This window comes from Celeribacter ethanolicus (genome assembly GCF_001550095.1).
Taxonomy (GTDB): domain Bacteria; phylum Pseudomonadota; class Alphaproteobacteria; order Rhodobacterales; family Rhodobacteraceae; genus Celeribacter; species Celeribacter ethanolicus.
In genome coordinates this window covers 1-113,608 of record NZ_LRUC01000018.1, presented here as the reverse complement: position 1 = coordinate 113,608, position 113,608 = coordinate 1, and the positions used below count along the sequence as shown (strand labels likewise).

The 113,608-nt window shown below is 61.7% G+C and carries 104 protein-coding genes and 2 tRNA genes (1 of these 106 cut by a window edge); 49 read left to right on the top strand and 57 right to left on the bottom strand.

Annotation, left to right across the window (positions count from 1 at the left end; translation table 11 throughout):
• The 13 genes from murC to recN all read left to right on the top strand — a co-directional run.
• Positions 1 to 564: the end of a UDP-N-acetylmuramate--L-alanine ligase gene (gene murC, locus NH195_RS08445; RefSeq protein ID WP_066705523.1), read on the top strand. The gene continues 840 nt to the left of window position 1, outside the view; 564 of the gene's 1,404 nt are visible here — the last part of the coding sequence; the start codon falls outside the window, past its left edge; the stop codon is at positions 562 to 564.
• An 86-nt stretch (positions 565 to 650) separates the two neighbouring features.
• Positions 651 to 974 carry a hypothetical protein gene (locus NH195_RS08440; protein ID WP_066705521.1) on the top strand — a complete coding sequence of 108 codons (324 nt, stop codon included), beginning with the start codon at positions 651 to 653 and terminating at the stop codon, positions 972 to 974.
• A gap of 43 nt (positions 975 to 1,017) precedes the next feature.
• Positions 1,018 to 2,220, top strand: a complete 1,203-nt coding sequence (locus NH195_RS08435; RefSeq protein ID WP_066705519.1) for an APC family permease — start codon at positions 1,018 to 1,020, stop codon at positions 2,218 to 2,220.
• Between the two features lie 20 nt (positions 2,221 to 2,240).
• A complete protein-coding gene (locus tag NH195_RS08430; RefSeq protein ID WP_157779714.1) occupies positions 2,241 to 2,471 on the top strand; it encodes a DUF2484 family protein in 231 nt (76 codons plus the stop codon).
• 5 nt (positions 2,472 to 2,476) lie between these two features.
• The gene (locus NH195_RS08425; protein WP_066705515.1) at positions 2,477 to 2,737 is read left to right on the top strand and encodes a DUF2484 family protein; all 261 of its coding nucleotides are present in this window, start codon (positions 2,477 to 2,479) and stop codon (positions 2,735 to 2,737) included.
• Positions 2,734 to 3,699 carry a UDP-N-acetylmuramate dehydrogenase gene (murB, locus tag NH195_RS08420; protein ID WP_066705513.1) on the top strand — a complete coding sequence of 322 codons (966 nt, stop codon included), beginning with the start codon at positions 2,734 to 2,736 and terminating at the stop codon, positions 3,697 to 3,699. The genes NH195_RS08425 and murB overlap by 4 nt, the downstream gene beginning before the upstream one ends.
• A gap of 129 nt (positions 3,700 to 3,828) precedes the next feature.
• Positions 3,829 to 4,740 carry a D-alanine--D-alanine ligase gene (locus tag NH195_RS08415; RefSeq protein ID WP_202906496.1) on the top strand — a complete coding sequence of 304 codons (912 nt, stop codon included), beginning with the start codon at positions 3,829 to 3,831 and terminating at the stop codon, positions 4,738 to 4,740.
• The gene (locus tag NH195_RS08410) at positions 4,728 to 5,711 is read left to right on the top strand and encodes a cell division protein FtsQ/DivIB (protein WP_081423844.1); all 984 of its coding nucleotides are present in this window, start codon (positions 4,728 to 4,730) and stop codon (positions 5,709 to 5,711) included. The genes NH195_RS08415 and NH195_RS08410 overlap by 13 nt, the downstream gene beginning before the upstream one ends.
• Positions 5,708 to 7,039 carry a cell division protein FtsA gene (gene ftsA / locus NH195_RS08405; protein WP_066705511.1) on the top strand — a complete coding sequence of 444 codons (1,332 nt, stop codon included), beginning with the start codon at positions 5,708 to 5,710 and terminating at the stop codon, positions 7,037 to 7,039. The genes NH195_RS08410 and ftsA overlap by 4 nt, the downstream gene beginning before the upstream one ends.
• A gap of 399 nt (positions 7,040 to 7,438) precedes the next feature.
• Positions 7,439 to 9,073: a cell division protein FtsZ gene (gene ftsZ / locus NH195_RS08400; RefSeq protein WP_066705510.1), complete on the top strand. Its 1,635-nt coding sequence runs from the start codon at positions 7,439 to 7,441 to the stop codon at positions 9,071 to 9,073.
• Positions 9,074 to 9,385: 312 nt separating this feature from the next.
• A complete protein-coding gene (gene lpxC, locus NH195_RS08395) occupies positions 9,386 to 10,321 on the top strand; it encodes a UDP-3-O-acyl-N-acetylglucosamine deacetylase (RefSeq protein WP_066705834.1) in 936 nt (311 codons plus the stop codon).
• 207 nt (positions 10,322 to 10,528) lie between these two features.
• A complete protein-coding gene (locus NH195_RS08390; protein ID WP_066705509.1) occupies positions 10,529 to 11,365 on the top strand; it encodes an outer membrane protein assembly factor BamD in 837 nt (278 codons plus the stop codon).
• Between the two features lie 13 nt (positions 11,366 to 11,378).
• The gene (recN, locus tag NH195_RS08385; RefSeq protein WP_066705506.1) at positions 11,379 to 13,031 is read left to right on the top strand and encodes a DNA repair protein RecN; all 1,653 of its coding nucleotides are present in this window, start codon (positions 11,379 to 11,381) and stop codon (positions 13,029 to 13,031) included.
• 166 nt (positions 13,032 to 13,197) lie between these two features.
• Here the strand turns inward: recN and NH195_RS08380 are convergent, their stop codons facing one another.
• Positions 13,198 to 14,565 (bottom strand): FAD-binding oxidoreductase, encoded by a 1,368-nt coding sequence (locus NH195_RS08380; protein ID WP_066705504.1) that lies wholly within the window; start codon positions 14,563 to 14,565, stop codon positions 13,198 to 13,200.
• A gap of 117 nt (positions 14,566 to 14,682) precedes the next feature.
• Here NH195_RS08380 and NH195_RS08375 point away from each other — a divergent pair, with 117 nt between their 5' ends.
• Entirely contained in the window at positions 14,683 to 16,368 is a 1,686-nt protein-coding gene (locus NH195_RS08375; RefSeq protein ID WP_066705832.1) for a chloride channel protein, read from the top strand.
• A 272-nt stretch (positions 16,369 to 16,640) separates the two neighbouring features.
• Here the strand turns inward: NH195_RS08375 and NH195_RS08370 are convergent, their stop codons facing one another.
• From NH195_RS08370 to cobT, 4 genes are all read right to left on the bottom strand, one after another.
• The gene (locus tag NH195_RS08370) at positions 16,641 to 17,192 is read right to left on the bottom strand and encodes a fasciclin domain-containing protein (protein WP_096804459.1); all 552 of its coding nucleotides are present in this window, start codon (positions 17,190 to 17,192) and stop codon (positions 16,641 to 16,643) included.
• 501 nt (positions 17,193 to 17,693) lie between these two features.
• Positions 17,694 to 18,035, bottom strand: a complete 342-nt coding sequence (locus tag NH195_RS08365; protein WP_066705502.1) for a DUF427 domain-containing protein — start codon at positions 18,033 to 18,035, stop codon at positions 17,694 to 17,696.
• Positions 18,036 to 18,108: 73 nt separating this feature from the next.
• A complete protein-coding gene (locus NH195_RS08360; RefSeq protein WP_066705500.1) occupies positions 18,109 to 19,893 on the bottom strand; it encodes an aminopeptidase P family protein in 1,785 nt (594 codons plus the stop codon).
• A gap of 44 nt (positions 19,894 to 19,937) precedes the next feature.
• Positions 19,938 to 21,812 carry a cobaltochelatase subunit CobT gene (gene cobT, locus NH195_RS08355; protein ID WP_066705498.1) on the bottom strand — a complete coding sequence of 625 codons (1,875 nt, stop codon included), beginning with the start codon at positions 21,810 to 21,812 and terminating at the stop codon, positions 19,938 to 19,940.
• Between the two features lie 202 nt (positions 21,813 to 22,014).
• On the opposite strand from cobT, the gene NH195_RS08350 reads away from it, so the two are divergent.
• Positions 22,015 to 22,602, top strand: a complete 588-nt coding sequence (locus NH195_RS08350; protein ID WP_066705496.1) for an NADPH-dependent FMN reductase — start codon at positions 22,015 to 22,017, stop codon at positions 22,600 to 22,602.
• Between the two features lie 78 nt (positions 22,603 to 22,680).
• Here the strand turns inward: NH195_RS08350 and NH195_RS08345 are convergent, their stop codons facing one another.
• The 3 genes from NH195_RS08345 to cobS form a co-directional block, all read right to left on the bottom strand.
• Positions 22,681 to 23,112: a hypothetical protein gene (locus tag NH195_RS08345; RefSeq protein WP_066705491.1), complete on the bottom strand. Its 432-nt coding sequence runs from the start codon at positions 23,110 to 23,112 to the stop codon at positions 22,681 to 22,683.
• A gap of 107 nt (positions 23,113 to 23,219) precedes the next feature.
• The gene (locus tag NH195_RS21140) at positions 23,220 to 23,363 is read right to left on the bottom strand and encodes a hypothetical protein (RefSeq protein ID WP_155846117.1); all 144 of its coding nucleotides are present in this window, start codon (positions 23,361 to 23,363) and stop codon (positions 23,220 to 23,222) included.
• Between the two features lie 377 nt (positions 23,364 to 23,740).
• A complete protein-coding gene (gene cobS / locus NH195_RS08340; RefSeq protein ID WP_066705490.1) occupies positions 23,741 to 24,709 on the bottom strand; it encodes a cobaltochelatase subunit CobS in 969 nt (322 codons plus the stop codon).
• A gap of 227 nt (positions 24,710 to 24,936) precedes the next feature.
• On the opposite strand from cobS, the gene NH195_RS08335 reads away from it, so the two are divergent.
• Entirely contained in the window at positions 24,937 to 25,914 is a 978-nt protein-coding gene (locus NH195_RS08335) for a DUF808 domain-containing protein (protein ID WP_066705489.1), read from the top strand.
• Here the strand turns inward: NH195_RS08335 and NH195_RS08330 are convergent.
• Both NH195_RS08330 and NH195_RS08325 read right to left on the bottom strand, forming a co-directional pair.
• Positions 25,859 to 26,407 (bottom strand): hypothetical protein, encoded by a 549-nt coding sequence (locus NH195_RS08330; RefSeq protein WP_066705488.1) that lies wholly within the window; start codon positions 26,405 to 26,407, stop codon positions 25,859 to 25,861. The genes NH195_RS08335 and NH195_RS08330 overlap by 56 nt on opposite strands.
• A gap of 128 nt (positions 26,408 to 26,535) precedes the next feature.
• Positions 26,536 to 27,171, bottom strand: coding sequence for a J domain-containing protein (locus tag NH195_RS08325; RefSeq protein ID WP_066705485.1), 636 nt, complete (start codon positions 27,169 to 27,171; stop codon positions 26,536 to 26,538).
• Positions 27,172 to 27,240: 69 nt separating this feature from the next.
• Between NH195_RS08325 and NH195_RS08320 the strand changes: the two genes are divergently transcribed.
• Entirely contained in the window at positions 27,241 to 27,498 is a 258-nt protein-coding gene (locus tag NH195_RS08320) for a BolA family protein (RefSeq protein ID WP_066705479.1), read from the top strand.
• Here the strand turns inward: NH195_RS08320 and NH195_RS08315 are convergent, their stop codons facing one another.
• From NH195_RS08315 to gatB, 4 genes are all read right to left on the bottom strand, one after another.
• Positions 27,499 to 27,954 (bottom strand): DUF4177 domain-containing protein, encoded by a 456-nt coding sequence (locus NH195_RS08315; RefSeq protein ID WP_066705477.1) that lies wholly within the window; start codon positions 27,952 to 27,954, stop codon positions 27,499 to 27,501.
• A gap of 233 nt (positions 27,955 to 28,187) precedes the next feature.
• Positions 28,188 to 28,454, bottom strand: coding sequence for a hypothetical protein (locus NH195_RS08310; protein WP_066705475.1), 267 nt, complete (start codon positions 28,452 to 28,454; stop codon positions 28,188 to 28,190).
• 69 nt (positions 28,455 to 28,523) lie between these two features.
• Complete coding sequence (locus NH195_RS08305; protein WP_066705471.1) at positions 28,524 to 29,009, bottom strand: thioesterase family protein; 486 nt, start codon at positions 29,007 to 29,009, stop codon at positions 28,524 to 28,526.
• 72 nt (positions 29,010 to 29,081) lie between these two features.
• Entirely contained in the window at positions 29,082 to 30,599 is a 1,518-nt protein-coding gene (gatB, locus tag NH195_RS08300; RefSeq protein WP_066705469.1) for an Asp-tRNA(Asn)/Glu-tRNA(Gln) amidotransferase subunit GatB, read from the bottom strand.
• Between the two features lie 132 nt (positions 30,600 to 30,731).
• Here gatB and NH195_RS08295 point away from each other — a divergent pair, with 132 nt between their 5' ends.
• Complete coding sequence (locus tag NH195_RS08295; RefSeq protein WP_238379729.1) at positions 30,732 to 31,472, top strand: transglycosylase SLT domain-containing protein; 741 nt, start codon at positions 30,732 to 30,734, stop codon at positions 31,470 to 31,472.
• On the opposite strand, the gene NH195_RS08290 is transcribed toward NH195_RS08295, so the two are convergent.
• Both NH195_RS08290 and NH195_RS08285 read right to left on the bottom strand, forming a co-directional pair.
• A complete protein-coding gene (locus NH195_RS08290; protein ID WP_066705467.1) occupies positions 31,456 to 32,559 on the bottom strand; it encodes a Hint domain-containing protein in 1,104 nt (367 codons plus the stop codon). The two genes, NH195_RS08295 and NH195_RS08290, sit on opposite strands and share 17 nt — an antisense overlap.
• A 21-nt stretch (positions 32,560 to 32,580) precedes the next feature.
• Positions 32,581 to 33,708: a Hint domain-containing protein gene (locus NH195_RS08285; protein WP_066705465.1), complete on the bottom strand. Its 1,128-nt coding sequence runs from the start codon at positions 33,706 to 33,708 to the stop codon at positions 32,581 to 32,583.
• A gap of 297 nt (positions 33,709 to 34,005) precedes the next feature.
• On the opposite strand from NH195_RS08285, the gene NH195_RS08280 reads away from it, so the two are divergent.
• Positions 34,006 to 35,136, top strand: coding sequence for an aminotransferase class V-fold PLP-dependent enzyme (locus tag NH195_RS08280; RefSeq protein WP_066705463.1), 1,131 nt, complete (start codon positions 34,006 to 34,008; stop codon positions 35,134 to 35,136).
• A gap of 100 nt (positions 35,137 to 35,236) precedes the next feature.
• On the opposite strand, the gene NH195_RS08275 is transcribed toward NH195_RS08280, so the two are convergent.
• From NH195_RS08275 to NH195_RS08265, 3 genes are all read right to left on the bottom strand, one after another.
• Entirely contained in the window at positions 35,237 to 36,451 is a 1,215-nt protein-coding gene (locus NH195_RS08275) for an FAD-dependent monooxygenase (protein WP_066705462.1), read from the bottom strand.
• A 119-nt stretch (positions 36,452 to 36,570) separates the two neighbouring features.
• The gene (locus NH195_RS08270; protein WP_066705460.1) at positions 36,571 to 36,801 is read right to left on the bottom strand and encodes a hypothetical protein; all 231 of its coding nucleotides are present in this window, start codon (positions 36,799 to 36,801) and stop codon (positions 36,571 to 36,573) included.
• Between the two features lie 176 nt (positions 36,802 to 36,977).
• A complete protein-coding gene (locus tag NH195_RS08265) occupies positions 36,978 to 37,631 on the bottom strand; it encodes a pyrimidine 5'-nucleotidase (RefSeq protein WP_066705459.1) in 654 nt (217 codons plus the stop codon).
• Positions 37,632 to 37,761: 130 nt separating this feature from the next.
• On the opposite strand from NH195_RS08265, the gene NH195_RS08260 reads away from it, so the two are divergent.
• Entirely contained in the window at positions 37,762 to 38,406 is a 645-nt protein-coding gene (locus NH195_RS08260) for a GntR family transcriptional regulator (protein WP_066705458.1), read from the top strand.
• Between the two features lie 124 nt (positions 38,407 to 38,530).
• On the opposite strand, the gene NH195_RS08255 is transcribed toward NH195_RS08260, so the two are convergent.
• Positions 38,531 to 40,906, bottom strand: coding sequence for a glycosyltransferase family 2 protein (locus tag NH195_RS08255; RefSeq protein ID WP_420795683.1), 2,376 nt, complete (start codon positions 40,904 to 40,906; stop codon positions 38,531 to 38,533).
• 380 nt (positions 40,907 to 41,286) lie between these two features.
• On the bottom strand, positions 41,287 to 42,456 hold the full coding sequence (gene carA, locus NH195_RS08250) for a glutamine-hydrolyzing carbamoyl-phosphate synthase small subunit (protein ID WP_066705456.1): 1,170 nt from the start codon (positions 42,454 to 42,456) through the stop codon (positions 41,287 to 41,289).
• Here carA and NH195_RS21455 point away from each other — a divergent pair.
• Positions 42,455 to 42,595, top strand: a complete 141-nt coding sequence (locus NH195_RS21455) for a hypothetical protein (RefSeq protein ID WP_162265858.1) — start codon at positions 42,455 to 42,457, stop codon at positions 42,593 to 42,595. The two genes, carA and NH195_RS21455, sit on opposite strands and share 2 nt — an antisense overlap.
• A 60-nt stretch (positions 42,596 to 42,655) precedes the next feature.
• A complete protein-coding gene (locus NH195_RS08245) occupies positions 42,656 to 43,114 on the top strand; it encodes a GatB/YqeY domain-containing protein (protein ID WP_066705454.1) in 459 nt (152 codons plus the stop codon).
• Between the two features lie 86 nt (positions 43,115 to 43,200).
• On the opposite strand, the gene NH195_RS08240 is transcribed toward NH195_RS08245, so the two are convergent.
• Entirely contained in the window at positions 43,201 to 43,725 is a 525-nt protein-coding gene (locus NH195_RS08240) for a DUF2244 domain-containing protein (RefSeq protein ID WP_066705452.1), read from the bottom strand.
• Between the two features lie 7 nt (positions 43,726 to 43,732).
• Here NH195_RS08240 and NH195_RS08235 point away from each other — a divergent pair, with 7 nt between their 5' ends.
• The 3 genes from NH195_RS08235 to NH195_RS08225 are packed head-to-tail and all read left to right on the top strand — an operon-like array spanning position 43,733 to position 44,521.
• Entirely contained in the window at positions 43,733 to 44,080 is a 348-nt protein-coding gene (locus NH195_RS08235; RefSeq protein WP_066705450.1) for a hypothetical protein, read from the top strand.
• Positions 44,061 to 44,306 (top strand): hypothetical protein, encoded by a 246-nt coding sequence (locus NH195_RS08230; RefSeq protein ID WP_155846116.1) that lies wholly within the window; start codon positions 44,061 to 44,063, stop codon positions 44,304 to 44,306. The genes NH195_RS08235 and NH195_RS08230 overlap by 20 nt, the downstream gene beginning before the upstream one ends.
• A 20-nt stretch (positions 44,307 to 44,326) precedes the next feature.
• Positions 44,327 to 44,521, top strand: a complete 195-nt coding sequence (locus NH195_RS08225) for a hypothetical protein (protein WP_066705443.1) — start codon at positions 44,327 to 44,329, stop codon at positions 44,519 to 44,521.
• Here NH195_RS08225 and NH195_RS08220 read toward each other — a convergent pair.
• The 6 genes from NH195_RS08220 to lipB all read right to left on the bottom strand — a co-directional run bounded on the left by NH195_RS08220 (position 44,518) and on the right by lipB (position 51,087).
• Complete coding sequence (locus NH195_RS08220) at positions 44,518 to 44,967, bottom strand: hypothetical protein (RefSeq protein WP_066705441.1); 450 nt, start codon at positions 44,965 to 44,967, stop codon at positions 44,518 to 44,520. The genes NH195_RS08225 and NH195_RS08220 overlap by 4 nt on opposite strands.
• A 164-nt stretch (positions 44,968 to 45,131) precedes the next feature.
• A complete protein-coding gene (gene ctaD / locus NH195_RS08215; protein WP_066705432.1) occupies positions 45,132 to 46,823 on the bottom strand; it encodes a cytochrome c oxidase subunit I in 1,692 nt (563 codons plus the stop codon).
• A 257-nt stretch (positions 46,824 to 47,080) separates the two neighbouring features.
• Entirely contained in the window at positions 47,081 to 47,569 is a 489-nt protein-coding gene (locus NH195_RS08210) for a hypothetical protein (protein WP_162265857.1), read from the bottom strand.
• Positions 47,570 to 47,956: 387 nt separating this feature from the next.
• Positions 47,957 to 48,466, bottom strand: coding sequence for a c-type cytochrome (locus NH195_RS08205; protein ID WP_066705426.1), 510 nt, complete (start codon positions 48,464 to 48,466; stop codon positions 47,957 to 47,959).
• 273 nt (positions 48,467 to 48,739) lie between these two features.
• Complete coding sequence (locus NH195_RS08200) at positions 48,740 to 50,260, bottom strand: hypothetical protein (RefSeq protein WP_066705423.1); 1,521 nt, start codon at positions 50,258 to 50,260, stop codon at positions 48,740 to 48,742.
• Between the two features lie 104 nt (positions 50,261 to 50,364).
• A complete protein-coding gene (lipB, locus tag NH195_RS08195; protein ID WP_274377274.1) occupies positions 50,365 to 51,087 on the bottom strand; it encodes a lipoyl(octanoyl) transferase LipB in 723 nt (240 codons plus the stop codon).
• 127 nt (positions 51,088 to 51,214) lie between these two features.
• Here lipB and NH195_RS08190 point away from each other — a divergent pair, with 127 nt between their 5' ends.
• Both NH195_RS08190 and NH195_RS08185 read left to right on the top strand, forming a co-directional pair.
• The gene (locus NH195_RS08190; protein WP_081423842.1) at positions 51,215 to 52,534 is read left to right on the top strand and encodes a peptidoglycan-binding domain-containing protein; all 1,320 of its coding nucleotides are present in this window, start codon (positions 51,215 to 51,217) and stop codon (positions 52,532 to 52,534) included.
• 146 nt (positions 52,535 to 52,680) lie between these two features.
• A tRNA-Leu gene (locus tag NH195_RS08185) sits at positions 52,681 to 52,767 on the top strand.
• Between the two features lie 485 nt (positions 52,768 to 53,252).
• Here NH195_RS08185 and NH195_RS08180 read toward each other — a convergent pair.
• The 6 genes from NH195_RS08180 to NH195_RS08155 form a co-directional block, all read right to left on the bottom strand.
• Positions 53,253 to 54,242, bottom strand: a complete 990-nt coding sequence (locus NH195_RS08180) for a formylglycine-generating enzyme family protein (RefSeq protein ID WP_066705418.1) — start codon at positions 54,240 to 54,242, stop codon at positions 53,253 to 53,255.
• Positions 54,239 to 56,056: a hypothetical protein gene (locus tag NH195_RS08175; protein WP_066705415.1), complete on the bottom strand. Its 1,818-nt coding sequence runs from the start codon at positions 56,054 to 56,056 to the stop codon at positions 54,239 to 54,241. The genes NH195_RS08180 and NH195_RS08175 overlap by 4 nt, the downstream gene beginning before the upstream one ends.
• The gene (locus NH195_RS08170) at positions 56,053 to 57,069 is read right to left on the bottom strand and encodes a DUF4123 domain-containing protein (protein WP_066705413.1); all 1,017 of its coding nucleotides are present in this window, start codon (positions 57,067 to 57,069) and stop codon (positions 56,053 to 56,055) included. Before NH195_RS08170 ends, NH195_RS08175 begins: the two co-directional genes overlap by 4 nt.
• Before the next feature lie 296 nt (positions 57,070 to 57,365).
• Entirely contained in the window at positions 57,366 to 58,397 is a 1,032-nt protein-coding gene (locus NH195_RS08165) for an Ldh family oxidoreductase (RefSeq protein WP_066705411.1), read from the bottom strand.
• A gap of 407 nt (positions 58,398 to 58,804) precedes the next feature.
• The gene (locus tag NH195_RS08160) at positions 58,805 to 59,734 is read right to left on the bottom strand and encodes a dihydrodipicolinate synthase family protein (RefSeq protein WP_066705408.1); all 930 of its coding nucleotides are present in this window, start codon (positions 59,732 to 59,734) and stop codon (positions 58,805 to 58,807) included.
• Positions 59,735 to 60,018: 284 nt separating this feature from the next.
• Positions 60,019 to 60,735: a GntR family transcriptional regulator gene (locus NH195_RS08155; protein WP_066705406.1), complete on the bottom strand. Its 717-nt coding sequence runs from the start codon at positions 60,733 to 60,735 to the stop codon at positions 60,019 to 60,021.
• 170 nt (positions 60,736 to 60,905) lie between these two features.
• On the opposite strand from NH195_RS08155, the gene NH195_RS08150 reads away from it, so the two are divergent.
• The 10 genes from NH195_RS08150 (at position 60,906) to NH195_RS08105 (ending at position 74,488) form a co-directional block, all read left to right on the top strand.
• Positions 60,906 to 62,153, top strand: a complete 1,248-nt coding sequence (locus NH195_RS08150) for an NAD(P)/FAD-dependent oxidoreductase (protein ID WP_066705404.1) — start codon at positions 60,906 to 60,908, stop codon at positions 62,151 to 62,153.
• On the top strand, positions 62,150 to 63,163 hold the full coding sequence (locus tag NH195_RS08145) for a 4-hydroxyproline epimerase (RefSeq protein WP_066705403.1): 1,014 nt from the start codon (positions 62,150 to 62,152) through the stop codon (positions 63,161 to 63,163). Before NH195_RS08150 ends, NH195_RS08145 begins: the two co-directional genes overlap by 4 nt.
• A 48-nt stretch (positions 63,164 to 63,211) precedes the next feature.
• The gene (locus NH195_RS08140) at positions 63,212 to 64,726 is read left to right on the top strand and encodes an aldehyde dehydrogenase (NADP(+)) (protein ID WP_066705402.1); all 1,515 of its coding nucleotides are present in this window, start codon (positions 63,212 to 63,214) and stop codon (positions 64,724 to 64,726) included.
• Positions 64,727 to 64,923: 197 nt separating this feature from the next.
• Positions 64,924 to 66,675 carry an ABC transporter substrate-binding protein gene (locus NH195_RS08135; RefSeq protein WP_066705401.1) on the top strand — a complete coding sequence of 584 codons (1,752 nt, stop codon included), beginning with the start codon at positions 64,924 to 64,926 and terminating at the stop codon, positions 66,673 to 66,675.
• A gap of 127 nt (positions 66,676 to 66,802) precedes the next feature.
• Positions 66,803 to 68,668: a dipeptide ABC transporter ATP-binding protein gene (locus NH195_RS08130; RefSeq protein ID WP_066705399.1), complete on the top strand. Its 1,866-nt coding sequence runs from the start codon at positions 66,803 to 66,805 to the stop codon at positions 68,666 to 68,668.
• Positions 68,665 to 69,651, top strand: a complete 987-nt coding sequence (locus tag NH195_RS08125; RefSeq protein WP_066705396.1) for an ABC transporter permease — start codon at positions 68,665 to 68,667, stop codon at positions 69,649 to 69,651. The genes NH195_RS08130 and NH195_RS08125 overlap by 4 nt, the downstream gene beginning before the upstream one ends.
• On the top strand, positions 69,648 to 70,601 hold the full coding sequence (locus tag NH195_RS08120) for an ABC transporter permease (protein WP_066705394.1): 954 nt from the start codon (positions 69,648 to 69,650) through the stop codon (positions 70,599 to 70,601). Before NH195_RS08125 ends, NH195_RS08120 begins: the two co-directional genes overlap by 4 nt.
• A 7-nt stretch (positions 70,602 to 70,608) precedes the next feature.
• The gene (locus tag NH195_RS08115) at positions 70,609 to 71,892 is read left to right on the top strand and encodes an alpha/beta fold hydrolase (protein ID WP_066705392.1); all 1,284 of its coding nucleotides are present in this window, start codon (positions 70,609 to 70,611) and stop codon (positions 71,890 to 71,892) included.
• Entirely contained in the window at positions 71,889 to 73,706 is a 1,818-nt protein-coding gene (locus NH195_RS08110) for an aminopeptidase P family protein (protein ID WP_066705390.1), read from the top strand. The genes NH195_RS08115 and NH195_RS08110 overlap by 4 nt, the downstream gene beginning before the upstream one ends.
• Positions 73,707 to 74,083: 377 nt before the next feature.
• Complete coding sequence (locus tag NH195_RS08105) at positions 74,084 to 74,488, top strand: acyl-CoA thioesterase (RefSeq protein ID WP_198403470.1); 405 nt, start codon at positions 74,084 to 74,086, stop codon at positions 74,486 to 74,488.
• Positions 74,489 to 74,498: 10 nt separating this feature from the next.
• Here NH195_RS08105 and NH195_RS08100 read toward each other — a convergent pair whose 3' ends face one another.
• The 10 genes from NH195_RS08100 to NH195_RS08055 all read right to left on the bottom strand — a co-directional run bounded on the left by NH195_RS08100 (position 74,499) and on the right by NH195_RS08055 (position 86,300).
• Positions 74,499 to 76,370 carry an FUSC family protein gene (locus NH195_RS08100; protein WP_066705387.1) on the bottom strand — a complete coding sequence of 624 codons (1,872 nt, stop codon included), beginning with the start codon at positions 76,368 to 76,370 and terminating at the stop codon, positions 74,499 to 74,501.
• Positions 76,367 to 76,828, bottom strand: coding sequence for a MarR family winged helix-turn-helix transcriptional regulator (locus tag NH195_RS08095; RefSeq protein WP_066705822.1), 462 nt, complete (start codon positions 76,826 to 76,828; stop codon positions 76,367 to 76,369). Before NH195_RS08095 ends, NH195_RS08100 begins: the two co-directional genes overlap by 4 nt.
• A gap of 100 nt (positions 76,829 to 76,928) precedes the next feature.
• Positions 76,929 to 79,562, bottom strand: a complete 2,634-nt coding sequence (locus NH195_RS08090) for a Hint domain-containing protein (protein ID WP_066705385.1) — start codon at positions 79,560 to 79,562, stop codon at positions 76,929 to 76,931.
• Positions 79,563 to 79,842: 280 nt separating this feature from the next.
• Positions 79,843 to 80,781 (bottom strand): AEC family transporter, encoded by a 939-nt coding sequence (locus tag NH195_RS08085; RefSeq protein ID WP_066705382.1) that lies wholly within the window; start codon positions 80,779 to 80,781, stop codon positions 79,843 to 79,845.
• Entirely contained in the window at positions 80,781 to 81,581 is an 801-nt protein-coding gene (locus NH195_RS08080) for an MBL fold metallo-hydrolase (RefSeq protein ID WP_066705380.1), read from the bottom strand. Before NH195_RS08080 ends, NH195_RS08085 begins: the two co-directional genes overlap by 1 nt.
• Positions 81,578 to 82,366, bottom strand: coding sequence for a TatD family hydrolase (locus tag NH195_RS08075; RefSeq protein WP_066705378.1), 789 nt, complete (start codon positions 82,364 to 82,366; stop codon positions 81,578 to 81,580). The genes NH195_RS08080 and NH195_RS08075 overlap by 4 nt, the downstream gene beginning before the upstream one ends.
• Positions 82,367 to 82,411: 45 nt before the next feature.
• Positions 82,412 to 83,572, bottom strand: a complete 1,161-nt coding sequence (locus NH195_RS08070) for a DNA polymerase III subunit delta' (protein WP_081423839.1) — start codon at positions 83,570 to 83,572, stop codon at positions 82,412 to 82,414.
• A complete protein-coding gene (tmk, locus tag NH195_RS08065) occupies positions 83,569 to 84,180 on the bottom strand; it encodes a dTMP kinase (protein ID WP_066705376.1) in 612 nt (203 codons plus the stop codon). Before tmk ends, NH195_RS08070 begins: the two co-directional genes overlap by 4 nt.
• A 30-nt stretch (positions 84,181 to 84,210) precedes the next feature.
• A complete protein-coding gene (locus NH195_RS08060; protein WP_066705374.1) occupies positions 84,211 to 85,380 on the bottom strand; it encodes a D-alanyl-D-alanine carboxypeptidase family protein in 1,170 nt (389 codons plus the stop codon).
• A 74-nt stretch (positions 85,381 to 85,454) separates the two neighbouring features.
• Positions 85,455 to 86,300, bottom strand: a complete 846-nt coding sequence (locus NH195_RS08055; RefSeq protein WP_066705372.1) for an SPOR domain-containing protein — start codon at positions 86,298 to 86,300, stop codon at positions 85,455 to 85,457.
• 285 nt (positions 86,301 to 86,585) lie between these two features.
• On the opposite strand from NH195_RS08055, the gene NH195_RS08050 reads away from it, so the two are divergent.
• Positions 86,586 to 86,673: transfer RNA gene (locus NH195_RS08050), tRNA-Ser, on the top strand.
• A 1,082-nt stretch (positions 86,674 to 87,755) separates the two neighbouring features.
• Here NH195_RS08050 and NH195_RS08040 read toward each other — a convergent pair.
• From NH195_RS08040 to NH195_RS08020, 5 genes are read right to left on the bottom strand one after another with little or no spacing between them, the layout of a single operon-like run.
• Positions 87,756 to 88,070: a hypothetical protein gene (locus NH195_RS08040; RefSeq protein ID WP_066705370.1), complete on the bottom strand. Its 315-nt coding sequence runs from the start codon at positions 88,068 to 88,070 to the stop codon at positions 87,756 to 87,758.
• On the bottom strand, positions 88,067 to 89,560 hold the full coding sequence (locus NH195_RS08035; protein WP_066705369.1) for a DUF3987 domain-containing protein: 1,494 nt from the start codon (positions 89,558 to 89,560) through the stop codon (positions 88,067 to 88,069). The genes NH195_RS08040 and NH195_RS08035 overlap by 4 nt, the downstream gene beginning before the upstream one ends.
• A 2-nt stretch (positions 89,561 to 89,562) precedes the next feature.
• Positions 89,563 to 90,447: a DUF7146 domain-containing protein gene (locus NH195_RS08030; RefSeq protein WP_066705366.1), complete on the bottom strand. Its 885-nt coding sequence runs from the start codon at positions 90,445 to 90,447 to the stop codon at positions 89,563 to 89,565.
• Positions 90,444 to 90,749, bottom strand: coding sequence for a hypothetical protein (locus NH195_RS08025; protein WP_066705364.1), 306 nt, complete (start codon positions 90,747 to 90,749; stop codon positions 90,444 to 90,446). Before NH195_RS08025 ends, NH195_RS08030 begins: the two co-directional genes overlap by 4 nt.
• 3 nt (positions 90,750 to 90,752) lie before the next feature.
• Complete coding sequence (locus NH195_RS08020) at positions 90,753 to 90,929, bottom strand: helix-turn-helix transcriptional regulator (protein ID WP_081423838.1); 177 nt, start codon at positions 90,927 to 90,929, stop codon at positions 90,753 to 90,755.
• A gap of 757 nt (positions 90,930 to 91,686) precedes the next feature.
• Between NH195_RS08020 and NH195_RS08015 the strand changes: the two genes are divergently transcribed.
• On the top strand, positions 91,687 to 92,187 hold the full coding sequence (locus tag NH195_RS08015; RefSeq protein WP_066705359.1) for a hypothetical protein: 501 nt from the start codon (positions 91,687 to 91,689) through the stop codon (positions 92,185 to 92,187).
• Between the two features lie 146 nt (positions 92,188 to 92,333).
• Here the strand turns inward: NH195_RS08015 and NH195_RS08010 are convergent, their stop codons facing one another.
• The 4 genes from NH195_RS08010 to NH195_RS08000 all read right to left on the bottom strand — a co-directional run bounded on the left by NH195_RS08010 (position 92,334) and on the right by NH195_RS08000 (position 95,086).
• On the bottom strand, positions 92,334 to 92,825 hold the full coding sequence (locus NH195_RS08010; RefSeq protein ID WP_066705356.1) for a hypothetical protein: 492 nt from the start codon (positions 92,823 to 92,825) through the stop codon (positions 92,334 to 92,336).
• A complete protein-coding gene (locus NH195_RS08005) occupies positions 92,825 to 93,226 on the bottom strand; it encodes a helix-turn-helix domain-containing protein (protein ID WP_066705352.1) in 402 nt (133 codons plus the stop codon). Before NH195_RS08005 ends, NH195_RS08010 begins: the two co-directional genes overlap by 1 nt.
• Positions 93,227 to 93,228: 2 nt before the next feature.
• A complete protein-coding gene (locus NH195_RS21135; RefSeq protein WP_155846113.1) occupies positions 93,229 to 93,663 on the bottom strand; it encodes a hypothetical protein in 435 nt (144 codons plus the stop codon).
• A gap of 217 nt (positions 93,664 to 93,880) precedes the next feature.
• The gene (locus tag NH195_RS08000; RefSeq protein WP_066705349.1) at positions 93,881 to 95,086 is read right to left on the bottom strand and encodes a tyrosine-type recombinase/integrase; all 1,206 of its coding nucleotides are present in this window, start codon (positions 95,084 to 95,086) and stop codon (positions 93,881 to 93,883) included.
• A 633-nt stretch (positions 95,087 to 95,719) separates the two neighbouring features.
• Between NH195_RS08000 and NH195_RS21445 the strand changes: the two genes are divergently transcribed.
• On the top strand, positions 95,720 to 96,094 hold the full coding sequence (locus NH195_RS21445; protein WP_066705347.1) for a hypothetical protein: 375 nt from the start codon (positions 95,720 to 95,722) through the stop codon (positions 96,092 to 96,094).
• A gap of 241 nt (positions 96,095 to 96,335) precedes the next feature.
• On the opposite strand, the gene NH195_RS21130 is transcribed toward NH195_RS21445, so the two are convergent.
• Positions 96,336 to 96,500 (bottom strand): hypothetical protein, encoded by a 165-nt coding sequence (locus NH195_RS21130; protein ID WP_155846112.1) that lies wholly within the window; start codon positions 96,498 to 96,500, stop codon positions 96,336 to 96,338.
• Between NH195_RS21130 and NH195_RS07990 the strand changes: the two genes are divergently transcribed.
• From NH195_RS07990 to NH195_RS07965, 6 genes are all read left to right on the top strand, one after another.
• The gene (locus NH195_RS07990) at positions 96,499 to 98,244 is read left to right on the top strand and encodes a hypothetical protein (RefSeq protein ID WP_155846111.1); all 1,746 of its coding nucleotides are present in this window, start codon (positions 96,499 to 96,501) and stop codon (positions 98,242 to 98,244) included. The genes NH195_RS21130 and NH195_RS07990 overlap by 2 nt on opposite strands.
• A gap of 246 nt (positions 98,245 to 98,490) precedes the next feature.
• Complete coding sequence (locus NH195_RS07985) at positions 98,491 to 99,165, top strand: BapA/Bap/LapF family prefix-like domain-containing protein (protein ID WP_066705344.1); 675 nt, start codon at positions 98,491 to 98,493, stop codon at positions 99,163 to 99,165.
• A 20-nt stretch (positions 99,166 to 99,185) separates the two neighbouring features.
• Entirely contained in the window at positions 99,186 to 100,451 is a 1,266-nt protein-coding gene (locus NH195_RS07980; protein ID WP_066705343.1) for a TolC family protein, read from the top strand.
• 22 nt (positions 100,452 to 100,473) lie between these two features.
• Complete coding sequence (locus NH195_RS07975; protein WP_081423837.1) at positions 100,474 to 102,612, top strand: type I secretion system permease/ATPase; 2,139 nt, start codon at positions 100,474 to 100,476, stop codon at positions 102,610 to 102,612.
• Positions 102,609 to 103,787 carry an HlyD family type I secretion periplasmic adaptor subunit gene (locus tag NH195_RS07970; RefSeq protein ID WP_081423836.1) on the top strand — a complete coding sequence of 393 codons (1,179 nt, stop codon included), beginning with the start codon at positions 102,609 to 102,611 and terminating at the stop codon, positions 103,785 to 103,787. The genes NH195_RS07975 and NH195_RS07970 overlap by 4 nt, the downstream gene beginning before the upstream one ends.
• A gap of 37 nt (positions 103,788 to 103,824) precedes the next feature.
• A complete protein-coding gene (locus NH195_RS07965; RefSeq protein ID WP_066705340.1) occupies positions 103,825 to 105,144 on the top strand; it encodes a BamA/TamA family outer membrane protein in 1,320 nt (439 codons plus the stop codon).
• On the opposite strand, the gene NH195_RS07960 is transcribed toward NH195_RS07965, so the two are convergent.
• The gene (locus tag NH195_RS07960) at positions 105,141 to 106,376 is read right to left on the bottom strand and encodes a glycosyltransferase (protein WP_066705337.1); all 1,236 of its coding nucleotides are present in this window, start codon (positions 106,374 to 106,376) and stop codon (positions 105,141 to 105,143) included. The two genes, NH195_RS07965 and NH195_RS07960, sit on opposite strands and share 4 nt — an antisense overlap.
• Positions 106,377 to 106,541: 165 nt before the next feature.
• Here NH195_RS07960 and NH195_RS07955 point away from each other — a divergent pair, with 165 nt between their 5' ends.
• Positions 106,542 to 106,985: a hypothetical protein gene (locus NH195_RS07955; RefSeq protein ID WP_066705335.1), complete on the top strand. Its 444-nt coding sequence runs from the start codon at positions 106,542 to 106,544 to the stop codon at positions 106,983 to 106,985.
• A gap of 162 nt (positions 106,986 to 107,147) precedes the next feature.
• Here NH195_RS07955 and NH195_RS07950 read toward each other — a convergent pair whose 3' ends face one another.
• Both NH195_RS07950 and NH195_RS07945 read right to left on the bottom strand, forming a co-directional pair.
• Complete coding sequence (locus NH195_RS07950) at positions 107,148 to 107,786, bottom strand: response regulator transcription factor (protein WP_066705333.1); 639 nt, start codon at positions 107,784 to 107,786, stop codon at positions 107,148 to 107,150.
• Positions 107,787 to 107,905: 119 nt separating this feature from the next.
• Entirely contained in the window at positions 107,906 to 109,969 is a 2,064-nt protein-coding gene (locus NH195_RS07945; protein ID WP_066705331.1) for a hybrid sensor histidine kinase/response regulator, read from the bottom strand.
• A gap of 334 nt (positions 109,970 to 110,303) precedes the next feature.
• Here NH195_RS07945 and NH195_RS21125 point away from each other — a divergent pair, with 334 nt between their 5' ends.
• Together NH195_RS21125 and NH195_RS20805 are read left to right on the top strand one after the other, a co-directional pair.
• Complete coding sequence (locus NH195_RS21125; RefSeq protein WP_066705328.1) at positions 110,304 to 112,166, top strand: BapA prefix-like domain-containing protein; 1,863 nt, start codon at positions 110,304 to 110,306, stop codon at positions 112,164 to 112,166.
• A gap of 214 nt (positions 112,167 to 112,380) precedes the next feature.
• On the top strand, positions 112,381 to 113,608 hold a 1,228-nt coding region (locus NH195_RS20805), incomplete at its 3' end, for a BapA/Bap/LapF family prefix-like domain-containing protein (protein ID WP_081423835.1).

Genomic DNA, 113,608 nt, shown 5'->3' with positions numbered 1-113,608 from the left:
CTGCCCATGCCCGGAGATCACAACGTGTCCAATGCTTTGGCCGCCGTTGCTGTGGCGCGTCATCTCGGGATGAAAGCCGAAGAGATCAAAAAAGCGCTGGCCGCTTTCGGCGGCGTCAACCGGCGCTTCACCCGTGTGGGTGAGGTGAACGGCGTCACCATCATCGACGATTACGGCCACCACCCGGTCGAGATCGCGGCCGTTCTGAAAGCCGCGCGTCAGGCCTCCGAGGGGCGCGTCATCGCCGTGCATCAGCCGCACCGCTACTCGCGTCTGCATAGCCTGTTCGACGATTTCTGCACCTGTTTCAACGAAGCCGATGTCGTCGGCATCGCCGAGGTTTACGCCGCAGGCGAGGAGCCGATCCCCGGCGCGTCCCGCGACGATCTTGTGGCCGGTCTCATCCGTCACGGCCACCGCCACGCCCGTGCGGTGACCTGCGAAGACGATCTCGAACGGCTGGTGCGCGAACAGACCCGTCCCGGCGACATGGTTGTCTGCCTCGGGGCCGGGACCATCTCGGCTTGGGCGCATAACCTGCCCGAGCGCCTGTCGAAAGGCTGAGCATCGCAGGCCGTGTCATGTGAGGTCCGCGTCTGTGGGGGCACACATATTCCGACAGGTCGTGTGATGAGAAAGGTGAGCCTCACATGGAGCGGCTGATCATTGTTCTGATCTTTTGCGGACTGGGTGGTCTCACGGGGCTGTTCATGGCCTTTTCACAGGTGCGGACGAAACGCGGGCTCTTGGCGCTGCTTCTGCCTTGGGGGGTGCTCTTCTGTCTTGGGCTTCTTTGGGTCAGGTTCGGGGTGCTTTCGGTCGATGCGATCTTGGATATGCAGTATTATGCCGCTTACGCCTTGTTTATGTGGCCGCGCGTGCTGATCTATAATGCGGTTTCAGCACTGTTGTTTTTCGCTCTCGGACGCGGCGCTCGAAAGCTTTTGCGCCATCTCAGATACAAGGCCGGTTGAAGTTGATACTCTCGGCTTATGTCGTCCCTGTTGAGGCACTCTCATGTCCCCCAAACCCCAAGCTTCCCAACTCAAACGCCGCATTGGCCCCGGATTGCTCACGGCTTACGGCGTGGGCGTCATGGTCGGGGCGGGGATTTACGTGCTCGTCGGCACGGTCGCGGCCGAGGCCGGGCTTTACGCGCCCCTGGCCTTCCTTTTGGCCGGGCTGATCGCCGCGCCCTCCGCGCTCTCTTATGCCGAATTGTCCACCCGTATCCCCGAGGCGGCGGGCGAGGCGGCCTATGTCGAGGCGGGAACCGGATCGCGTTTTCTCGGCCTGCTCGTCGGGCTCGCCATCGTCGCGGGGGGCACCCTGTCGGCGGCGGCGGTGCTCAGGGGCGGGGCAGGCTATCTCATCGGGGTCGTCGATGTCCCATTCGCCGTTGCCGTGGTGGGGCTCGGCCTCGCGCTGATCGCGGTCGCCCTGGTGGGGGTGTTGGAGAGCCTCGCCGTTGCGGCGCTGTTTACCGTGGTCGAGGTCGGCGGGCTGGCACTGGTGATCTGGTCCGGTTGGCATGCTCCGGTCTCCCCGGATTTCCTCAGCCCCGCAGAGCCGTATTTCCCGGGCATCGGGGTGGCCGCGACGCTGGCCTTTTTTGCCTTCATCGGGTTCGAAGACATCGTCAATATGGCCGAGGAGGTCAAGCGCCCCGAACGCACTCTCCCCATTGCCATCATCGCTTCTCTGGTCATCACGACGCTGCTTTATGCCGGTGTCACCATCACCGCCGTGCGTGCCGTGCCGCTCGAAAATCTCGTCGGCTCCGAGCGCCCGCTCGCATTGGTTTTCGAAGCGGGCGGCGGGCCGGTGGCCGTGCTCTCCGCCATCGCCGTTGCCGCCGCGCTGAACGGTGTGCTGGCGCAGATCGTCATGGCGGCCCGTGTGCTCTTCGGTCTTGGCAAACGCGGCGGTTTTCTGGGCCTGTTCCATCACGCCCATCCGCGTTTTGGCACGCCGGTTCTGGCCACGCTGCTGATCGGGGGGGCGGTTCTGGGGGCGAGCCTCGCCTTGCCGGTCGCCGATCTCGCGGGGGTGACCTCGACGATCCTTCTGGTCGTCTTCGCTCTGGTGAACGGCGCGCTCATCCTGTTGAAGCGCCGCACCCCGCAGGCGCCCTTCCGTATTGCGGACTGGGTGCCCGTGGCGGGCCTGGTCTTCGCCGTTCTGGCGCTTCTGGCCTTCGCCCTCGGAGGCGTGTCGTGACCCTGTTGCAGGAACCATTGGTGGCGCTCGCAATTTGGGCGCTTGCCACCATGGCCCTCGCTCCGTTACCCTTGCGCTATCAGATTCTCCCCGGATTGGCGCTTTTGCTCGTGCTGCCCGTGGTGCTTCTCTGGACCGGTCGGGTGCATGGATACCTGCCGGTGTTGCTCGGTTTCGCTGCTGCCGTGTCTTTGTTTCGAAAGCCGCTCAAGGTGCTGTGGAGGCGACTTGTGCGGCGAACCAGGAAGTAGGCCGCATGACTCTGTCCCTCACCCTTGCCTGTCTCTGGGCGGTGCTCGCCAATGTGATCGCGATGTTTCCCTCGCGACGCAATCACTGGCCTGCGGCCTATGCGCTGATTGCGCTGGGGGTTCCTCTTCTAGGATTTGTCACCTATGAGAACGGTCCATGGATCGGGCTTTTTGTCTTCGCGGCGGGCGTCTCGATCCTGCGCTGGCCTGTGGTGTATCTGGGCCGGTGGATGCGGCGCACATTGGCAAAGGACCCTGCGGAATGATCTATCCCGAAACCCGTGGCAAGCTGACCGAGAACCGGACGCTTTCCGATCTCACGTGGCTGCGTGTGGGCGGGCCGGCGGATGCGTTGTTTCAGCCTGCCGATCTTGCGGATTTGCAGGGATTTCTTGCCGCGCTCGATCCCTCCGTTGCGGTTTTTCCGATGGGCGTGGGGTCGAACCTGATCGTGCGCGATGGCGGCATTCGGGCCGTGGTGATCCGCATGGGGCGGGGCTTTAACGGCATTGGGATCGAGGGCAATCGCGTGACCGCAGGTGTCGCGGCGCTCGACGCTCATGTGGCGCGCAAGGCCGCCGAGGCCGGGCTCGACCTGACTTTCCTGCGCACCATCCCAGGTGCCATCGGTGGCGCTGTGCGGATGAATGCTGGCTGCTACGGCTCCTATGTCGCCGATCATTTCGTCTCGGCCAGGGCCGTGACGCGGGCAGGGGAGTTGGTGACGCTCACCGCCGAAGACCTGAGCTTCCAATATCGCCAGACCGACCTGCCCGAAGGCTGGGTCATCGTCGAAGCCACGTTTGAGGCCGAGAGCGCCGATCCCGAGATGCTCAACTCCCGCATGGACGACCAGCTTGCCAAACGCGACGCCACGCAGCCCGTCAAGGAGCGCAGCGCGGGCTCGACCTTTCGCAACCCGGCGGGATTCAGTTCGACAGGGCGCGCCGATGACGTGCACGATCTCAAGGCCTGGAAGGTGATCGACGAGGCCGGGCTCAGGGGTTTTTCCATCGGCGGGGCACAAATGAGCGAAAAACATTCCAACTTCATGATCAACACCGGTGTGGCCACCGCGCACGATCTCGAGCTTTTGGGAGAAACGGTGCGAAAAAAGGTATTTCAAAACGCGGGTCTCACGTTACAATGGGAAATCAAACGCATCGGTGAATTTTCCGGCGATCCGATCCCGGACGGTCTTGCCGAAGCACAGCAGTCCGGCGCATAAGAGCTGGAACAGCGTCCTGAGCAGGGCGTGAAGACAGATCCCGAAACGGGGCGTTTTTCAAAGGGTCGCGCTAGACGACCCAAAATGGAGCGGGTCGCAAAAGACGATCCCATATTGAGGCGAGTGGACATGTCGAGCAGGCAGTCCCCGAAAGTGGCCGTGATCAAGGGCGGGCCTTCGTCAGAGCGCGAAGTGTCTTTGTCCTCCGGTCTGGAATGCGCCAAGGCGCTTCGGGGTGAAGGATTCGAAGTTGTTGAGATCGACGCGGGCGAGGATCTGTGCGCGCAATTGGCCGCGTGTCAGCCCGATGTCGTGTTCAACGCGCTGCATGGCCGGTTCGGCGAAGACGGTTGTGTGCAGGGGCTTCTGGAATGGCTGCGCCTCCCCTACACCCATTCCGGCGTGCTGGCCTCGGCCCTCGCCATGGACAAGGAAAAGACCAAAGAGGTCTACCGTGCCGCCGGTCTGCCGGTCGTGCCCTCCACGCTGGCCTCGCGTCTCGAGGTCGAAGCCGGTCATGTGATGGACCCGCCCTATGTGGTGAAACCCTATAACGAAGGCTCGTCTGTGGGGGTCTATATCGTGCGCGAAGGCTCCAACGCGCCGCGCCTGTCGGAAGACATGCCTGCCGTCGTGATGGTCGAAGCCTATGCGCCGGGCCGCGAGCTGACCTGCTCCGTGATGGGCGACAAGGCGCTTTCCGTCACCGATATCCTCACCGACGGCTGGTACGATTACGACGCCAAATACAAGGCGGGCGGTTCGCGCCATGTCTGCCCGGCCGAGATCCCCGCCGAGATCACCGCCGCCTGTCAGGACTATGCGCTGCGTGCCCACAAGGCGCTCGGTTGCCGCGGCCTGTCGCGTACCGATTTCCGCTGGGACGAAGCCCGCGGCATCGACGGTCTCGTGCTTTTGGAAACCAACACCCAGCCGGGGATGACGCCGACCTCTCTGTCGCCGGAACAGGCGCAAAAAAGCGGCATCAGCTTCGGTCAGTTCTGTGCCTGGATGGTGGAGGACGCCTCATGCGACCGGTAGATCCGATCGAGTTTGCCAAAGGCCCGACCGCAGGCGGCTCTGCCCGTGTCTCCGAGGCCGTGGCCCGTGCGATCCGGGCCCGCCGGGGGGACACGGAGGCCGCCCCTCAGCGCCCTCGTGACCCGGCGCCGTCGCGCGCCGCTTACCGGATGAACCGGCTCTGGCTCACGCCGTCCTTTCGTTTCTTCCTGCGCCGCATCGCGCCGATGGCGGCCGTGGCGGCCTGCGTCGGGCTGTGGTTCGCGTCCGAGGACAACCGTACCGCTTTCACCGATCAGATCGCGCTGTGGAAAAGCGAGATCCAGAACCGTCCCGAGTTCATGGTGAAACTCATGGCGATTGACGGTGCCTCCGCACCTCTGGCCGAGGACATTCGCGAGATTGCTGCGGTGGATTTCCCGATTTCCTCCTTCGATCTCGATCTGCCGGAAATGCTCGAGCAGATCGAGGATCTCGACGCCGTCGCGTCCGCCGGGCTGCATGTGCGTGCGGGCGGCATTCTTCAGATCGACATCACCGAACGCACCCCCGCCGTGATCTGGCGCTCTTCCGCCGGGCTCGAAATGCTCGATGCCGAAGGCCACCGGGTGGCGGAATTGCCGCATCGGGGCGACCGGCCCGACCTGCCGCTGATCGCGGGCGAGGGCGCGGAGCGCGCGGTGGTCGAGGCGCTGGCACTTCTCAAGTCCGCCGGTCCGCTTCTGCCGCGGATGCGCGGGCTGGTGCGCGTGGGCGAGCGGCGCTGGAACGTCGTTCTGGACCGCGATCAGGTGATCATGCTGCCGGAAGAGAACCCGCTCGGCGCGCTGGCGCAGGTGGTGGCGCTCGATCAGGCGAAAGACCTTTTGGGCCGCGATGTCGCAAGCGTCGACATGCGCCGCCCGACCCGACCGACAGTGCGGCTGACCGAGGCCGCTCAGGACGAACTCAAGCGCCTGCGCGGCGTCGAACTTGGAGTGTCTTACAGATGACCGATTTGTACGAGGCCCAGCGGGCCATGCGGAACATGCGCAAGGCCGCTCTGCAGCGTGGCGTGATCGCCATTCTCGATGTCGGCACCTCCAAGATTGCCTGTCTGGTGTTGCGCTTCGACGGCGAACGCTTCATGGGCGGCGATGGGGTCGGGGCGCTGGCCGGTCAGTCGTCCTTCCGCGTCATCGGGGCCGCCACCACGCGCTCGCGCGGGGTGCGTTTCGGCGAGATCGATTCCATGCCGGAGACCGAACGCGCGATCCGTACCGCGGTTCAGGCCGCCCAGAAAATGGCGCAGACCCGGGTCGACCACGTCATCGCCTGTTTCTCCGGCGGCAGCCCGCGCTCCTACGGCATCGCGGGGCAGGTGGATGTGGAATATGACACCGTGTCCGAACAGGACGTCGCCCGCGTGCTCGCCTCCTCCGACGTGCCGGAGTACGGCACCCATCGCGAAGTGTTGCACGCCCAGCCGGTGAACTTCCAGCTCGACCACCGCTCCGGCCTCAAGGACCCGCGCGGTCAGATCGGCCAGAGCCTTGCCGTCGACATGCATATGCTGACGGTGGACACGGCGACGATCCAGAACCTTCTGTACTGTATCAAGCGTTGCGATCTCGAAGTCGCGGGGCTGGCCTCGGGCGCTTATGTCTCCGGCATTTCCGCCCTCGTCGAGGATGAGCAGGAGCTGGGCGCGGCCTGTGTCGATCTCGGCGGTGGCGCGACCGATGTGTCGATCTTCATGAAGAAACACATGATCTATGCCGATAGCGTGCGCATGGGCGGCGAGCATGTGACCTCCGACATTGCCATGGGGCTGCAAATTCCCTTTGCCACCGCCGAGCGGATCAAGACCTTTTACGGCGGGCTTGTCGCCACCGGCATGGATGACCGCGAGATGATCGAAGTGGGCAGCGATTGCGGCGATTGGGAGAAAGACCGTCGCACCGTGTCGCGCGCCGAACTGATCGGCATCATCCGCCCGCGCGTCGAGGAAATCCTCGAAGGCGTGCGCGAATGTCTCGATGCGGCGGGGTTCGAGCACATGCCCAGCCAGCAGATCGTGCTGACCGGCGGCGGTTCGCAAATCCCCGGCCTGGACACGCTGGCGCCGAAGATCCTCGGTCAGAATGTGCGCATTGGCCGCCCCCTGCGGGTTCAGGGCCTGCCGCAGGCTGCGACCGGCGCGGCCTTTGCCTCTGCCGTCGGGTTGTGCCTCTTCGCGGCCAATCCGCAAGACGAATGGTGGGATTTCGAGATTCCCGCCGAACGCTACCCGGCGCGCTCGCTCAAACGCGCGATGCGCTGGTTCAAGGACAACTGGTAAGAGATTGCGGCCGGGCGGGGGGCTGTGTTAGGGTTTGCCATAACAAAGTCTCCGCCTCGCGACGCGCAGGAGAGTGGTCGAGCAGGGCCCCGGCATGATGGTTGAAAGGCGAAGCCCGTGAGGCTTCGGGCGCGCGTTCGTGATGCGTGCTCTTGGGTTCTGTCGGAATCTATCCCCTAAATCTGCCGTTTTGCGCAAAATCCCGCCTAAATAAGCGGGCCGTATCCCCATATTTTGTGGCAATCTCATGTTTTGGGGATGACGAGACGGGCGAAACCCCATAGGATTTATCGTGAATAGGTGAATTTTGCCCCGATTCAGGGGTGGGGACAGTCGGGGAAGCGTGCAGAAGGTGCGACGACCCTGAGCACAACAGCTAAAAGAACACAGGCGGTACTCATGGCTTTGAATCTGACGATGCCCGAGCGGGACGAGTTGAAACCGAAAATCACGGTGTTTGGTGTCGGTGGTGCTGGCGGCAACGCGGTCAACAACATGATCGAGAAGCAGCTTGAAGGCGTCGATTTCGTCGTGGCGAACACCGACGCGCAGGCGCTGCAACACGCCAAGGCGCAACACCGCATCCAGATGGGTGTGAAAGTGACCGAGGGTCTTGGCGCCGGTGCGCGCCCCTCCGTCGGCGCGGCGGCTGCCGAAGAGAGCATCGAACAGATCGTCGATCACCTGGCAGGGGCCCACATGTGCTTCATCACCGCCGGCATGGGCGGTGGCACTGGCACAGGCGCCGCTCCGATCATCGCGCAGGCTGCCCGTGAACTGGGCGTGCTGACCGTCGGCGTCGTGACCAAGCCGTTCCAGTTCGAAGGCGCGAAACGCATGCGTCAGGCCGACGAGGGCGTCGATCAGCTTCAGAAGATGGTCGACACGCTGATCGTGATTCCGAACCAGAACCTGTTCCGTCTCGCCAACGAGAAAACCACCTTCACCGAGGCCTTCTCCATGGCCGATGACGTGCTTTACCAAGGCGTCAAGGGCATCTCCGACCTGATGGTCCGTCCGGGCCTCATCAACCTCGACTTCGCCGATGTACGTTCCGTGATGGACGAAATGGGCAAGGCGATGATGGGCACGGGCGATGCGACCGGCGAAGATCGCGCCATTCAGGCCGCCGAAAAAGCCATCGCCAACCCGCTCCTCGACGAGATTTCGCTCAAAGGCGCGAAAGGCGTGCTGATCAACATCACCGGTGGCTACGACCTGACCCTGTTCGAACTGGACGAAGCCGCGAACCGCATCCGTGAAGAGGTCGATCCGGACGCCAACATCATCGTCGGCTCCACGCTGGACACCGATATGGACGGCGCGATGCGCGTCTCCGTGGTGGCCACGGGCATTGACGCCCGCACGACGCTCGAAGAAATGCCGGTGCCGCGTCGCCGTCTGGCCGAGCCGCTGCAAACCCCGGATGTGGTCGAAGAGAAGATGGAGCAGGCCGCGCCCGCCGCCGTCGCAGCCGCCGCTGCGGTGGAACATGCGGCCGAACCGGCTCAGCCGACCCTCGACGTGTTCGATCCGCAGGAAAGCCACCGTCGTGAAGAGCGCCGCGAAGAGTTCCGTGCGCTCGACGACGATCTGCCGCCGCCCGCCTATCAGCCGCGTCCGCAGCCGATGCCGCAACCGGCGATGCACGAGCCCGAAGCCGAAAGCTTCGTTGCTCCGCGCGCTCCCGCACCGGGCACGCCTTCGCCGGAGGCTCTGGCCCGTCTGCAGGCCGCCGTGTCGAAACAGCCCCGGGCCGACATGCGTCCGCAGCAGCACCAGCCCGCGCCGCAGCATCAGCAGCCCGCCGCGGAAGCCAAGGGTGGTCGCTTCGGGATCAACTCGCTGATCGGACGCATGACCGGGCACAATGAGCCGGAAGCCCGTTCCGCGGCACCGCAGCCGCAGGCCCGTTTCGGTGCCCAGCCGCAGGTCCGCCCGCAGGTGCATCAGGCCTATGACGAGGATCAGGATCCGAACCCGGAGCAGGAAAAGATCGAAATCCCGGCCTTCCTGCGTCGTCAGGCGAACTGACATAAATCCGTGAGTGGAGCGCTTTGAGGCCCCGGTCTCAAGATCACATTCACGAAGATTGCAGCATTTGAAAGGTCGCCAGAAGGCGGCCTTTTTCTTTTGTTTCAAGGGAGTTGCCGCGTTTCGGCAAAGATGTGCGCGGGTTTTTGCCTCTCTCCGCGTGACCATGTTTCAATCGGTTACAAAGATTGAGTTGAGCTTGGTGAACCGGATTGGTTAGGTGCGGGTTAACAAGACGCGTCGGCGCGGAGAAACCCAAATCTGTCCGCGAACTCCGATGCGCAACAAGATTGAAAGATTGTGAGGCCGGTGGTGCAGAGCACAGTTGCAAAACGAATTCGCTTCGACGGTGTGGGGCTCCACTCCGGCGCCCCCGTGCGCATGGATATCCTGCCAGCGCCCGCCAACAGCGGCATCACCTTCCTGCGGTCCGACATCGAAGCCGATGCGTCGGACACCCGCGATGCGCTGATCCCGGCGCGTTGGGACGCGGTCGTTCCCTCTCAGCTTTGCACGCTGATCCGCAACGACGAGGGGGTCGAGCTTTCGACCATCGAACACATCATGGCCGCGCTTGCGGGCTGTGGCATCGGCAATGCGGTGATCACCGTCGACGGGCCGGAAGTGCCGATTCTCGACGGTTCTGCCGCGCCCTTCGTCGACGCTATTCTCGCCGCCGGTCTGCGCCGTCAGGACGGCCCGACCCGCGCGCTGAAAATCCTCAAGCCCGTCGAGCTTGTCACCGACACGGCGCGCGCCCGTCTCGAGCCGTCCGAGACGATGGAGATCGACTTTCACATCGACTTCGCCGACCCGGCGATCGGCGTTCAGGACAAGCATCTGGTGATGGCCAATGGTGCGTTCGTCCGCGAACTGTCGAACTGTCGCACCTTCTGCCGCAAGGCGGACGTCGATTACATGCGCGAAAACGGTCTGGCCCTTGGTGGCACCTTCGAGAACGCCGTGGTGGTCGATGGCGATGCGGTGCTTTCTCCGGGCGGTCTGCGCCATGATGACGAGCCGGTGCGTCACAAGATGCTCGACGCTCTGGGCGATCTCTACCTTGCGGGCGCGCCGATCCTTGGCCGTTATGTCGGCGAAAAGGCGGGCCATGCGGTGACCAACAAGCTTCTGCGCAAGCTGTTCGACACGCCCGGTGCCTGGGCTTTCGTCACCGTCGATGCGGCCACCGCCGCGCGGCTTCCCGGCGCGGGCGTCAGCCCTGCCGATCTGGCGGTCTGCGCCTGATCTCCCTCCCCATGCCCGGTGCGTCCGGGCGGGGAAACCGGGGCGAGGCAGGGGGAAGGCCAGGGGGCAAACTGGCCGCACAAAGCACACTCTCCATGCCGTGATGACTTTTCCGCCGTTAAGGCGTTTTGCACCGGATTTTTCTGTGCTAGGAGTGTGGACACGACCCGGTCAAACGGGCGGTGAACGGTGAGGGTAGGGCCTTTCATGACGGCATGTAAAACAGGCAAACTGGCTTTAACGCTCGGTGTTTCCATGGCTTTTCTGACGGCCTGCGGGAATTATTCGCCGCGCGAGAACCTCGAGGGCTATCCGGCGGATGACATCTATGAGCGGGCCGAGTTCGAGATCACGCAAAAGGATTTCGGCGATGCGGCCTTCTATTTCGGCGAGGTGGAGCGGCTTTATCCCTATTCCGACTGGGCCAAGCGCGCGTTGATCATGCAGGCCTTCTCCTATCACCGCGACAAGGATTATGAGAACGCCCGTGTTGCGGCACAGCGTTTCCTCGACTTCTACCCGGCGGACGAAGATGCCGCCTATGCCCAGTATCTGCTGGCCCTGTCCTATTACGACCAGATCGACGACGTGGGGCGCGATCAGGGCCTCACCTTCCAGGCGCTGCAGGCGCTGCGTGTGGTCATTGAACGCTATCCCAACAGCGAATATGCCCGCTCCGCGATCCTGAAATTCGATCTCGCCTTCGACCACCTCGCGGCGAAGGAAATGGAGATCGGGCGCTATTATCTGAAAAAGAAACATTACACTGCCGCCGTGAATCGTTTCCGTGTGGTGGTGGAACAGTTCCAGACCACCCAGCATACGCCGGAGGCGTTGCATCGTCTGGTCGAAAGCTACCTGTCGCTGGGTCTCACCGAAGAGGCACAGACCGCAGGCGCGATTCTGGGTCACAACTACCAGTCCTCCGAATGGTATCAGCACAGCTACAAGCTGCTGACCGGGCAGGGGCTGGAACCGAAAGTCTTCGAGAACAACTGGCTTGGCGCGATCTATCGTCAGATGATCCGCGGCGAATGGCTCTGAGGCTCAGACCCCCATGCTGAGAAGTCTCGACATCCGGGACATGCTGATCATCGACCGGCTGGAATTGGAATTTCAGCCGGGTCTCAATGTCTTGACCGGCGAGACCGGCGCGGGCAAATCCATCCTCCTCGACAGTCTCGGCTTTGTCCTCGGCTGGCGCGGGCGCGCCGATCTAGTGCGCACGGGCGCGGCGCAGGGCGAGGTCACGGCGGTGTTCGATCTGCCGAGAGGCCACGATGCCGAAGAGGTTCTGGCCGAGCTGGGCATGGACACCGACGACGGTGAGCTGATCCTGCGCCGGGTCAATACGGCGGACGGGCGCAAGACTGCATGGGTCAATGATCGGCGGGTCTCGGGCGATGTGCTGCGGCGGCTGTCCGACGTTCTCGTGGAATTGCATGGTCAACATGACGACCGCGGGCTTCTGAACCCGCGCGGGCACCGGCTTTTGCTCGATGCCTTCGGCGGCATGGCGCCGCTTCTGGAAACATCGCGCGGCGCTTGGAAAGCCCTAAGTGCCGCACGCAAAGCGCTTGCCGAGGCTGAGACCCGGCAGGCCGCCTTGAAATCCGAGGAAGAGTTCCTTCGTCATGCGGTGGGCGAGCTTGACGGGCTGAACCCGGAGCCGGGCGAGGAGGCCAAACTCGACGCCGAACGCCGGCTGATGCAATCGGCGGAAAAGATCGCTGGCGATGTGGCGAAAGCCCATCAGGCCCTGTCCTACGATGGCGGCGAAGGGATGTTGACGGATGCGCTGAAATGGCTCGAAGGGGCGTCTGATCGCGCCGACGGGCGGCTGGACGCGGCGATCGACGCGCTGGGCCGGGCGCTCAACGAACTGGCGGAGGCGCAAGCGGGCGTCGAGGATTGTATCGAAGCATTGCAATTCAATCCGCATGAGTTGGAGCGGGTCGAAGAGCGGCTTTTCGCCATTCGCGGTCTCGCGCGCAAACACAATGTACTGCCCGACGAGCTTGGCTCCTTTGCCGACGGTCTGCGAGAGAAACTCGCCGCCCTCGATGGCGGGGAAGGCGATCTGGCGAAGCTTGGCAAAACCGTACGTGACGCCGAATCTGCCTATGACGCCGCCGCCATGGCGCTCACCGAGGCCCGCATGAAAGCGGCGCAGGAGCTCGACGCGATGATGGGCCGCGAACTGGCTCCGCTCAAGATGGAGCGGGCGGTGTTTGCGACCGAGATCACCCCCGGCGAACCGGGCCCCGAAGGTCGTGACGCCGTGGCCTTCACCGTGGCGACCAACCCCGGGGCGCCCGCGGGGCCTTTGAACAAGATCGCCTCGGGCGGTGAGCTGTCGCGCTTCCTGTTGGCGCTCAAGGTCTGTCTCACCCGCGATCAGACCGGTGTGACGATGATTTTCGACGAGATCGACCGCGGCGTCGGTGGCGCGACCGCCGATGCCGTAGGCCGCCGCCTCAAGGCGCTCTCGGACGAGGGGCAGGTGCTCGTCGTCACCCACAGCCCGCAGGTCGCGGCCCTTGGCGGTCATCACTGGCGCGTCGCGAAACGGGTCGAGGCGGGGATGACGTTGTCCGAGGTGACGCCGCTCGATGCGGACAACCGGATTGATGAGCTGGCGCGGATGCTCTCGGGCGACACGATCACGGAAGCGGCGCGTGAGGCGGCCCGTGCGCTTTTGGCACGCTGACTTAACCTGAGCGCTTTGGGCGTGTTGAACAGGTCGCCCGTCGCATTTTCACGGAAGTTTAATGATGTCTTGCTAAGCTGCCCGCATATTCCGAGTGGCTTTGTTTCACGAAAACGGCGCGAAAGGGGGGACCTTTTCGCGCCTGCTTTCTCTTGCGGAACGCGGCTCAGGGCACCATCTTGCCCGGATTTAGGATGTTCTTCGGGTCCATCGCCGCCTTGATCTGCCCCATGAGGCCCCAGGCCGCGCCATGTTCCTCTGCCATAAGGCTTTTCTTGCCCATGCCGATGCCATGTTCGCCGGTGATCGTGCCGCCGAGCGCCAGCGCGCGTTCGGCCATGCGATGCGCCAGATCTTTCGCCAGCTTGATCTCTTCGGCGTCGTTCGGGTCGACCAGCAGGATCGCATGGAAATTGCCGTCGCCGACATGGCCGAGAATCGGCCCGTCGATGGGCGAAGCCGCAATATCCGCCGCGGTTTCCTCCACCGCCTGCGCCAGTTTCGAGATCGGCACGGAAATATCCGTCACCACCGCCTTCGCGCCTTTCCGGAGCGCCAGACAGGCCCAATAGGCATGGTGACGCATGGTCCAGAGCGCGTTGCGATCCTCCGCTTTCGAGGCCCATTGGAAATCCGAACCACCGAATTCATGCACGATCTCGCCGAACATCTCGACCTGTTCGGCCACTCCGCTCTCCGAGCCGTGGAACTCGACGAAGAGATGCGGTTTGAGCGGGAAATCGGCACCGGAATATTTGTTCACCGCGTCGACGCTTTCCGCATCGAGAAATTCGATCCGCGCCATCGGCAGCCCGACCTGAATGGTGGCGATTACGGCCTGCACCGCGGGGCTGATTTCGTCAAACGAACAAACGGCGGCGGAGATCGCCTCCGGCTGACCATGAAGCCGCACGGTCATTTCCGTGATCAGGCCCAGCGTGCCTTCGGAGCCAACGAAAAGCGAGGTGAGATCATAACCCGAGGCCGATTTGCGCGCCCGCGAACCGGTGTGAATCACCGTCCCGTCGGCCAGCACCACCTCGAGCCCGATGACATTTTCCTTCATCGTGCCGTATTTCACCGCCGTCGTCCCCGAGGCCCGCGTCATCGCCATGCCGCCAAGGCTTGCATTGGCCCCCGGATCGACCGGAAACATCAGCCCCGTGGTCCGAAGCTCGACATTGAGCGCCTCGCGGGTGATGCCGGGCTGGACGACCGCGTCCATATCCGCGTCGTTGACCCGGATGACCCGGTTCATCCGCGAGAAGTCCACGACGAGACCGCCCTTCACCGCAAGCGTCTGGCCCTCCAGAGACGTGCCCGCGCCAAAGCCTGTCACCGGGACCTCATGGGCGTGACAAATCTTCATCAGTTCGGAGACCTCTTCGGTGGTCTCGGGATAGGCCACGGCCTCCGGTGGGGTCGGCGGAAACCACGTCTCCGACAGCCCGTGCTGGTCCAGTTCGGACTTGGATCGGCTGATCCGACCCTCTAGAACGGTGGAAAGCTCGGCATATACGGTTTCGGAAATCATGGTCGACTCGCTGTCTGTTGGGGTCCGGCGACCATAAAGGAAGCGAGCGGTCGGGAAAAGCGGACCGAAACGACAGGTCCGGGCGGTGGCGGTCGAATGCGTCTGGAAGGGGCGGGGATGTCAGAGGAAAAACCGGCCTATCCGGCCAAGGCGCTGAACGAGATCCGCGACGGGCTGCGCGACACCCTGATGTTGATCCGCCGTCGCGGTCCGAGCCAGATCCAGTTCTGGTTCATCGCGCTGGTCATCGGCATCGCCTCGGGCGGGGCCGCGCTGTTCTTCCGCCTCGGGATCGAGAAACTTCAGGCCTTTCTCTACGGCACGCACGATCTGCGCCATCTGCACACGGTCGCCCGCGACCTGCCGTGGTTCTGGGTGCTCGCCCTGCCGGTGATCGGCGGGCTGGTCGTCGGCATCATCCTCAACTGGTTCACCCCCGACGGCCGTGTGCGTTCCGTCGCCGATGTGATCGAAGGCGCGGCCCTCAACGACGGTCGGGTCGAAAAACGCGCGGGCCTCGCCTCCGCCGCGGCCTCTCTCATCACCCTCTCCACCGGCGGCTCCTCGGGCCGCGAAGGCCCCGTGGTCCACCTTGCAGGCGTCATCGCCACATGGGTCTCGAACCGCCTCCACGCCGACGGCATCACCGGGCGCGATCTCCTGGGCTGCGCCGTCGCCGCCGCCGTCTCCGCCTCCTTTAACGCACCGATTGCGGGCGCGCTTTTCGCCCTCGAAGTGGTGCTGCGCCATTTCGCCGTTCATGCCTTCGCCCCCATCGCCATCGCCTCCGTCGCAGGTACGGTGATCAATCGGATAGAATTCGGTGGCGTCACCGAGTTCACCCTCGCCGATGACGGGGCGCTGTCCTTCTATGTCGAACTGCCCGCCTTTCTCATGCTCGGGCTCCTGTCCGGCCTCGTCGCCGTGCTGCTGATGCGCACGATTTTCATGGCTGACGATTTCGGCTCCTGGGTGCAGGAAAAACTGCACCTGCCGCCCGTGCTGCGGCCTGCGGCAGCGGGGCTTTTGCTCGGCTGTATCGCGATCTTCTTTCCGCATATCATCGGCGTCGGCTATGAAACCACCTCCGCCGCCCTCACCGGGCAACTGATCCTCTGGCAGGCTGTGGTCTATGCCGTACTCAAGGTCATTGCCGTCGCGATCACCATGGCGGGGCGCATGGGCGGGGGCGTATTTTCCCCCGCGCTCATGGTCGGCGCGCTCACCGGCCTGTCCTTCGGGCTGATCGCCACCGGGATCTTCCCCGACGTTTCCGGCACGGTCACGCTCTATGCGCTGGCGGGGATGGGGGCGGTGGCGGCGGCCGTCCTCGGCGCGCCGATCTCAACAACTTTGATCGTCTTCGAACTCACCGGCGACTGGCAAACCGGGCTGGCCGTGATGGTCGCCGTGTCGCTCTCGACCGCGCTGGCCTCGCGCCTCGTCGACCGCTCTTTCTTCCTCACCCAGCTCGAACGTCGCGGCGTCCACCTCGCCGCCGGACCGCAGGCCTATTTGCTCGCCACCGTGCGCGTCCACCAATGCTACCGCAAACCCGACGCGCCGCGCGCCGCCACGGAAGAGGCTTGCAAGGAGCTGATCGGGCAGGGGATTTACATCTCTCCCAACGCCACGCTGGAACGTGCCATGCCCTTGTTCGAGAAGAACAACCTGATCTTCGTTCCCGTCGTGACGCTGCACGAGGACACCGGGCCGGAACTGCATGGTGCGCTGTTCCAGGTCGATGCGCTCCGGGTGTTCTCGCGCAAACTGGCCGAAACGGCGGCGGAAGAGCATTCGTGAGGGATCTGACGAAGCATGGGGGGTGTCTGGCGCACAATCGGACATGGGTCCGAAGCTCTGCGCTCGCCATCAGGTTGACGCTTCGGCCCAGAGCAACCTTCGAGCCCACGATATAGTCAGCTTACTCCAACGGCCATTCGGCAAAACAACGGCAGGTGCCAGCGCGATCAGGACGGCCCCCGTCGTCAAAAGAAATGTTCTGCGTTTCCATTAGAAAATGCCCGGATAGGCCTGCCAAATGTGCTTGGCCCATCCGAGCGGATCTGTCCGACTTACTTCGGAACGAGGACGGTGTCGACAACGTGGATCACGCCGTTCGACTGATCGACATCTGCAATGGTCACGCGAGCGGCGTTGCCGCTTTCGTCGTAGATATATACATTGTTGCCTTTGACCTGTGCCGACAGGGCGTCGCCCGAGACAGCATTGAAGTGATAAAAGCCATCGGCTGAGGCGCGCGCTTGACGTGCGATCTGTGCTGCGGACCAGTCACCGGCCACCACATGCGCCGTCAGCACTTTGACGAGCATGTCCTTGTTTTCCGGTTTCAGGAGCGTCTCCACCGTTCCCGCCGGAAGGGCAGAAAAGGCATCGTTCACGGGGGCAAAGACTGTGAACGGGCCGGGGCCTTGCAGCGTCTCGACCAGACCTGCGGCCTGAACAGCGGCGACCAGGGTGGTGTGATCTGCCGAGTTCACCGCGTTCTCAACGATGTTCTTGGTCTCGAACATGGGCGCGCCACCCACCATCGGGTTTTCAGCATAGGCCGCGGTTGCAATGGTCAAGGCTGCGGCGGCGGTTGCCAGTTTGGACATGGTTTTCATTTTAGTCTCCTCTCTGAATGAGCCGCTTTCTTTCGCAGCTACCGAGGAGACACGGCGTGTGGTGTGGAATAGTTTCAGCCGGACTGAAATAAATTTGCGTCGAAGAATTCGTCGCTCGCCCGGATGGCTCATGTGGGCACGCGAATGGGCGAACCGCCTTCAGGTTCATCGGAGACTTACGCTAAGTGGTCGTTCGTCCTGAGCGCAGAGAACGTCAGGAAGCCCCCTTTACACCTCAAACGCGCCTTGCGTGAGCGTCTGCGATGGTTTCAAATCCTGAAATTGGCGAGACATATCTGTCGATCATTTCGTCCCGCCGCATGTGGTTCATGTGATCTGAAAAGACATCATAGGGTTCAAACAAAGTCCATGTTCACGGAGTGCTCTGGTGTCTTCCCGTACTCGGAGCAGGGTCCGACAAAAGTCCGACAGAAGTCCGACACTTTGCCGACCGCTGGGAACGCCGTCCAAGAGAGAGCTCCCATGGACGGCGTTTGTCTGTCAAAGCTGTTCGACAGCCGCCTTTTGCGGGTAGAAAGCGACGTAGCCTTTGACCTCGGCGGCGCGAGGTTTTGGGTCTTCGTAGGACCATGCCGCATTGGCGATCACGACGGATTTCGTATGAATATCAAAGTGTTTCGCCTCGCCCTTGAACGGGCAGACGGAGACGATCTCGGTCGGTTCGAGAAAGGCCATGGCAAGGTCCTCGCGCGGGAAATAGATCACCGGCGGGAACTCTCCTTCGCTCAGCTCCAGCGCCCGGTCGGTCTCCCCCAACACGGCGCCGCCCGCCCGCACGACCCATTTGCCGCTCGCCGGGCGGATTGTGATGTGATCTCCCATGTTCTCGTCCTTTTGTTCGTCTTCTTATCTGTTTTCGCACAGACCTTATCAGGGTTATTGCATCAGGTATATGTCAGACTGGTGCAACCGCTTGCCGCAGCCAGGCGCGTGCCGGTTCCGACACCCGGTCCTTGAGCTTGTCCCAGACTTCATCGTGGTAATCGTTGAGCCAGTCCCGCTCCCAAGGCGCAAGCTCATCGGCGAGGATCAGGCGGCGGTCGATCGGCACCCATGTCAGCGTCTCGAAGCTCAGCATGTCGCGTTGCGGATCGGCGCTCTCGAGCGGCGGAGCAGGGGTCACCACGATCAGGTTCTCAATGCGGATGCCATAGGCACCCTCGCGATAATAGCCGGGCTCGTTCGACAGGATCATGCCTTCACGAAGCGACAGGGCCGAGAGGCGCGAAATCCGTTGCGGGCCTTCGTGGACCGACAGATAGGCGCCGACGCCGTGGCCCGTACCGTGGTCGTAATCCCGTCCCATGCGCCACAGGGGCGCACGGGCCAGCGCGTCGAGATGGCTGCCCGCCACGCCGCGCGGAAACCGCGCCGTGGAGATCGCGATCATGCCCTGCAACACGGCGGTGAAGGCCGCGCGTTCCTCCGCGCCCGGATCGCCCAGAGCGACGGTGCGGGTGATGTCGGTTGTGCCGTCCTGATATTGCGCGCCGCTGTCGATCAGCAGAAGCTCGCCCTCTTTCAGCGCGCGGTTGGTGTCCTCCGTCACCCGGTAATGCACGATGGCGCCATTTGGGCCGGAGCCGCAGATGGTGTCGAAGGAAATCTCCTTGAGCCGGTTCGTCGCCGCCCGGCAGGCTTCGAGGTGTTTCACAACCTCGATCTCGGTCAGGTCCTGTGGTGCCTGTTCCGACAACCATGCGAGGAATTCGACCATTGCCGCCCCGTCGCGCAAATGCGCCTCGCGCGTGCCCGCGATTTCTTCCGGCGTTTTACAGGCTTTTGGCAGGATGCAGGGGTCTTCGCCCGCGACGATCCGGGCCTGTTTCAGCAGCGTCTTGACCGCCTGCGGCGCCGATCCGGGATCGACCAGAACCTTGCCTGTCACCTCGCCCAGAGCCTCGGAAAACTCGGAGCGCGGGCGCAGGGAAATCCGTGGATCTGGCCCGAGATGAGCATATTTTGAGGCATCGTCAAAGAGTTGCAAGCGACCTGTGGTGGTCAGAATGGCAAAGGTCTGCACCACCGGGTTGTGCGCAATGTCCGATCCGCGAATGTTCAGCAGCCAGGAAATGCTGTCGGGTAGGGTGAGCACCACCGCCTCCGCGCCGGTTGCGGCGACCGCCGCGCCGATTTGAGCAAATTTTTCCTCTGAGGTTTTGCCCGAAAGCTCGAACGGCTGCACGCTGACCGGTTCGGCGGGGCGGTCGGGGCGGTCTTTCCAGATGCGATTGACCAGATTGGGGCTGGCGATCAACTCCTTGCCGGTGCCTTCGAGCGCGCATCGCAGCCCCTCGATTTCGCGTATGGTGTGCAGCCACGGGTCAAAGCCGATCTTCTGCACATCGCTCGCCAGAATCCAGTCCGCTAGTGTCGTCGCGGGCCAGTCGACATAGTCGAAAATCGCCGGATCGCATTGTGCACGGACCTGCACCGTGTAGCGCCCGTCGGTGAACACCGCCGCGCGGCCCGCAAGGATGACGGCGAAGCCCGCCGATCCGGTGAAACCCGTGAGCCAGGCCAGTCGGTCGTCGCAGGGGGCGACATATTCCCCCTGATGGGCATCTGCGCGGGGCACAATGAAGGCGTCGAGGCCGATTTCCTGCATTTCTGCGCGCAGGGCAGTCACGCGGGGAGCGGCCTGTTCCGGTCGCGCGGTCACGTCAAAGCTTTGGAACATTTTGCAATGGTCCTTTCGGTTGTTCACATTTCGGACGGCCCCGCTCAGGAGGCGCGGCGCATGCCCATGACACGGGCGCGGGCGCGCGGATCGCTGTCGAAGAGCGAGGCGAGCTGTTCGGTCATCGCGCCGGCCAGTTGTTCGGCGTCGGTGATGGTCACGGCGCGGTTGTAGTATCGCGTGACGTCATGGCCGATGCCGATGGCCAGAAGCTCGACCTGACGGCGTTTTTCGACCATGGCGATCACGTCGCGCAGGTGTTTTTCCAGATAATTCGCAGGGTTGACCGACAAGGTACTGTCATCGACCGGCGCGCCGTCGGAAATCACCATGAGGATCTTGCGCGCCTCAGGCCGTGCAGAAATCCGCCGGTGCGCCCATTCAAGCGCCTCACCGTCGATGTTTTCCTTGAGCAGTCCCTCTTTCATCATCAGGCCGAGATTGGCCCGCGTTCGACGCATCGGCGCGTCGGCGGATTTGTAGACGATGTGGCGCAGATCGTTCAACCGGCCCGGCTGTTGCGGGCGACCGGCGGCCAGCCATTCCTCGCGCGACAGCCCGCCTTTCCAAGCCCGTGTGGTAAAGCCCAACACCTCGACCTTGACGCTGCAGCGCTCCAGCGTGCGCGCCAAAACATCGGCACAGATTGCGGCGATGGAGATCGGGCGACCGCGCATCGAGCCGGAGTTGTCCAGAAGCAGCGTCACCACCGTGTCGCGGAATTCCGTGTCTTTTTCGACCTTGAAGGACAGGGGCGTCGTCGGGTTCGCCACCACACGCGCCAGACGCCCGGCGTCGAGAATGCCCTCTTCGAGGTCGAATTCCCACGACCGGTTCTGCTGTGCCTGAAGACGACGTTGCAGTTTGTTCGCGAGGCGCGACACGGCACCTTTGAGCGGTTCGAGCTGCTGGTCGAGATAGGCGCGCAGGCGTTCGAGCTCGGCGGGTTCCGCGAGCTCCTCGGCCATGATCTCTTCGTCATGGGCGGAGGTGAACACCTGATAATTCGGATCGGCATCGGAGACGGGGGCGGGTTGCGGCGGCTCGACATCGGCCTCGTCCTGCGGCAGCTCGACCTCTTCCGAGAACTCCTCGTCGGCCATGTCGTCGGAGGAGACGGAAGCCTCCTGCATGTCCTGCTGCTGTTCCTGGCTGTCCTCGGCGCTGGCCTCGTTCTCGTCGTCCTGGTCCTGCTCTTCGCCCTGGCTGTCGGGCTCTTCCTCCTGCTCGTCGGTCTCGGCGCTCTGGTCCTCTTCGGGATCGGTCTGATCCGGGTCGTCACCAAGCTGATCGCCATAGCCCAGTTCCTCGATCACGCGGCGGGCGAGGCGGGCAAAGCCCTGTTGATCTTCCAGAAGGCTGTCGAGGTCCTCGAACGTGTCCTGAGTCTGGCCGTCTATGAAGTCGCGCCAGAGATCGAGGATGTTTTCCGCCGCGTCCGGCATGGTGCGTCCGGTGGCCTTTTCCCGCAGGTAATAGCCCATGGCCTGAGCGAGCGGCGCATCTTCGCGCCGGGAAATGCCGTCATAACCGCGCCGCAGCGCCTCGTTTCCGATCTTGGCGTCGATATTGCCCGCGGTGCCGGGCATGTAACGCGCTCCCGCCGCTTCGCAGCGCGCGCTCTCCAGAGCGTTATAAATGTCAAAAGCCATCTGGCCTGGCGGGGCGTAGCGCTGGAAAGTGGCCTCGTTGTGGAACTTGTGGCGTAGCGCCAGCGCATCGGCCGTGCCGCGCGCGATCAGCACCTCTTCTTTCGACATCCGCCGCGACACTTGCGGCAGGCGCATCGTGTCGCCGGAGAGGCCCGAGGGGTCCATCGTGTAGGTGACCGTCAACTCGCTGTCGTCGGCCAGCACTTTGGTCGCTTCCGCGAGCGCTTTCTTGAAGGGATCTGCCGGGTTGTCGCTGGGCTTTTTCATGGCTTCGTTAAATCACGCGGCGCGGGGCCGGGCAAGCGAAAGAGATGCGCAACAGGGTCGGCGCGAGGTCGCACAGGTTTTGTGTGTTTGTGCGCAGAGATTGGCATTGATGCGCGGCCCTGTGCGGATTTACGACTGGCGCAAAGGTGCGCTCCTCCCTCGATTGTTTTTCCAACCGGCGTGCCGTGAAAAGGAATTCAACATGTCCAATCCCAAGATTGCCATCGTCATCGGCTCCACCCGCGATGCTCGTTTCGCGGACAAACCGGCCCAGTGGCTGTTCTCCAAGGCGCAAGAGCTGTCCTCTGAGCTTGATTTCGAGCTCGTCGATCTGAAAGATTTCGATCTGCCGATGTTCAACGAAATGGCTTCCAACCTCTGGATGCCGTCCTCGGATGAGAACGCGATCAAATGGCAGGAAAAAATGGCCGAATTCGACGGCTATATCTTCGTGACGCCGGAATACAACTCCTCGATCCCGGCCTCGCTGAAAAACGCGCTGGATCAGGCCGGTAAGGAATGGGTCCGCAAACCCGCCGCTGTCATGGGCTATGGTGCAGTCGGTGCGGCCCGTGCCGTCGAGCATCTGCGCGCCGTGGTGATCAACCTGCAAATGGTGCCGGTGCGCTCCGCCGTCTACATTTCCGGTTCCGATTTCTTCAAGGTTTCGCCGCTGGGTGCCAATGGCGAGATGAGCGAGATCGAAGCGGGCATTCTGCCCTCCGTCGAAGCCATGCTGGGCGATCTGGCCTGGTGGACCAAAGCCACCAAAGCTGCCCGCGACGCATAATTCTTATAAAATCACGCACATTTATCAGGCAGAAAGGCCCGCGAAAGCGGGCCTTTTTCTTTGCGCAACTCAGGAAGTTTAGCCGCCCAGCAACATGTTCCGACAGTGGCGGATGTTGCTTTCCGCCAGCGTCTCGGCCCGATGCGCTTCTTCCGTGTCGAAGGAAAACCGCGACAAGGCCAGAAGTTCGGTCTGAGAGACGTGGCCCGCGATGCGCAATTCCTCATAGGAGGGCGCGGTCTCCGGTGCAATGACGGCGGCAAGCAGGTCTTGCATCGCGCGTTTGAGCGCCATCAACTCCCGGTCTTCGCGATGCGCGGCCTCCGCCGAGAGCCGCCCGGCGCAATAGGCGAAATCGCGGGCCAAAGGATTGTCTGCCCGAGGATCGACCGGAGGATCGCTTTGAGGCGCGCCCTGCGCCGCAGGTATCCACACAGCATTCCACAGCGCGGGCAACACCAGCGCCCAAAGGGTCTTTCGCATCGAAAACCTGTGGAGAAATTCGGGCATGGTCTGTCTCTGTGTTTGTCCTTGTCATCGAAGTGTTACATTGAGGCTAGGCGCGTTTTGCGAGTCTGGCAAGGAATTTGTATATACGCGAGATATACGATTTGGCGCTAGGTCAGGATCAGAGAGAGACATCGTCCAAGCGCGTTTCCGGCGTACTTCTGTGTAGTTTCGGCGTGCGCCGGGTCCTGTTCGAACGCGACGCGGCGCAACAGATCGGCATGGGCGAATTTTGCCGAAAGTCGAAGGGTCATCAGCGCGCCCCCCCTGATCGGGCGGGCTGACCGTTTCCAACAGCGAAATCATCGCGCCGCGTTGGCGTTCGGTCAGATCGGAGGCGGGATCGGAGAGCAGCCATTGGTGCTCCATCGTGGCCGAAAGACGCCCTACGCAATAGGCGAACTCACGCGCGATAGGATCCATCTCCCGAGCCGGGATGGCCGGGGCGGGCAGGGCCGCAAGCAGGGTTGTGACTGTCGCGGCGAGTATGATCGCAAGTCCACGCATGGCAGAGAGCGTGGCACAAATTGGTTGCCAGCCGTTTAACCACGGCGTGCGTTGCGTTACGCCTTTGGTCACAAAGAAAAAGCGGACCCGAAGGCCCGCTTTGACGCATGGAATGGCGGAGAGATTACCCGGCCAGAGAGACCGCCGACTCGGGCAGTTCTTCATCGAAACAGCGTTGATAGAACTCGGCCACGGTCTGACGTTCCAACTCATCGCATTTGTTGAGGAAGGTCAGGCGGAAAGCATAGCCGATGTTGCGGAAGATCTCCGCGTTCTGCGCCCATGTGATCACCGTCCGCGGGCTCATCACGGTCGAAAGATCGCCGTTCATGAAGGCAGTACGAGTGAGATCGGCCACGGCAACCATCTGGTTGATCTGCTTGCGGCCTTTTTCATTGTTGTAATGCGGCGCTTTCGACAGGACGATGGCGGCTTCGGCGTCGTGGCTCAGGTAGTTGAGCGTGGCGACGAGCGACCAGCGGTCCATCTGCGCTTGGTTGATCTGTTGCGTGCCGTGATAAAGACCCGTCGTGTCGCCGAGGCCGACGGTGTTGGCCGTGGCGAAGAGGCGGAAATACGGGTTCGGCGTGATCACCTCGTTCTGGTCCAGAAGGGTGAGTTTGCCGTCGGTTTCCAGCACGCGCTGGATCACGAACATCACGTCGGCGCGGCCCGCATCGTATTCGTCGAACACGATGGCGCAGGGGTTGCGCAGGGCCCAGGGCAGGATGCCTTCCTGAAACACGGTGATCTGCTTGCCGTCCACGAGCTTGATCGCGTCTTTCCCGATCAGGTCGATCCGGGAAATGTGGCTGTCGAGGTTGACGCGCACGGAGGGCCAGTTCAGCCGGGAGGCGACCTGTTCGATATGGGTGGATTTGCCGGTGCCGTGATAGCCCTGGATCATCACGCGGCGGTTGTGGGAAAAGCCGGCAAGGATCGCCAGCGTGGTGTCCGGATCGAATTTGTAGGTCGGGTCAAGCGCGGGCACGCGGTCGGTCGGCTCGGCGAAGCCTTTCACGGTCATGTCGGTGTCGATGCCGAAAACATCGCGAACGGAAATGGTTTCGGTCGGTTTTGCGGTCGCGTCCATGATCTTGCCCGTTTTCTTGAAAATTTGGAACTCACCTGACTTCTTGCCCTGTCGGGGCGGCGGGTGCAAGGGGCGAGGCGTCGCAGAAATGCTCAAAGGGGGATGCCAGAAAACGGCGGCCTGTGACGAAGATGCATGCGGACGCGGCAAAATTCCCCGCTTCGGGGGCTTTGCCTCGTTGCCCGCGCCGCCTACATTGCGGCAAAGCTTTGACAAAGGGGATTGGCATGAGCGGCCTTCTGGCTCTTCTGGACGATGTCGCAGGGATTGCGAAAGTGGCGGCGGCGCAGGTCGATGACGTGGCCGGGCAGGCGGCCAAGGCCTCGGCCAAGGCAGCCGGCGCGGTGATCGACGACGCGGCGGTGACGCCGAAATACGTCCATGGCTTTGCTCCTGCGCGTGAATTGCCCATCGTGGGCAAGATCGCGCTCGGTTCGGTCCGCAACAAGCTGGTGATCCTGTTGCCGCTGGCGCTTCTGCTGTCGAGCTTTGCGCCCTGGCTGATCACGCCGCTCTTGATGCTTGGCGGCTCCTACCTGTGTTTCGAGGGCGCGGAAAAGGTCTATCACCTGTTCAAGCCGCACACGCCGCATGCCGACGGGCAGGTGATGAATGGCGATCCGAGCCATCTCGAGGAGCAAAAGGTGGCGGGTGCGGTGAAAACCGATTTCATCCTCTCCGCCGAAATCATGACCATCATCCTCGCCGCTCTCGAACCGGGCCAGTCGATCTGGGTCGAGGCAGGTGCGCTGGCGCTGGCCGGGCTCATCATCACGGCGGTGGTGTATGGCGGTGTGGCGCTGATCGTGAAGGCGGACGATTTCGGTCTCTGGCTCAGCCGGGTCGGACGGCTCTCCGTGACGCGTGCGCTGGGGCGCGGCATCGTCAAATTCATGCCGCTGTTCATGAAGCTCCTGATGATCGTCGGCACGGCGGCGATGATCTGGGTCGGAGGCTCCATCGTGATCCATGGGTTGCACGAGCTGGGGATGCATCAGCCCTATGAGGCGATCCATCATGTGTCCGTTCTTGCGGCGGAGGCGGCCGCTGCGGCGCAAGGTTTTGTCCAATGGGGCGTCACCGCGTTTTTCGATGGCATTTTCGGCCTCGTTTATGGCCTGATCCTCACTCCGGTCGTGGCGAAAGGGATCAACCCGCTGATCCGTGCCGTGCGCGGGCAAAAGGCAGGGGACGCCGGGCATTGAGGCGCGGGGGGCTTGGCGGCCCCCGATGTCCGGGGCGCAGGCTCAGCCGGGCGAGGGCCGCGGTGAGCACGCTGCCCATCCCCCAGGCGAGTGCGGCCATCGGGTGAGAGATCAGCTCGATTGGCACGAGAAAGGCCGCTGCGGCGAAGGTCACTGGCAGCGACAGGAAGCTGAGCAAGGGATCGCCGAAGACCAGAATCCTGACCGTCTGAGTAAAGGCCAGCGCCGTTCCCGAGGCCAGAAGCGAGGTGACGGAGGCCGCCCAGAACACATTGATCGGTCCCGAGGCCCAGAACGGGCGCAGGCGCGGGCCGATGAGTGTCGCGGCAACGATTGCGACAGTCATCAACAAAACCGTGGTGTCGCGCCCAAACTCCCGCATGAAATGGTCATAGGCCGAGAGGCGCAGGCTCACCACACTGGTCCAGACGAAGGACAGATGAAAGCCTGTGTCCCAGACGATATGTGATATGTGATGTGATGCGCGTTTCATCGGCCTCCGCCTCTCCCAAAAAGACTGATCTCCGGGATAGACGGTGAAAGTTACCGGGATGTTGAAAACTGCCAGACACATGAAAAACCGCCCCGGAGGGCGGCTTTCGGCGGCTGCCATGTCGGGTTTTACTTGAACCAGCGGCTGTCCTTGAGCTGATCCCAGGCCCAGACCACCTGTTGCAACTGCTCTTCCTGCGAGCGGTCGCCGCCGTTCACGTCCGGATGCAACACCTTGATGAGGGCGCGGTACTGTTTCTTGATCTCCGCCTTGGTCCAGTGGTCCTTGGCCTCGAGAATGTCGATGGCCTGACGCTCGACGGGCGGCAGCTTGCGGGTCGGCGCGCTCGGGTCGGATTTGCCCGGGTTGCGTGTCGCATTCTCTCCCAGGACCTCATGGGCATCGTCGATGCCGAGGCGCTCCCAGGCGCGTTGCTCCACCGATTTGCGCCCGAAGGGCTGGGTCGGGCGATCGCCCGTCTGCGACGACTTGTAGGCCGCATCCATCTCGGCCTCGGTCGCATTGGTGAAGAAATTCCACTGCAAATTATATTCGCGCACGTGTTCCTTGCAGAACCATTTGTACTCGTCCAGATGATCCGGAGAGCGCGGCGCGCGATACTGCCCCGGCTCGTTGCAGCCCTCCCACTCGCAGGTCCGCTTGGAGGTCTCGAACGCGCCAGACATGCCGCGTCGCCCTCCGCGCTTGTTCTTTTTCGCGGAAGATACCGACATATCAAAACCGAAAGGATCTTTTTTATCCATCTGCCTCAACCTTTTCGACTCGGACGCGAGACTTTAGATGAGAAAGGCCAAATGCGAAAGGGGCAGAGCATGAAGATTGCCGATCAAATGCGTGACCGACTTGAAAAGGCTTTTCAACCCAGTGTGTTGGAGGTCGTTGACGACAGCGCGCGCCATGCCGGACATGCCGGTGTCGAGGGCGCCTCGGGCGAGACGCATTTCAACGTGAAAATCCGCGCGGCGGGTTTTACCGGCCAGTCGCGGGTCATGCGGCACCGCATGGTGCACAAGGCGCTGGGCGATCTCGTGCCGCGCATTCATGCGCTGGCGCTCGATCTGGATGTGTGATCAGGATTCGCGATCTTCCGCGATTTCCTCTGCCACTTCGGGGGACAGTTTGCGCGCCTGGGCGCCCGCACCTTTCTCCACCTTGGCGGGGAAGGGGACGGCGGGGGGCGGGGCGTTGCGGTCCGCGACCGGGGAGCGGCGCGCGGGCCTGGTCTCGTCGGTCGTGTCGCTGGTCTCCTCCGTGTCGGGATAGGCGCTGAACACCCGGCTGACGTCTGTGGCGTCGCGTTCGCGGCGGAACACCAGAACCGTGTGGTAGCTCACGGTCTTCGAAGTGATCCCGGCGCGTTCCTCCATCGGCACCAGATCGGCGCGCAGATACTCCCAGCCCTCGGCGCCCTTTTCGTTGAGGAGGCTCTGCATGGCCTGCGCGATGCGTGCTTCCGGGGTTTTCACGCCTTTGGCTTTCTCGCCTTTGCGCGGCGCGGGTACGGTCAGGTATTCGAAACGGGGCATCGCGGGGGTCTCCTTGCCTTTGGCGCAAGGTTTAGCGGCCCCTGCGCCCGGGTCAAGCCGGGCCGGGCCACAGATGGATCACGCGCGCGTCAGATCGGCAGAGCCGTGCCGAAAGCCTGCCGCCCGATCGCTGAGACAGGAGATGTGGCGGGAGACCGTGTCACAGGTGCAACATATGAGCGCCGCACGCGCCGCGCCAAAATCCTCGTGGCTCAGTTTTGGGGTGCGCTGCCTTATTCTGCGACGAACGTGCCGTATTCTGGCTTGTCGGCGGCGAAGACACCGAAATCGCTTTCCCGGCGAAAGATCAGCACGGCCTGTTTGCCCTCCACGCCGTTGAGCGCGAATGCGTCGGAGCGCAGATAGATCCAGCCCTCGGCGGCCATGGCGTTGAGGCGCGTGGTCACCGCCTCCGCAAGCCGGGCCTCCGGCGTCTGCGCGGCGGAGGTGGCTTCGCCGTCATGCGGCGCGGGGATGGCTTTGTATTCGAAATGCGACATGGCGGTCTCCTTCCCCGGAGCACAATAAGCCCATGGGCTTAACAAGGGATTGACGCCTCAGGTTGTGTTCTAGGCGGCTGTGTTGGTCAGCGAAATCGACCGTCCTGCCTGCGCCGGTCGGGGAAGGGCAGAGTGGGCTTGTTTCAGCGCCGAGAGCTTTTGCACGATTCCCGGCGGGAAGGGCACGACACGCGGGCCGGACATGTCGATATGCAAGAGCAGCTCTTCGGCGGTGGCGGCGATCCAGCCGTCCTCGTGATGGATCTCGTGAAATAGCACCATGCGTTTCGCATCGAAATCCAACAACTGCGTCTGTACCCGCACCCGGTCACCCAGTTTCAGCTCGCGCTTGTAACAGATGTGCACCTCGGCGGTGTAGCTCGTGTGGTGTTGCGTCTTGGCGTAGGTCTCGCCCAGCCCGATCAGTGGGTACATCTGATCGCCGCCCAAATCCATGATCACGGCGTAATAGGCCATGTTGATGTGGCCGTTGTAATCCACCCACTCAGGGCGGACGTCGATCAGCGTGGAGATATGCGGGGCGGGGAGTGTCATGCTGTGCTCCTGATATGAAAAAGCCGCCCTACTCTCACACGTGAAGGACGGCTTTTGATGTTTGGCTTTGTTTCAAAGGCCGAGTTTGGATTTGACCAGCTCGTCCACCGCTTTCGGGTTGGCCTTGCCGCCAGTGGCTTTCATCACCTGACCGACGAACCAGCCCGCGAGTTTCGGGTTGGCTTGGGCCTTTTCGACCTGCGCCGGGTTGGCGGCGATGATTTCGTCTACGGCGACCTCAATGGCACCGGTGTCCGTCACCTGTTTCATGCCGCGCGCTTCGACGATCTCAGCGGGGTTGCCGCCCTCGGTGTAGACGATCTCAAACAGGTCTTTCGCGATCTTGCCGGAGATCGTGTCCGCCTTGATCAGCTTGACGATCTCGCCGAGTTGCTCCGGGCTGACCGGGCTTTCCGCAATATCCGTGTCGTCCTTTTTCAGACGACCGAACAGCTCGTTGATCACCCAGTTGGCGGAGAGCTTGCCATCCTCGCCGACCGCCACGACTTTCTCGAAGAAATCCGCGTTCACCGTGTCGGCGGTCAAGACGCCCGCGTCATATTCCGACAGGCCGAAGTCCTTGACGAAACGTGCTTTCTTCTCGTCCGGCAGCTCTGGCAGGGTTTTGGCGATGTCGTCCACCCACGCCTGTTCGATCTCCAGCGGGAGCAAGTCGGGGCAGGGGAAATAGCGGTAGTCATGCGCCTCTTCTTTCGAGCGCATCGAACGGGTTTCGTTCTTGGCCGCGTCATAGAGACGGGTTTCCTGATCGACCGTGCCGCCGTCTTCGAGAATGGCGATCTGGCGACGGGCCTCATAGTCGATGGCGGCCTGAATGAAGCGCGTGGAGTTCATGTTCTTGATCTCGCAACGGGTGCCGAGATGCGAGAAATCCTGCGTCTCCTGGTATTTCTCATACTGACCCGGACGACAGACCGACACGTTCACGTCGGCGCGCAGGTTGCCGTTCTGCATGTTGCCATCGCAGGTGCCCAAGTAGCGCAGGATCTGGCGCAGTTTCAGCACGTAAGCGGCGGCCTCTTCCGGCCCGCGAATATCGGGGCGCGAGACGATCTCCATCAGCGCCACACCGGTGCGGTTCAGGTCGACGAAAGACATCGTCGGGTCCATGTCGTGGATCGACTTGCCGGCGTCCTGTTCGAGGTGAATGCGCTCGATCCGCACCTTGCGGGCGACACCCGGCTCCATATCTACGATCACTTCACCTTCGCCCACGATCGGGTGGTAAAGCTGGGAAATCTGATAGCCCTGCGGCAGGTCGGGGTAGAAGTAGTTCTTGCGGTCAAAGGCGGAGAACAGGTTGATGTCGGCCTTGAGGCCCAGCCCGGTGCGCACCGCCTGTTCGACGCAATATTCGTTGATCACCGGCAACATGCCCGGCATCGCCGCATCCACGAAGGACACATGCGAGTTGGGTTCTGCGCCGAAACCGGTGGACGCGCCGGAAAACAGTTTCGCCTCGGAGGCGACCTGCGCATGGATTTCCATCCCGATCACGAGTTCCCAGTCTTCTTTCGCACCGGAGATGACCTTCGGTTTCGGTGCGGAATATTCGAGATGATCCAGCATGCGCATGTCCTTTAAAGCGAGGGCTTTCAGGCGTTCTAGGCGCTCTCTTGCCGGGGGGCAAGGGGGCGGGTTTGCAAACGGGGCGCTTTGGGGCATATTGCCCGGCAGAGTAAAGTGCGTTTGAGGTTCCGCATGCGGATGCGAAAATGGGCGGCGGCGATGGCGCTGTGTTTCATCGGAGTGGGGTCTCAGCTCTCGGCCGGAGAACTGAGAGAGAACCTGCCAGATCAAATTGCCTTTGCGCTCGCGCCGATGGAAGCAAGCCCCGTTCCCGCCCCGCGCCCCTATGTGGTGCGCATGCCGAAACTGCGCTGGAAGAACCAGAGCCAGGGTCCGGCCTGGACCCGGGCCGCGATGAAGGCGGTGCTGTCGCACGGGCAGGGGCTTGTAGATACGGTTCCGGCGGATATTGCGGCCTGGTGCCCGGGTTATGCCACGCAGGACGACAGCGGTCGGGCGGCGTTCTGGGCCGGACTTCTGTCGACGCTGTCCTATCACGAAAGCACCTGGCGCGAGACGGCGGTGGGCGGCGGCGGGCAGTGGTTCGGTCTGGTGCAGATCTCGCCTGCGACCGCACGACATTATAATTGCAACGCAGGCACTGGTGAGGCGCTCAAGGACGGGGCCAGCAACCTGTCCTGTGCGATCCGCATCATGAGCCGCACGGTGGCACGCGACGGCGTGGTGAGCCGGGGCATGCGCGGCGTGGCGGCCGACTGGGGGCCGTTCCATTCCGAGACCAAGCGCAGCGACATGCAGCGCTGGGTGCGTGCCCAGCCGTTCTGCCGCCCGGTGATGCAAAGCTCGCCCCTGCCATTGCCGCGCCCGTTGACCATCGCAGCCGAAGAGACCGCCGTCAGCCGGCCTTTCTGAGCGCTTCCGCCTCCCAAGCTTTCAGCTCGTAGCGCGACAGATGCGCGTCGTTCTGGCGGAGAGTGAGTTCCGGGAAGAGCGCCACGATTTCCGCTCTTGCCTCCGCTCCGACCGTGTTGAGCGCCTGTTCGCCGGGGTAGAGGCTTTCGGTCGGGCAGGCCTCGGCAAAGACGATCTGGTGGGTGTCGAACAGCATGTGGAAATACTCCACGGTACCGCCCTCGACGATGCGGATCGTGCCATCGTTCACCAGATGTTTCGCCGCCACCAACACGTCGCGCTCGCCGAACAGCACCTCGGCCTGCGGTCCCCGGATGAGCATGCGGTGGTTCTGGCTCACCTTCAGGTCGCGCAGGTTGCCGAGTGCGCCCATGCGGATCAGCACCGGGGCGAGATTGCCTGCCGCAGGCACGCGGCGCGCGCCGATCCAGCGGATGGGCTGGGCGCCGTGATCGAGCGTGTTCACCAGATCGCCCGCCCGCAGCGTCTCGATGAAGCGCGGTCCCTCGGGCGTCTCGATCAGGGTGCCACGGGTGAGGCAGACCGCACCGTTGATGATCTCTTCGGCGATGAGGTTGTTGTCGACGTTGAAATTGCCGTCGCCCTCGTTGTCGATCACCCCGTCGCTGTCGTAATCCATGTCGGTCTCATGGTCGATCTGGATGACGGGGCGCAGCTCGGTCAGGTCCTGCCCGGGCGCGACGAGCACATTGTTGAGGCCGGGTCCCCCGTCCGAGGACACCATCACATTGGCGTTGAAACGCAGATAGGTGTCGCCCAGCCCCGAAAGATCGCTCTGGATATTGGCGGTCTGGCCGGGGTTCATCGGATGATAGGTGTATTTCGCGACCCCGTTGACGTAATCGGCAGCGCTGTCATAGACCACGATCCCGGTGATCTGGCTCGCTCCGGTGACCTCGCCATTCTCGACATTCTGGACGGTGATCACGACCACATCGTCCCCCTCGAAGGGCGAGGTGCCGCCGTGGATCATGATATGCCCGCCATGGCCGCCACCGGAATTGGTGCCGACGGAGACATTGTCCAGAAGCGATGATCCCATCACGAGGATGTCTTCGGTGGCCATTCATTCACCTTCTCATGGCGTTCAGGACGCCTGTTGCAGGGCCTGGGCTTCCCAGGCCTTCAATTCGTACCGGGACAGGGCGCAGCGGCGGGTTTCCAGCTCGGGGAAGAGCGTCAGGATCTCGGCTCTGGCCGCCGCGTCCACCGCCTTGAGCGCCTCTTGGCCGGGGTGCAGGCTTTCGGTCGGGCAGGTCTCGGCAAAGATGATCTCGTGACGGTCGAGAAGCAGGTGAAAATACTCCACCTGGCCGCCCGGCACGGCGCGGATCGTGTCGTCATTCACCAGATGTTTCGCCGCCACCAACACGTCACGTTCGCCGAACAGCATCTCGGCCATCGGGCCACGGATCAGCATGCGGTGGTTCGGGCTCACGGTCAGATCGCGCAGGTTGCCAAGCGTGCCTGCCGTGATCCGGATCGGCGCAAGCGCGCCCTTGGCGGCCACCCGCCGCGATCCGGTCCAGCGGATTTCCTGCGGCCCGTGATCGAGCGTGTGCACCCGGTCGCCGACCTGTAGCGTCTCGATGAAACGCGGTCCCTCGGGCGTGTCGATCAATGTGCCCCGTGCAAGGCAGACAGCGGCGGCGATCGCGTCTTCCGCGAAAATGTTGTTGTCGGTGGTGAATACCCCGTCGCCGCTCTCGTTCCCGGCAATCGTGCCGTCGGCGTTATAATCGACATCCTGCTCATGCGAGAGCCAGATCGGGAATTCCTCCGACAGATCGACCCCGGGTGCGAGAAACAGCCCGTCGAGATCTGGTGCATTCGGATCGGTCGAGGTGAAGTTGTTGGCCTCAATATAGAGGTAGGTGTCGCCCATGTCATGCACGGCCGTGCTGATCTGGCCACTGGTGTTCTGGCCCCACCACCAACCGCCGTGCGTCAGCGTGTAATCGTATTTCGCCTCGCCGTTGAGATAATCCGCCGCACTGTCATAGACCGTGATGCCGGTGATCTGCGTTTGATTGTCGAACGTGCCGTCGGCATTGACGTTGGCCACGGTGAAGACCACCACATCGTCATCCTCGAACACGCTTTCGCCACCGGTCAGATAGGCGCCGTCATTCTCATCGCCGCGGGGGTCCTGAGAATAGCCGATCGGATTGTTCACGATGGAGGAGCCCATCACGATGAGTTCTTCTGTCGGCATTGCTGCTCTGCCCGTATGTTGCGGGGTGTGTGCCCCGGTCTGCCTCGATGCGCCTTGGCGATCTCCCGTCCTGTCGGATGTCCCGTCGAACTTCGGCCGCGTTTTCGGTCGCTTGCGTTTTGCCTCGCGCGGTGCTCTTGTTTGGCCCGATCCCTAGACATGACGCTTTGGTGTCATAATCCTGGCGCAGGGCGTTTCTGTCCAGTGTTTTCTGGGATTTAGGCCGCGGTGTTGCATCGGATGTGTCGTTACGGCACCGATTGGCCTGAAGAGGTTAGCTGAGAAGAGGAGGTTCTCATGCCCGCATTGCGCACCGACATCGACCCCGACGGGTTGCTCGAATTTTCCGTGGTCTTCACCGACCGCTCGCTCAATCACATGTCGAAAGCCTTTCAAAAGGTGATGACCGACATCCACGCCACGCTCTGCGAGGTTTATCATGCCGACACGGCTGTGGTCGTCCCCGGCGGCGGCACTTATGCGATGGAGGCGGTCGCCCGCCAGATTGCGGGCGGCGAGGACGTGATGGTGATCCGCAACGGTTTCTTTTCCTTCCGCTGGTCGCAAATCTTCGACGTGGGGCAAATCCCCGCCTCGCAGACCGTGCTGAAAGCGCGCCGGGTCGGCAATGAACCGACCTCCGGTTTCCTGCCCGCGCCTCTGGAGGAGGCCATTGCGAAAATCCGCGATTTGAAGCCCGCTGCCATCTTCGCGCCGCATGTCGAAACCGCCTCCGGCATGATCCTGCCGGACGCCTATATCCGCGCGCTTTCGGAGGCCGTCCATGACCACGGCGGGCTGATGGTGCTCGATTGTATCGCCTCCGGCTGTGCTTGGGTCGATATGAAGGAGACCGGTGTCGACGTGCTGATCTCCGCCCCGCAAAAGGGCTGGTCGGCGCAGCCGTCTGCGGGGCTCGTCATGCTGAACGACCGCGCCACCGAAGTGGTGAAATCCCGGCAAAGCTCGTCTTTTGCCATCGACCTTGGAAAATGGCTGACCATCATGGAGGCCTATACCGGCGGTGGTCATGCCTATCACGCCACCATGCCGACCGATGCGCTGCGGGCCTTCCGGGACGCGATGCTGGAGACCAAGGATTACGGCTTTGCCAAACTCTCCGAGGCACAATGGGAACTGGGACGCCGGGTGCGTCACCTGTTGGCCGGGCGTGGGTTCAAATCCGTCGCCGCCGAAGGCGTCGAGGCGCCCGGCGTGGTGGTCTGCTACACCGACGATCCCATGATCAGGACCGGCGCGGCCTTTGCTGCCCATGGGGTGCAAATCGCCGCCGGAGTGCCGCTGCAATGCGATGAGGGCGAGGGGTTCTCGACCTTCCGTCTCGGCCTGTTCGGTCTCGACAAGCTCTACGATGTGGACGCAACCGTCGCGCGCCTGGAGGCTGTTCTGGACGACGTTCTCGGCTGAGTTTCCTCCGATGTTTCCTTTGCTGCCCCAAATACTCAAAACGGCGCACGGATGATCGCCCGCGCGCCGTGAGTATTTAGAGGCACAAAGGAAACGGCGATCAGATCGGTCCCAGCCCGGCCTGCATGACCTTCATCCGCACGGGTTTGACGTCATGCACCGCTTTGAGACCCCAGAGTCGCACCATTTGCAGGATGTCGCTTTCGGAGCGGGTTACCCGGTTGAACAGATCGACGACACGGGCGCGTTTGGAGATGTCGTTCAAACGGTTGCGCGCGTAGGTGTCGAGCATGGCGTCTGTGCCGGGGTCTGAGCGATGCGCTTCGGCGAGGGCCAGCAGTTCGGCCAGATCGTTGAGCGAGGTATTCAGCCCCTGCGCGCCGATGGGGGGCAGGGCGTGGGCGGCTTCGGCGATGATCGCAACGCGCTCGGAGGCGAGGCGTTCGGCTACGCGGGTGATGATCGGGAAAATCGCCCGTCCGGACGCCAGTTTCATTTCGCCAAAGAGACCCGCAGAGCGTTCGGTCATCACCGCGTTGAACGCGTCGGGCGGCAGATTGAGAAGCTCGGTCGCATAGGCGCCCTTGTTCATCCAGACGATGGCGGAGGCCGGTTTGTCGTCGATGTCCGGCAGCGGCACCATCGTGAAGGGGCCGCCTTCGCGGTAGATCTCGGTGGAGACATTGTTGTGCGGCAGGTCGTGGGTGGCGGTGAAGGCCAGAGATTTTTGGCCGTAGCGCGTGGTTTTGACGCCGATTCCGGCGGCCTCGCGTACCGGGCTGTCGCGCCCGTCGGCAGCCACCACGAGTTTCGCGCGCACCATCGTGCCGTCGGTCAGGGTCACCATCGCCTCGGAAGAACGTGTCAGCAGGCTCTTGAAGCCGACGCCATAGCGCAGCTCGACATTGGGAATGTCCGGCACGGCACGGGCCAGTTCGCGACGGATCACCCAGTTGAGGAAGTTCCAGCCGAAGGGCTCGTCGCCCGTCTCCCGGCCTTCGAATTGCCGTTCGGTGCGGATTGTCGCGGGGCGACCCACGGTGTCGACGATGCGCAGGGCTTCGAGCGGGGTGGCATGTGGCGCGAGCGCCTCCCAAATGCCGATTTTCTCGAAGAGGTCGCGGGCCGGGCGTAAAAAGGCGGTGGAGCGCAGGTCCGAACTCGCTTCGTCGCCGGTGACAACCGGCGGGGTCGGATCGACCATCAGGGTGCGAAAGCCCGAGGCGCCAAAGGCCGCAGCCGCGATCAGACCGGCGATGCCGCCGCCTGAAACGAGGATGTCAACGGTCTGCGGGGATGTGCTTGGATCGGACATGAGACCTCCTTTGCGCTGCGGTCGCTTTTCAAGCGTATCCAAGAGATAGGCGCAAAGGAGGGGAATGTCCAAGGGGCAGGCTGTCTCAGGCGTTTTCCGGGCGCCGGGACAGCGCCGCTTTATTTTCCGACGGTGAGGACGAGCAGGACGATGTAGATCAGCGGCACGGTGGCCACGGCGGTGACGCCCAGCACCCAGGGGCCGATGGCGAACATGCCGTAGATCACGGCGGCGATCACGACGACGACGAACAGAAGGAAGAGGACGACGCCACGGGTGGTGGCAAGGCCTTCTTCGTGGTGGTCGTGAGTGTCGATAGCGTTGGTCGTGTCGAGGGCGGCGTCGGTCATGTGCGTGCTCCGGCTGTGAGGTCGTGTGTGATCTGTAGAAGTCAGTGCGAAAGGTTTGTGCGTGGGGCTGCGCGGGTTTGTGCGCATTTGTGTACCGGAGACAGATACAGGGCTGTGTGCGCTTCGGTCACGGCGGCGATTTGTCGCAGTTTGCGTTAACCGTCGCCCGCCGGGTTTCAGCCCGTCACGGCCCTCAGGAAGGCCGACAGATCGTCGGTGTGATGATGGATATGCGGGGCGGGCGGATCGAGCGGCAAGGGCGCGACATGCACGGTCTTCATCCCGAGCGCATGCGGCACTTCGAGATTGCGCGGATCGTCCTCGAACATGGCGGCGGCTTGCGGGTCGATCCCATCGCGACCGAGTACGGTATCGAAGGCGGCCGCCTGGGGCTTGGGGTGGAAATCCGCGTGTTCGATGCCGTAGACCGCGTTGAAAATCCCGGTCAGCCCGCGCGCCTCCAGCACGCGCTCCGCATAGGGCGCGGAACCGTTGGTGAAGACGATCTTGCGCCCGGGCAGGGCCGTGATCGCGGCTTTCAGCTCGGCATCGCGCGACAGCCCGGAGAAGTCGATGTCATGCACATAGCTGAGATAAGGCAGCGGGTCGGTGCCGTGTTTCGCCATCATGCCGGAGAGCGTCGTGCCGAATTCGCGCCAGTAGGTGTGCCGCAGCCGGTTCGCCTCCTCTGAAGTGACGTTCAGTTCGCGGGAGACCCAATCGGTCATCTTGACCTCGATCTGCGCGAAAAGTGCCGCCTCGGGCGGGTAAAGCGTGTTGTCGAGGTCGAAGACCCAGGTTCTGACATGGGAAAAATGATCGGCTACCATGCCTCCCTGTTAGGCGCAGCCTGCGGCACATGCAAGCAGATGGCTGGCGGAGGGGATGTTAGCGCTTGATCGCGGGGGGCGGGGCTGGCTATGGTCAGGTCCTGATCCCGATTGAGAAAAGTGACGTCCGATGAAAGACCAGCGTGCCAGCCAGAAAGACGCTTATGAGATGATCCTCGAGGCGATCGACACCGGGATTTACCGCCCGGGCGACCGGCTTGTGGAAAGCGAGCTGGCGGAGCGCTTCGGTGTGTCGCGCACCCCGGTGCGTGAGGCCTTGCAGCGGTTGGAGACCCAGTCGATGCTGAGCCGCGACGGGCGCTCACTCATTGTGGCCTCGCTCGATCACAATCAGATGGCCGATCTCTACGTCGTTCGTACCGAACTCGAAGGGCTGGCCGCGCGTCTCGCTGCCCGGCATGCGACCCCCGAGGAGGTCCGTGTGCTGCGCGATATGGTCGAGGACGACCGGGCCCTGATCGGTCACCCGGACGATATGTCCCGTGCCAACCGCCGCTTTCACAAACAGATCCATCTGGCCTCGCACAACAAGTATCTCGTGCAGCAGCTCGACTTGGTGCACCGCTCCATGGCGCTTCTGGCAAGCACGTCTCTGGCGGCCGAGGGTCGTGGCGAGGAAGCGATCAAGGAGCACGACCTGATCGTGTCCGCGATAGAGGCGGGCGACGGCGAGGCGGCGCACAAGGCATTGTCGGATCACATTTCCAAGGCCTTTATCACCCGTCTGAAAATCGACGCGGACAAGGAACGCTAAAGCGTCACGCCTTTAAGCTTTCGGCACCGGATGAAGGCACTGGATACAGGTAAGGCGCGTGCAGCGCCCGTATCTTGTCCTGAGGTCCTGCAAAAGCGGTGTCCCAATGGCTTGGCGAGCCACTTTAAACCGTCATCCCTCTTAACCGGGGCGCTGGCATCAGGCTCCCCTTTTCGGCGCGCGCAATGAAGATGGGCCTCTCGGCGAAGGCGGCGATATGGGCCCAGTCGGGCGCGCCGGGGGCGTTGACGGCGGCGGGATGTGTGACCTCGGTGCCGTGCGGGGCTGCGGCGGGTTTGGGTTTGGGTTTGGGAGTGGGACGCAGGCGCTCCGGCTCAAAGGCGATGACGGCCGCATTCAGGGCGCGTCTGAGCGCCGGGCTTTCCGGTTTGTGCGTCATGTCGAGCCCGAATGTGAGCCGTCGGCCAGGCACAGGCAGGGCTCCGAAGGCCTGTTGTTCGATCCGGGCGCTGTCCGCGAACCCGGCCCTGAAACCGGCACTGAATTCCGTACTGGGCTCGGCAAAGCCGCGCGGCGCCTCGGCGGCCTCGGCAAGGGCGACGGAGGCGGCCGTGGGATAGAGGATCAGGGGGCGGCTCATGGGAGGATGTGACGTCTTGGCGGCGGCACTGCTTGTGCCGGTCAGCAGCAACGGTGCGGGGCGATCCGGGCTGTGCGATGGCGGAGGATCGGGCATGAGTTCTTCCTCGGGCAGATCTTCATGAAAGCCGAGATCATGCACCCCGTGGGCGGTCTTGTCCCAGTAATAGGGTTTGGTGATCATCTCCCAGAGCCCTTTGAGCGCCGCAAGCGTGGCGAGCGGATAGTAGAGATGTAGAGTCGGCACCCAGGGCCAGAGCCATTTGTGCTTGGGTGTCGAGGTGGCGACCATACCGGTGGCGACGGTGATCGCCTCCGATAGGAGGAAAATCCCGCCCAACCCGACAAGAAGGTCGTGCGGCAGCACCGCACGCATCGGATGCGGCAGGCCCAGAGGGAACATCCAGAAGGACCACAGGAAGGGCGCGAGGACGAACTGGCTCAGCGTACCGAGAAACAGCGCCTGAACTCCGAAGAACCGCCACGGACCGAGATCGGACCAGAGGCGGCGCGGGCTGCGCATATGGACGGCGTAGGTCATGGCATAGCCTTTGAGCCAGCGCGAGCGCTGCTTGATCCAGGGCCAGAAACGGCAGTTCGCCTCCTCCTCGGTCACCGTGTGCAAGAGTTCCGTGCGGTAGCCGTGCCGGGCCAGACGAATGCCGAGATCGGCGTCTTCGGTGACGTTATGGGCGTCCCAACCGCCCAGTTCCTCAATCGCCTCGCGGCGGAAGAACAGCGTGGTGCCGCCCAGGGGGACGGTCAGGCCAAGTTTTTCGTAACCGGGCAGGATCACCCGGAACCAGCTTGCGTATTCCACGGTGAAACAGCGGGACAGCCAGTTGGTGCGGGCGTTGTAGAAATCGAGAATCCCTTGCAGACAGGCGACTTCCGGCCCGGTCTGGGCGAAATGAGCGACGATCTTGTGGATCTGGTCGGGTTCGGGGGCATCCTCGGCGTCATAGATGCCGATGATCGAGCCACGACAGAAGTCTAGGGCGAAATTCAGCGCCCGCGGCTTGGTCTTGACCCCGCCGCGCGGCACGATGATCTGCCGCATCCAGCGCGGCAGGTCGGTATGGGCGATGGCGTCTTGTGTGATCGTGTCATCCTCTTCGACCACCAGGCAGATGTCGAGCAATTCACGCGGATAATTCAGCCGGGATACACGTTTGATCAGTCGTGTGGCGATCTCGCGCTCCTTGAACAGCGGCACCATGATCGACACAATGGGCAGGGCGTTGCGGGCGCGGCGTGTGGCGAAGGTGGATTTGCGGGAGCGCGCGGTCCGGGCCTGTGCGAAAGCGGCGGCAAGGCGCAGGCCGGTGGCGACCAGCAGGGTCAGCACCGCCCAGCCGGTCAGCAGGATCGAGGCCATGAGCGGCGACAGCAGAAACAGCAGCAGGCCGAACATACCGAGCGAGGAGAGTACGCCGGTGAGCTTGCGCACATCCATTTCGCGGCAGCTCTCATGGGCGGCAACGCGGGTTTCCGCCGCGCTTGCCAGACGTCGCTGACGCGAGCGTAACAGTGCCTCGTGCAGCGAGGTTTCCGGGGTAACCGCCATGCGCACCGGTCCGAAGATTGCGGTGAGCCGGGGGCGCATTCCTTCGAATTCTTCCGGGCGGCAGGAGGCGATGATCACCGTTCCCCCGGCCTGGCGCCAGGGCAGGAGGCCCTTGCGCAGGCAGACATCGGCGCCCAGACGGTCGATCAGCCGCACATCGGGGGGGCTACGCATCAGATTGGCGACCTCGGCGTGATACTGATGTCCGAGCGCTTCATACAGCGTGGCTTCGTTCACCATGCCGTGGGCCAGAAGGATGTCGCCGATCCGCGCATCCTCGCGCTGGCGCAGCACGGTGGCGCGCAGCAGGTCCTCGGCGGCGAGTGCCCCCATGTCGACAAGAACCTGCCCGATCGGTTTTCGGTTCGGTCGGGGGGAGGTGGCGGCAGGGGCCGCATCGCAGCGCTGCGATGCGTGCAGGGTCAAGGTCGGAACGAGAGGATGCCTGTCGAAGGACATCGGATGCCGTACCCCGGTTACGACCGTCTGAAAACAGGGCTGTCTGAAATCAGGACCGTCCGAAATCGGGACTGTCCGGAATGCCCCCGATCAGGTTTATCCCCAGCCCCTTGTGGGCAACTTGCGTCACGGAGGGTTAACAAGGGGTTAACCACGTCTTTAAAACGGGTAAATCAACCGTTCGCGTCACAAAAAAGGCGGGGAGCTCCCCGCCTTTTGCATCCTCTTGTGCCCTGTTCTGCGCTCTGTCGCGCTCAGGCCGGAGCGCCTGCGCGCTCGGCCATGGCGGTAGCGAAGCGTTCGAACAGGTAGTAGCTGTCCATCGGGCCCGGGGAGGCCTCCGGGTGGTATTGCACGGAGAACACCGGTTTTCCCTCGACCGCAATGCCGCAGTTCGAGCCGTCGAACAGCGAGACATGGGTTTCCTTGACACCGGCGGGCAGGGTCTGGGTGTCGACGGTAAAGCCGTGGTTCATCGAGGTGATTTCCACCTTGCCGGTGTCGAGATCCTTCACCGGGTGGTTGGCGCCGTGGTGGCCGTGGTTCATCTTGATGGTCTTGGCGCCGAGAGCGAGCGCAAGCATCTGATGCCCAAGGCAAATCCCAAAAACTGGCAAGTCTTTCTCAAGCACGCCCTTGATCATCGGCACGGCATATGTGCCTGTCGCCGCCGGATCGCCCGGACCGTTCGACAGGAATACACCGTCCGGAGTATGCGCCAGAACCTCATCGGCAGTGGCGGTGGCGGGAAGCACGGTCACATCGCAGCCTGCGGAGGCAAGACAACGCAGGATGTTGCGTTTTGCGCCGAAATCGACGGCGACGACTTTGAAGCCTTTACCTTCGCGTTTCGGGAAACCATCCGGCCAGGACCAGCGCATCTCATCCCATTTATAGGACTGCGCACAGGTCACATCCTTGGCGAGGTCGAGGCCGACCAGACCGGAGAAGTCCCGCGCCTGTTTGACCAGCGCTTCGATGTCGAAATTGCCGTCCGGATCATGGGCGATGGCGACATGAGGCGCGCCTTGTTGGCGGATCGCGCGGGTCAGGCGACGAGTGTCGATGCCGCCCATGCCGATGCGACCGTGCCTGGCAAGCCAGGGGCCAAGCTCGTCCTGCGCACGCCAGTTAGAGGGCTCGGTCGGGTCCCATTTCACGATCATGCCGGCGGCCACCGGATCGGCGGTCTCCTCGTCTTCGCTGTTCACGCCGACGTTGCCGATGTGCGGGAAGGTGAAGGTCACGACCTGCCCGGCATAGGAAGGATCGGTCATGATTTCCTGATAACCGGTCATCGCGGTGTTGAAGCACAGTTCGGCGGTGGTGGTGCCCGTCGCGCCGAAACCCTTCCCATAGAAGATGGTTCCGTCGGCCAGGGCCAGACAAGCGGTTGGTTTTCCGGTGGTTTGACCAGATGCCATGACACGACTCTCCTATATGGGCAAAATTGGCCGGAACCTAAGGAAAGGCATCTCCGGCGTCAAGCGCAGCCGGACGGGTTTTTCCGGCATTTCTGCGACGCAGCGTTTTCAGGATGTTATCGCTCTCATCGGTGGTTGAGAATGTGTCGGGCTTTCGCTATGTTGACCACTTGCGATGTCATCAGGGGATGAGGCCCATATGGATATGCGAAGCCGGCTAAGCGCCGCACTGAAAACGGCGATGAAGGAAAAGGACAGCGAGCGCCTCGCGACGCTGCGCCTGATCAACGCCGCCATCAAGGACCGCGAGATCGCCAATCGCGGCGAGGGCGACGATGTGGCTGTCACCGACAGCGATATTCTCGCCATCCTCGGCAAAATGGTGAAACAGCGCCAGGAAAGCGCCAAGGCCTTTGAAGAGGGCGGGCGTCTTGAACTGGCCGAAAAGGAGCGCTCCGAGATCACCGTGATCGAGGAATTCCTGCCGCGTCAGCTCTCCGAGGTTGAGGTCAAGGCCGCAATCGAGGCGGTGATCAATGAGACCGGGGCCGAGAGCATCCGTGACATGGGCAAGGTCATGGGCGCGCTCAAGGCGAAATACACCGGTCAGATGGATTTCGGTGCCGTCGGTGCGCTGATCAAGGCGCAGCTGAGCTGAGCTGTCCTTTCGGATTGAATGAATTGAGAGCCGCCCGGTCGTTTTGATCCGGGTGGCTTTTGAGTATTTGGGCCATCAGAAAAGCCTCAGCGATTGAGCTGTGCCAGCACGCGCGTGAGGTTCCCATGCAGGACCTTGCGCTCTTCGGGGCTGAGAAAGGCGCCGAGTTCGACCTCGCGATGGTCCCCTGCGCCCTTGAGTGTAATGTAATTTTCGACCTTGCCGTCTTCGGTATTGAGCGAGAGGCGGACCCAATAGGGATTGGCCTCCCATGTGAGCGGCGCGCCCTTTTCCGGCCAGTGGGTGAGGGTGACGCGGTCGGGCCAGATCAGCATTTCCTCGTGTAGCCGGTCGCGGTCCGAGCGCCGAAGTGCTGTCCAGAGCGCGGTCAGGGCGATCAGCATGAAACCCAGCAGCACCCAGAAAGCCATGGTGCCGATGAATGGTACGATGGGAATGAGACCGCCGCCGAACATGATCCAGATCGCGGCGGAAAAGCCTTTGCCCTTCAGACTGCGATAGGGCCAGAGTTCGAGCCGCCAGAGCGGCGTGCCGGTCTCGGGGGAGCCGGTCGGAACGGTGTCATGGGGCGGGGTCCAGAGGTAGGGCATATGCGTGATGAGGGTGCGTTTTTATCAGTGTAAAACCTTTGTGCATGTCTTTGAAGCACGCGATGCGATAGCATGGCGCCATGCCGAACGATCTTTCCGACTGGCCTCCCTAAGCTCTGACCTTGATCTGGCCGAACGGCTTTATGGTGTCGAAGGCGAGGGGCGTGTGGCCGACTGGATTGCGGAGCAATGTGCGCGGATCGACGGTTTGGCCTTCGCACGGCTGTTTTCCGATCATATCACCCTGCCGGGGATCGCCCTTTCGACTATGCGCATCGCCTTGTCACGTCGGGCGGGGTCGGTTGATCGGCGGCATCCGGTTTTACGCACAGGATGTGACACGGCCTTTCGTTGAGGTGATTGCACATGATTTCTCGGATCTGAACGAGCTGGCGGAGGTGGTGGCAGGGGAATGGTGCGGCTTTCATCCGGGCGCGATGCGGCTGCGGCAAAGCACCGGCGCGCCTCTGGGGGCGAGGTGGATCGACACCAGCCTCTATGCCGGGCATATGAGCGAGATGGCGCGTGACCCGCAAGTCGATCTCTGCCTTTCGAACTCCCGGAAGACGCGCTTGCGCTGATCCGTGCCCGGTTCGCCCGCATGGCGCAGCATCAGCCCGGATTGTGCCGCAATGTCTCGCCGCGTGAGGAGGACGAACTGGCCCGGCGGCTCGGCACGGATTGCGATCGGCTGATGATCGGAACCATCGACGGGCAGAACATCGCTTCGCGCAAAACTGCCGTGCGGTCGGGGCGCAGGACGGTGCTGGATTACGTATTTCAGGGTTTGCCTTAAAGTGTGACGCATTGAGCGGCGGAGGTATCGTCGAACGCCCGTCCGCGCGGCACCAGATTGCCGATGCGGGTTCCGTCGAATTCGTAATAGGCCTTGACCCGTTGCTCGGGGGCTGCATAGGCGCCTATGGCGGTGTGTTCGAGTACCGCGACGAAGCTTGTGGTTTCGTCTGCGCCGAAGAATCGCGTTACCCGTTCGGCTTCCCGACTGGTCCATTTCGCGCGCACGATGCGCTCGATCTCTTCGGCCAGTGCGTCGATGCGGGCGGGGTCGGGGGGATGATTTTCGAACAGGGGCTCGGGGCAGGCGATCAGCATCGCCACCCGGGTCTCGCGCACCCGGGCGTCAAAGATCTTCGAGAATTGCGGTACGTGCCAGCGGTCGGAAATCTCCGTCGCGCGGGGCATCTCGCCGCTGTCTCTGGGTTTGAAGAAAAAGGTCAACATGGGTGCTCCTGCTCATCCCTGTTGTCAGGCTAACGCGGGATTGGGCACAAACCGTGGCTGTGACAGGGCGGAGCGTGTCTTATGTCTTAACTGGTTAACGTGGGCTTGAGGCCAACATGAAAAAGGCCCCCGGTCGGGGGGCCTTTCGAGTTGGTGTAGTCCGCTCAGTGCGAATGCTGGTGATCCCAGTCTTCGCGCTTGGGGAGCTGTTCGAACGTATGCTCCGGCGGTGGGCAGGGCAGGGTCCATTCCAGCGTATCGGCATATTCGTTCCAATAGTTGTTTTCGGTCACACGACGCCCGGCCAGAAGCGTGTAGGCGACGATGCCGATGAACAACAGGAAGGAGGCGAAGGACAAAAGCGCACCATAGGACGAGATCTTGTTCCAATAGGCAAAGGCCTCCGGATAGTCGATATAGCGGCGCGGCATGCCTTGGCGGCCGAGGAAATGCTGCGGGAAGAAGGTCAGGTTCACGCCGATGAAGAACAGCCAGAAGTGAATCTTGCCCGCAAGCTCCGGGTATTGACGACCGGACATCTTGCCGATGTAGAAATAGATCCCGGCAAAGATACAGAAGGCCGCGCCCATCGACATCGTGTAGTGGAAATGCGCCACCACGTAATAGGTGTCATGATAGGCCCGGTCGACCCCCGCCTGAGACAGCACGACGCCAGTCACGCCGCCGATGGTGAAGAGGATCAGGAAGCCGAAGGCAAATAGCATCGGCGTCTTGAACTCGATGGACCCGCCCCACATGGTCGCGATCCAGGAGAAGATTTTCACCCCCGTCGGCACCGCAATGACCATGGTGGCCATCATGAAATAGGTCTGCTGCGAGAGCGACAGCCCGACCGTATACATGTGGTGCGCCCAGACGACGAAGCCCAGAACCCCGATCGCGATCAGCGCCCAGACCATCGGCAGATAGCCGAAGACCGGTTTTTTCGAGAAGGTCGCGATGATGTGGGAGATCAGGCCGAAACCGGGCAGCACCACGATATAGACCTCCGGATGCCCGAAGAACCAGAGGATATGCTGGTAGAGGATCGGGTCACCGCCGCCTGCGGGCTGGAAGAAGGAGGTGCCGAAATTGCGGTCGGTCAAAAGCATGGTGATCGCGCCCGCCAGAACCGGCAGGCTTAGGAGGATCAGCCAGGAGGTGACGAAAATCGACCAGGCGAAGAGCGGGACCTTGAACATGGTCATCCCCGGGGCGCGCATGTTCAGCATGGTGGTGATCATGTTGATCGCACCGAGGATCGACGAAGCGCCGGAAACGTGTACCGCAAAGATCGCCAGATCGGTGGAATAGCCCGCTTCCGAGGTCGAAAGCGGCGGGTAGAGCACCCAGCCGATGCCGGAACCGGCCTGATTGTTGCCGCCGGGGGCAAACAGGGACGCGATGCCGAGCGCCACGCCGCAGACATAGAGCCAGTAGGACAGGTTGTTGAGGCGCGGGAAGGCCATGTCCGGCGCGCCGATCTGGAGCGGCATGAAGTAATTGCCGAAGCCTCCGAACAGGGCCGGAATGACCACGAAGAACATCATCAGCACACCGTGATAGGTGATCATCACGTTCCACAAATGACCATTCGGTGCGCAGTCTTCCGCCCCGAAACCGGACAATAGCCGTGCGGCGGCCTCACCGGATTCGTTGAGGCACATGAACTGTACCCCCGGCTCCATCAGCTCGAGCCGCATGTAAACGGTGAAACACACCGAAATGAACCCGACCACGGCCGCCGTGATCAGGTAGAGAATCCCGATATCCTTATGATTTGTCGACAAGAACCAGCGGGTGAAGAACCCGCGGCTGTCCTCATGGCCGTGGCCATGAATGGCGGCGTCTGCCATGCTTTCCTCCCTATTCCTCCTCGGGGTTGCCCCCTGGACGTGCGTCCGCGCCGTCCTGTCTGCCCCGTTTTCGGGGTCTGTGCGACAGATTGACACATACAGTCTTAGAGAGGAACAATCCCGAGAGCAAATTTTTTGCGCAATGTGACAGAGAAAATATCTGCTGAGACATATGCGGCTGTAAAATATGCGCATTTCTGGATGCGCGGGGGCGCCCACGTTTCTGTCGGGGGCGCCTGAGGCTTGATCGGGACGGTTCAGATCAGAATATCCGTGACGGTGTCGAGAACCCCGCCGACGACGCCTCCCAGAAGGCCGCCCAACAGATCGCCGCCGAGCAAATCGCTGACCAAGGGAATCTCGATACTCTCGAGCACATCGTTGCCATCTGGCCATTGGAAGCTGTCGTAATCCTGCTGAAGTCCTTCGGCGAATTCCTCGGCTTCCTGCGTGAATGCTTCAATATCCTCCTCGGTCAGGTCGTAGCCGACCAGATCCTTGAGGGTGAGATTGGTGATGTAATCCGCACCGGCGATCAACAGGGTGCTGTTGAGCAGGCTGCCCGCAGTGCCGGTCCCGACCAGCCACCCGTTCGCGCCGCCTGCGGGTGCGCTCACAGCCGGATCGTTCATAGCACTCAGTGTCACGGGCACCTCCTCCTCGTAGAGCAGTGCGAAGGGGTCTTCGAGCGGATTTTCCGTCAAAGGCTCTATCGCCGACTCTATACGTTCTTCGGCGAGGGGCATCGGTTCGTCAAGAGTGTCCGTCGCGGCGGTTTCTGTGGCGGGCGCAACCGGTTCCGTTGCGAGTGTGGCCTGTTGCAGGGCCGTTACGAGGCTTTCAGTCAGTGGGTCTGTCAGGCGGGGAAATGAGCTGGGGAGGCTGAAGAAGCTAAGCATGATGTCTCTTTTCTTGGGGAAGGTCTTGGGAGAAATAGTGGCAAACCTATACAAAAGGACAAGTCGAAAAGGTGTGTTTCGTGGCGGGCCACACAAAGATTTTCGGTCTGACTGTTTTGGGTGACTCTAGAAATCTGATCGTTTTTTTGAATGGTAATGGGTGGATAGGGACGTCGGTCATAAAAAAACGCCGCCCCAAAGGGGACGGCGCCTGATCTGACCTCGAAATGCGGCTTATTCGGAGGCCGGTGCCTCTTCGGCGGGCATTTCTTCCATGGCTTCGTCACTTTCCTCTTCCGTAGCTTCCATCGCTTCCGGAGCGTCGGAGAAGGTGGAGAGATAGGCCACGACGTCGGAGGCGTCTTTCAGCTTGAACGTCATCTTGGAGCGCCCGGAACCACCATGGGTGTCGATGAACTTGGTCGGGTCGACGGCATATTCGGTGATCAGTTCCGGGGTCCAGACCATGCCGGTCGCGCCCACGGCAAGAATGCCGTCGCCATATTTGAAGTCCGGGTAGGAGGCGACGGGGCGTCCGACGACGCCGAAGAGGTTCGGACCGGTCTTGCCGCCCTTGACGATGGTTTCACCCGAATCCGACACGATCGTGTGGCAGGCCTTGCATTTGTTGAAGTCCTTGGCGCCTTTGTCCGGGTCGCCATGGCCATGCCCGTGGCCATCGGCAAACGCGGCGGCGGAGGTTGCCAACAGGGCGGCGGCTGTGAAGGCAAAAAGCTTGGTCATTCGGTTCTCTCTCCCGTGTGATTCATGTGTCCCGGTCTCAGCATAGTGACTTCGGATCGTGATACCAGCCCGCGATGGTCGTACTTTGATCATGCTCAAATGCGGGGTGCGACCTGAAGTTGACCTGTGGTGTGTCCGGCTCTCGGCAGATTATGCGCGCATCCCTCCCGGATCAGTCCTGCGGCATCTTGCCTGTTGTCTGATGCCAGTAAAAGCCCGCCCTTATCAGATCGCCATGGTCCCGTGACGCGAGTGCGGCCTCTGCAAGACGGCTCAAGGCCTGCCGTTCGATGTCCTGATTGCCCAACTGGGCGCCGAGGCGCGCCAGCGTGGCGTAGATGACCCCCGCGCGCGCTCCGTCAAACCGCTTCGCCTCAAGCAGGTCGTGTGCGGTTGCGCACGCAGATAGGCCTGTCCGTCCTCGGGCAAGATATTCTCCGATGCGGCCAGAAGATCGTTCAGAGCGTCGAGAGGAATATCAGCGCTCAGCATGTCATTCCATGCGAATACAGGCTGGTCGATCCCTTCCATGATATGAACCGCTTCGGAAACATCGCCCAGCCGTGCTTGCATGGTGGCGATGTCGCGACGGGCCTCAGACGCGAGCCCCGATTTCCCCCAGCGATACGCGCCGCCGATGGCGCCGACCGCCACGACCTTGTTCGGGTTTCCGGGAATCGCCGCCTCAGCGCGTGCCAGACTGGCGCGGACCTCTGCCTCGGGGGCCTTTGCGCTCAGAAGGGCGCGGGCGGCAGTGAGGTGCGGAAAGACCGGCAGCGCGGAGGGCGCCGTTTGTGCCTGTTCCGCGAGAGCGCGCGCGAGCCGGAGCGACAACGCGTCCAGCCCGAGCGCCGCCGCGCGCTCCACAGTGTTTTCCATGCCTCGAAAATCGGGGAAAATCTTTTGGGCCTGAAACTCGGAAAATGCCTGTTCCAGAACCTTCGTGGCGCGGGTCCCGTCGGTTTCCGCCTCGGCAATGGCCAGCAGGAAGGACGTGCGTTGCCCTCCGGCATCGCGGTACATCCTCAGGGCCTCGGGGGCGCCGATGATCCGGATCAGATCTTCGCTCATGATCAGGAGAGGATTTTCCATGTTTTGGGGCAGGGCCGCGAGCACTGCCATGGCGCGGTCACGTTGGCCGAGTGCGGCGTGCAGTTCTGCGGCATGGATCAGCGCGTTCGCGCGGGGCTTTTCCGGTTGTTGTTGCGCCAGCGTCGCGATGGCGGCGGCGATCTCGAAAACGACAGTTCGCGTGCGGTCGGCGGGGCGCTCTTCGGGGGCCGTATTTGTGTCGTAGGGGTGACGACCGAGCAGATCGAGCGCGCCGATATACAAGACGCCGGTGTCGACGCCGGGCGTGTCCGCCATTGCTGCCTGCAGATTTCCGCCACCGCGCAGAGCGGCGGCCAAAAGATGCGGGGCGAGCCTGCGGTTGACCGAGGCCTCAATCGTCTCCGGCGGGATTTCCTGCGCGCGTTGCTTCCCGCTTTCCACGCGCATTGCCAAAGCGCGTGCCTCCTCGAACCGGCCCATCTGGGCCAGTATATCGACTTCGCGCAGATATCCTGGCAAAGATCGGCGGTGCATAGCCTGAGCGACGCCGAGATCGGTGAGGCACTGGGCGGAGGGCACGCGGCGACAGGCGGCGAATGCGGTTTTATCGGGCCGGGATGGTTCGGTTTGGGGCAGATGGGGCTGGGACAGATGACGGGGCGGGGCGGAGGTCAGCAGGAGCAGGGCGATGACACCCGCCAGAGCGCCTGCCGTCAGATATCTGAAAATCGCCCTGAACAAGGAAGGCCCGTCCTGAAATCTTCTGGAAATATGGACTTTCCTAACACGCCTTTGCGCAGTTCGGCAAACCTGTCGCGGGGCTTCTCACAGAGCGACCGTCGAGATCAGTCGCCGAACACCTCGTCAAAGGCACGCCTGAGTGCAATGTCAACGTCCTCCATCGTCACCGGCAGGCCGAGATCGACCAGCGACGTCACGCCATGGTCGCGGATGCCGCAGGGCACGATGCCGCCGAAATGGCTGAGATCCGGCTCGACATTGATCGACAGGCCATGGAACGACACCCATTTGCGCACCCGCAAACCGATGGCGGCGATCTTGTCTTCAGGTTTGGCGCCGGTGATGGTCAGCGGCTTGTCCTCGCGCACCACCCAGACGCCGACGCGGCCCTCGCGGATCTCGCCCGTCACGTTGAACTCGGCCAGCGCCGCGATCACCCAAGCTTCCATATCGGCGACGAATTTGCGGACATCCTTGCCACGCGTGTTCAGGTCGAGCATGGCATAGGCCACACGCTGCCCCGGCCCGTGATAGGTATACTGCCCGCCGCGTTTGCTCTCATAGACCGGGAAACGGTCGGGATCGACAAGGTCCTCGCGCTTGGCGGAGGTGCCCGCTGTATAAAGCGGGGGGTGCTCCACCAGCCAGATCAGCTCCTCGGCCTCTCCCCTGGCGATGGCCTCGGCGCGGGCCTCCATTTCGGCCACGGCAAAGTCGTAATCGGTCAGCCCCTCGGAAATCCGCCATTCCACCATATCATGCCTCCGCGCGTTCGATCTCTGGCGAGATGTAGCCCTTGCCGCGTGCGGGGGAAAGGGCGTTGGCACTGCGGCATGCGCCCAAAGAAGATGCAAAGCACCTGTCTTTTACCTTTGCAGGAAAAAAATCCTACGAATCTCACGATCGCGTGATAGGCTTTTCCCAGTTTTTTTATATGTAACGGGGGGGAATCCGATGCGATTCAAACATGTCATTTCCGCAGCTCTGGCCGCCGTCCTGGTGATGGGGACCACGTCACGAGTTCAGGCCGATGGCGGCGATTTTATCGCCGGGGCGGTGATCGGCGGGTTGCTTGGCGCTGCCAGCCAGCAACCGAAGCGCAAAACCACCACCACCTCGTCCTACCGGCCGCGCCTGCCCTCGACGCAGGAGGGCAAGGAAATCCAGGCCTCCCTCAATTATTTCGGCTTCAACGCCGGCACGGTGGACGGTCAGCTCGGGCAAAAGACCCGCAATGCCGTGTCGTCCTATCAGGCTTATCTCGGCTATCCGGTGACCGGCCAGCTCTCGCCCTACGAGCAGGAACTGCTGATTTCGTCCTATAACAGGGCGCAGGCCGGGGGGGCACAGACGGCCCAGCTCGTTGCCGCCAACCCGGATGGCACGCGTGGTCTTCTTAAGCAGTATCGCACCGAGATGGCCAGTGGCGGTGCGACCATGGCAGCCGCACCGACGACCACCGTCGTGGTCAACCCGGTGATGCCGCAGACCATGCCCGGCACGACGGCGCAGCAGGGCACGATGCCGAGCTTTGCCGCCGCCGCTCCGGCCGCTCCGGAAAGCGCGATGCCCAATTTTCTCGGCAATGGTGCGACCGTGTCGCTGGCATCGCATTGCAATAAGGTCTCTCTGCTGACCAACACCAACGGCGGGTTCGTGACCGAAGCGTCGATGTCCGATCCCAACCAGGCGCTCAACGAACAGTTCTGCCTTGCGCGCACCTATGCGATTTCGCAGGGCGAAGACATGATCTCGAAGGTTCAGGGCTTCACCCCGCAGCAGATCGCCGCCCAATGCGAGGGGCTGGTGCCCTCGATGACGACACAGATCGCGGCGCTGTCGCTCAAGCCGCGCGATCAGGTTCTGATGGACACGTCCTCCTTCGTGCTGGCGTCCGGCATGTCTCCGGCACAGCTGTCGGGCACGGCAAAAATCTGTCTCTCCGTTGGCTATCGCACCGACAAGATGGATGTGGCGCTGGCTTCCTCGCTGCTTCTGGTGGCGCTGGGCGAGCGTGCCTATGGCGAGCTTCTGGGCCATCACCTGAGCCAGGGCGTCGGTGTCAGCCTGCGTCCCGATCTGGCGAAGGCCTGGTATGAGGACAGCCTGACCGCCGTTGAAAGCGGTGTGCCTGCGGTGTTTGCTCCGGGGCAGCCGGAACGCACCGGGCTTTTGCGCAAGGCGGCCTTCGCGGTGTCTGGCGCTCCGGCTCCCGCCACGCTGACGCCGGTTCCGGCCAGCACCACGTTGCCGAGTTTTTCGGTCACGGAATGAGCCTTTGACGAGGCCGGGCAGGGGGGCAGACCTCCCTGTCACAACAGCTTTCGGGGGAGGCGGAAAAAAATTCGCCTCCCCCTTCATTTTCCTCTTCACTTCCCCGAACCGCTTCGCTACATAGCCCCTCACCAAGCCTAGACAGTGCGGTCGTGGCGGAATTGGTAGACGCGCAGCGTTGAGGTCGCTGTGGGGTAACTCCCGTGGAAGTTCGAGTCTTCTCGACCGCACCACTCTTCTTTTGAAGGGTATAAACACTCCCAAAAGCCTTGAATTGTAAGGCTATTTCCGGGGTTCTAGCACCCAGTTTTCGATCATAGACAACGCGCTCTGCGAACGCCAGTTTTGCGACCAGTCTGCGGGCGTGGATATGACCCGTTTCCCAGAGTTTCCAAGGGTTTGCGAGGAACGTCAGGACTGGTTCTGGCTTGTCTTCGAAGCTGTCTGGCTTCTGCGGCTGGTGATGCAGCGTTTCAGCCACCAAAGCCTTTTGCTGTTCCAGTTCTTCGATCTTGGTTTCATAGCTCTGAATCACGATGTGATTGCTCGCCACCATGATGCGGTCCAGCAGCGTGGCGATCTCTTTATCAATCGTCGCAATCCGCCGTTTGGCGGCATGGATGATATCCTGCGCCTGATCGCCGGTCTCTCGAAGTGCTCTTTCCCGCTCTCAAGGAAAAATCCTAGACTCACACTGAAGTCCCTCCAGAACAATCGCTTAGTCGGTGCCCCACCCCTCGGGGGACGTCGCGCGATAGGGCGGACTGAGCAGGATCGGCCCGGGCAAAGTTCCAAACCCGGTCTCGGAGGGCCTCTGATCCAGTTCGACAACACATCGCGCGCCGACATGAGTGGGAGGGAGCCCGTAAAGCTGTCCCATCTCCTCCATCTCTGCCGAGTCATACGCCCCCGTCAACATGGCCTTCAGCGCAGCGTCGTGCGCCCTGCCCGTCCGATCGGACATGCCGCGTGTTGGGACGGTTGCGTAAATGGCAGATGAGTCGTCGGTGCTGCCTTTGTAGATAAGTGCCTCTTCCGGGTCCGTAGCGGCGCGGTCGCTGACCCAGTCGGCCAATCCGCCAGACAAATCGTAAATCCCCAAGGGGTTGGGCGGGAAACTCGCCACATCGGGGCGGTCCTGACTCATCCGGGGCAGCGTGCTTAGATCGAACACGTTGCGCCCATATTCGAAACTGCCGTTGTCTGTGGGCCAGAAAGGCGTCTGCCCCCGGCTACGCGCCATATATTCCCATTCCGCCTCGGTCGGCAGACGCATTGGCAGGCCCGCCGCGTCTCCGAGCCAGGCACAATACGCCGTCGCCTCCTGATAGCTCAACGCGGCGGGCTTGTTTTCCATTCCTGCGGCGACATCACGCGCCCTGCCCTGCGCCCGGTCAAAAAGCGCAGCCTCCGCTTCCGTGACCTGACGCGGCGCGATGTAAAAGCTGTCGACGGTGACCTGACGCGTTTCCGATGTGCTGTGATCCGCCACATAGGTCTCGATCACAGTGCCATCTTGCCTCTGCAAAGGGGCGCGATAATTGCCCATGGTGAATGTGCCGCCTTCGACGAAAACCATCGTCGCGCGGGTGCTGTCGACCAAATTCGCACGGGCGCGTTTCTGGTCGATCATGTTGAACGTCAGGCCACCGGCGGCGAGCAGCACCGTGGCCCCGACAATGAGCAAAACGAGAGACTTGCGTGTCATGCGACATTCCTTACGTGGACAGGTTCACCGGCAATCAGTGTGTTGGTCGGCAAGGAGTTGATCGCCTGCACCAGCGTTTCGAATTTGCGGGCGGAGCCCCCATCGAGCACGGCACGCAGACGGGCATAGCCCGCGGCAGCCGAGGATTTCTTGCCTATCACGGTGATCCGCTCGACGACCTGCGCCCATTCGCGTTGGCTTTGCATCGTGCCGACAACTGTGAGAATTGCAGCTTCCTGATGTTCTTCGAAGGAGAAGAGATAGCGTTCGGAAAGCTTGTAGAGAATGGCGCCCTTGGCCTCCGGCGCCGCAAAGATCAGAGCGGCCGGGCGGGCCTTGACCTTAAGTGCAAAATCTTCTGCGGCATTGGCGCTTCGGATCGGTTCAAGCGCGGCCTCAAGCGCGATGGCCCCTTCGGTGATCAGGGAAATCGTGACCTGAACGAGCGCCTCCCATGCATCCTCGGCGACAAACCGCAGGAAGGCAAAGTCGTTGTCCTTGAGCTGGCAGTAGATGTATTTGATGAATTCCAGAATTTTCGCGAAATTCACCTCACCCAAGAGCCCGCCTTTAGCACCGACGCCGAGCACGGCACGGGCCTCGCAGCGGAACATGAATTTGCTACTCTCTTTATCATAGGTGATCTTGAGCACCCCTTCGAGACCGGCCCCGGCGTTTGCGGCCACGCTCGCCCCCACGGACACGAAGGCTGCCCATTTGGGGCTTTCGACCACTCCGCCTGCTTCGACAAGGCCCGGATTGTACCATTCGAAAGCGCCTTTGACACTGCCACCCGCCTCAAGCCCGGCAAACAGTCCGGCGGCCACTTCCCCTTTGCTGTCGGCGGCGGAGGGTTTGACGAGGACCTTCCCCGCAGGCTCGGTTTTAAATTCAAGACCTGCGGTGGCATAGACCGAAGCTCCCAACATGGCATTTGCGGACACCGTGGCATTGAACCGGAAATAGCCAAAATCGAGACGCGCCTGCGTGCCCGCCTCAGAGGCATCCTGTTCGGACAGCTCAATCAGAGCGTGCCAGCCATCCCTGTCGACGAAATAGCCGTTGAACGTCGCTTTTGCCTCTCCCAGAATGGCGCGCGCTTCGGCATTGCCTTTCAGAGAGTAAGCGCCTTTTTTCGGATCATAGCCCAGCTGCACGCCAAACCCGGCATAGCCACGCATCAGTTGCGCACCAGCGGAAAGATCGAAATGCGCCCCGCTCGCGGAATAGCTCAGGCTGTCGTTGACCGCATCGACCCATTTGAGCCAATTGGCGTCCCAGACGTCGGTGATCGACCCGGAGGCCTTGCCTTTTGCGATCTGTTGTTTGTAGGCGATCCCGTCCGAAAGATCGGATTTGATCTTGTCGCGCACCGAGGTGAAGGCCTGACGCAGCTTGCCGCGATCAAGCTCCGACGTGCCCGCGGCCCCGGTTTGGGCTTGCAGGAGGGATGTGTCGATTTTGTAGCTGCGCCAATGATTGCGCATCTTGTCGGACCGAATCCGGGTCCATTTTTTGCCCCGGATGGAATAGGCCTGCACCAGATGTTTGTCCGGCAGGCGTTCGGTGGGTCTGACATATCCTTTGAGCATATCGGCGAGATGCTCCTGCGCTTCGATGACGGCTTCGGGATCGCCCTCGACCTTGGCCCGATCCAGGGCGCCAAAGGCGGCATCCATATCGCGGATTTCCTGATTGAGCGCTGTCAGCTCCTCACCTGCGTAAAGGAGAACGTTGCTTTCACCGACAGCCGAGTCGCCGCAAGCCAGCACATAAAAAAGTTCGAATTCACCGCATTCAACACAAATACTCATACATTCTCTCCATCGAGAAGCTCAAGGCAACCATATCTATTCGCATAACGTAACAGCAAGGGGCGCGGAGAAAAAACACCGCTTTCCGCATCGGCCCAAAAGGCAGTGCGGGCCTCTTCAGGGAGGGCGCAAAGAAGCCGGTGCGTCTCCAAAAGACGCGGGGCATGATCGAAACCGGCCTGCATCATTCTGGCAAAGACATAATGGGCAAAGGGGCGCGCATCGGGGGCTGAAATGGCTTCGGCTGCAAGGTTTCGGGCACGGGTGTCATTGACGAAAAGCGCCAATGCGATCCGCGCCGGGCGATCAAGGCGGGGTATGGCCGCCCCCTCGGTTCCTGATCGACCGGCTGTCAGAGCGACGAACTCCCACAGGCCCGGTTCGAGCGCCGGGCGGGGATAGACAAGCTGCATCCCGGCCTGAAAGAATTTCGTCACTGCGGCGGGATCGCTGACACATAGAAGCGCATCAAGCATTCCCGGCTCCTGCAGACGAAAATACTGTGCGATCCCAGCTTCGTCCGACAGTTTGGTGTAATGTTTGAGATGACGTTTCATCGCGTCGGGCGGCAGCGCAGAGGTAAGGAAGATCCCGGCACCGAGCATTTTGCGGGGGTCGTCCCTTTCGGGGTCATGTGCAAAACAAGCGCCTGTAAACGCGGCCTCGCGCGTCAGTTCGACAAGCCATGGCGCGCCATCGGCAAGCTGGGGCGCATCCTTCAGATCGTAGAGACAGCTATGTGCAAGATCACTGCTGTCCAGTCGGGCGGGCAGCCCCTGTGAGCGCGCCGCATCCAGAAGGGCATAGACATGCCAGGTCTGGTCGGGATCAGCGGCCGAAGAGAAAAGCGCATCCAGCACATCTTCTATGGGCTGACGCTCCTCAGGCGCTTGCAGGCCGGTCAGAAGCGGCGGAGCTTCCGCCAGAATCCGGTGCGTCACGGTCTCGTTTTCTTCAGGGTGCAAAAGCGCTTGTGCGATTTGCCAAGGCTCAACCGTTTTTGAAAGGGCCATACCGCGCCTCAATTCGTCGTCTGAACAGGAAGGGTCTCGCCCTATCGGGCGGCACCTCGTTTGGGCGATAAAGTCTTCTGTCGTGCCCGGATTTGCAAACGGAAATCTCGGGGGCATTCGAGCGCCGCCGCTTGAGGTCTTCGGTGTGCCGGAGCTGCGGTTCGACGCTCCGCACCACGTCGAACCGCAAAGATTTCTTTCCGGCCTGTGGAACATTTCCGCGGGGAACAGCAAAGGTTGGGGGAGACAGCGGGAGGGGATCGTGTCCCGCGCCTTTCCATCGGATGTAGCCGGGCTTAGAGCGCGGCAAGCCCCTCGGCCTCGAACCGGTCGAGCTGTGCCAGTTCCGCCTCGCTCAGGAAAATACCGTCCCGCAAGGAGGAGACGCGTGCCTTGAACCGCCGTTGCGACGGAAGCCGCGCGCCCTGTCCGGCAATCGCGGTCAAAAGCCGTTCGCCCTCGGCCAGCGGATCGCGGCCGCTGCGCGCGGAGAAGGTCGCGGGATCGAGTGCCAGGATCAGCGCGCCATGGCGGGGCAACAGATGCGTGCCGCCGGAGAACTCAAGCGCCTCCTTGCTCATGAACTCGCCCAGAAGCGCACCGGCGAGCAATTCGACCATGGTGGAAATCGCCGAGCCCTTGTGCCCACCAAAAGGCAACATCGCCCCGGCAAGTGCGGCATCCGGGTCGGTCGTGGGCTTGCCGTCGCGGTCGATGGCCCAGCCTTCGGGGATTGGCGTGCCTGCGCGGCGGTGCAGCTCGATCTCGCCTCTTGCTGCCACCGAAGTAGCGAAGTCGAAGACATAAGGGTGGGGGCCCGGGCGCGGCCAGCCGAAGGCAAAGGGGTTGGTGCCCAGCAAAGGCTCGGTGCCGCCGGTGGGGGCGACCGAGGCGTAGCTCGGGCACATGGACAATGCGGCGAGGCCTTCTTCGGCCAGCGCCTCGACATCGTGCCACAGCGCCGAGAAATGCAGACAATCGCGGATCACCAGAGCGGCAATTCCGGTCTCTTTCGCCCGTGCCACAAGCGTGTCCTTGGCGGCAAAAAACGCTGGATTGGAAAACCCGGCATGGGCATCCACCTCGATCACGGCCTTGCCGCTGTCATGGAGCTCCGGGATGGCATCGGGTTTGACCATGCCTGCCTTGATCACGCGCAGACAGCCTTCGATCCGGTAAATCCCGTGCGATTTGCAATGGTCCCGCTCGCCCGCGACGATCACGTCGGTGACGGCACTGGCATTTTGCGGGGTGAGGCCGCAGGACTGGAAAATCGACTGGACACGTGTGTGCAGGGTTTCAACGGAAATCGGGGCAGGGGTGCTCATCTCATAGTCCTTTGGTCCGCAGGGCGAGGCCTGCTTATGTGGTGATGTCGGTGGCGGTGCAGGCGCGGACACTCCGTGAGACAATGTGCTGTCCGAAACAGGCGCAATCTTCAGACCCGGACCAGCGGCCTGTCGGGCGGTTTTGCTGCTGTTGTCGGGGTCGGCACGCAGGTGCTGCCGTTCCGCTTTCCGCCCGTCACCGGCGCTTTGATCCGTGGCTGTGTCCATGCGCACCGTATTTTTTACCATGTTTTCTCGTTAAAGCATGTATTTGTGTCCGCAACAATGAGAGCAATCCCTGACCGACAAGGGCGGGCACGATACACTCTTGATGACGTGCGCGCTGGCATGGAGAAGGCGGGCCACTCAAAGCGCCCGCCTTTGTCCTTCAGGGCGATGTCAGGCGATCAGGCCCAGGCGTCATACCAGGCGCGGAACAGCGCGTATTGGCTGTCGACATGGGCTTGCTGCGCGGGCGAGAGCATATCGGTTTCGTTGAAATGCAGCTCATATTCCGCATCGCCCGCGAGAACCATGAGGCGCTTGTAGAACAGGACAAGTTCCGGGCCTTCGTCGAAGGTCGACAGCACCATCAGCGCGTCTTCCAGCTCTTTGGCTTTCTTGCGGGCCTCGATGTCGCCGGTGGCGGCTTTCTTGCTCAGCGCGACGAGGTGCAGCACCTCTTTCGGAAGCGCGTTGCCGATGCCGGTGATCGCGCCCGTCGCGCCGCAGTTGATGAAACCATGGCAGACCTGAGTGTCGACGCCGACCATGAGGGTCAGGTCGTCATTGCCCGAGGTGATGGTTTCGGCCGCGTAGGTCAGATCCTTGGCGCCGCCGAATTCCTTGAAGCCGATGAGGTTCGGGTAGGCGGCGTTCAGCTCGAAGAACAAATCGGCGCGGGTGGCGAAGCCGTAATAGGGGCTGTTGTAGATCACCGCCGGGATGTCTTTGGCGGCGTCGAGAATGGCGGCGAAATGCGCCTTTTGGGCCGGAACGGACGCGCCGCGGGACAGGACGCGCGGGATCACCATCAGACCTTTGGCGCCGACTTTTGCGGCATGGGCGGCGTGGGCGACGGCGGATTTCGTGTTCACGGCGCCGGTGCCGACGATGACGGGCACGCCGGCCTCGACGAGGACTTCGACGCCCTTCATGCGCTGCTCGTCGGTCAAAAGCGGCCAGTCGCCCATGGAGCCACAGTAGACCACGGCGGACATGCCCGCTGCGATCAGCTCCTGACCCTTGCGGGCCAGAGCCGCGTAATCGGGCTCGCGCGCCTCTGTGCAGGGGGTCATCAGCGCGGGAATGCAGCCGGTAAAGATTGAGTCGCTCATCTGCGGTCCTTTCAAAATGTTCCTTGCAGAGATGCGGTCATGGGCCGGACCTCCTGCGGTGTCTTGTGATCCGTGGCTGGACGGTCCGACGTATTTCCCGGGTGCGTCCAATCGTGTCGATTTTTGAAATATCATTTGGATTAATAATTGTCGACAAATAAAATTTAAAAATGAAAACCGAAGTGAAAATGATTAAAAAGCAATCGGTTGTTGGTGATATTTGTGCCGGAAATGAAAAAGAGCGGCCCTGAAAGGCCGCTCTCGTAAAGGGGATGTGCTGCCGTTTAGAGCGACAGGGTCGCGTTCGGGCGCGTATCTGCGGAGATATAAGACTGGATCTGCAACACGATCTGGTCCGCATGGATTCGGGCCAGCTCATCCGCGCGGCTCACGTCCCGGGCGACAATGGCGGCAATCATGTCTTCGTGCTCGGTGACATATTGTTGCGGCAGCTTGTCGTTGAAAGAAGAATAATACAGCCGCAAGATGCGTCGGCCTTCGTCCAGCAGCCGGGTGAACAGTTCGATGTAATAGCGATTGCCACCCGCCCTGGCGATGGCGACATGGAAATCGCGATTGCTGGCAATCATCCCGAGCACATCCTGTTCGGCGACGGTCTGGGCAAAGGCGTCCTGAAACGCCTGAATTTCCGCGATATGCTCCGGGCGATGCTTCTGCGCGGCAAGGCGGGTGGTGACGCGGTACATCAGTGTGAGCGCGTCAAAGAAGTCGGCCAAATTCAGAAAGTCGATGTTGGAGACGATCGTGGCGCGGTTGGTCAGCGTGGTAATAAGCCCCTCGGCTGCCAGCCGCACAAGCGCCTCCCGGATCGGCGTGCGCGACAGCGAAAACCGCTCGGACAACTGAACCTCGTCGATCGGGCTGCCGGGGGTGAGTTTCAGCTCGATGATCTCGTTGCGCAGGGTCTCATAGACATGCGTGACCCCCGATCCACGCTTCAGCGGAGGGTGATCGGCTTTTTTTTCTTTGGTTTTTGTCATGAGTTGGATGTCCTCTGCTCAACGTGAAATATGTTTGCATAAACGGGGAATACGGCGCCATACCCTTTTTAAAATTTTTATTGTCGACAAGGCAAATGCAGGGTGTTAGCGTTCCGGCCATGAGATTAGGTCGTGAGATCTGGCCGTGAGATCAGGGAAGGGCTCTCTTCATGAAGGTTTGTGTTATCGGAGCGGGAATCATCGGCGCAAGCGCCGCGCTCGATCTGGTGCGTGACGGTCATGCCGTGACGCTGCTCGACCGTGACGGCGTGGCCGCCGGGGCCTCGCAGGGCAATGCCGGTGCCTTTGCTTTTGCCGATGTGATTCCGCTGGCGACGCCGGGGATCATGAAGAAGGCGCCGAAATGGCTGCTCGACCCGCTCGGGCCGCTCTCCGTGCCGCCCGCCTATGCTTTGACAATCGCTCCCTGGCTCATCCGGTATTGGCGCGCGAGCTGGCGGGACCGCTATGTCGCAGCACTCAAGGCGCAGTCCGACATGATGCGCCTGTCGCAAGAGGCGCTCGATGCGCTGGTGGTCGATTTCAATCTTTCCGATCTTATCCGTCCCGAGGGACAGATGCAGCTCTACGAAGGCGAGGCCGCGTTTCAGGTCAGCCAAAAGGGCTGGGACGAGCGCCGCAAGGCCGGGGTGAAATTCGAATTCCTGACAGGCCCGGAGGCGATTGCCGAGATTCAGCCCGGCATTGATCCGCGCTTTACCCATGCGGGGTTCACGCCCGAGTGGAAGAACGTCACCGATCCGGCGGTCTGGACCCGGCGCATCGCTGAAGAGGCGCAACGGCTGGGCACCACTTTCGCCCGCCGCGATGTCACCCGGATCGAACCGGCAGAGCAGGGGGCTGTCGTGCATTCTGAGGAAGGCGCGGAGCGGTTCGATAAAATTGTCCTGGCCGCAGGGGCCTATGGCAATCCGCTTCTCAAGACCCTCGGCCTCAAGCTGCCGCTCGAAACTGAGCGCGGCTATAACACCACACTGCCTGCCGGCGCGTTCGATCTGAAAACCCATCTGACCTTCTCCGATCATGGCTTCGTCGTCACGAAAATCGGCGAGGGCGTGCGGGTCGGCGGTGCGGTCGAACTGGGCGGGATGACCCTCGCCCCGCGCATGGCCCGCGCCGAGGCGCTTTTGACCAAGGCCAAGCGCTTCCTGCCGACACTCGACACCGAAGGCGGCACACAATGGATGGGGTTCCGCCCCTCCATGCCGGACTCCCTCCCTGTCATCGGCGCACATCCCGACACCTCTTCCGTGGTGTTCGCCTTTGGCCATGGCCACCTGGGTCTCACGCAATCTGCGGGAACCGCCCGGGTGGTCTCTGATCTGATCGCCGGGCGCACACCGTCCCTCGATCTTACCCCGTTCCGTCCCACCAGATTTGCCGGATATCGCGCATGAGCAATCACACCTTCACCTGTATCGACGGCCACACCTGTGGCAACCCCGTGCGTCTTGTGGCGGGGGGCGGTCCGCGTCTCGAAGGCGCGAACATGATCGAAAAGCGCGCGCATTTCCTGCGCGACTTCGACTGGATCCGCACCGGGCTGATGTTCGAGCCGCGCGGGCATGACATGATGTCCGGCTCCATCCTCTACCCGCCGACGCGCGAGGATTGCGATGTCGCCGTGCTGTTCATCGAGACCTCCGGCTGTCTGCCGATGTGCGGGCACGGCACCATCGGCACGGTCACAATGGCGATCGAGAACGGGTTGGTGACGCCGAAAGAGCCGGGCAAGCTCAGGCTCGATACGCCCGCCGGTCCTGTGGCCATCGACTACCGCCAGGAGGGCCGCTTTGTCGAAGAGGTGCGCCTCACCAATGTGCCCGCCTTTCTTTACGCCGAAGGCATGACCGCCGAGATCGACGCGCTTGGCGACGTCACGGTGGATGTGTCTTATGGCGGCAATTTCTACGCCATCGTCGAGCCGCAGGCCTGTTTCAATGATATGGCCGATTTTACGGCGGGCGAGTTGATCGAAATGAGTCGGGCGCTGCGTCGGGCGCTCAATGAGAAATACGATTTCGTGCACCCCGAAAAGCCCGAGATCAACGGGCTGTCGCATATCATGTGGACCGGCAAACCGACGATCGAGGGCGCGACGGCCCGCAACGCCGTGTTCTATGGCGACAAGGCCATCGACCGCTCGCCCTGTGGCACCGGCACCTCGGCGCGCATGGCGCAATGGGCCGCCAAAGGTCGGCTCAACGTGGGTGATGAATTTATCCACGAAAGCATCATCGGCAGCCTGTTCAAGGGCCGCGTCGAAGCCGCCGTCAAAGTCGGTGCCAAGGACAAAGAGCGCGATGCGATCATCCCCTCTATTGGCGGATGGGCGCGCCAGACCGGCTTCAACACCATCTTCATCGACGACCGCGACCCCTATGCCCACGGGTTTACCGTGGTGTGAGGTGTCGTGCGCGGCGTCGGCTGTTCTGAGATTCTGAAAGGATACGACATGACATTCACCCCGCATGGGAAACATTTGATTGCAGGCGCATGGGTTGCGGGCGCGGAGAGCTTTACCTCCACGCCGACGACCGGCGAGGGCCAGAGTTTTTCCAAAGGCACGCCCGCGCTGGTCGACCAGGCCGTGCAGGCCGCAGAGGACGCGTTCTGGACCTATGGCTACACGACGCGCGAAGAGCGCGCGGCGTTTCTCGAAACCATCGCCGCCGAGATCGAAGCCCGCGCCGATCTGATCACGCCCACTGCCATGGCGGAAAGCGGCCTGCCCGAAGCGCGTCTTGTGGGCGAGCGCGAACGCACCACTGGCCAGCTCAAACTTTTTGCCGATCACATTCGCAAAGGCGACTATCTGGACCGCCGCCATGACGAGGCCCTGCCGAATCGCGCGCCTCTGCCGCGTCCCGATCTGCGTCTGATGCAGCGCCCCATCGGGCCGGTCGCGGTGTTCGGCGCGTCGAATTTTCCGCTCGCTTTCTCGGTCGCGGGCGGCGATACGGCCTCTGCCTTGGCGGCGGGGTGTCCTGTCGTTGTGAAGGGCCACGAAGCCCACCCGGCCACCTCCGAGATCGTCGCCGACGCCTTCAAAGCCGCAATTGAAACATACGGCTTGCCTGCGGGCGTCTTCTCAATGGTGCATGGCGGCGCGCACGAGGTCGGCGCGGCTTTGGTCCAGCATCCTCTGATCAATGCCGTGGGCTTCACCGGCTCTCTCGCTGGTGGCCGCGCGCTGTTCGATCTCTGCGCCAAGCGGGTCAACCCGATCCCGTTCTTTGGCGAGCTGGGCTCGGTCAACCCGATGTTCCTCTTGCCCGAGGCGCTCTCGGCGCGCGGTGAGGAACTTGGCAAAGGCTGGGCCGGGTCGCTGGCGATGGGGGCGGGGCAGTTCTGCACCAATCCGGGGATCGTCGTGGTTATCGAAGGTGCCGAAGAAGAGGCCTTTACCAAAGCGGCGCTCGCGGCGCTCACCGCCACCGGGTCACAGGTCATGCTCACCGAGGGCATCGCCAGCGCCTATGTCAAAGGCGGCGCCAAGATCAAAACCCAGCCCGGCGTGCAGGAGCTTTTGACCCAGATGTGCGACCGCCGCGAGGCGAAGCCCTTCCTGTTCAAAGTGAAGGCCGAAGATTGGCTGGCGAATGAGACCCTGTCGGAAGAGGTCTTTGGTCCGCTCGGTCTGATCGTCACCGTGAAGGATGCGGCGCAAATGATCGAGGTGGCGAAATCCTTTGAGGGCCAGCTGACCGCGACCCTGCATATGGACGAGGCCGATATGGCGCTTGCGGGTCAGCTCATGCCCATTCTCGAACGCAAGGCGGGCCGCGTCATGGCAAATGGGTTCCCGACCGGCGTCGAGGTGTGCGACAGCATGGTGCACGGCGGGCCTTACCCGGCCTCGACCAATTTCGGGGCGACCTCCGTGGGGACGATGGCGATTCGTCGCTTTCTGCGTCCGGTTTGCTATCAGAACATCCCGTCTGCCGTTCTGCCGCTGGACCTCGTGTAACCATCACAGCCCGCGCCCTGATCTGTTGTTTTGACAGGTCAGGGCGTTTTTCGTTTCTGCTTATATTTTGCGCATATGTTAAAAAATGCGCATAAAACATTTTTAATCTACATTAAAAATACAAATAGTATTTTATGCTGGATTGCGAGCGATGCTGTTGCTAGCGTGGCTGCATAATGAACAAGCAGGGAAGTCACATGAAACTGATACAGCTCTCGGAGCACGCGTTCCGGAACACAGCGGTCTGCACGGCCATGACGCTTGCACTGGCGGGTGGAGCACTGGCCCAGGATGCGCAAAAGGGCGGCACGCTCAGGATCGTCGGCACAGCCGATCTGGATCACTTCGACCCGACGAGTGGGGCGCTGGTGACCACCAACAATTTCCTGCGTGCGACGCAACGCACGTTGATCAGCTATCACGCCTCCACCGACGAAGAAGAGCGCATTCGCCCCGTCGGCGATCTCGCCACCGAAGTGCCTCAGCCGACGAACGGGGGGCTGACCTACACCTTTCATCTGCGCGAAGGAGCGATGTGGAACACGCCGGGCGGCGCGCGTCAGATCACCTCGACCGATTTCGAGCGCGGCGTGAAACGCATGTGCAATCCGGCGCTGGGGTCCGCGATGCTGACCTATTTCGTGTCGCTGATCGACGGGATGGACACGTTCTGCGACGGCTTCGCCGAGGTGGAACCGACGGTCGAGGCGATGAAGGCCTATATCGAGGAGAACGACATCTCGGGCATCACCCAGCCTGACGATCTGACCGTGGACATCACACTGTCCGAGACCGCGGGCGATTTCATCTACATGGTGTCCCTGCCGACCTCCGCGCCCGCACCGATCGAAGTGCTCGACTATATGCCGGATGGGCCGGAGTATCGCGAAAACTTCATCGCATCCGGGCCTTACACGCCGGTGGATTACGTCCCCGACGCCTCCCTGACACTCGCGCGCAACCCGGCCTGGAGTGCCGAGGCGGATCCGCTGCGCGCCGCCAATGTCGACAATATCGAAATCACCTTCGGCATTCAGCCGGATGCGGCCATTCAACAGCTTCAGGCCGGCGACGCGGATATGGTCTATGACATCACCATCCCGCCCGCGATCCTGTCGCTTCTGACCGCGACGGCGGACGACAAGGTGATGACCATGTCGGCCGGGCGCACCGCGTTTCTGTTCATCAACACCGTGTCCGACAACAATGGCGGCGCCTTGAAGGATCTGCGCGTGCGCCAGGCTCTGAACTACGCCATCGACAAGACGGCTCTGGTGCAGCAGATGGGCGGGCCTGCCATGGCACAACCGCAAAGCGGCATCTTCGGCGCTGGTGTTCTGGGCTATCACGACTTCGATCTCTACCCCTCCGAGGGCGATGCCGGGGATCCCGAGAAGGCGCGCGCGCTTCTGGCCGAGGCGGGCTACCCGGATGGCATCACGCTTAAGATGCCATATCGCAATCAGAACAACCAACCGGAGATCGCCCAGACCATTCAGGCCGCTATGGCGGAGGCGGGGATCACGTTGGAGCTCACTCCGGTGACGGCCTCGGATTACTATTCCAAATTCATGACCAATCCGCGCAACACCGAAGAGGGGGCATGGGACATCGCGCCGGTCGGCTGGGCGCCGGATTGGGTCGGCGGCGCTGCGCGGTCGGTCTTCCAGCCGCAGTTCACCTTTGACGGGCGCCACCAGACCTACAACTACACCGACTACAACAATCCGGAGGCCAATGAGGTCGCCAAACAGGCGATCAACGCCACCACGCCCGAAGAGGCCGCGCGGCTCTGGGCCCAGGTCGACGAGCTGGTCATGGCCGATGCGCCGGTGGTGCCCTACTACTCGGAGCAGGTCGTGCTTTATCGTGGGCCCGCGGTCGAGAACTTCCAACCCTACGCGTTGGGCGGGCAGGGTGATTGGACCAATGTCTGGCTGAAACGCTGACACACTGAGCCATCGCTCTGAACACTGGATTGCAGCCGCTTCCCCTTGGCTGCAATCCGAACCGACTTCCAAATGCACAACAGAGTTCCGTCCGGCCATGGGCCGCGGGACCACAAATGGACCTGAAATGCCCCTGATAGAAGCGCGCAACGTCACCATTCGTATCCCAACCGAAGACGGGGGGATCCATGCCGCCAATTCGGTGTCCTTTTCCGTCGAAGAAGGCGAACTTTTCGGCATTGCGGGCGAGTCCGGGTCGGGCAAAAGCGTCCTGATGCAGGCCATCGCGGGGTTGTTGCCGGGCGCCGAGATCGAGGGCGAAGTGCTGTTCAACGGGCGCGACATGCTGACGATGAGCGAGGCGGAGCGGCGTGCCCTGCGCGGGGCGCAGATCGGCATGATTTTCCAGGACCCGCTCTCAAGCCTGCATCCGTTTTACACCATCGGATCGCAGATCGCCGAAATGATCCATGCCCATGAAAAAGTGGACAAAGCCGAAGCGAGACGGCGCGTGGTCGAGATGCTCGAACGGGTCGGCATTGCGGAGGCGGACAAAAGATACGATGCCTATCCTCACGAATTTTCCGGCGGCATGCGGCAACGCGTGATGATCGCCATGGCGCTGATCCTGCGCCCGCCGCTGATCATCGCCGACGAGCCGACCACCGCGCTCGATGTGACGGTTCAGGCTCAGATCGTCGAACTGCTGGACGAGATGCGTCGCAGTTTCGGCACGACGGTGATCATGATCACCCATGATCTGGGGCTTTTGTCGTCGGTCGCCGATCATGTGATGGTGATGTATGCGGGCACCCGGCTTGAGATCGGCGCGACGGAGGCGCTGTTTGCCATGCCGGCGCATCCCTACACGTTGGGCCTGTTGCGTTCTTCGCCCGCCGCCGACAGCAATGGCAGCCCGTTGATCCCGATTGCCGGCAAGCCGCCAAGCCTCTTGGCGCGACCCCGTGGATGTGTTTTTGCGCCGCGCTGTGCGCAGGCCAGCGACCTGTGCCACACGACGCCCCCGCCGCTGCGCCGCTATAGTGACGCGACTGAGGCGCTGTGCCATTTCACGGCCAGCCTTCCTGAGGATGAGCCTGTGACGGAGCAAACGACCCCGCCTGCCGCATCGCGCACATCCGCGCGCTATGTGGTCGAGGCCTCCGGCCTGTCGCTCACTTACCGCTCAAAAAAGGGCTTTGGCCGGGCAGTGGAGAACCATGTTTTGAAAGGCGTGGACCTGACCGTGCGCAAGGGCGAGACGCTGGGACTGGTGGGCGAATCCGGCTGTGGCAAATCCACGCTCGCCCGCGTTTTGGCCGGTCTTGCGGTGCCGACCGATGGCGAGGTCAAAATTCAGGGCGAACCCATCGCCAGCCTCACCGCCGCACGCTGGCGCGAGATGCGGCGGCGGGTTCAGATGGTGTTCCAGGACCCTTTCGGCTCGCTCAATCCGCGCCGTCGTGTCGGTGCGATCATCAGCGATCCGATGCGCATCCACAACATCGGTACGGCGGCCAGCCGCAAGGCGCGGGTGCAGGAACTCATGGAAACCGTCGGGCTGAACCCCGAACATTTCAATCGCTTCCCCTCGGAGTTTTCCGGTGGCCAACGGCAAAGGATAGGCATCGCCCGTGCGCTGGCTTTGGAACCCGCGCTGATCATCCTCGATGAACCGGTCTCGGCGCTTGATGTCTCGATTCAGGCGCAGATTCTGAACCTCTTGCAGGCGCTTCAGCGCGACCTGGGGCTGACCTATCTGTTCATCAGCCATGATCTCTCGGTGGTGCGCCACATCTGTGACCGGATCGCCGTCATGGACAAGGGCCAGATCGTCGAAAGCTCCACCTCCGAGCAGCTCTTCCGCGCACCCGCACATCCCTTCACCCGCGAACTTTTGGGGGCCACACATCATCCCCCGGCTCTGACTGGAGTGGACACACGCCATCTGATTTCGGAAACGCCCTTTATGACACAGGAGGCCCAGGCATGAGCAACGCCCCCTCTTCGACGTCCTCCTCGGATGCACCTGAGATCGTCCAGCGCGGTGCTTTTGCCCTCACCATGCGGCGCTTGTTGCGCGACCCGGCGACGCTGATCTCCTTCGCCTTTATCGTGCTGCTGAGCCTCTTCGCCATTTTTGCCCCGCTGACCGAGATATGGACCGGCCACAGTGCGATCGAGCAATATCGCGAGACCGGCATGACGCCGATGGGCCTGCCCGTCGGGCCGAACGGGTCTTTTCTTATGGGCACCGATCAGCTTGGTCGCGATGTCTTTGTACGACTGGCTTACGGTGCACGAATTTCCCTTGCCGTGGGTGTTTTGGCCTCGCTCGCTGCGGCGACGATTGGCGTGACCATCGGCATGTGCGCGGGGTTCTTCGGCGGTTGGGTCGATACGGTTCTGGGCCGGATCATGGATCTGGTGATGAGCGTGCCGTTCCTCCTCTGCGCACTGGCGCTGGTGTCGGTCTTCGGCCCGTCTCTGAGCCTGTCAGTCTCGGTCATCGTGTTCTTCAGTTGGACGACCATCGGGCGGGTGATCCGCGCCGAAAGCGCCTCTATTGCCAAGCGTGAATTCATTCAGGCCAGCCGCTCGATGGGGGCGTCGAACCTGTCGATCCTGATCCGCGATGTACTGCCCAATCTGGCGGTGCCGATCATCGTCTACACGACGATGATGATCCCGTCCTCCATCGTGTTCGAAGCGACGCTGTCCTTCCTTGGCCTTGGCATCGTGCCGCCGACGCCGAGCTGGGGCGGGATGTTGGCCGATGCGGGGGCGAATTCGATCTACCTCGTGGCCTGGTGGCTGGTGGTGTTCCCGGGCTTTGCGCTTTTGTTCACGACGCTTGCCTTCAACATTCTGGGTGACGGGTTGCGCGATGCTTTGGACCCGAAAGGGCGCAAGATCGTCCGCCGCCGTAAATCCCGCAAAAACCGCACTACAACTCGCAAGGAGACCGCGCAATGATCGCCTTTCTGACCCGTCGTCTGTCTTTTGGCGTTCTGGTGCTCTTCACGCTCAGCGCCTTCGTCTTCCTGCTGTTCTATGTCGCGCCGGGTGATCCCGCGCGGATGATCGCGGGCGAAAAGGCCACCGCGCAGCAGCTTGCGCAAATCCGCGAAAACCTCGGACTCGACCGCCCCATTCTGGTGCAATACGCGTCGTTTCTGGGCGATGCGCTGCGGGGCGATCTGGGGTTTTCCTATCGCAATCAACAGCCTGTCGTGGATCTGATCGTGCGACGTATTCCTGTGACCGTGTCCCTGGTCTTGGGCGGTGTCGTGGTCTGGCTTGCCATCGGCATTCCCATCGGCATCATGTCGGCGCGGTTTGCCGGCGGGCTGCGCGACCGTTTGGGGCAGGTGTTCATCCTGATCGGGCTGAGTTTCCCGACCTTCGTTTTGGGTATGCTGGCGCTTTACACGCTGTATTTCCTGCCGCGCAAAAATGGCTTCGTGCTGTTCCCGCCCGGCGGCTATGCGCCTTTGCTCGACGATCCGCTGAAATGGGCGTGGCATCTGACCCTGCCGTGGCTGACGCTGGCTCTGGTGACGGCGGCGATCTATGCCCGGTTGACCCGTGGCCAGCTTTTGTCCGTGCTGGGCGAGGATTACATCCGCACCGCCCGCGCCAAGGGGCTGAGCGAGCGTTGTGTGGTCTACAAACACGGCATGCGCGCGACCCTGACCGCTCTGGTCACGCAATTGGGCGCCGATATTGCCGTCATGCTGGGGGGCGTGATCGTCATCGAGCAGGTCTACGGGCTGCAAGGTGTCGGTTCCATGGCTGTCCAGGCGGTGCGCAATCAGGACCGACCGATCATCATCGGCGTCGTCCTTTTGGGCGGGCTGTTCATCGTTATCTCCAACATTCTGGTCGATCTGCTCTATGCGGCACTCGATCCACGCACACGCTGAGGGTTCCATGTCGTCTTTGTCTTATTCCATCCCCGGTCTGGTCCTCACGGATCACAGCCTTGCCGTGCCGCTCGATTGGTCGAAGCCGGAGGGCGAGACCATCACCTTGTTCGCCCGCGAGGTGGTCGATCCGATGCGCAAGCATGACGACCTGCCCTGTCTTCTGTTCCTGCAAGGCGGCCCCGGCGGCAAGTCCAACCGGCCTCAGGACGGCACGCCGCCCTGGCTCGACGTGGCGCTCAAACAGTTTCGGGTGATCCTGATGGATCAGCGTGGCACGGGCCGCTCCTCGCCGGTCGAGGGACGTCATATGGCGGCGTTTGCGACGGCGGAAAAAGGCGCGGATTTCCTCGCCTGTTTTCGTGCCGACAGCATCATTCGCGATGCCGAACACCTGCGCAAAACCCTTTATGGCGGGCGTAAATGGTCCACTTTGGGGCAGAGCTACGGCGGGTTTCTGACGCTCAGCTACCTGTCCTTCGCGCCCGAGGCGCTTGAAGCCTGTTACGTGACCGGCGGCTTGCCCGGTCTCACGGCCAGCGCCGACGATGTCTATGCCCGCACATTCCCGCGCGTGAAGGCCAAGACGGAGACCTTCTACGCCCGCTATCCGCAGGATGTCGAAACCGTTGCCCGCATTGCCGATCTTCTGACGCAAGAGGATGTCCGGCTGCCCGATGGCGACAGGCTGAGCGTGGAGCGGTTCCAGACGCTTGGTATGGATTTCGGCATGGCGCCCTGTTTCGAAAACCTGCATTGGCTGCTGGACGAGGCGTTCACTGCGGACGGTGTCCTCAGCGACACGTTTCTGTTCGAGGTCATGACCCGCACGGGCTTTGCCACCAATCCGCTTTTCGCCGCCTTGCAGGAGACGATCTATGCCCAAAGCGGCAATGTCTCCGACTGGGCGGCGCAGAGGGCGCGGGAGGTGCATCCGGAGTTCGCCACCGACCAGACCCCGCTGATGTTCACCGGCGAAATGATGTTCCCCTGGATGTTTGAGGACATCCGTTGCCTGCGCCCGTTCGCTGCGGCCACGGATGCGCTGGCCCGGCGCCGGTTCGATGCGCCGTTCTACGATCTGGCGCGGCTGCGGGACAATCAGGTGCCGGTGGCGGCGGTCGTCTACTACGACGATATGTATGTCGATGCCGGGCTGTCGCTGGACACGGCGGGTCGGGTTGGCAATCTGCGCGCCTGGGTCACGAATGAATACGAACATGACGGGTTGCGCCGCGATCCGCGCGTGCTTCAACGCCTGTTCGACATGGTGCAAAGGGGCCAGCAATGACACCCGCCGACAAACTCGCCACTCTGCGCGGCTGGATGGCCGATCATGGCCTTTCCGCCTATCTCGTTACCTCCGCCGATGCGCATCAAAGCGAGGATTGCCCGGAGCGCGACCGTTGTCTGGCGTGGCTCAGCGGGTTTTCCGGCTCTCTGGGGCGGGCCTTGATCACAGCGGATCGGGCGATCCTCTTCGTCGATGGCCGCTATCAGGTGCAGGCCACGCGGCAGGTCGATCCCACGCTTTGGCAGATCGCGCATTTGCACGATGCGCCCCCCGAGGCCGCTTTGCGAAGCTTCTCAGAGCCGCTGCGGGTCGGTTACGATCCGATGCTCTGGACCGTGTCGCAGATTGAGGAGATGACGGCGGCGATTGCGCCTGTCGGGCATGATCTCGTTGCGTTGAGCGTCGCCCCCTTCGCCTCGATCTGGTCGGACCGCCCCGCCGCGCCGATGGGGGCGCTGCGGCGGATGCCGGATGAGGTCGCCGGGGAAAGCGGCGCTGAAAAACGCGCGCGTGTGCGGGAGCATTTGCGCGAACAGGGCCTTGCGGCCTGGGTCGTGACGCGTCCCGATGACATCGCCTGGCTGACCAACACACGGGGGCGCGATGTTCCGATGCATCCGGTGCCGCTGTCCGTCGCGATCCTGCCGGTCGATGGTCCGATGATCTGGGCCATTTTCAAAGACAAACTGACAGCCGGTCAGATCGCCCCCGACCCGGATGTCGAGATCACGCCACCCGAGCGGTTTCTTGACCGTCTCGCGCAGATCGCCGAAGGCAATGCGATCGGGCTCGATCCCAATTTCGCGCCGCAGGCGGTCGAAGCGGCGATTCTCAAGGCCGGGGGCACGCCGGTGCGGGGCGACGATCCGATCACGGTTCTGAAGGCCGCGAAGAATGCGGTGGAGCTTGCGGGCTATCGCGCGGCGCATGTCAAAGACGGGGTCGCCTGGACCGGGTTCATGGCGTGGTTGGCCGAGACTGTGCCTGCGCGGTTCGCCACGGGAAATCCGGTGACGGAATGCGAAGCGGCGGATGAAATCCTTCGGCTGCGTCAGCAACAGGACGGGTTTCTGGAGGCCAGTTTCAACTCGATCTCCGCCGCCGGGACGAATGCCGCCATGTGCCATTATGCGCCGAAACGGGCGGAGAATGTGCCGATCACCCCCGAGGCGCTCTATTTGCTCGACAGCGGCGGGCAGTACGTCAACGGCACCACGGACGCCACCCGGACCTTGGCCTTCGGTCCCGTGTCCGAGGATGTCCGGCGGATCGCGACGGCGGTGCTCAAAGGCTTCATCGCCCTGTCCTCTGCACGGTTCCCGGAAGGCAGCTTTCCACATCATCTCGATGCTCTGGCGCGCGCGCCTTTGTGGCAGATGGGCTTGGATTACGACCACGGCACCGGCCATGGCGTGGGGCACAATCTTCTGGTGCACGAACATCCGCACCGCTTCGGCAAACGTGCCAATCCCTATCCGCTCTTGCCCGGTCATATCATGACGATCGAGCCGGGGTATTACCTCGAGGGGCAGTTCGGTCTCAGGATCGAAAATCAGGTCGAAGTGATCGCCGACCCGGAGGTGCCGGGGTTCTGTCGCTTTGCGCCATTGACCATGGCGCCGATCCCGCTCGGGCTGTTCGATATGGCGCTCCTGACGGATCGGGAGCGCGGCTGGCTCGATCAGTATCACGCGCAGGTGCGCATGCGCCTCGCCCCCTTGCTGTCAGGGATCGCGCGGGATTGGATGCTGGCTCAGACCGAGCCTTCTGCCAGGGTGGGTCATTCGCGGGGGCTTCCGCGCAATGAATGACCCAATCCGCAAAGCGGATGTCTCGGCGTGCTCTGGCTTTGGTCATGCCCGGGAAGCTCGCGCGCTGCGACGATGCCGCCATTCGGCGCAAGGCCGGGTGTGCGGCTTGTCCGGTTTGGGGGCGATGTCAGCGGGCGGACCGCGCTCGGATGGACGTCCCAAGCGGATCGGGATTGGTGATCCAGATCGCTTCCGGGCCATCAGAGGCGGCATGTTTTCCGGCAGACGCAAGGTTCTGTTGCGCTGCATCCGGGTTAGCGCATCGTGGCTGGCCAGCTTGCCATGCGATGTGGTGAAAGCGGCTTTGCTTTCCGGATCAAGGGGTTGAGGTCGTCTGTTTGCTGTGCCATCTGGAAGACAGGGGGAGCAGTCAGAGAATGGAAGCCCAGATCATGTCAGATGCACATACACCCGACGGCATGGAGCTCACGCTTCGTACCCTTGCCATGCCAGCCGATACCAATGCCGCCGGGGACATCTTCGGGGGCTGGGTGATGAGCCAGATGGACCTTGCCGCCGCGATCCGCGCCAATGAGCGCTGCAACGGGCGCACGGTGACCATTGCCGCGAATGAAATCGTCTTCAAGCAACCGGTGAAAGTGGGCGATACGCTTTGCGTCTACACCGCCGTCGATCAGGTCGGGCGCAGTTCCATGGTGATCCGCATCGAGGTCTGGGCACGCCGGGCCTATACCGCGCAGCGCGAGCATGTCACCCAGGCCCGCTTCACCATGGTGGCGGTCGATGCGGAAGGCAAACCGCGCCCGGTGGACGCCGTCTGAGGCCGCGCCATCAGGCGTTGGTGAGGGCCGGTTTCAGCGTGTCCAGCCCTTCGAGCGCCTCGCGAAACAGCGCCGCTTCGGGTCCCGGGCGCTGGCTCAGCCGTGTGAGTGCGGTGAGGGCCTGTTGCGGGGCCGGCCCCATTCTGGCCAGTTCCTTGAGCGCCTCGCGCGCGGCGGCGCGATCTTCCGCGCTTTGGGCCGGGTCGGCGGTGATCCGGTGACACCACATTGCCGCATGGCCAAGGTTCAACACCGCCAACCCCGCGTCCAGCGCCGCCAGATGCGCGCGGTTGGACCGTTCCGAGAGGCGCACCAGACGCAGGGTGCGGTGATACAGCCGGGCCTGCCAATGCGATCGCGCCCTGAGCGCTTTCGGATCGGCGGCCAGATCGCGCAGATCATGGATCATCGCCCGCATCACCGTGTCGGTGCGACGTTTGAGATTGGCGGGATAGACGGTAAGATAGGCGACCATCGCGGCAATCGGGGCGGCAACCACGGCCAGCCCCGCGGCGAAAGAGCCGCCAAAGCTGCCGGTGAGCGGCCAATGCGGCTGTGACATCAGCATCAGCACCATGTTGTAATCGAAACTCATCGCCACGGTGCGGCGGTGGCCGACAAAGACCGGGCCGATCAGGATGAAGGGCAGGGCGAGGAGGATCATCTGCGCCTCGCTCTGAGCCAGCGGCCAGACCAGCCAGCGCAGAGCCAGCGCACCGATGACCCCGGCGAGCTGGCCGTAGAACACCCATTTCATCATCTGCGCCGGGTTTTCGAAGGTCGAGAACAGCGAGATCATCACCGACAGCCCGAGCAACATGAACGGGCCGACGCTCCAGCCGGTGAACAGCCAGAGGCCGCCGAACAGGGCGATGGCGCCGAGTGCCCTCAAGCCGGCCTCGCGTGCGCCGACCCAGTCGCGATGAAGCACCACGGGCGGGGCGATCTCGCTCAGGCTGCGGCGTTTGTGCGATTGCGCATGCCAGTCGCCAAGCGCGGTTTCGACGGCGGTGAGTGTCTCGGAGAGGCGGGGGGAGAGGTCCTCGGTCGCGGCGGCCTGCGTGAGGGCGGCACGGGCGGCGGAAATGTCCTGATCGGCCAGTGCCTTGGAGGCCCCTGCGAGGCCTGCGCGGAAGGCGGGAGCCTGCGCGGGGCCGTGTTTCCAGAGCAGAAGCGGCGTGGCGGCGATCAGCAATGCGCGGGTGGCGCGAATGGTCTGGCGCGAACGGATGGACCCGGCGGCATGCGGGTCGAGCCCGTCCTCGACGGTGGCCAGCTCGTTCAGAAGAGCGCGTTTGTCGCTCTCGGTCGGTGTGGCGCTGGCGGCCTTGTCGAGCATATCGGACAGCAGTCGGCGCACCCGCTCGCGCAATTCTCCAGTGGCGGCGGCGGGAGCGAACAGAGACCCGACCAGCGTGGCGACGACCACCCCGGTGAGCACGGTGGCAAGCCGGTCGACGCCGAGGTGCAGCACCTGATCCGGGTGGGCGGCATCCAAGAGCGACACCATCGCCGCCGTGTAGCCGGCCAGCACCGTGCCATAGGCCACGAAGCCGCGTTGAAGATTGCCGATCCAGGTACAGGCGCTGACCCAGAGCGCCAACCCCACGACCAGAAGCGCCGGGTGGATCTGCATCGCCAGCACCAGAAGCACGCCGACGATTGTGCCGCTCACGGAGCCCAGAAGGCGGAACAGGCTTTTCTCCCAAAGCTGGCCACGGGTGGGTTGCGAGGCGGCCCAGACCGTCATCGCAGACCATTGCGGGTGTTCGAGCCCGATCAGCCATGCGAGGACGAAGGCGGCACAGGCGGCAAGCGCGGTGCGGAAGGCAAAGCCCATCCGAACAGTGTCGAAACCGCGGGCGGTCAACCAGGCATTCATGAGGATTTCTGCTCCAGAGTGGCCTCGACACGGGCCGAGATTTTCGCGAACCCGGCGAGCAGGGCGGTCACATCCGCCTCGCTCAAGCCGGTGAGGAGTTCGGCCTCGACCGCGCTCAGGTGCCGCTTGATGCGCTGCACTTCCGTGCGGCCCTGCGGCGTCAGGACGATCAGCCGTGCTCGCCGGTCCTGCGGGTTCACCCGCCGCTCGATCAATCCGCGCTCCGCGAGAATGTCCAGAAGCCGCACCAGCGTCGAAGTGTCGAGGGCGACGCGTTCGGCCAGTTCCGTCTGGCTGATACCGTCGCCATCGGCCTCGAGATGCACGAGCGGCGCCCATGTGGCGTCGGTCAGCCCGGCGCGGGCAATCTCGGCATGGATCACCTTGCGCCAGCGGCGGGAGAGCTGGATGAACTGAAAGCCGAACAGGGTTTTGGGGGAGGAGTCATCTTGCGCCATGATTTGCATGTGCATCAAAATGATTTGGTATTCAAATTAAATGCACGCAAGCCGGGATTGCACAGCATGCAAGCCTCGGCCCCGGGTCATGCCTGTCGGATCACGCCACCAGAAGCTCGGCCTCATGCGCCTTGAGACATTTGCGGGCGGTGTCGCCGTGGCGTGTCGGCATGGAGCGCAGCTCGGGGAAGAGACCGAAAAGCTCGTCCCGTGCCGCATCCGCCACGCCGGTCAGCGAGTGATCGGAGACGTGGAAGCTTTCGGTCGCCGCGCCCTCGGCAAAGATCACTTCGTGGCGGTCGAACATCAGGTGGTAATAGCTCACAAGCCCCCCCGGACGCGCGCGGATGGTGGTGCCGTTGACAAGATGCTTGGCGGCGGAAAACACCTCCGAGGCGCCGAACAGCATTTCGGAACGCCAGCCCTGCAACAACATGCGGTGCTGCGGCGAGACGATGAGATCGGCCTCATTGCCAAGCGCGCCTTTCGTGATCTCGATGGGCGCAAAGCGGCCCATGGCGGGCACGGTGCGCGCGCCGACCCAGCGCAGCGGCTGGATGCCGTTGTCCATGGTGATCACCAGATCGCCGGGTCTGAGATCCTCGACGGGGCGGGCGCCATAGGGCGTGGCGATCCGGGTGCCCCTGGCGAAACAGATGATGGTTTCGATGTTGGAGAAGGTTATGACGGTGCCATCCGTCAGCGTCAGCGTGCCGCTTTCCGGGTCGTTTTCGTCATAGACGATGGAGCCGCGATGGTAGAGGTCTTCGCCCAGAGCCGAGAGGTCGAGCACATCTCCCGTCTCGTCGCCGGTCTCTGAGCCGACGATGGTGATCGCATTGCCGTCGAGTTGGGAGGGGTCGATGACGATGGTGTCGTTGCCCTCGCCACCGGTGACCGTGTCGCTGCCACCCGCGTAGATCGTATCGTCGCCGTCACCGCCGTCGATGATGTCGGCGCCCGCGCCACCATAAAGCGTGTCATTGCCGGTGCCGCCGTCGATGACGTCGTCGCCGTCACCGCCATAGATGGTGTCATCACCTTCTTCGCCATAGAGCCGGTCATCGCCGCCCGCGCCGTCGAGGGTGTCGTTGCCCGCACCGCCGTAGAACACGTTGGTATAGGCGTCCGTTCCGGTGCCCTGACCGTCGAAACCGATCAGCGTGTCGTCGTAATCCGACCCGATGATGCCGTCGACGCCCGAGAGCGTGTCGCCCTCGGCATAGCCGCCCGAGGCCGTGCCATCGGCAAGATTGACGGAGACCGCCGCATCCGAGCCGGAATAGTCGATCATGTCCATCCCGGAGCCGCCGGAGTTGACGTCCGCGCCTTCGCCGCCGATCAGCGTGTCATCGCCTGTGCCGCCCGACAGCATGTCGTCGCCTTCGCCGCCGTCGAGCGTGTCGTTGCCGTCTTCGCCATAAAGCGTGTCATTGCCGGTGCCACCGTTAATCGTGTCATTTCCAGTGCCGCCATAAACCACGTCGTCGCCAAGCCCGGAGGCGACGATGTCGTCGCCGTCACCGGCTTCGACCATATCGTCGTAATCGGTGGTCTGGGCATCGAACTGGACATCGGAAATCCACACGCCCTGGGTGTTCACGCCTTCGTTGTCGTAATCGACGACGATTCTGGACACCGGGCCGGGGATCTCCACGAGAAGCGAGCCGCTGCCATCGGTGCTGGCCGTGGCGGTGATACCGGTCACGGTGTTGCCGTCGACGGTCATGGCGCTGCCACCGGTGAGCGTGACCGTGACTTCGTTGCCGTCGGCGTCATAGGCTGTGATCGTGATCACATCCACGAAACCGCCGGCGGCGTAATCGAGATCGTTGATCCGGAACGAGACGTTATAGACCTCGTCGCTCACCCCGCTGGTGCTGTCGGTGGCGGCGAAATCCATGGTCATGGTCATGGTGTCACTGCCCTGATCGGCGACACCGTCGTTGTTGGCGTCATTGTCGCCAAAGAGGAAGAACGAACTGCCGGAGTCGAAGGTCTCTCCATTCGCCGTGTCGACATAGACGCTGGCGTCGTAGCTCGTGCCCGTCGGGTCATAAGCCGGCCCCCCGGCACCATCGTCAGTGACGGTGAAGGTCATGGTGACGCCGGCATCCGACAGCGTGCCGGAGCCGTTCATGTAATCCTGACCGTTGCCCAGGTTGTCCCAATGCATCGTGCCGGAGGTATAGCTCTCCGTGTCGATCGTATCGCCGTCCGTGTCGCTATAGTTTGTGTCGATCGTATCATTGCCGGAGGTGCCGGAGACGATCCCGTCGGCCAGATCCGCAGTCGACACGTAATCGGCATAGGTGAAGCTCGGTGTCGTGCTGCTTCCGCTCGCGGTCCCCGGATTGCTGCTATAGGCGGTGACCTGATACTGGTGACCGTCGATCAGAGGCTGTTCGGAGAGCGTGTATTTGCCCTGGGCACCACCGCCCTCGACATCGAGCTGGACGATCTGAAAGCTTTCACCCGTGGTCAGGTCGGTGACGGTCCAGACCTGTTCGGCGTCGACATTCACCCCTGTCGAGCTGGTGCTGCCGATGGTGATGTTGCCGGTCGCGGTTTCACGATCGCCCTGAGCGCTGTCGTCGGTCAGGGCGCCATTGCTGTCGCTGATGGTGGCCGTGCCGGTCGGGCCGCCACCGGAATAGGTGAAGGTGGACCCCGTCGTGGTGCCGATGACTCCGGCAGGGTCGAAATCGTAAAGCTCAATATCGTAAACGGCCATGATCCTGCCCTCGTGTGACCAGGTCTGTCGCAGGGAACAGGAGACAGCCCGGGCGTCGGTTTTCTTGGTTAACGATTTGCCCGGGCATTGCGGCGGGATTGCGGCAAGAGCGGGTCGAAGCTGTGAAAACCCCTGCCGGGGCCGGGGCGGCTTTGCTGCGAGACAGGATGGATTTCCTTAAAATGCAACCTGAGACCTTTGCCGCAACGCTCTCCTGGGGGGGCGGGCAGGCAAGGCGGTGCCGGGTTCCCGGGCTTCGGTCGTGTGATACAGGCCCCGCTCAGGGCAGGAGTGCGAGCCAGCACCAGATGGTGAGAATCGACAGCCCGGTGCCGATCAGCACCGAAGAGGCGGCCACACGTTTCGCGACGCCGTACATATTGGCGAAGAGATAGGCGTTCACCCCCGGCGCCATGGCGGCGGTCATTGTGGCGGAGCGCAACGACGGGGTGGGCAGTTCGAAGACGAAATGCCCGAGCCCGTAGGCGATGGCCGGGTGCAGCACCAGAGAGGCGAAGACAGCCCAGACGATGATCCGCATGTCGCCCTCGGGTTTGTAGCGCAACAGCACGCCGCCGAGGCCGAAAAGTGCCGCCGGGATTGCCGCGCGGGTCATCAGTCCGACCGCATCCCAGACGGGGGCGGGCAGGGGGATATGAGCAAGATTGACGATCCAGCCCGCCGTGATGCCAAGGATCAGGGGGTTGCGCAGCACGGAACGCGCGATCTGCCGCATCAGGCCGAAGCCCGACAGGCCCAGCCCCCGCGTTCGCGCGATCTCCATCGCGGCGATACCGATGCCGTAAAGCAGGGGCGAATGGATCGAGATGATCGCGAAATTCCCTGCGAGCGCCGCCTCGCCATAGGCACGTTCGGTGATCGGAATGCCCAACAGAAGTGAATTGGAGAACAGACCGATGAAGCCGATGGCTACGGCATCCGTCAGGTCGCGGTCAAACAGATAGCGCGCGCCCAGAAAACAGAAAAGCCCGCCCGAGAGCGCGCCTGCGTAAAAGGAAATCAGGATCGGCGGGTGAAAATTCTGGCCGAGATCCATCTTGGCAATGCCGGAGAAGAGCAGGAGCGGCACGGCGAAATTCTGGGCGAATTTCATCACGCTGTCGACCAGCTCGTCGCTGACCCAGCCTTGCCGGCGCGCCAGATACCCATAGCCGATGACGAGAAAAACCGGAAGAATGACCTCGATCAGCGCCTGCATCAGAGCGCTCCTGTGATCTCGATCACCATCCCGTCGTAAGCGGGGGTGACGTGATCCGGGGTCTCCTCAGCCACGGTCGCGTAATCAATGTCGATATGCATATTGGTCAACACGCCCTGCCTTGGCGCGGCGCGTTCGATCCACTGAAGCGCCAACTCAAGATGCGCGTGCGACGGGTGCGGCTTGTAGCGCAAAGCGTCGATCACAAACGTGTCGAGCCCTGCCATGAGCGCCCAGGTCGGTTCGTAAATCTCCAACACGTCGGGGATATAGGCGAGATCGCCGACGCGGAACCCTTTGGCGTCGATCTGGCCGTGATTGACCTGCAAGGGCGTCAGCGTCACCGGCCCGCCGGGGCCGTCGATGGTGACCGGTCCGCGAATGGCATGCAAATCCAGAATGGGCGGGTAGTTCGACCCTTCAGGCTGGACAAAGGCATAACCGAACCGGGCGATCAGATCGTTTTCCGTCTCGCTGTCGGCATAGACCTTCACCCGCTCGCGCATGTTGAACACGATCTGGCGCAGGTCATCGAGCCCGTGCATGTGATCGGCGTGGGAGTGGGTGAACACCACCCCGTCGAGCCGCGACACGCCGGCGTTCAATAGCTGTTGGCGCATGTCCGGCCCGGTGTCGATCAACACGCTGGTGGTGCCGTTCGGGCCGTCGCGTTCGATCAGTGCGGAGCAGCGCAGGCGGCGGTTCTTCGGGTTCTGCGGGTCGCAATCGCCCCAGATATTGCCGATCCGCGGCACACCGCCCGAGGAACCACAGCCCAGAATGGTGAAACGTGCGCTCATAATTTGGCTTTCGTGAAGAGGCGTTCGAAATTCGCCTCGGTCAGCGCCGCGAATTCGGCATAGCCCATCTCAAAGGTCTCGGCAGCGCGCGCCGCTGTGTGCGCCGTATAGGCCGGTTCATTGCGTCGACCGCGATGCGGCGGGGGCGCAAGATAGGGGCTGTCGGTCTCGACAAGAATACGGTCGCGCGGCACGGCGCGGAAGATGTCGCGCAGCTCTTTTGAGCGCGGAAAGGCCGTAATGCCCGACATCGAAATGTAAAACCCCCAGTCCATTGCCGCCAGCGCAAACTCTTTCGAGGCGGTGAAGCAATGCAATACGCAAGGATAGGCGCCTTTGCGATATTCTTCGCCGAGAATCTCCATCGCATCTGCATCGGCGTCGCGGGCGTGGATGATCAGCGGCAACTGCGTTTCGCGCGCCGCTTCGATGTGGATGCGCAGGCTTGTCTTCTGAACCTCCGCGCTCTCGGCGGTGTAATGATAATCGAGCCCGGTTTCGCCGATGCCGACGAATTTCGGATGTTCGGCCAGCGCGAGCAACTCGTCCACCGTTGCCATCGGTTCCTCTGCCGCCGACATCGGATGCGTGCCCGCCGCCCAGAACACAGGACCGAAGCGCTCGGAAATCGCGCGCACCTGATCCACCTGCCGCAGCCGCGTGCAGATCGTCACCATGCGATGCACACCTGCGTCGACCGCGCGGCTGACCACCTCGGGGAGTTCGTCGGCGAAATCGGGGAAATCCAGATGGCAGTGACTGTCGGTAATGTGGGGAAGGCTCATCGGGTGGTGCTCTGTTCTGCTCTGGCCCTGCCCAAGATCGCCCTGCTATTCGCGCGCGATGCGGCTGGCCGTGTCGTTGATCTTGAATACCATATCGAGGATCAGCGCCGCAGGGTCAAGGTTGACCGCCTTGGCGTGCTGGGCGCGGGCCGACAATTCCTGTTGCAGAACCGCCCAGTCGCGCGCGGCATAGGTGTCGGGCGACAGCCGCAGCATCAACGCCGCCTCGCCGGGCGCGGCCTCGACGATCGGCGGATGCCCCGCGCCGGTGCGCGCCAGACGGGTGAGGAAACGGTCGATCAGCCCGAGAGTCAACTCATAGCGGTCGCTGTTCGCTGCACCGACACAGGCCTCGGCAAGCTTGAGCGCCTGCGAGCGGTCGAGCCGGGGCAGGGTGGCGAACAGCGCCACGATGTCATGATAGGCCTCAAGCCCGCCCAGATTGGTCAAACGCAATGCCTCCCCCACGGATCCGGCGGACAATTCCGCCAAAGCATCCGAGCGGTCTGCCGCATTCGAGCCCGCCGCGTCAAGGGCGCGACCGAGATCTTCGGGCGAAAGCGGGCCAAGGCGCAACTCGCGGCAGCGCGACCGGATGGTGGGCAAAAGCCGGGAGGGCTGGTGCGAGACCAGCAGCAGAAAGGCGTGTTTCGGCGGTTCTTCGAGGGTTTTCAAAAGCGCGTTGGCGGCCGAGACGTTCATCTCATCGGCGCTGTCGACGATGACGACGCGGCGCCCGCCATCGGTGGCGGACATGTGGAAGAAGGAGTTGAGCTTGCGCACCTCCTCGACGGAAATCACCGTGCCGAAGCGGGATTTCTTGTCGTCCCATTCGCGGCGAATGAGGCACAGACGGGGCTCGGCCAGTTGCGCGGAGCGGCGATAGACCGGGTGCTCATGACCTAGCTCCAGCGTGTCGTGGGCGGGGGGGGCCTCGCCGAACAACTCGCTGCCCTCTTCGATCGGCTGAGCGAGCAGAAACCGCGCGATGCGCCAGGCGAGCGTGGCCTTTCCGACGCCGCGCGGGCCGGTGATCAGCCAGGCGTGGTGCATCCGGTTCGAGTTGAACGCGTCGAGAAAGCTTTCCTCGGCGTGGTTCTGGCCGAACAGCGTGGCGGTCTGGCGCGGATGTGGCGCACCCGGGGCGCAATCCGCCTCCGGGCCCATGTCGATTTCGCCGAGTGCGGAGGGAGATCTCGGGCTCATGCCTTGAGCCTTGCGGTGACAAGTGTCGCGACCTCCGCGGCCACAGGCCCGATGTCGCGCGCTGCGTCGATCACGGTGAAACGCGCGTATTGATCGGCCAGAGCGAGGAAGGCGGCGCGGCATTTCTCCTGAAATTCCAGCCCGAAATCCTCGAAGCGCTCTTCTGAGGTCTGCCGCCCCTTGGCGCGGGACAGGCCGATCTGCGGGTCCATGTCGAACAGGAGCGTCAGATCGGGTTCGACCCCGATCATCTCGTCATGCAGCCGGTTGACCTTGTCCTGCAAATCGCCACGGGTGACGCCCTGGAACACGCGGGTACTGTCCGCAAACCGGTCGCAGATCACCACCTTGCCAGCGGCCAGCGCGGGGCGGATGGTTTTCTCAAGATGATCGCGACGCGCGGCGGTGAACAGCAGGATTTCGGTTTCCGCCGACCAGCGGTCGGGATCGCCTTCGAGTACGAGGGAGCGGATCTCCTCGGCGCCGGGCGATCCGCCCGGTTCGCGGGTGTGGATCACGTCCACGCCGTCCCTGCGCAGGGTTTCGGCCAGAAGCCGGGCTTGCGTCGATTTTCCCGACCCGTCGATGCCCTCGAAGCTGATGAACATGGCACTCCCGTCAGGCTTTTCAGCGGTTGGTCATTCGGACACGGCCAGACCCGTTTGTCCCTCCAGCTTGTCCTTAAGCACCAGAAACGCTGTGCGCAACCTCGGAGCGATGCCGCCACGGGCAATCGAGCGGTCCGCGACCAGCGGAATACGTGCTTCGGGAAGGTCCTCGCGCGGGATCACAAGTTCGGCCAGCGTGTCGCCCTGGGTGATCGGCGCTTCGAACGGACCGGTGTAGACCACCTCGCCTTTCAGCTCTTCGAGCTGGGCGCCGGGCAGCAGGATCGAGACCTCTTCGGGCGCGACGAGACCGACCTCGGTCTGATCGCCCATCCAGACTTTGGCGCGGGCGAATTCATGGCCTTTTTCCGCTACGGTTTTCTCGGCGAACTGGCGAAAGGCCCAGTTGACGATGCGCTCGCCTTCCTGGGCGCGGTCGGCATCGGTCGCCAGCCCGGAGATCACGAAAACGACGCGGCGCGTGCCCTGGGTGGCGGAGCCGACCATACCATAGCCCGCCTCCTCTGTGTGCCCGGTCTTGAGCCCGTCGGCTCCGATCCCGAGTTTCAGAAGCGGGTTGCGGTTGTGGCGGTTCTGCGGCGCGCGGTTGTCATAGGGGAACTCCTGCTCGCCGAAATAGCCGTAATATTCCGGGAATTCGGAGATCAGGCGCACGGCGAGGATGCCGAGGTCCTCGACCGACATGCGCTGGCCGGGGTTGGGCCAGCCGGAGGCATTGGCGAAGGTCGAGTTCTCCATGCCGAGCGCCTTGGCGCGTTCGTTCATCAGCCGCGCGAAATTGTCCTCGGTGCCCGCAAGCCCTTCGGCCACGGTGACACAGGCGTCATTGCCGGACAGCACGACGATGCCCTGAATGAGTTCCTCGACGGTCGGTCGGTCGGTCTCGTTGAGGAACATGGTCGAACCGCCCATGTTCTTGGCCCGGGTCGAGACGGAAAACCGGGTGTCGAGCGTCACACGCCCGTCGCGCAGGGCTTCGAACAGCATGTTGATCGTCATCAGCTTCGACATGGACGCGGGCGGCAGCGGCGTTTGTGCATCCTTTTCCATCAGCACCGTCTGCGTGGTCAGGTCATAGACCCAGACGGCCCGCGCCGCACTTTCAAAGGCGTTGGCGGGCAGGGCAAGGCCCAGCAAGGTGAACAGGAAGGCGAAGCGGAGGGCAAGAAGGCGCAGCATGGAAACGGGCAGGTCCTTATTCGTGCAGATGGTTCGGGCGATTCATGTGAAAAGGGGGCTGTGCGCCCCCTTTCTTAATGCGTGACGGCATAGGCGTCCGTGAAGCCCGCCTTTTTCACTTTTTCGAGAAGCGCTTTGCGCTCGGCACTCGATCCGGCGGGGCCGACGATGACGCGCCAGAAGGATTTGCCGTTCGAGGTGCCGGGTTTGACCATGGCGACGATGCCCTGCGAGCCGAGCATGTCGACCGTGCGCTTGGCATTGGCCTCGACCGAGAAGATGCCGATCTGGAGGAAGGGTTTGTCGAGCGCGGAAGCGGCTTTCGGCGCGGCGGGAGCGGCCGGTTTCGCCGCCGGGGTTGCCTGCGCGGCGGGGGCGTCCATCGCATCAAGCGCGGCGGCGGCATCGGCAATCGGATCGTCGAGCGGCGCTGCGGCGATGGTTTCGGTCTCCGCAATGGTCGCGACGGTTTCGGGCTCCTGCGCCACTTCCTCGCGGCGCAGCGCCGTGACGTTGAGTTCGACCGGCGATCCGGCCAGCATGCCGAGCGCTTCGGCGGCGTCCGACGACACCTGAATGCCCGGCCCGGGGGCCGTGGCTTCGCGTTTGAACAGCGCGCCGATGACGAATTTTCCATTGGTCTCGTTGCGGATGATCACACGTTCGGGGTCGGTCACGTCGGAATGCGCGACCCAGACCCCGCCGAGCGAGGGACGTCCGTCCCAGAGTCCCTTGTCGGTTACCTGGAACACATCCGGCGCCTCGACGTCACGCTCCACCAGCTTGGTCGACGTCGCCGTGCTGCCGCTTTGCGGTTTCTTGAAGCTGTCGAGAAAGGATTGTCCGTCCTGACATGCGCCGAGCGCGAGCGTGGCGGTCAGGAGAAGCGCGAGACGCTGTCCGGTCCCTGTCTGTCGCATGATCTTGCCCCTTCGTCGTGCCTTTTGGTGCGGCACGGATTTTATATGTGGTTTATTGGTCTGCTCATGGTTGCACCAAGGCGGAAGGGGCACATGGGCGAACCCGTTGGACACACCTTCCCCGGCGTCTTGCGGGCAGTCTAGCGTTTCGGTCGGAAACAGGAAAGCCCCGCGTGTGCCAGACGGCGAAAAACGGCAAATGCCGGGGCGTGGTCTGTCACATCCCGGGTTTCAGAATCGTAACAAGGGCGCTAAGGCTCTGCGGATCGCAACACATGCGCTCACGGAGGAGTGGCAGAGTGGTCGAATGCACCGGTCTTGAAAACCGGCGATGTGCAAGCATCCGTGGGTTCGAATCCCACCTCCTCCGCCACATATTTCCATTAACTCATTGTATTTGAGCAATTTTTCACGACTTCGCGAAATTTGTTCCCCCTTTTGATCCCCTTTTTGGATTCCATGCCTGAGTTTGGGTTTCTCAAAAACAACGCGCCGACCACGGGGTTTCGTGACGGCGCGTTGGGTGTTTTGGTTTTGACCTGAGATATTGAAAGACTGCCGATCTAGGAGAAAGCCGACATTCATCTGCTGATCTACCAACGATCACTATGCGGACGAAACTGCCGTTTGCAGCAATCGCTCGATATGTGCCGCATATGCGGGAGGTTTTGCTCGAAGGGCGGGAAACCGGACATTCGCTGCAGATGCATTCCACGAAATGCCACGGCATTTGGGAGCACGCGCTCGGATATCAAATTACCAATCCACATTTTGGACAGTTATTGTTTTGAATTTCACACGTAAAAAGCGTGCACGGGACCTTTCTTGGTGGCAAAGTGACCCTGAATATTGTTCGTGAGGTGCTGGATTGGTCAAAATCACAGGACGCGCATCTGGTGTTGTTCTATGTCAGCTCCGGGGAACATATCGCAAAGGCAGATCGGTTCTTTCGGAAGCTGGGAGCTGTCGGGTTGGGAGGGAATTATGGGTTTCAGCTTTGAAAGGGGTTTGATTTTATGAGGAAAATAATGAAGCCTTTCCGACAATTGGTTAAATGGTATATTAGGCAATATGACAGGCTACCATTCTTAGCTTCTCCAGTCGGCTTATTCTTAACCCTCTACGTTCAGGCTATGGCATTTCTGCTCTTAGATGAGGTGAGCCAGTACTTGGGGTGGGACATAAGCTTTGTGCTCATCCTCTCATTCCCTGTTTGGGGATTTTCGGCAGCAGCTTTTCTTATAACTTTTTTCCTAGCGAATGAGTGGTTGCTTACGAGTTTGCGCTTGGGGCGAATTACAGGATGCGAACATCGACCAGCGCGCGCGTTCATAATTAAATTTTTCAAATTGGACTTAACCAGAAATGGGGAGTAGCTCAGTCGCCGCACAATGAGCGTGTCGTTTCCACAAAATTGACGCTCATGCGCTGCGCAGCATCCGGTAATATGGGCTCTTAGTTCGCTTTCGCCGCACTCTCCACCAATGTCTGCATGTCAAACAGTGACAACCCGAGTCGCCTTGCCGCCTCGCTTTCTGCTCGCTCCCGGCTCATCCCGGCGTCAAATTGTAGGATTGCGGCGCCTTCTTCCCAGAGGTCGAATTGATCAGAGGGGGCAAGCCTTACCCCCTCTGACAAAACCGACTTAACTGACAAAACCTCCCCCGGAACGCCCGGACCGGCAGCCCGCCCGGACTTGAGTTTTGTCGGTTTTGTCAGTTTTGTCATCGCCCCCGGACCCTGCCGGGCGGCATCGAGCCAGACGCTCATGGCAGTCCTGCCAAGAGCGCCGGATTGACCGCGAAGAGCCGTGTGGGGCGACCTCCGTTGGGATTGGGCGGCGGTGCAATCGGGCGGATCGCGTCCCCGTCCTCCAGCACCGTCAGCGCCGCGTTGAGCTGTGCTACGGAGTTGAGGCCGGACAAATCAAGGCGCAGAGCCTCCCGGCTTGTAAAGCGCGGCCAGCCCCGCGCCCGGATCGCATCGAGCAAACGCCGCGCGCCGCGTTCGGCTTTCGAAGTCGCCGCATCCGCATAGGCCCGCCGTGCCATCGGCAGGGCGTAAAACTCAATGAAATGCGCCGCCCGTCCCAAAGCATTATGGCTGATCTCTTGCGGCTCCGGCTCATCGCTCATAGCCCAATCGAGATAGGACAGGATCAGCGACAGGCGCACCGCGAGACCGGACATCTTGCCAATGAAAGACAAGAGCAGCCCCTCCGCATCGCGCTCCCACGCCCGCACCGAGAGGCGGAAGGCGTCGAGCACATCCCGCGCCGGATCGGAGAAGGGCATGACCCAAGGCCGCTCCCTGTCGTTTTCGTCGCGATACATCGAGAGGCCGTAGAGACGCCGAAGGGCCATGGCGCAGCGTTCCGCCCCGGCCTGTGTGCGTGGTCTGCGCAGCGGCACCGGATCGGGCCAGATCGGGATGAACCGCGCCAGCAACCCGTCATCATCGCTCCGCAGCAGCAGGGACTTGAGCCGGTCCGGCTGAATGCCCCCGGTGACGGCGATGGACAGCCGGTCGATATGCACCGGCTCCCGCCCCATCCGTTCGACCGAATAGGCCCGCCCGCCATAGGCTTCCAACCAGAAAGGCCGGTCAGAGCCACCGCCGGAATAGCGCGTCATACCCTGTAACCACCCTGCCAGCTCATCGCGCGCCAGCAAGGTGCCACGCGGCTGTTTCGAGACGATCACCGCCAACCGTTCCACAGTTCCGTCTGCAATCGAAAAGCGCGGAAGGAATGGTTCAGGTTCGATACGTAGCGTATCGGGGCGCTCCGGTGGCTCGCTCCCGTCTTTCAGCGCGGCCTTTGCCGCCTCTTTCCACGCGCTTTCCGCCAGCTTGGCAATCTCGGCTTTCTCGCGCCACTCCGCCAGATCGCCTTCCATGGCCTGTCGCTTCTCGCGCTCAACTTCCTTGATCAGTCCCAGCACCGCGTCGAGGCCGGGCGATTTGTTCGAAGACGGCGACCCAATCGCCATGGTCCAGAGGATCGGCGGCTCTTGCCAGCCCTCCCATGGTGCAGCCCAACGGGTGTTGCCGATGGCCGAACCGACCGTGGCGAGCAGACCCGCCACGACATAATCCGGCGGGGCAGATTTGGCCTCTGCCGCCCGACTGATCCAATCGGCCCAGAGCGGCCCGAACACATCTGTGAGAGGCAATTCCGGCGCGGGCAAGGTCGTGCCCTGCGTGAGACGTGGTGAGGGTACGGGCCAGTCGCCGAGGAACGGGGTTTCTTGCGGCAGCATGTTCACAGCGCCCCCTCCCGTTCCCGCAGCACGTCATTCCAGTCTTTCCCTTCGGGGGCCGTCATGAGCGAGACCTGCCAGCCCATGTCCGAGGCCCGCCGGGCCAGTTGCTCCGCCGCCGCGCGTCCGGCAGGATCACCATCCCCGGCAATGGTTAGCAGGCCCGGTTGTTGCGGCAGGCGCAGGGAGATCATCCCGGACGCGCTTAAAGCGGCCCAGATCGACGGGCGATCTTTAATTAGGCCCGAGGCGAGGGAAAGAGCGGTTTCGATCCCTTCCGCGACCACCAAACGCCCGTAGCCCCTAATTAGGCGCGCAGCTCCGCCCTTGGTGCGCCCGAGCATGGCCTTGGCGGGCGTGACGGGGGCCTTACCGCTCCCATCGGTACGTAGGTAAGTGCGATGCACCGCAAACCCGGTCCCGCCCGATACGTAGCTCATAAGGGCTGGCAGCCGCTTGGCGCTCGGGTGCCAGCAATTCTCTACGTAGCGTAGCGTATCAGGTAGCGCGCAACTGATCCCGCGCCTACGTAGGTAGGTCTCCGCTACGCTACGGTAGATAGGTTGCGCGACCTCCCAAAGCCGCCGTGCCTGTTCCGAACGCTTACGGTGCTCCGCCTCCGCCTTGGCCCGCCGCGCCGCGTCTCGTTCGGGATCGATGGCCGGATTGCCCTGCAACGTGCTCCGATCCATACCGCCCACCTCAAGCGCCGCGCGAATGTCCGCGTAAGAGCATCCCGCGTGGCATTTGAGCAAAATGCGTCCGTCATTTCCTAATGCGATACTGAGACTTGGCCTGCGATCTTCATGTGAAGGGCAAAGTGCCATACCGTAATGGCCGTGCCAGCGCCCGCCGAGCTGACGGGTCAGGTTCTCCGCGCGGCTCATTCTTTGGTCTCCCGATTCATTCCCTCGGGAAGTGCGTCCAATTCCGGCCAATTCGCGCCCGTAGACCTGTGTTGGAGCGCGCGCAGCGCCTCGCGGGTGACGAAGTACCCGACCGTCTTCCAGCGCGCCCGAGCACAGGGTTTTTCGCGGGTGCATTTTTGAAACAGCCACTGCACCCCATCGCGACAGATCGCGACCCGGTAGCGGCCATGTGTGACAATGACGCAGCGATAGTTCGCGGCGGTTTCGCAATGGCCCTGATTGGCCGAGACATTGCCGGGCGTCGGGCTTGATCCCTCCATCGCTTACACCTCCCGGCTTGCAAGCCAGCGGCGCAAATCCGCCTCGCGCCACCCGACCGCTCGGCGTCCCAGCCGCACCGGCTTCGGGAAAAGCCCCTCGGCCATCATCGCGTAAATCGTCGAGCGGGACAGGCCCACCATATGTTCGACCTCGGGTCGTCTCAGAACACGGCTTTCCATTTTGGACAAACCTCCTCTGTTCCGCGCCAAGAGCTTTGACGCGGTCATGTTTCTGGCGATATGAGGGAGTGGGTCTTGCTGAGTCCCAACTCGTCGGGACCGATGTTAGCGCATCGGTTCCGACACAAGCCGCCTACCACCGGGAAGCGCCTCGCAAGGCCGAAATAAGCGCAAGACGGGGGCAGAATTCAAATGAAATCGACTTATGAACTCAGGCTTAAAGTACGTAAGTCAATATAGACGACATGCGCCCCAGAGGCGAAAATAAATACAATTTATCAATATGATAATCCTGTTTCGAGATTTCAAATTTGCCAATCAAGGGTATATAAGCGCGCCCTTCGTTATTTACCTATTCGGATAGTCATAGTTTCAAAACCCCTGCTTTTGAGAGCCATTGAGATTGCAAACCGTTAATAAGCTTATGAACCGATAAATACCCAGCTTATTTACTCCAAGCTGACGATTTCAGACGGCGTTTTCGGACAAATCAGATCGAAAACGGGTGCCGAAGCCGCCAAAACCTCGAATCAAAAAATACCCATTTTCAGAATGCGCGAACCTTTCGATGAGAGCTGTGGCTCCATTTCACAAAGGAATTCAGCAAATGTCCGATTTCTTCGTCTGCACAGATCAAAACATTTCTGCACTTTTCCACGCGTTTCTTTGACTATCATTGCACCTCAGAATTTGGGCGATATAGTTTCACGGCATTGGAGGAGCCTCATTGCTTAGATCAGTATTCAGAGGCCTTATTGTGGTGCAAACCGCTTTAGTTGCAGCGCCAATTTTCGCCGACCCGCTCTGGGAACCAAATGACTTTGATGGGGTCTATGTGCGGCTAAATGACGACGCAACCAACGGTTGCTGGACCAACATTCGCGAGACGAAAAAGTACGCAGAAGACCAACTGGCACTCGCAGGATTCAACGTAATAGACGAGCCCGAATTTAAAGCAGAACTTCCGCACGCTCCGCACCCTTTACTCCGCGAAAATATCGCAGAATACAACCTACACGTACGAGCCTCCCGCGAAGACAGTGGTGTTTGTATTGGCTACTTGAACTCGACATTTCGCGGCGCGATTGCTCCGGGCTACGACCAGAGCAAGCTCATCGTTGGGCAAATAGGATTTCCATATGTCTGGACGGTGTGGGACTCAAAAAACCTGAACGAATACATGTTCGATCAGGTGAAAGATACGATTGAGGCATGGATCAAGCTTGGGATCGACCTGGACATTTCAAAAACCAATTAGATTCTCGGCAGGAGAAAGTGAACATAAATCGTGCAGAAGCCATCCCGCGCTCCACGAAGCTCGCTCAAATGTCGAGTCCGATCCGACACTAAAAAACCGGCGCGATAGCGGCGCCGGTCACAACACATGGCAAATGCAGTATTCCTTCAGTCAACTCGCTCATTGAGAGACGGCAAAGGCGGCATCATAATGCCCGTTTCCGCAGTATGATGACTAAAGAGTGCCCGAAAGTAGGGGTAGGTCGCAAAGCGAACGACCTTATTGAAAAAGACAGCGACGTGATCACCATCCTTTCCTTCAAGCCCCTCATAAGTAACCAAATAGTTTGTCGATAGTTTGAGCACTTTCTTCCGGCCATACTTAATAGAAGCAGTCCAGCTATACTGCCCTATCGCGACACCTTCCTCTTCGATAAAGTCGAGAGCTTTGCATACACCAGAAAAATCATGAGCCATGTTACCAAGGTCTTCGAGTACACGGAAAATTTCTGGTTTCACGGAATACTCAGACCCGATCAGCCTGATTTCGGACAGTATCGCCGAAACGGAGATGTCAGCATAAACTTCATAGTCGAATTCGAACTTTTCGCTATGTGGTTTAACCTCGCTAGTTTCAGCTTTTGGGATTACACCAGCCATCACGCAGCTACTCTTTCGACCTTCGCATTGTGATTGGTCGGCGCTTGCTCTTTCCATACGGACGAATTTCCACGCGCCACATAAAGCCTGAACTCTTGGACACGTCGAGTGTTCACCGGGCGTCGAATGTCTTGTTTCGAGATCAACTCAAACTCTTCCCCCAGCGCTTCCTGAATGCGAGCAATCGTCTTCAGAGTCAGGTTTGCACCTTTCGTCGAGAAGATCTGTGAAACTCGCGCCGGCGTCATCCCCAAACGCTCAGCCAGTTGTTTGTTCGTAACGCCGTTGCGGTTCATTGCTTTCTGAAGCGCGACCTGAACCGAGAAAACGAGTGCCTCAATCGCGAACGCTTCTTTTTCGCCGTCATTTTGAGGGCCAAACAGCTCTTTATTGATCGCCATCTCTATTCTCCAAAATTGCGTGCTACTCGTTTTAGCACCTCTTGATCTGCCCTATTTTTTTTCTTGATTACGGCTTCTGGGCATTCAAATTGTCTGGGCGGGCCATCATTCCAACACCCGTACACGCGGAGTTGATACGACTTTCCAACATATATCATCACATTCTTGCTCTTTTGTCCTCCGGTCGGAAAACGACCTTCGGCCTTAAACTGTTCTTCATTCAGGTCTTCAGGACCTTGCTCACACAGGTGTTCGAAAATATTCCCAATACGTCCCCGATCTTTTGGCGGCGCCTTCTTGAGGATTTTGATCGCTTTTTTCGAAAGCCATACCTCACAATAGGCTCCTTCAGCGACTTTTTCGTACCCATCTTTCAAAGCAACCTGCCTGAATTTTGTTAAGCTATAACTAAACCGCTCGCGCGCACTGTCAACCAACTAGTGCTGACAGCAAAAGAACACCAAATATGTGTGCAGAAAAGACATAACTTATGCGCAGTATCCTTGCAGCAAGAATCTCATAACACACCAAGATCAACTCTCCTGCCGCTGAATTCATCCGGCGCGCGCTCCTGAAAAGCCCTAGCGTGTGGATCTCTCGAATGAAATCCTTGGAAGCTAGGCTGTGTCGTTGAGGCCAAGCCTCCTGCTCCTCCTACCCACCCACAAACCCCACCCACTTCTCCAAAAGCCCCCGTCTCTGCTCCACCATATCCGTGCGCCGGTACGCCCTTTCCACCTCGCTTCCAACAGTATGCGCCAGCGCCAACTCGGCTTGAATGTGATCAACGCCATTCTCTGCCGCCCAATCGCGGAAGGTGGAGCGCAGGCCATGCGGGACGGCTGGGCGGTTGGAGCGAGGGTCTAGGAAGCGTTTGCTGCCGGTTTCCTGTGCTTTCTCGTCAATCCGTCGCATGACCGCAGACAGGGACATATCCGAGAGTGGACCGTTGCGGGTCGAAAAGAACACATGGTCACAGCCCTTCACCCGGGGCACCGCCTTGAGTAGGCTCACCGCCGTATCGGGAAGCGGCACACGATGTTCGCGCCCGGCTTTCATCCGCTCTGCCGGAATGACCCACAGACGGTTGTCCAAATCCACCTCGTTCCAGACCATCCCGCGCACCTCGCCCGAACGCGCGAGCGTCAGGCACAGGAAGCGCAGCGCCATGACACTCATTCCGTCCCGCGCCAACAGCGCCTGCCAGAATTCGGGCATATCCGCGACACGCACCGCCGCATGGTGGCGCTTGCTGGCGACCTTGCCGGGCTTGGGCAGCAATTCCGAGAGATTGCCTTTCCAGATCGCCGGGTTTGCATCGGTGCGGAACCCCGACACGCTCGCCCATGACAGGACCGCTTCCATGCGTTGCCGCAGCCGGGTCGCGGTTTCGGTTTTCGTCGTCCAGATCGGCTCAAGCACCCGCAGCACGTCATGCACGGTCAGGCTATCGACCGGCAGCGCCCCGATGATCGGCACGGCATACGTGTCCAGCGTAGACCGCCATTGCTTTTGGTGTTTCTCGTTCCGAAGCTCCCGCACCTTCACGTCAATGTAGCGATCCACAGCATCCGCGAAACTCAGCCGGGCGCGTGTCTTGCGGCGTTCCTCAATCGGGTCCAGCCCGTCGATCACCATGCGCTTATTCTCAATCGCCTTGTCACGCGCCATGGCGAGGGTCACAACCGGGAAAGACCCGAGACCGGTCTCCCTGACCTTCCCGCGCACAGTGAGGCGCTGAATCCAGTTTTTCCGACCATCCGGTTTGACCCGCAGACGCAGCCCCATGCCGCCCATATCCGAATAGCTCCCCGGCGCTTGAATATTTCGCACGAAGGTCGCCGTGAGTTTCTTACCCATCCCGTTTCCCATAAAAAACTATACTATGTTCCCTCTTTTGTTCCCCCTTTTAAAACGGGAAATAGCAGGAATCCACAAGAATTAGTCGGAACGCGAAAATCGACTAATACGTTGTTATATTAGGAACAAAATGCAAATTTCAGGAATACCCCAGAATCTACGATGGGCGACACCTCCTCCGCCATCTCATTTTTCACATCATGCAAAAACAATGACTTAAGCGATTTTTGTGCACAAATTTGTGCTACAAATTGTGAAACGTCGTCGACTGTCTCTTACGGCGCCTCAATCGCTCCCATCTATGCGGATTTGAGAGGAGGGGCGGCGTGACCGGCGCCAAGACATTGACCCTGAAATACGATGGGCTCAGACAGAGCAAATCCTAGGGAGCAGAAGGTCACTGAGCCGCGGAAAAGTCTCCTTGAGGTACTTCGGCACGATCAACAAGTGGACTTGGACACGCGCTCTGAATCTTGCCGACGAGCTTCACAGCGTGGCTGAAAGGACCGGTCCACTGTCCATGTTGAAGGAAGTTCGGATTCGTCTGACAGCGCAAAATTATGAATTGCTTGAATATATACTTTAGTTGTAACATTTACTTTAGTTTATATCTTGCTGAGGCGGTGATCTTCGATGGCCTGGTTGAAGAGCGGTCTTTCCTCCCGGGATGATAGGGGGGCTGAGGGCCATGATGTTCTTGTGAAAGCGAAAATCCTTTACGGATGTATGGCGATAGGTCTTGTGATCCCGGTTTTCGCAATTGCCGGGGTGATATCGGCCTATTGGTCTCAAAGAGAAAATTCGATATCGGATGCCCATTTTCTCTATATTATTCGAACATTCTGGATTGGGGCGGCCTTGTTCGGACTCGTTGCGCTGGGGGCTTTCGGGGGCGCGCGATTTTACGTTGTGGCGGGCGCAATGGTCTGGGTGGTAACTCGTATCGTCGTGGGGTTTGTGGCGGCATGTTTGGGGCGATACCCATCGGGTGCTGTCGCATTTGCATGATAAAGATGACGTTTTCGGCTCTTCGTCTGTTTTCTCGAAAGGCACTAAGCTTTATGCGCTTGTGGTCTGGATATGCTCTGGTCGAGCATGATGTTGCAAAGGGATAGATTTATACATACTATCGGTGGTAATAGGTCTGCGTTTGCCGCTTTCGGATTCGTTCGTGGTGTGCAATTGCGCGTAGGCCCGGTCTTGTCTTCGTCGTGAGTGCGACAAGATGCGATCACTTAGCATGGAGAGCCTAGAGAGTGGCGAAGGATAAGACTGCGAGCGACGTTGGGGTGCGCAAGGGGGCAGGTGATATCGCCTCCAGTTTCAGCGCATCCATTCCGAGCGCTTCGAGCGTTTCTTCCTCGAATGGTTCCGGGCAAACCGGCTTTTCTGTCGCGGCCAGTGCGATCGGCATGGGCCTGGCTGCGCAGTCCGGCGGGCTTGGGGCTCAGGCGGCCCCTGTCGCGACCGGGGCTGGCGCGTCCAATGCAGTGATCTTTTCCACCGATCAGGGGGGCGTGTCGCCACTGTTCGCCTCTGACGTCACCGTGGAAGACGGTGTTCGTGTCCTGTCCGATTTGAGCGACGGGGCGCTGGTGGCGGGCTTCGAGAGCGACTTGTTCGATGAAGCGAGTCTGGCGGATGTTCTGGATGCGGCGGCAGATGGTGTTGCGCTGTCCGGAGGCGCGATCAAAACGGCCGCCGACATTCCCGTCGCGACCTCTTTGCCGGAAGATGCCAGCGAAGACGGGGTGGCGTCCACCCTGACCGCGGTCACATCCTTGACGCAGACTGCCACGGAAGAGGGTGTCGATCTGCTGGACAGTCTTACGGCGGATGACGGTGTCGTGGGCGGGTTGCTGGACGGCATTGTCGGCGAAGACGGTTTGCTGGACAGTCTGCTGGGCGATGAGGGGTTCATCGACGATCTGCTCGACGCGCTTCTTGGCGAAGATGGTCTTCTCGGCGGTCTCCTGGGCGAGGATGGGTTGCTTGGCGGTCTTGTCGGCGACGAAGGGCTTTTGTCCGGTCTGCTCGGTCAGGATGGCGTTCTGGATTCACTGGTGGGCGAGGGCGGACTGCTGGAAAGCCTTGCCGGAGAAGATGGGCTGCTCGACGCTCTGGTCGAGGTTCTCGTCGGGGACGATGGTCTGTTGGGCGGGCTCTTCGGCGATGACAGCATTCTGGACGATCTGCTCGGAGACGTTCCTCTTGTGGGCGATCTCCTTGGCGATGATGGTCTTTTGACGGGCCTTCTTGATCCGCTGCTTGGTGAAGACGGTGTCGTCGCCGGGTTGGTGGGGGAGGACGGCCTTGTGGCGGGCGTGCTCGATGAAATCGTCGGTGAAGACGGTCTTCTCGACGAGTTGGTCGATGATGTGCCGCTTCTCGATCCGTTGCTTGGCTCGGACGGCCTTGTCGGGACCTTGCTCGGAGAGGATGGGCTGGTCGGAACGCTTTTGGGTGGAAACAGTCTCTTGGGCGGTCTGCTTGGAGGCAGTGAAGACACCGCCGCCGTTGAGGACGAAGTCCTTGCCAGTGAAACGGCCGAGATCGCGAGCCCGGTCGACGAGGCTGTCGAGGCTGTACCCGAGGCCGTGGAAGCTGTTGTCACGGGGGTCGGGGAGGCGGTGGATGCCGTTGGTGACGGCGTTTCCGATCTGGTGGACGGCGATGACGGCTTTCTGGATGGCTTGCTTGGTGGGGGTGCCGTCGAGGGCGATCCGGGAGCGGAGGACCCGCTTCTGGCCGGGCTTCTGGGGGACGACGATCCCTTCGGCCTTGCGCTCGATGACGCAGCCGTGGGGGCAGGGGGTGTCGTTGACGATCTCTTTGCCGGGCTCGCCGGGATTGAAAGCCTTGCAGGGATGCTTGTCGATGGTGGCATCATTGATCCGACAGACACTCACGGTCCGGCTGTGGAATACGACCCGGAGGTTGACGGCCTGTTGAGCGACATCCTTGGGCTCGGCATGGGGGACATTCTCGGTGCGGATAGTGAATTTGGAGCGCTTCTCGATGGGGATGAGGGGGCTGGTGATGGCGGTTCCGACGGCATTCTGGGGGACGCGGTTGTGGAAGAGGCGCTTGGCGCGCTCTTCGGCGATGGCGACAGTTTGCTCTCGGGGCTTGGCGTCGGTGATGAGGGAGACGTTTGAGGGCTCTGAGTTAAACTTACGTATGGGAATATAGTTCGCATAGCTCTTATCGTGTTGCCTTCGGTGGGGTTTTTATGCCACTCTATACAAGGTGTTTGTATTCCATTCTTTAGAATAGTTTTCCTATCCCAAAAGTGGCGGAAAGCTGTTAATAGATGATTCCAAGATATACCTTTTATTTGTGCCGCATGGATGCGGGGTCGAGGATTGGGTGTGGCGTTGAAATTCTGGGGGACGGAGAAATAGATGCCCGTTGAGGTTGTGTTGCGCAGTTATGGCGATGAAGGGGAAGCCCAGCGACAGGTCGCGTCACACCTTTCTCTTGAGGTGCCGCAGCAACTCTTTCTGTCGGTATCCGCACAAGATATTTCCGGATATGAAAAAATCGGCACGGATCTGACGGTCGAATTCGCTTCGGGAGACTCTCTCTACGTCGACGATTTCTTTGTCATGGGCGAGAACGGAGATTACAGCCGTCTGGTCACTCAGGCCGGAGATGTCCTGGTGACCGGACTGATGGCCCCCGAGCCCGAGTTGCAGGCAGGTGCTGATGTCGCAAGCGAAATGTCGGTGTCTGACGCGCCTCAGGCGCCATCGGAGGCGGGCGAGGGGATCGCGCACGAGGGCACCGATCCGCTTTTGCTGGTGGGGGCCGGATTGGCCGGCCTGGCGACATCGAGCGCCGTGGACTTTTTCGACGACAGCTCCTCGCAGGGCGGCAGCCCGAAGAGCGCGGCTGTCGATGCGCTTGCGGCAAGCGAGCTTGAGGAGCGCCTGATGGCGATTGATGCCGATGAGGACGCTGTCGCGCTTGGCGAGGCGGATGTCGAAACATCACCTGAAATCAATGTTTTGTTTGGCAATCTCACGGATGCCGGTTCCGACCTGCTGTCTGATCTGTTCGCGGAAAATACCTTATGAAACGAGATAGCAGTTCCCGGATGTTCCGTTCCTTTCGCTTGCGCATTGCGCTCGGTGTGCTTGCATCGTCGACTGTTCTGTTGATGTCGAGCGCGGGGTCTTTCGCACAGATGTCGCTTCAGGAAGCCACCCTGATCGCGACCGAACAGGACCCGCAAGTGAATGCGCTGCGTCAGCAGGTCAGCCGCAGGACCATCGAGATTCAGGCTGCGCGAGACGCATATTTCCCTTCGATCAGCCTCTCGGCGGAGAGCAGCACGACCGATGGCGATGGGGCGGGCGTTTCGCTCACTGTCACGCAGGTTCTGTTCGACTGGGGGCTGATCCGCAGTGAGATCAAGGCCGCGTCTCATGTCCGGGTTCAGGCGATTTCCGATCTGAAAATGGCGGTCGAGGATCTGACATTCAACCTGGCGGGCTATTTCCTCGATGTCGAGGTGATGGACCGCAAGATCGCGCGCACCCGCGACTACCTGTCTTTTGCGCGCCGGATCGCCAAACAGGCCGAAGATCGGGCCCGCGCAGGTGTGAGCGATGCGGCGGAGGTTGCGCGCGCGCGTCTGGAGATTGTCCGCGCCGAAGATCAGATGGCACAGCTTGTCGCCAACCGTCAGATGGCGCTGTCGCAGCTCGCCTATCTCATCGGGCGCGATCCCGGCGGGGTCGCCGACATTCCCGCGCTCGGTTTCGCGGAGATTTACAAGGACCCCGCGCGACTGAAGACAGCCGTGCGTATTTCCCCTGATTATATTGCCGCCCGCGCTGCGGCGGATGAGGCCGAAGCCGGTGTCGAGACCGCAAAAGCCGCGCGTTTCCCGACGATCTCGCTTCAGGCGCAGGGGCGTGTCGATCTCGATGGTGGCAACAGCCGCACGGCGGTCGGGATTGCGACCAGCATGAATCTGAGTTCGAGCGGTCTGGGGCGGCGCGAAGTTCAGGCGGCGGAACTGGAGCTGGCCGCGGCCCAGTCGACGATGAGCGGGGTCGAGAAGGATCTGACCAATGCCGCGACCACCGCGCTGGTCAGCCTTGAGATGCTGCGTCGGAGCGAAATGTCCCGCGCAGCGCAACTGACGGAATCCCAGCGGGTCCTCGACACCTATGAACAGCAGTTCATCGGCGGTCAGCGCGAATTGATTGATCTGCTGACCACGGGGCGCGATCTCTACGATGCCGAGATTGAACAGATCGACAGTTATGATGAACGCAAACGCACGGAATACGAGACCGCGCGCGACCTTGGTGTGCTGGGGACATTGATCCTGTCGTCATCGGTCGGACAATGAGGGCTGGGAGAGGATTGGACCTTTGAAACAAGAACAATTCATATCAGACCCACTTGCCCTCGGGTTGATCGAGCTATGCCGGGTTCAGGGCGTTTCCACATCTCTGGCGCAACTCACCGACGGTCTGCCGGCGAAGGCCGGGGAGCGTATGAGCCCCGATCTGGCGCCGAGCGCGCTGCGGCGCGCCAATATGAGCTGCCGGATCAGCCGTGAAAGCCTCAGTGCCTTCCCGACACACAGCCTGCCGGTTCTGCTGTTTCTGAAAGAGGGGCACATTGTCGTCCTTGAGGCCCTGTCCGACACCGAGGCCAAGGTCATCCTGCCGGAAGCCGGCGGTGGGCGCGCGATCTGGGATCGGGCGACGCTCGAAGAGCGTTTTGACGGGCGCATCCTGATCTCGAAGCCGCTCGATATCGTGTCCAATCGACTGGACCAGAAGAAGAAGGACGGGCGTCACTGGATTTTCGGCCCGGTGATGGAAAACTGGTGGGTGTACCGCGATGTGATGCTGGCCTCTCTGGCGGCCAATATTCTGGCGATCGCGACGGCGCTGTTTTCCATGCAGGTCTACGACCGGGTGGTGCCGAACAACGCCTTCGACACGCTGTGGATTCTCGCCAGCGGCGTCGGCATCGCCATTGTGCTCGAAGTGGCGCTTCGGATCGTGCGCGCCTCTCTGGTCGACGTGTCCGGGCGTGATCTCGATCTGCGGCTCTCGGCGCAATTGTTCAACAAGGTCGCCAATATGCGTCTGGCGCATCAGCCCGGCTCGTCTGGCGTCTTTGCCAATCAGGTGCGTGATTTCGCGACGGTGCGGGAGTTTTTCACCTCCTCCACCGTGACCGCGATCTGCGATCTGCCTTTCGTGCTGATCTTTGTCGGCATCATCGCCTTCATCGGCGGGCCGATTGCCCTTGTCGTTCTGGCCGGTGTCATCCTGACCGTTCTGCCGGGGATTTTCCTGCAAAAACGTCTGGCGGCAGCCTCGCGCGAAAATACCCGTGAAGGGGCGGCGCTCAACGGACTGTTGCTGGAAACCATCTCGAACCTCGAAACCGTCAAGGCCGCGCGCGCCGAGGGCCGGTTGCAACGCGCCCATGCGCAGTTGACGGCCACCATGGCGACCACCGCCGTGCGCACCCGCGAGATCACCTCGCTGATGACCAACATGGTCAGCGCGGTGCAAAAAGTCGCCTATGCCGGGGTGATCATCACTGGCGTTTATCTGATCAGTGCCGGGGAACTGACCGTTGGCTCGCTCATCGCCTGTACGCTTCTGTCGAGCCGCACCATGTCGCCGATGGGGCAGGTCTCGGGCCTTCTGGCGCGTTGGCAACATGTGCGGGCCGCGATGGAAGGGCTCGACAAGATCATGTCGCTTCCGGTCGAGCGCCCGTCCGACCGCCATTTCGTGCGTGCGCCGAACCTCTCGGGGGCGTTTGCTCTCGAAGAGGTGACCTATCGTCACGATCCCTCCGCGCCGCCGGTGATCTCCATTCCCGCGCTCGAGATCAAGGCCGGGGAGCATGTCGCGCTTCTGGGCGGCAACGGGGCGGGCAAATCGACCCTGCTGCGTCTTCTGTCCGGTCTGACCGATCCGGCCACCGGCAGCGTTCTTCTGGACAATCTCGCGATGAGCCAGATCGACCCGATCGACCGGCGCCGCCAGATCGGCTATCTGCCGCAGAGCGTGGCCCTGTTCCAAGGGACGCTGCGCGACAACCTCCTGCTCGACCACGGCACCCATAGCGATGACGAGCTGCTTGAGGCGCTGGATGCCGTCGGGCTGGGCGAGTTCGTGCGCCGCCATGTGCGCGGGCTCGATTTGCAACTCACCGGCAACAGCAATGTTTCCGGCGGGCAAAGACAGTCGATCGGTCTGGCGCGCATCCTGTTGCAGGACCCGAAGATCGTTCTGCTGGATGAGCCCACCTCCGCCTTCGATCACGTCACCGAAGCCAAGGTGATTGCGCATCTCAAGGAATGGCTGCAAGGGCGCACGACGATCATTTCGACCCATAAACGGGAATTGCTGAGCCTGACCGAGCGGGCGATCGTCCTCAAGGAGGGCCGTGTGGCACGAGATGGCGATCTCTTGAAAATCCTCAATGCCGCCCGTGCGACTTCCGTACAGAAACATCCGGTTAAAGCTGTGACATGAGCACCAGTCATACAGACCTGATCGAAACCAGCTACATTGACGGCAGCTATCGCCGTCAGACGCTGAAAAAGGCCCGGCTTACGATCAAACTGATCGTTCTGTCCATTGCGATTGCGATCGGCTGGGCCGCTTTGGCGCAGGTCAACGAAATCACTCGCGGCGACGGTCGGGTCATTCCGCTGCGCCGGATGCAGACCATTCAGAGCCTCGAAGGCGGTATCCTCGCCGAGCTTCTGGTGCAGGAAGGGGACATCGTCGATGAAGGGCAGGTTCTGGTGCGGCTTGACCCGACGCGTTCCGAGTCCGCCTTTCTTGCCACCCAATCGGAAATCGTCGCCCTGAGTGCCGAAGTGGCGCGTCTGGAGGCGGAGGTGCTGGAACGTCCGGTGCTCGATTTCGGGGACGACCCGAATGAGGCGGAGGCGACCGAATTGCGCCTGTTCGAGGCGCGGCGCACCAAGCTGGAGGCGTCTCTTTCGGCGCTTGAGGCGGAACGGGCGACGATCCGGCAACAGATCGACATCACCAGCCCGCTCACGGCGCAGGGGGCGGTCAGCCGCATCGACCTTTTGCAGCTCGAACAGAAATTCGCGGAGCTGGACGGCAAGATCAACGAGACCCGCAATGTCTATGTGCAGGACGCTTACAAGGATCTGGCACAGCGGCGCGCCAAGCTGATGTCTCTGGAACAGGATCTGGTTCAGAAACGCGATGAATATCAGCGCACGGAACTGCGTTCTCCGGTGGCCGGGCGGGTGAACAATATCGAGGTCACCACGCTGGGCGGCGTGATCAAACCGGGCGAACCGATCATGGAGATCACGCCCACGGACGATCAGCTTCTGATCGAGACCAAGGTTCTGCCACGGGATGTCGCCTTCGTGGCGCCGGGCATGCCCGCGAGCGTGAAGATCACCGCCTATGATTTTTCCACCTATGGCGATTTGCGTGGCACGGTGACGCAAATTTCCGAGGACACGGTGGAAGAAGACACCGCGCAGGGGCCGCAGGATTTCTACCGGGTCATGGTGCGGACAGAACGCAGTTATCTCGAACGCTACGGCGAGCACTACGCCATCCGCCCCGGCATGCTCGCGCAGGTGGACATTGAAAGCGGCAAGCGCTCGGTTCTGAGCTATTTGACCCGTCCTCTGATCAAGGCGCGTCTGCGATAAGCGCCATTCCTGACATCTGACGAAGAGAGTTCCCAACGTGTTGCAGTTCAAACAAGGCCTTCGCTTTGGCCGTCCCGGTTCTTTCGGTGCGCTTGCCACCTGCTGCGCGGTGCTCAGCGGCACCGTGTTGTCCGGCCTGCCGGCCTGGTCGAACGTGGCTCAGGTCGTCGAGGTGCGGGGGGCGGAATTCATTCCCGCCGACGACATTCAGGCCACCTGTGGCGTTGAGGCCGGGGTGGCCTATTCCGCGCTTGAGTTGCGTGCCATCGAGGGCTGTCTGATGTCGACCGGGGTGTTCGAAACTGTGCGCCTTTATACCGAGGCGCAGACGCTGGTGATCGAGGTGCAGGAACTCAACACTCGTCCGGGCAAGATCGAAGCCATGCTGGCTTACGACTCGCAGGACGGGCTTCTGGGGAGCCTCGCTTTCGAGCAGTACAATTTCCTGCCGAAAACCTTCGCGACGCTGAGCCTCGATTACAATGACGAGGTGGAGCGGATTTCCGGTGCGCTCTATCGTGCGGATGCTTTTGACGCTCACACCGATCTGGGGCTGCGCTTCTCGGCGATGCGGCGCGAGTATGACGATGTCAGCTACACGCAGGAGCAAATCCTGGGCGAGGTCTTTGTCGCCTGGACGCCATCGGATGCGCTTCGGATCGAGACCGGGATCGGCTATCGCGACTATCGGCTTTTCGATGTCGAGGCCGGGGCGAGCGCGCTATTGGTTCAGGAGGAGACGGACAGCATTTCCGAGCCTTTCCTGCATATGTCGCTGTCCTACGGTGAGCCGATCTTCGGCGGGCAGGGGGCCTATCGCCTTCGGCTCGACCAGTACCTCTGGAATTACGGTTCCGATGAGCGCCTGTTCGACACCCGGGTTCAGGCCAATGCCACGCTGCCGCTCGCGGACGGGTTGAGCCTTCTGGTCGGGCTGAACGGCGGCAAGGTTCATGGGCTGGACGACAATGACACGCGGGGGATCGACCGCTATTTCCCCGGCGCGAACACCTTTCGCGGCTTTGCGCCGCGCGGGATCGGGCCGCGCGACAGCGGCGATGCCCTAGGCGGCAATCAGTTCTTTGTCGGGTCTCTGGAGCTGCAACAGGAATTCGGCGATGTCTGGAATGCCCCTCTGCGCGGCGGCGTCTTCCTCGACAGCGGGGCGGCCTGGGGGCTGGACAATACCCTGTCGGGAGGCATCGACGACGGTTGGCATCGGCGCACGAGTGTGGGGCTGACCCTGACGCTCGATGTCGGAAACACGCCCGTGTCGCTTTATCTGGCCAAGCCACTGGAACAGGAAGACGGGGACGAGACCCAAGCCTTCGGGTTCAGCATCAGCACCCGTTTCTAACCTGCCGAACGGGCGCGCCGGTTGTCCATCGCGAGGCGGAAGAGCCGCATGTAGCGCGGGGCGACGGCGGCCAGGCTGTAGGCCTGTCGGGCCAATTGGCGCGCCGCGGTGCCATAGCGGTAGCGGCGTGCCGGGTCGTCCATCAGGGCAAGGATTTCCGCGATCCACGCCGCATCGTCATCGGGCAGAAGCCGTCCGTTGACGTCATCCTGAATGAGCTCGGCGGCATAGCCGCGATCCGGGGCGATCACACAGCCGCCCCGTCCGAGGATTTCCACCAGCCCCCAATTCGCCACACCGTATTTGAGCGGATAGAGAAACAGGTCGATCCCGGAGATTTCGCGGACGAACTCATCGTAAGGCAGCTTGCCGGGGAAGCGGATCTTCTCTGCCGCATGAGGGTAGACGCGCAAAAGGTGATCGCGGAACGAGGCCACGGCCCCGTCGTAGTGACGCGCGACCCATTGCGCTTCAAAGCCGTAGGTTGTGGCCTCGGCGTCTCCCAGAGCGATGAACTCGGCCTCGACGCCGCGCGCGACAAGCTGGTCCACGAGGCGCACATAGGTCTCGAAGCCTTTCGCGCTCGACAGATCGCGCGCGGAAAAGCCGATGGTGAAGGGGCGCGGGGCGTCCGCAGGCTCCGGTGTCGGATCGGAGGCGAAATCGAACCCTTCGAGCTGCACTTCGATATTCGACCTCAGGGCCTGCGGGAACATGGATTTGGCGTGATGGCTCGGGCAGATCACCAGATCGCTGCACAGCGCCTGGTGGAAATGCAGCATTTCCATGTTGCGATCCCCGATCCGCTGCGCCTCGTCTGGCGGGTAGGACGGGTCCCAGCCATGCGCACGATAGCTCGGGAATTCGATATAGCTGACAATCGCTGCGTCGATTTCATCGTAAAGGAAATGCGGCGCGCCCCACAGAGAATGTGTGACCACGACGTCGATCTTCTTATGTGTCTCGAAGGTTTTGAGCGCCTTCAGGAGCCCGCGTGAAATACGCGCGGAACGCTCGACCTTTGCCGAATAGTAATAGCTTTGCGGTCCGACGATTTTGCCGTCGGGGGTAAAGCCCAGAATATGCGGCCCGTGGTGCAGATTCTTGTTTCGATACCCCGGTGTGGTCAGGAAATAGCTGTCTGCCAGGCCATTGCTGCGCAGATAATCGCAGAGCCCGCCGAATTGCCCGGGGTAGACGGAGCCGGCGAAGACGATTGTGGGCTTGGTCATGTCTGTTCTCTTTATGTGGCGGCTTCCAGAAAAGCCTGTTGGCAGAAAATATGCCACCCCAAAAGAGAAAAAAGTATACATACTTAAGATATGAACCTAACCTAAAGACATTATTTAGATGCGTGTGATTCGTCCCTGTCACGAACGAGAGAAATGAGATCCGGTATGTACCAGCCCCAGATTGTCATCCCGTCCGTCACCCAAGGCGCGCTTTTTGCGAAGGCGCCGAAAGAACGTCTCATGCTGGTTTTGGCAGACTGGCCGCATCTGCCCTATGAATTGAGCCATCCCGGCACCGGGTGGAAAGCATGCCTTTTACGGTCGCAAGAAGAGAGCAGAGCCCTGACTATGGTGCGCCAATTTGCAGGATGTCTTGAGGCGCTGGTGATTGATGAAGATTTCTTCGGGTCGCCAGAAGACACTGCGGACGTATGTTACCAAATTCGCCGGATGGTGCCCGGCATTCGTATTTTGGCCATCGCAACGGAAATGTGGGTGGATGGTGCCCGGCTTCAGGATCTCGGAGCCAGTGACGACACCCTCCTCAGCCGTTGCCCGATGGGCATACTCGAGACGTTGCAAGCCGATGATGATTCATCTCACCACTGAACAGGTCAGGCCCCCAGCCCGCAAAAGTTCGCCCCTCCGTGAACTTTAAGCCTGATCGTTTCCCCCTCATCGGCTTGCAACGGCCTGTGCCAGAAACAAAATCGTCCGCTGAGGCTCAACCTCCGCGGACGATCCCTGTTAGATCCTTGTCTGGCTGCGGTGTCAGATCAGGTTCATGTCGCGCGCCACAATCACCGCCTGTGTCCGGTTGTTGGCGCCCAGTTTCGAACAGATGGATTTGACGTGCATCTTCACGGTGGCTTCCGCGATGCCCAGAGTTTCGCCGATGTCACGGTTCTGCTTGCCCTCGGACAGAAGATCGAGCACTGCCATTTCGCGGTCGGACAGGGTGGCATTGCCGGTTTCGCGCGATTTGACTCTTTTCTGGTCGATCAGTTCGACGGGAACATAGCGTCCACCGGCGGCCATGAAGCGGATTTCATTGGCCAGGTCTTTCAGAGAGGCCGTCTTGAGGATCACACCGGCGCCGCCCAGAGACAGGATTTCCGAAACGACATGCGAGGAAGGGTTGCTGGTCAGGAGGCCGACGGGTTTGCCCGCGTTGTGTTCCAGAGCTTTCCCCAAGCCGGACACTCCGTTCATGCCGGGCATGTTGAGATCGACAAGCACGAGATCGAAAGCGCCATTGCGGTCGATTTCCGCCACGGCTGCATCGAGATCCGGCGCTGTGTGAGCTTCCATATCCGGCAGGTTTGAGAGGTATTGCTTGAACATCTCAAGGACCATTGCGTGATCGTCGGCAATCAGAATGCGAAGTTTGGTGGGTTCAGATTGTGTCATATCTCTCTGCGATGGGGTTGGGGCGCTGTTGCTGATATTATTTTTTTCACCAGGGGCGTGCGCAAGATCTCCCGGCAGAGAGAGTGCGCCGTGCTTTGTGTCAATGTTCAAAAATGTATTCACCCCTGTGCTTGTGGTCGTGAGCTTATTTCCTCAATCGCCTGAAAAGTCGAGTCCAAAGCGTTTTCAAAGGAAGCAGCCAGTGCGTTAAGATTAGAACGCCTTTCGTCGACGGCAAGTTCCAGGGCCCGCAAGTTTTTTTCTATGGCGGCCAGTCCGGTCAGACCACAGGCCCCCGTTGCCGCATGAAGGCGCCGACCGGTGTCCGCTGTGATGCCGTCTTCCCGAATGCTTTCGAGAATTGCGCGGGCTTCCTCATGCGCCCTGAGCATAAAGGATTTGGTGCCTTCAACCCCGAGTTGATCCGTCAGGTCGTGAACTGTATCCAGAGCCAGAATGCCACATGTGGAGGGCGGGCTGCTCTCCTGTGTCGGGACGGCAGGGGCGCATGTTCCGGTCTGAGATTTCGTGCTTTCGGTGACGTCCTTGAGGGCTTTCAGAAGTAGCTGTGGACGAATGGGCTTGTCGAGAACACGGACAATTCCGGCCTCCTGACAGGCTTTTCGGATGCGCGCGTCGATATGGGCCGTCAGCCCCACAATCGAGCCGGACCACTTTAGGCGACCGCTCCGGAGTTTTTCCCGGATGCGCCGGGCCAGTTCGACGCCGCTCATGAACGGCAGGGTCATGTCGGTGAGAATGAGATCAATGTCTTTCTGACGCTCCTCCTGGGCCAGCAGGGCCAGCGCCTCCATGCCATTGCCCGCAGCGTAGACGGTCGCGCCGCCCTTGCGCAAAATATGCGTGAGCCAGTCACGGCTTGAGGGGCTGTCCTCGACCAGCAGGACGGAGATGCCCCGCAGAAGTGTCGTGGTCGCGCCGGCCTTCTCGGGTTCGGTTTTGAGCCGCGGTTCGGCCCAGTTGAGATCGAAGCTCGCCGTGATCGTCGTGCCGATGATCTCCGCATGTTCGGCGGAATCTTCCGTTGCGTTCCGGTAGCGGTCCCGCACGGTGATGCGCCCTCCCAGTTGATGCAGGGCATGGGCGAGAACATTCAGGCCAGCAGAGGTGCGTTCCGGGGGCGTGCTGGGCGGTTCGCCGGTTTCCTCTTGGCCTTTCAGATCAATGCTTTTCGGGCCGAGCGCGCGACGCAAGCGGAGCTTTTGGTCATCCGGCAGGCCGCCACCCAAATCCTGGACGTCCAGAACGATGCGCCAGCCCGTCTGGGCATCGGGGGCGGGCGTGGCAAAAAGGGCCTCGCAGCGGACCGTGATCTCGACGCGTGGCCCGCCATGTTTGACGGCATTGTCGAAGATGTTCTGACACAGGGCGCGGACGAAACGCACGGGCCCGTTGACCCAGATATCCTCCGCCGGTTCAAATCGCACCCGGATTTCCGTCTGCTTGGTTTTGGCGATCGGAAAGATCATCGCAAGAATGGCGCGGATCTCTTCCATGAGGCAAAAATCTTCGTCCTGCTGCAACCCGCTCGCGCTTTGTTCGCCCCGGATGACCGCAAGCACATTATTGATGTGATCGAGGGCGCGTTCCGCCGAGGCATGGAGCTGCGCACGGGTGGTGCCGATGTCCTGCCGCGGGCTGTCTCCGGTCGTATCGAGGACCGCATCTGCCGTTGCGAGAAGAGATTGGATGGGCGTGCGCAAGTCATGTGCAACCCGTAGCAGGGTCGCGGCGCGTGCCCGGTTCTCAAGCCAGGTGGATTCCTGCTCCGTTTCCGCCAGACGCAACAGAAAGCCGTTCGCCCCGTTGAGCGGAAGGTGCACGAGTTCCCCGGCGTGAGAGGTGGCGTCGACCTTGAGCGAAAGGGCGACACTGCCCGCCCGCAGGGCCTGCTGACACAGCAGAGGCCAGTCGAGTTTGTGCCGCAGGACATCTTCGCTCAGGCCAAGTTGCCTGGCGGCGGCGTTGGCGAGAAGCAGTTTGGCCGTCTCCGACAGCAAAGCCGCGGGCCGGCGGTCGGTTGCGATCATGCGGGCGATGGTCTGAAGAACGGGACGCGTGGCATTTTGTGCCGCGAGCTGGGCCTCGTTCGTGTCCCGGAGTGCAGCGGCGGGTGTTTCCGGGGGTGTCTGGCCTTTGTCCGGCGGGGGGGAATCGGTCACGATGGGCGCCCTCTTCTTGATGTCTCGATCCGTGTGATCTGCGTTGGGGAGCTTGTTCGGGGGATTGGAGAGAAACGCTTTTGGCAAACATTTCGCCGCAATCGTTTCGCAGGGGTGAACAGTCGCATATCTTCTTTAGTATTGGCGCAGAGCCTAGCCCGAAACAAGCTTGTGCCGTGGTTTTGCTACAACATTTTTCTAAGACTTTCTGTATAATATATCCTTACGTATATTGATCGAACTAAAGTATAGTGTATGACCATAGCCAAAGGGGTGTAATGCTCCCCCGTGATCTTTCGGCCGTTTCCGGCCCGAACCACCAGAGGACGTTAAAATGGCCAAAACCGTTGTTAAGGCAAACGCTGCTGTCGATGTGATGATCGGCGCTGAGAAGGGCGACATCAGCCGCTACATCAAATCCGGGGACGATCTCGTCGTCGAACTGAAAGGCGGAGACCGGATTACGGTCAGCGACTTTTATATGCCTGCGGCCGATGGCAGCGCCCACCGGCTGATGCTGGCGGACGGGTCCTTCAGCGGGATCGAAGGAATTTTCGACGGTGAAGAAGAGGCTGTTGGCCTCGGTGCGGGGATCATTCCGGATGATGTCGGTGCCGTTGCGGCCGCGTTCGGCGCCGCACTTTTGGCGGGGGGCGCGAGTCTCGGAGGCGGAAACGATGATGACGATGACGACAATCCGACCGATGAGCCGGGGCCGACGGATGAACCCGGCCCGACGGATGAGCCGGGCCCGACGGACGAACCGGATCCGACGGATACGGCGGAAGCTGGCGTGCTCGATTCCCTGGTCGGAGACGAGGGCCTTCTTGGTGGCTTGACCGGCAACGAGGGCACCCTCGGGGCGATCACCGGCTCCGAAGGGCTTTTGGGCGATCTGATCGGCAACGACGGTCTTCTGAGCGCCATCACCGGCGCCGGTGGCCTGCTCGGTGCTTTGACGGGCAGTGGCCTTCTGGGCGACGGCTCCTCGGTCAGCGACGACCCGCTGTCCAGCGTGACCTCGGTCCTGACGGACAGCAGCGGCCTGCTGGGAGGTCTGCTCGGCTCCACCGGCCTCACCTCCGCGCTGTTGGGCGACACCGGTCTTGTCGGTGGCCTGCTGACCGAAGACGGTCTTGTCGGTGGTCTGCTTGCAGAAGACGGTCTTGTCGGTGGCCTGCTTGACGAAAATGGTCTCGTTGGCGGTCTCTTGGCTCCGAGCGGCCTCGTGGGCGGGCTGCTGTCCGGGATTACCGGCCCCGGCGGTCTTTTGGACGGTCTGCTCGGCGACAACTCCCTGGTGGGAGGCCTGTTGGGCGACGAGGGCCTTGTCGGCGGTCTGCTTGACGGCGTGATCGGTGAGGACGGCCTCGTCGGTGGTCTTCTTGGTGAAGACGGGCTTCTGGGCGGCGTGACCGGTGATGACGGTCTGCTCGGCGGTCTTCTCGGGGGCGAAGATGGTCTGCTTGGCGGGCTGACCGGCGAAGATGGCCTTGTGGGAGGTCTTCTTGGTGGCGATGACGGCCTGCTGGGTGGCCTTCTGGGCGGCGAAGATGGCTTGCTTGGCGGATTGACCGGTGACGATGGCCTTCTCGGTGGGCTCCTTGGTGGCGATGACGGCCTGCTCGGTGGCCTTCTGGGCGGCGAGGATGGCTTGCTTGGCGGATTGACCGGGGATGATGGCCTTCTTGGCGGGCTCCTTGGTGGCGAAGATGGTCTGCTCGGTGGCCTGACCGGTGACGATGGCCTTCTCGGAGGTCTGCTTGGCGGCGAGGACGGGCTTCTGGGCGGTGTTTCCGGCATCGTGGACGGTGTGCTCGAGACCGCAGGTGCCGAAGATGGCCTGTTGGACCCGGTGATTGCCGATGGCGGTCTTCTCGGGGACGTGACCGGGAATTCCGGCCTGCTGGGCGATGTGACGGGCTCCGAAGGATTGCTGGGCGATGTGGTCGGTGACGAGGGTCTGCTTGGCGATGTTACCGGGGCGGACGGGCTTGTGGGTGATCTTCTTGGCGTCGGCCTTCTCGGCGATGGCACCGAAGGCGATGGTCTTCTGGGCGGTCTGACCGATGGCTTGCTTGGGGACGATGGTCTTGTCGGCGGTCTGCTCGGTGGCGAGGATGGCTTGCTTGGCGGTCTGCTCGGGGATGATGGCCTTTTGTCCGGCCTCGATCTCACAGACGATGGGCTGATCTGATCCGCGACCACGCGGTAAACTCAAAGGCTCCGTCGGTGACGGGGCCTTTTTTTATGGCGGAAACCGCCGGACGAAAATGGAAACAATGCGTTCTCTGTCAAAAAGCGCAATTATTCGTTTGACTAGGCCTTTTGGAGGAAAGATATATACTTTAGATGTAACTAATGCTTTTGTTTGGGCGATGGGAGCCCGGCAAGAATGAGGAGACAGACACATGGCCACCAGCTCCATTCAAGCGGGACAGGAAATCGGTATTCACCTTGATGTGCTGCGCGAAGATGTGCTTCGCTACACCCGCAAAGGGGATGATCTGATCATTGATCTGAAGAGCGGGGGGCAGATTCTGGTCAATGATTTCTATACTCCGGCAGAGAATGACTCCCTGCACAGTCTGGTTTTCGCAGACGGGACGGTGATGGGGGCCGAAGGCGCGATCGCTGCGGCCGGGTTGGGGACGGGCATGTCCGATCAGGCGCTGGCCGCGGCGGCATTTGGCGCACTTGGCCTTGGTCTGCTGGCTTCCGGTGGCGGTGGCGGTGGGGATAACCCGACGGACAGCACCGACCCGACGGACAGCACCGACCCGACGGACAGCACCGACCCGACGGACAGCACCGACCCGACGGACAGCACCGACCCGACGGACAGCACCGACCCGACGGACAGCACCGACCCGACGGACAGCACCGACCCGACGGACAGCACCGACCCGACGGACAGCACCGACCCGACGGACAGCACCGACCCGACGGACAGCACCGACCCGACGGACAGCACCGACCCGACGGACAGCACCGACCCGACGGACAGCACCGACCCGACGGACAGCACCGACCCGACGGACAGCACCGATCCGACGGATGGGGCGCAGCAGGGCTTCCTGGATCCGCTGATCGGGGATGAAGGTCTCCTGGGGGATTTGACGGGCAATAACGGTTTGCTGGGCGATATCACGGGGTCCGAAGGACTGCTTGGCGATCTCGTCGGCGCCGACGGGCTGCTCGGCGACCTCGGGACCGCGCTTTTGGGACAACCGATTCTCGGCGATGGCATCGTGAGCGAAGACACGGGACTTCTGGACGGTCTGGTGTCCGATACCGGTTTGCTCGGTGGGCTGACGGGCAACAGCGGCTTGCTTGGCGATGTCACGGGCTCCGAAGGGCTTCTGGGCGATCTGGTCGGCAATAATGGTTTGCTCGGGGATATCACCGGGGCGGATGGGCTTGTGGGCGATTTGATCGGCACCGGCCTGCTCGGCGCAACCGATGAAACCGGCGGCAGCGAAGGTGGGCTTCTGGGCGGGGTCCTGGGGGATGAGGGTCTGCTCGGCGGCCTGACTGGTGACGATGGTTTGCTGGGCGGTCTGCTTGGCGGGACCGACCTGCTTGGCGGCCTGACCGGTGATGACGGCTTGCTGGGCGGTGTGCTCGGAGGGGCGACGG

Excerpts from the sequence above, each read along its gene's own strand:
- NH195_RS08440 (WP_066705521.1), top strand. The coding sequence starts at position 651 with ATGGAGCGGCTGATCATTGTTCTGATCTTTTGCGGACTGGGTGGTCTC.
- NH195_RS08435 (WP_066705519.1), top strand. The coding sequence starts at position 1,018 with ATGTCCCCCAAACCCCAAGCTTCCCAACTCAAACGCCGCATTGGCCCC.
- NH195_RS08425 (WP_066705515.1), top strand. The coding sequence starts at position 2,477 with ATGACTCTGTCCCTCACCCTTGCCTGTCTCTGGGCGGTGCTCGCCAAT.
- murB (WP_066705513.1), top strand. The coding sequence starts at position 2,734 with ATGATCTATCCCGAAACCCGTGGCAAGCTGACCGAGAACCGGACGCTT.
- NH195_RS08415 (WP_202906496.1), top strand. The coding sequence starts at position 3,829 with ATGTCGAGCAGGCAGTCCCCGAAAGTGGCCGTGATCAAGGGCGGGCCT.
- NH195_RS08410 (WP_081423844.1), top strand. The coding sequence starts at position 4,728 with ATGCGACCGGTAGATCCGATCGAGTTTGCCAAAGGCCCGACCGCAGGC.
- ftsA (WP_066705511.1), top strand. The coding sequence starts at position 5,708 with ATGACCGATTTGTACGAGGCCCAGCGGGCCATGCGGAACATGCGCAAG.
- ftsZ (WP_066705510.1), top strand. The coding sequence starts at position 7,439 with ATGGCTTTGAATCTGACGATGCCCGAGCGGGACGAGTTGAAACCGAAA.
- NH195_RS08390 (WP_066705509.1), top strand. The coding sequence starts at position 10,529 with ATGACGGCATGTAAAACAGGCAAACTGGCTTTAACGCTCGGTGTTTCC.
- recN (WP_066705506.1), top strand. The coding sequence starts at position 11,379 with ATGCTGAGAAGTCTCGACATCCGGGACATGCTGATCATCGACCGGCTG.
- NH195_RS08380 (WP_066705504.1), bottom strand. The coding sequence starts at position 14,565 with ATGATTTCCGAAACCGTATATGCCGAGCTTTCCACCGTTCTAGAGGGT.
- NH195_RS08375 (WP_066705832.1), top strand. The coding sequence starts at position 14,683 with ATGTCAGAGGAAAAACCGGCCTATCCGGCCAAGGCGCTGAACGAGATC.
- NH195_RS08370 (WP_096804459.1), bottom strand. The coding sequence starts at position 17,192 with ATGAAAACCATGTCCAAACTGGCAACCGCCGCCGCAGCCTTGACCATT.
- NH195_RS08365 (WP_066705502.1), bottom strand. The coding sequence starts at position 18,035 with ATGGGAGATCACATCACAATCCGCCCGGCGAGCGGCAAATGGGTCGTG.
- NH195_RS08360 (WP_066705500.1), bottom strand. The coding sequence starts at position 19,893 with ATGTTCCAAAGCTTTGACGTGACCGCGCGACCGGAACAGGCCGCTCCC.
- cobT (WP_066705498.1), bottom strand. The coding sequence starts at position 21,812 with ATGAAAAAGCCCAGCGACAACCCGGCAGATCCCTTCAAGAAAGCGCTC.
- NH195_RS08350 (WP_066705496.1), top strand. The coding sequence starts at position 22,015 with ATGTCCAATCCCAAGATTGCCATCGTCATCGGCTCCACCCGCGATGCT.
- NH195_RS08345 (WP_066705491.1), bottom strand. The coding sequence starts at position 23,112 with ATGCCCGAATTTCTCCACAGGTTTTCGATGCGAAAGACCCTTTGGGCG.
- NH195_RS21140 (WP_155846117.1), bottom strand. The coding sequence starts at position 23,363 with ATGACCCTTCGACTTTCGGCAAAATTCGCCCATGCCGATCTGTTGCGC.
- cobS (WP_066705490.1), bottom strand. The coding sequence starts at position 24,709 with ATGGACGCGACCGCAAAACCGACCGAAACCATTTCCGTTCGCGATGTT.
- NH195_RS08335 (WP_066705489.1), top strand. The coding sequence starts at position 24,937 with ATGAGCGGCCTTCTGGCTCTTCTGGACGATGTCGCAGGGATTGCGAAA.
- NH195_RS08330 (WP_066705488.1), bottom strand. The coding sequence starts at position 26,407 with ATGAAACGCGCATCACATCACATATCACATATCGTCTGGGACACAGGC.
- NH195_RS08325 (WP_066705485.1), bottom strand. The coding sequence starts at position 27,171 with ATGGATAAAAAAGATCCTTTCGGTTTTGATATGTCGGTATCTTCCGCG.
- NH195_RS08320 (WP_066705479.1), top strand. The coding sequence starts at position 27,241 with ATGAAGATTGCCGATCAAATGCGTGACCGACTTGAAAAGGCTTTTCAA.
- NH195_RS08315 (WP_066705477.1), bottom strand. The coding sequence starts at position 27,954 with ATGCCCCGTTTCGAATACCTGACCGTACCCGCGCCGCGCAAAGGCGAG.
- NH195_RS08310 (WP_066705475.1), bottom strand. The coding sequence starts at position 28,454 with ATGTCGCATTTCGAATACAAAGCCATCCCCGCGCCGCATGACGGCGAA.
- NH195_RS08305 (WP_066705471.1), bottom strand. The coding sequence starts at position 29,009 with ATGACACTCCCCGCCCCGCATATCTCCACGCTGATCGACGTCCGCCCT.
- gatB (WP_066705469.1), bottom strand. The coding sequence starts at position 30,599 with ATGCTGGATCATCTCGAATATTCCGCACCGAAACCGAAGGTCATCTCC.
- NH195_RS08295 (WP_238379729.1), top strand. The coding sequence starts at position 30,732 with ATGCGGATGCGAAAATGGGCGGCGGCGATGGCGCTGTGTTTCATCGGA.
- NH195_RS08290 (WP_066705467.1), bottom strand. The coding sequence starts at position 32,559 with ATGGCCACCGAAGACATCCTCGTGATGGGATCATCGCTTCTGGACAAT.
- NH195_RS08285 (WP_066705465.1), bottom strand. The coding sequence starts at position 33,708 with ATGCCGACAGAAGAACTCATCGTGATGGGCTCCTCCATCGTGAACAAT.
- NH195_RS08280 (WP_066705463.1), top strand. The coding sequence starts at position 34,006 with ATGCCCGCATTGCGCACCGACATCGACCCCGACGGGTTGCTCGAATTT.
- NH195_RS08275 (WP_066705462.1), bottom strand. The coding sequence starts at position 36,451 with ATGTCCGATCCAAGCACATCCCCGCAGACCGTTGACATCCTCGTTTCA.
- NH195_RS08270 (WP_066705460.1), bottom strand. The coding sequence starts at position 36,801 with ATGACCGACGCCGCCCTCGACACGACCAACGCTATCGACACTCACGAC.
- NH195_RS08265 (WP_066705459.1), bottom strand. The coding sequence starts at position 37,631 with ATGGTAGCCGATCATTTTTCCCATGTCAGAACCTGGGTCTTCGACCTC.
- NH195_RS08260 (WP_066705458.1), top strand. The coding sequence starts at position 37,762 with ATGAAAGACCAGCGTGCCAGCCAGAAAGACGCTTATGAGATGATCCTC.
- NH195_RS08255 (WP_420795683.1), bottom strand. The coding sequence starts at position 40,906 with ATGGGGGCACTCGCCGCCGAGGACCTGCTGCGCGCCACCGTGCTGCGC.
- NH195_RS21455 (WP_162265858.1), top strand. The coding sequence starts at position 42,455 with ATGACACGACTCTCCTATATGGGCAAAATTGGCCGGAACCTAAGGAAA.
- carA (WP_066705456.1), bottom strand. The coding sequence starts at position 42,456 with ATGGCATCTGGTCAAACCACCGGAAAACCAACCGCTTGTCTGGCCCTG.
- NH195_RS08245 (WP_066705454.1), top strand. The coding sequence starts at position 42,656 with ATGGATATGCGAAGCCGGCTAAGCGCCGCACTGAAAACGGCGATGAAG.
- NH195_RS08240 (WP_066705452.1), bottom strand. The coding sequence starts at position 43,725 with ATGCCCTACCTCTGGACCCCGCCCCATGACACCGTTCCGACCGGCTCC.
- NH195_RS08235 (WP_066705450.1), top strand. The coding sequence starts at position 43,733 with ATGAGGGTGCGTTTTTATCAGTGTAAAACCTTTGTGCATGTCTTTGAA.
- NH195_RS08225 (WP_066705443.1), top strand. The coding sequence starts at position 44,327 with ATGGCGCAGCATCAGCCCGGATTGTGCCGCAATGTCTCGCCGCGTGAG.
- NH195_RS08220 (WP_066705441.1), bottom strand. The coding sequence starts at position 44,967 with ATGTTGACCTTTTTCTTCAAACCCAGAGACAGCGGCGAGATGCCCCGC.
- ctaD (WP_066705432.1), bottom strand. The coding sequence starts at position 46,823 with ATGGCAGACGCCGCCATTCATGGCCACGGCCATGAGGACAGCCGCGGG.
- NH195_RS08210 (WP_162265857.1), bottom strand. The coding sequence starts at position 47,569 with ATGCCCCTCGCCGAAGAACGTATAGAGTCGGCGATAGAGCCTTTGACG.
- NH195_RS08205 (WP_066705426.1), bottom strand. The coding sequence starts at position 48,466 with ATGACCAAGCTTTTTGCCTTCACAGCCGCCGCCCTGTTGGCAACCTCC.
- NH195_RS08190 (WP_081423842.1), top strand. The coding sequence starts at position 51,215 with ATGCGATTCAAACATGTCATTTCCGCAGCTCTGGCCGCCGTCCTGGTG.
- NH195_RS08180 (WP_066705418.1), bottom strand. The coding sequence starts at position 54,242 with ATGACACGCAAGTCTCTCGTTTTGCTCATTGTCGGGGCCACGGTGCTG.
- NH195_RS08175 (WP_066705415.1), bottom strand. The coding sequence starts at position 56,056 with ATGAGTATTTGTGTTGAATGCGGTGAATTCGAACTTTTTTATGTGCTG.
- NH195_RS08170 (WP_066705413.1), bottom strand. The coding sequence starts at position 57,069 with ATGGCCCTTTCAAAAACGGTTGAGCCTTGGCAAATCGCACAAGCGCTT.
- NH195_RS08165 (WP_066705411.1), bottom strand. The coding sequence starts at position 58,397 with ATGAGCACCCCTGCCCCGATTTCCGTTGAAACCCTGCACACACGTGTC.
- NH195_RS08160 (WP_066705408.1), bottom strand. The coding sequence starts at position 59,734 with ATGAGCGACTCAATCTTTACCGGCTGCATTCCCGCGCTGATGACCCCC.
- NH195_RS08155 (WP_066705406.1), bottom strand. The coding sequence starts at position 60,735 with ATGACAAAAACCAAAGAAAAAAAAGCCGATCACCCTCCGCTGAAGCGT.
- NH195_RS08150 (WP_066705404.1), top strand. The coding sequence starts at position 60,906 with ATGAAGGTTTGTGTTATCGGAGCGGGAATCATCGGCGCAAGCGCCGCG.
- NH195_RS08145 (WP_066705403.1), top strand. The coding sequence starts at position 62,150 with ATGAGCAATCACACCTTCACCTGTATCGACGGCCACACCTGTGGCAAC.
- NH195_RS08140 (WP_066705402.1), top strand. The coding sequence starts at position 63,212 with ATGACATTCACCCCGCATGGGAAACATTTGATTGCAGGCGCATGGGTT.
- NH195_RS08135 (WP_066705401.1), top strand. The coding sequence starts at position 64,924 with ATGAAACTGATACAGCTCTCGGAGCACGCGTTCCGGAACACAGCGGTC.
- NH195_RS08130 (WP_066705399.1), top strand. The coding sequence starts at position 66,803 with ATGCCCCTGATAGAAGCGCGCAACGTCACCATTCGTATCCCAACCGAA.
- NH195_RS08125 (WP_066705396.1), top strand. The coding sequence starts at position 68,665 with ATGAGCAACGCCCCCTCTTCGACGTCCTCCTCGGATGCACCTGAGATC.
- NH195_RS08120 (WP_066705394.1), top strand. The coding sequence starts at position 69,648 with ATGATCGCCTTTCTGACCCGTCGTCTGTCTTTTGGCGTTCTGGTGCTC.
- NH195_RS08115 (WP_066705392.1), top strand. The coding sequence starts at position 70,609 with ATGTCGTCTTTGTCTTATTCCATCCCCGGTCTGGTCCTCACGGATCAC.
- NH195_RS08110 (WP_066705390.1), top strand. The coding sequence starts at position 71,889 with ATGACACCCGCCGACAAACTCGCCACTCTGCGCGGCTGGATGGCCGAT.
- NH195_RS08105 (WP_198403470.1), top strand. The coding sequence starts at position 74,084 with ATGGAAGCCCAGATCATGTCAGATGCACATACACCCGACGGCATGGAG.
- NH195_RS08100 (WP_066705387.1), bottom strand. The coding sequence starts at position 76,370 with ATGAATGCCTGGTTGACCGCCCGCGGTTTCGACACTGTTCGGATGGGC.
- NH195_RS08095 (WP_066705822.1), bottom strand. The coding sequence starts at position 76,828 with ATGGCGCAAGATGACTCCTCCCCCAAAACCCTGTTCGGCTTTCAGTTC.
- NH195_RS08090 (WP_066705385.1), bottom strand. The coding sequence starts at position 79,562 with ATGGCCGTTTACGATATTGAGCTTTACGATTTCGACCCTGCCGGAGTC.
- NH195_RS08085 (WP_066705382.1), bottom strand. The coding sequence starts at position 80,781 with ATGCAGGCGCTGATCGAGGTCATTCTTCCGGTTTTTCTCGTCATCGGC.
- NH195_RS08080 (WP_066705380.1), bottom strand. The coding sequence starts at position 81,581 with ATGAGCGCACGTTTCACCATTCTGGGCTGTGGTTCCTCGGGCGGTGTG.
- NH195_RS08075 (WP_066705378.1), bottom strand. The coding sequence starts at position 82,366 with ATGAGCCTTCCCCACATTACCGACAGTCACTGCCATCTGGATTTCCCC.
- NH195_RS08070 (WP_081423839.1), bottom strand. The coding sequence starts at position 83,572 with ATGAGCCCGAGATCTCCCTCCGCACTCGGCGAAATCGACATGGGCCCG.
- tmk (WP_066705376.1), bottom strand. The coding sequence starts at position 84,180 with ATGTTCATCAGCTTCGAGGGCATCGACGGGTCGGGAAAATCGACGCAA.
- NH195_RS08060 (WP_066705374.1), bottom strand. The coding sequence starts at position 85,380 with ATGCTGCGCCTTCTTGCCCTCCGCTTCGCCTTCCTGTTCACCTTGCTG.
- NH195_RS08055 (WP_066705372.1), bottom strand. The coding sequence starts at position 86,300 with ATGCGACAGACAGGGACCGGACAGCGTCTCGCGCTTCTCCTGACCGCC.
- NH195_RS08040 (WP_066705370.1), bottom strand. The coding sequence starts at position 88,070 with ATGAGCGTCTGGCTCGATGCCGCCCGGCAGGGTCCGGGGGCGATGACA.
- NH195_RS08035 (WP_066705369.1), bottom strand. The coding sequence starts at position 89,560 with ATGCTGCCGCAAGAAACCCCGTTCCTCGGCGACTGGCCCGTACCCTCA.
- NH195_RS08030 (WP_066705366.1), bottom strand. The coding sequence starts at position 90,447 with ATGAGCCGCGCGGAGAACCTGACCCGTCAGCTCGGCGGGCGCTGGCAC.
- NH195_RS08025 (WP_066705364.1), bottom strand. The coding sequence starts at position 90,749 with ATGGAGGGATCAAGCCCGACGCCCGGCAATGTCTCGGCCAATCAGGGC.
- NH195_RS08020 (WP_081423838.1), bottom strand. The coding sequence starts at position 90,929 with ATGGAAAGCCGTGTTCTGAGACGACCCGAGGTCGAACATATGGTGGGC.
- NH195_RS08010 (WP_066705356.1), bottom strand. The coding sequence starts at position 92,825 with ATGGCTGGTGTAATCCCAAAAGCTGAAACTAGCGAGGTTAAACCACAT.
- NH195_RS08005 (WP_066705352.1), bottom strand. The coding sequence starts at position 93,226 with ATGGCGATCAATAAAGAGCTGTTTGGCCCTCAAAATGACGGCGAAAAA.
- NH195_RS08000 (WP_066705349.1), bottom strand. The coding sequence starts at position 95,086 with ATGGGTAAGAAACTCACGGCGACCTTCGTGCGAAATATTCAAGCGCCG.
- NH195_RS21445 (WP_066705347.1), top strand. The coding sequence starts at position 95,720 with ATGGCCTGGTTGAAGAGCGGTCTTTCCTCCCGGGATGATAGGGGGGCT.
- NH195_RS07990 (WP_155846111.1), top strand. The coding sequence starts at position 96,499 with ATGGGCCTGGCTGCGCAGTCCGGCGGGCTTGGGGCTCAGGCGGCCCCT.
- NH195_RS21130 (WP_155846112.1), bottom strand. The coding sequence starts at position 96,500 with ATGCCGATCGCACTGGCCGCGACAGAAAAGCCGGTTTGCCCGGAACCA.
- NH195_RS07985 (WP_066705344.1), top strand. The coding sequence starts at position 98,491 with ATGCCCGTTGAGGTTGTGTTGCGCAGTTATGGCGATGAAGGGGAAGCC.
- NH195_RS07980 (WP_066705343.1), top strand. The coding sequence starts at position 99,186 with ATGTTCCGTTCCTTTCGCTTGCGCATTGCGCTCGGTGTGCTTGCATCG.
- NH195_RS07970 (WP_081423836.1), top strand. The coding sequence starts at position 102,609 with ATGAGCACCAGTCATACAGACCTGATCGAAACCAGCTACATTGACGGC.
- NH195_RS07960 (WP_066705337.1), bottom strand. The coding sequence starts at position 106,376 with ATGACCAAGCCCACAATCGTCTTCGCCGGCTCCGTCTACCCCGGGCAA.
- NH195_RS07955 (WP_066705335.1), top strand. The coding sequence starts at position 106,542 with ATGTACCAGCCCCAGATTGTCATCCCGTCCGTCACCCAAGGCGCGCTT.
- NH195_RS07950 (WP_066705333.1), bottom strand. The coding sequence starts at position 107,786 with ATGACACAATCTGAACCCACCAAACTTCGCATTCTGATTGCCGACGAT.
- NH195_RS21125 (WP_066705328.1), top strand. The coding sequence starts at position 110,304 with ATGGCCAAAACCGTTGTTAAGGCAAACGCTGCTGTCGATGTGATGATC.